The organism is Shewanella psychropiezotolerans, from assembly GCF_007197555.1.
Classification (GTDB): domain Bacteria; phylum Pseudomonadota; class Gammaproteobacteria; order Enterobacterales; family Shewanellaceae; genus Shewanella; species Shewanella psychropiezotolerans.
The window spans coordinates 2705487-2820829 of the sequence record NZ_CP041614.1 but is presented as its reverse complement, the minus strand read 5'-3'; the positions used below and the strand labels follow the sequence as shown (position 1 = coordinate 2820829).

88 protein-coding genes, 4 tRNA genes and 11 pseudogenes (2 of these 103 cut by a window edge) are annotated in these 115343 nt (G+C 45.0%); 47 read left to right on the top strand and 56 right to left on the bottom strand.

All coding sequences use genetic code 11. The annotated features are described in order from the left end of the window. Together fusA and FM037_RS12525 are read left to right on the top strand one after the other, a co-directional pair. Positions 1-964, top strand: partial view of an elongation factor G gene (gene fusA / locus FM037_RS12530; protein ID WP_144046281.1) — the end only. It extends 1130 nt beyond the left edge of the window; only the last 964 of its 2094 coding nucleotides appear in the window; its start codon lies off the left edge, out of view; the stop codon is at positions 962-964. A gap of 154 nt (positions 965-1118) precedes the next feature. Further along, the gene (locus FM037_RS12525) at positions 1119-1739 is read left to right on the top strand and encodes a 3'-5' exonuclease (RefSeq protein ID WP_144046280.1); all 621 of its coding nucleotides are present in this window, start codon (positions 1119-1121) and stop codon (positions 1737-1739) included. Positions 1740-1754: 15 nt separating this feature from the next. Here the strand turns inward: FM037_RS12525 and FM037_RS12520 are convergent, their stop codons facing one another. Together FM037_RS12520 and FM037_RS12515 are read right to left on the bottom strand one after the other, a co-directional pair. Further along, complete coding sequence (locus FM037_RS12520) at positions 1755-2783, bottom strand: LacI family DNA-binding transcriptional regulator (protein WP_144046279.1); 1029 nt, start codon at positions 2781-2783, stop codon at positions 1755-1757. A 136-nt stretch (positions 2784-2919) separates the two neighbouring features. Next, positions 2920-3627 (bottom strand): DUF3334 family protein, encoded by a 708-nt coding sequence (locus FM037_RS12515; protein ID WP_144046278.1) that lies wholly within the window; start codon positions 3625-3627, stop codon positions 2920-2922. A gap of 603 nt (positions 3628-4230) precedes the next feature. Between FM037_RS12515 and FM037_RS12510 the strand changes: the two genes are divergently transcribed. The 4 genes from FM037_RS12510 to crr all read left to right on the top strand — a co-directional run bounded on the left by FM037_RS12510 (position 4231) and on the right by crr (position 7246). Then, a complete protein-coding gene (locus FM037_RS12510; protein ID WP_144046277.1) occupies positions 4231-4617 on the top strand; it encodes an ACT domain-containing protein in 387 nt (128 codons plus the stop codon). Positions 4618-4645: 28 nt separating this feature from the next. Next, on the top strand, positions 4646-4903 hold the full coding sequence (locus tag FM037_RS12505; protein ID WP_144046276.1) for an HPr family phosphocarrier protein: 258 nt from the start codon (positions 4646-4648) through the stop codon (positions 4901-4903). 44 nt (positions 4904-4947) lie between these two features. Next, entirely contained in the window at positions 4948-6663 is a 1716-nt protein-coding gene (gene ptsP, locus FM037_RS12500) for a phosphoenolpyruvate--protein phosphotransferase (RefSeq protein WP_144046275.1), read from the top strand. 73 nt (positions 6664-6736) lie between these two features. Beyond that, complete coding sequence (crr, locus tag FM037_RS12495; RefSeq protein ID WP_144046274.1) at positions 6737-7246, top strand: PTS glucose transporter subunit IIA; 510 nt, start codon at positions 6737-6739, stop codon at positions 7244-7246. A 312-nt stretch (positions 7247-7558) separates the two neighbouring features. Here crr and FM037_RS12490 read toward each other — a convergent pair whose 3' ends face one another. Together FM037_RS12490 and FM037_RS12485 are read right to left on the bottom strand one after the other, a co-directional pair. Next, positions 7559-7837, bottom strand: coding sequence for a hypothetical protein (locus tag FM037_RS12490; RefSeq protein WP_144046273.1), 279 nt, complete (start codon positions 7835-7837; stop codon positions 7559-7561). A gap of 47 nt (positions 7838-7884) precedes the next feature. Beyond that, positions 7885-8364 carry a hypothetical protein gene (locus FM037_RS12485; protein ID WP_144046272.1) on the bottom strand — a complete coding sequence of 160 codons (480 nt, stop codon included), beginning with the start codon at positions 8362-8364 and terminating at the stop codon, positions 7885-7887. A gap of 715 nt (positions 8365-9079) precedes the next feature. On the opposite strand from FM037_RS12485, the gene FM037_RS12480 reads away from it, so the two are divergent. The 13 genes and pseudogenes from FM037_RS12480 (at position 9080) to FM037_RS29420 (ending at position 19719) form a co-directional block, all read left to right on the top strand. Beyond that, positions 9080-9457: an ArsC family reductase gene (locus tag FM037_RS12480; RefSeq protein WP_144046271.1), complete on the top strand. Its 378-nt coding sequence runs from the start codon at positions 9080-9082 to the stop codon at positions 9455-9457. Then, positions 9454-10583, top strand: a pseudogene (dapE, locus tag FM037_RS12475) (succinyl-diaminopimelate desuccinylase). Before FM037_RS12480 ends, dapE begins: the two are co-directional and overlap by 4 nt. Then, positions 10577-11250 (top strand): annotated as a pseudogene (locus tag FM037_RS30405) (M15 family metallopeptidase). Before dapE ends, FM037_RS30405 begins: the two co-directional pseudogenes overlap by 7 nt. Before the next feature lie 108 nt (positions 11251-11358). Then, positions 11359-12192, top strand: a complete 834-nt coding sequence (locus FM037_RS12465) for an alpha/beta fold hydrolase (RefSeq protein ID WP_144046270.1) — start codon at positions 11359-11361, stop codon at positions 12190-12192. A gap of 122 nt (positions 12193-12314) precedes the next feature. Then, the gene (gene can / locus FM037_RS12460) at positions 12315-12932 is read left to right on the top strand and encodes a carbonate dehydratase (RefSeq protein ID WP_144046269.1); all 618 of its coding nucleotides are present in this window, start codon (positions 12315-12317) and stop codon (positions 12930-12932) included. A 198-nt stretch (positions 12933-13130) separates the two neighbouring features. Further along, a complete protein-coding gene (gene kdnA / locus FM037_RS12455; protein ID WP_144046268.1) occupies positions 13131-14315 on the top strand; it encodes an 8-amino-3,8-dideoxy-alpha-D-manno-octulosonate transaminase KdnA in 1185 nt (394 codons plus the stop codon). A gap of 73 nt (positions 14316-14388) precedes the next feature. Beyond that, the gene (kdnB, locus tag FM037_RS12450; RefSeq protein WP_144046267.1) at positions 14389-15459 is read left to right on the top strand and encodes a 3-deoxy-alpha-D-manno-octulosonate 8-oxidase KdnB; all 1071 of its coding nucleotides are present in this window, start codon (positions 14389-14391) and stop codon (positions 15457-15459) included. 118 nt (positions 15460-15577) lie between these two features. Continuing rightward, positions 15578-16315 (top strand): 8-amino-3,8-dideoxy-manno-octulosonate cytidylyltransferase KdsB, encoded by a 738-nt coding sequence (gene kdsB / locus FM037_RS12445; protein ID WP_144046266.1) that lies wholly within the window; start codon positions 15578-15580, stop codon positions 16313-16315. 64 nt (positions 16316-16379) lie between these two features. Continuing rightward, positions 16380-16640, top strand: a complete 261-nt coding sequence (locus tag FM037_RS12440; RefSeq protein WP_144046265.1) for a DUF2897 family protein — start codon at positions 16380-16382, stop codon at positions 16638-16640. A gap of 220 nt (positions 16641-16860) precedes the next feature. Beyond that, positions 16861-17754 carry a PLP-dependent cysteine synthase family protein gene (locus FM037_RS12435; RefSeq protein ID WP_144046264.1) on the top strand — a complete coding sequence of 298 codons (894 nt, stop codon included), beginning with the start codon at positions 16861-16863 and terminating at the stop codon, positions 17752-17754. Positions 17755-17815: 61 nt separating this feature from the next. Continuing rightward, entirely contained in the window at positions 17816-18247 is a 432-nt protein-coding gene (locus FM037_RS12430) for a Mov34/MPN/PAD-1 family protein (RefSeq protein ID WP_144046263.1), read from the top strand. 51 nt (positions 18248-18298) lie between these two features. Then, positions 18299-19257: pseudogene (gene moeB, locus FM037_RS29425) on the top strand (molybdopterin-synthase adenylyltransferase MoeB); the annotation flags it as partial. Positions 19258-19296: 39 nt separating this feature from the next. Further along, positions 19297-19719, top strand: a complete 423-nt coding sequence (locus FM037_RS29420; protein ID WP_407695662.1) for a rhodanese-like domain-containing protein — start codon at positions 19297-19299, stop codon at positions 19717-19719. A 91-nt stretch (positions 19720-19810) separates the two neighbouring features. On the opposite strand, the gene FM037_RS29415 is transcribed toward FM037_RS29420, so the two are convergent. From FM037_RS29415 to dapA, 8 genes and pseudogenes are all read right to left on the bottom strand, one after another. Continuing rightward, positions 19811-20764 (bottom strand): PKD domain-containing protein, encoded by a 954-nt coding sequence (locus tag FM037_RS29415; RefSeq protein ID WP_229381168.1) that lies wholly within the window; start codon positions 20762-20764, stop codon positions 19811-19813. After that, positions 20761-21657: a PKD domain-containing protein gene (locus FM037_RS29410; RefSeq protein ID WP_229381167.1), complete on the bottom strand. Its 897-nt coding sequence runs from the start codon at positions 21655-21657 to the stop codon at positions 20761-20763. Before FM037_RS29410 ends, FM037_RS29415 begins: the two co-directional genes overlap by 4 nt. A 44-nt stretch (positions 21658-21701) precedes the next feature. Beyond that, positions 21702-23192: a M43 family zinc metalloprotease gene (locus FM037_RS29405; protein WP_229381166.1), complete on the bottom strand. Its 1491-nt coding sequence runs from the start codon at positions 23190-23192 to the stop codon at positions 21702-21704. A 500-nt stretch (positions 23193-23692) separates the two neighbouring features. Beyond that, entirely contained in the window at positions 23693-24487 is a 795-nt protein-coding gene (locus tag FM037_RS12415) for a substrate-binding periplasmic protein (protein WP_144046262.1), read from the bottom strand. Between the two features lie 148 nt (positions 24488-24635). Continuing rightward, on the bottom strand, positions 24636-27728 hold the full coding sequence (locus FM037_RS12410) for an efflux RND transporter permease subunit (RefSeq protein ID WP_144046261.1): 3093 nt from the start codon (positions 27726-27728) through the stop codon (positions 24636-24638). Beyond that, positions 27725-28809: pseudogene (locus FM037_RS12405) on the bottom strand (efflux RND transporter periplasmic adaptor subunit). Before FM037_RS12405 ends, FM037_RS12410 begins: the two are co-directional and overlap by 4 nt. A 278-nt stretch (positions 28810-29087) precedes the next feature. Further along, positions 29088-30209, bottom strand: coding sequence for an outer membrane protein assembly factor BamC (gene bamC, locus FM037_RS12400; RefSeq protein ID WP_144046260.1), 1122 nt, complete (start codon positions 30207-30209; stop codon positions 29088-29090). Positions 30210-30212: 3 nt separating this feature from the next. Further along, on the bottom strand, positions 30213-31097 hold the full coding sequence (dapA, locus tag FM037_RS12395; protein ID WP_144046259.1) for a 4-hydroxy-tetrahydrodipicolinate synthase: 885 nt from the start codon (positions 31095-31097) through the stop codon (positions 30213-30215). Between the two features lie 237 nt (positions 31098-31334). On the opposite strand from dapA, the gene FM037_RS12390 reads away from it, so the two are divergent. Then, a complete protein-coding gene (locus FM037_RS12390; protein ID WP_144046258.1) occupies positions 31335-31874 on the top strand; it encodes a glycine cleavage system protein R in 540 nt (179 codons plus the stop codon). Between the two features lie 281 nt (positions 31875-32155). Beyond that, the gene (gene bcp, locus FM037_RS12385) at positions 32156-32626 is read left to right on the top strand and encodes a thioredoxin-dependent thiol peroxidase (RefSeq protein ID WP_144046257.1); all 471 of its coding nucleotides are present in this window, start codon (positions 32156-32158) and stop codon (positions 32624-32626) included. Between the two features lie 87 nt (positions 32627-32713). Here bcp and FM037_RS12380 read toward each other — a convergent pair. Continuing rightward, positions 32714-33324 (bottom strand): annotated as a pseudogene (locus FM037_RS12380) (LysE/ArgO family amino acid transporter). A 128-nt stretch (positions 33325-33452) separates the two neighbouring features. On the opposite strand from FM037_RS12380, the gene FM037_RS12375 reads away from it, so the two are divergent. After that, positions 33453-34358, top strand: coding sequence for a LysR family transcriptional regulator ArgP (locus FM037_RS12375; protein ID WP_144046256.1), 906 nt, complete (start codon positions 33453-33455; stop codon positions 34356-34358). Between the two features lie 64 nt (positions 34359-34422). On the opposite strand, the pseudogene FM037_RS12370 reads toward FM037_RS12375, so the two are convergent. Beyond that, a pseudogene (locus FM037_RS12370) lies at positions 34423-35503 on the bottom strand (AI-2E family transporter). 59 nt (positions 35504-35562) lie between these two features. Continuing rightward, a complete protein-coding gene (locus FM037_RS12365) occupies positions 35563-35778 on the bottom strand; it encodes a sulfurtransferase TusA family protein (RefSeq protein WP_144046255.1) in 216 nt (71 codons plus the stop codon). A gap of 284 nt (positions 35779-36062) precedes the next feature. Here FM037_RS12365 and bepA point away from each other — a divergent pair, with 284 nt between their 5' ends. The 4 genes and pseudogenes from bepA (at position 36063) to FM037_RS12345 (ending at position 40603) form a co-directional block, all read left to right on the top strand. Continuing rightward, positions 36063-37523 carry a beta-barrel assembly-enhancing protease gene (gene bepA, locus FM037_RS12360; RefSeq protein WP_144046254.1) on the top strand — a complete coding sequence of 487 codons (1461 nt, stop codon included), beginning with the start codon at positions 36063-36065 and terminating at the stop codon, positions 37521-37523. Between the two features lie 196 nt (positions 37524-37719). Continuing rightward, positions 37720-38070, top strand: coding sequence for an arsenate reductase (glutaredoxin) (gene arsC, locus FM037_RS12355; protein ID WP_144046253.1), 351 nt, complete (start codon positions 37720-37722; stop codon positions 38068-38070). 9 nt (positions 38071-38079) lie between these two features. Further along, a complete protein-coding gene (locus FM037_RS12350; RefSeq protein WP_144046252.1) occupies positions 38080-38451 on the top strand; it encodes a DUF2069 domain-containing protein in 372 nt (123 codons plus the stop codon). A gap of 176 nt (positions 38452-38627) precedes the next feature. Then, positions 38628-40603, top strand: a pseudogene (locus FM037_RS12345) (hypothetical protein). A gap of 84 nt (positions 40604-40687) precedes the next feature. Here the strand turns inward: FM037_RS12345 and hda are convergent. Continuing rightward, positions 40688-41397: pseudogene (hda, locus tag FM037_RS12340) on the bottom strand (DnaA inactivator Hda). A gap of 76 nt (positions 41398-41473) precedes the next feature. Next, complete coding sequence (locus tag FM037_RS12335; protein ID WP_144046251.1) at positions 41474-42580, bottom strand: DUF2066 domain-containing protein; 1107 nt, start codon at positions 42578-42580, stop codon at positions 41474-41476. Positions 42581-42777: 197 nt separating this feature from the next. Between FM037_RS12335 and FM037_RS12330 the strand changes: the two are divergent. Beyond that, positions 42778-44009 (top strand): annotated as a pseudogene (locus FM037_RS12330) (uracil-xanthine permease family protein). Positions 44010-44088: 79 nt separating this feature from the next. On the opposite strand, the gene grxD reads toward FM037_RS12330, so the two are convergent. After that, positions 44089-44442, bottom strand: coding sequence for a Grx4 family monothiol glutaredoxin (gene grxD, locus FM037_RS12325; protein WP_144046250.1), 354 nt, complete (start codon positions 44440-44442; stop codon positions 44089-44091). Positions 44443-44649: 207 nt separating this feature from the next. Here grxD and sodB point away from each other — a divergent pair, with 207 nt between their 5' ends. The 4 genes from sodB to FM037_RS12305 all read left to right on the top strand — a co-directional run bounded on the left by sodB (position 44650) and on the right by FM037_RS12305 (position 50286). Beyond that, entirely contained in the window at positions 44650-45231 is a 582-nt protein-coding gene (gene sodB / locus FM037_RS12320) for a superoxide dismutase [Fe] (protein ID WP_144046249.1), read from the top strand. A gap of 260 nt (positions 45232-45491) precedes the next feature. After that, positions 45492-47426, top strand: coding sequence for a PrkA family serine protein kinase (locus tag FM037_RS12315; protein ID WP_144046248.1), 1935 nt, complete (start codon positions 45492-45494; stop codon positions 47424-47426). A 52-nt stretch (positions 47427-47478) separates the two neighbouring features. After that, entirely contained in the window at positions 47479-48747 is a 1269-nt protein-coding gene (locus FM037_RS12310; RefSeq protein WP_144046247.1) for a YeaH/YhbH family protein, read from the top strand. Between the two features lie 9 nt (positions 48748-48756). Continuing rightward, positions 48757-50286 (top strand): SpoVR family protein, encoded by a 1530-nt coding sequence (locus tag FM037_RS12305; protein WP_144046246.1) that lies wholly within the window; start codon positions 48757-48759, stop codon positions 50284-50286. 62 nt (positions 50287-50348) lie between these two features. On the opposite strand, the gene rplY is transcribed toward FM037_RS12305, so the two are convergent. The 11 genes from rplY to FM037_RS12245 all read right to left on the bottom strand — a co-directional run bounded on the left by rplY (position 50349) and on the right by FM037_RS12245 (position 59111). Continuing rightward, positions 50349-50636, bottom strand: coding sequence for a 50S ribosomal protein L25 (gene rplY, locus FM037_RS12300; RefSeq protein ID WP_144046245.1), 288 nt, complete (start codon positions 50634-50636; stop codon positions 50349-50351). 146 nt (positions 50637-50782) lie between these two features. Then, positions 50783-51277: a DUF882 domain-containing protein gene (locus tag FM037_RS12295; RefSeq protein ID WP_152830403.1), complete on the bottom strand. Its 495-nt coding sequence runs from the start codon at positions 51275-51277 to the stop codon at positions 50783-50785. Between the two features lie 163 nt (positions 51278-51440). Continuing rightward, positions 51441-52841, bottom strand: coding sequence for a L,D-transpeptidase family protein (locus tag FM037_RS12290; protein ID WP_185977018.1), 1401 nt, complete (start codon positions 52839-52841; stop codon positions 51441-51443). A 173-nt stretch (positions 52842-53014) separates the two neighbouring features. Continuing rightward, complete coding sequence (locus FM037_RS12285) at positions 53015-53578, bottom strand: type IV pilin protein (RefSeq protein WP_144046242.1); 564 nt, start codon at positions 53576-53578, stop codon at positions 53015-53017. A 636-nt stretch (positions 53579-54214) separates the two neighbouring features. Then, a tRNA-Leu gene (locus tag FM037_RS12275) sits at positions 54215-54300 on the bottom strand. Between the two features lie 87 nt (positions 54301-54387). Then, positions 54388-54461: transfer RNA gene (locus FM037_RS12270), tRNA-Cys, on the bottom strand. 191 nt (positions 54462-54652) lie between these two features. Beyond that, positions 54653-54728 (bottom strand) — tRNA-Gly (locus tag FM037_RS12265). A gap of 152 nt (positions 54729-54880) precedes the next feature. Then, positions 54881-55438 (bottom strand): CDP-diacylglycerol--glycerol-3-phosphate 3-phosphatidyltransferase, encoded by a 558-nt coding sequence (pgsA, locus tag FM037_RS12260; protein WP_144046240.1) that lies wholly within the window; start codon positions 55436-55438, stop codon positions 54881-54883. Positions 55439-55834: 396 nt separating this feature from the next. Further along, entirely contained in the window at positions 55835-57664 is a 1830-nt protein-coding gene (gene uvrC, locus FM037_RS12255; RefSeq protein ID WP_144046239.1) for an excinuclease ABC subunit UvrC, read from the bottom strand. 90 nt (positions 57665-57754) lie between these two features. Next, positions 57755-58399, bottom strand: coding sequence for a UvrY/SirA/GacA family response regulator transcription factor (gene uvrY, locus FM037_RS12250; RefSeq protein ID WP_144046238.1), 645 nt, complete (start codon positions 58397-58399; stop codon positions 57755-57757). A gap of 621 nt (positions 58400-59020) precedes the next feature. Next, positions 59021-59111, bottom strand: a tRNA-Ser gene (locus FM037_RS12245). 547 nt (positions 59112-59658) lie between these two features. Here FM037_RS12245 and FM037_RS12240 point away from each other — a divergent pair. Together FM037_RS12240 and fabA are read left to right on the top strand one after the other, a co-directional pair. Further along, entirely contained in the window at positions 59659-61428 is a 1770-nt protein-coding gene (locus tag FM037_RS12240) for a S16 family serine protease (RefSeq protein WP_144046237.1), read from the top strand. Between the two features lie 68 nt (positions 61429-61496). Then, on the top strand, positions 61497-62012 hold the full coding sequence (gene fabA / locus FM037_RS12235) for a bifunctional 3-hydroxydecanoyl-ACP dehydratase/trans-2-decenoyl-ACP isomerase (RefSeq protein WP_144046236.1): 516 nt from the start codon (positions 61497-61499) through the stop codon (positions 62010-62012). 99 nt (positions 62013-62111) lie between these two features. Here fabA and rmf read toward each other — a convergent pair whose 3' ends face one another. The 18 genes and pseudogenes from rmf to FM037_RS12145 all read right to left on the bottom strand — a co-directional run bounded on the left by rmf (position 62112) and on the right by FM037_RS12145 (position 89929). After that, positions 62112-62288: a ribosome modulation factor gene (gene rmf, locus FM037_RS12230; protein ID WP_077751127.1), complete on the bottom strand. Its 177-nt coding sequence runs from the start codon at positions 62286-62288 to the stop codon at positions 62112-62114. A gap of 245 nt (positions 62289-62533) precedes the next feature. Further along, complete coding sequence (locus tag FM037_RS12225; protein WP_144046235.1) at positions 62534-64429, bottom strand: DUF3466 family protein; 1896 nt, start codon at positions 64427-64429, stop codon at positions 62534-62536. A 39-nt stretch (positions 64430-64468) separates the two neighbouring features. Further along, the gene (locus FM037_RS12220) at positions 64469-66379 is read right to left on the bottom strand and encodes an ABC transporter ATP-binding protein (RefSeq protein WP_144046234.1); all 1911 of its coding nucleotides are present in this window, start codon (positions 66377-66379) and stop codon (positions 64469-64471) included. A gap of 1 nt (position 66380) precedes the next feature. After that, positions 66381-66614 carry a glutaredoxin family protein gene (locus FM037_RS12215; protein WP_144046233.1) on the bottom strand — a complete coding sequence of 78 codons (234 nt, stop codon included), beginning with the start codon at positions 66612-66614 and terminating at the stop codon, positions 66381-66383. After that, the gene (gene rlmKL, locus FM037_RS12210) at positions 66604-68739 is read right to left on the bottom strand and encodes a bifunctional 23S rRNA (guanine(2069)-N(7))-methyltransferase RlmK/23S rRNA (guanine(2445)-N(2))-methyltransferase RlmL (RefSeq protein ID WP_144046232.1); all 2136 of its coding nucleotides are present in this window, start codon (positions 68737-68739) and stop codon (positions 66604-66606) included. Before rlmKL ends, FM037_RS12215 begins: the two co-directional genes overlap by 11 nt. Before the next feature lie 364 nt (positions 68740-69103). Further along, entirely contained in the window at positions 69104-69637 is a 534-nt protein-coding gene (locus tag FM037_RS12205) for a cell division protein ZapC (RefSeq protein WP_144046231.1), read from the bottom strand. 167 nt (positions 69638-69804) lie between these two features. Further along, positions 69805-70824 carry a quinone-dependent dihydroorotate dehydrogenase gene (gene pyrD, locus FM037_RS12200; RefSeq protein WP_144046230.1) on the bottom strand — a complete coding sequence of 340 codons (1020 nt, stop codon included), beginning with the start codon at positions 70822-70824 and terminating at the stop codon, positions 69805-69807. A gap of 64 nt (positions 70825-70888) precedes the next feature. Beyond that, positions 70889-75727, bottom strand: coding sequence for an NAD-glutamate dehydrogenase (locus FM037_RS12195; RefSeq protein WP_144046229.1), 4839 nt, complete (start codon positions 75725-75727; stop codon positions 70889-70891). Between the two features lie 265 nt (positions 75728-75992). Beyond that, positions 75993-78308 carry an efflux RND transporter permease subunit gene (locus FM037_RS12190; protein ID WP_144046228.1) on the bottom strand — a complete coding sequence of 772 codons (2316 nt, stop codon included), beginning with the start codon at positions 78306-78308 and terminating at the stop codon, positions 75993-75995. A 12-nt stretch (positions 78309-78320) separates the two neighbouring features. Then, positions 78321-79346 carry a WD40/YVTN/BNR-like repeat-containing protein gene (locus FM037_RS12185; RefSeq protein WP_144046227.1) on the bottom strand — a complete coding sequence of 342 codons (1026 nt, stop codon included), beginning with the start codon at positions 79344-79346 and terminating at the stop codon, positions 78321-78323. Between the two features lie 53 nt (positions 79347-79399). Continuing rightward, positions 79400-80764, bottom strand: coding sequence for a DUF1329 domain-containing protein (locus FM037_RS12180; protein WP_144046226.1), 1365 nt, complete (start codon positions 80762-80764; stop codon positions 79400-79402). Positions 80765-80782: 18 nt separating this feature from the next. After that, a complete protein-coding gene (locus FM037_RS12175; RefSeq protein WP_144046225.1) occupies positions 80783-82840 on the bottom strand; it encodes a DUF1302 domain-containing protein in 2058 nt (685 codons plus the stop codon). 325 nt (positions 82841-83165) lie between these two features. Then, entirely contained in the window at positions 83166-83381 is a 216-nt protein-coding gene (locus FM037_RS12170; protein WP_077751107.1) for a DUF2835 domain-containing protein, read from the bottom strand. An 83-nt stretch (positions 83382-83464) separates the two neighbouring features. Continuing rightward, a complete protein-coding gene (gene pepN, locus FM037_RS12165; protein ID WP_144046224.1) occupies positions 83465-86029 on the bottom strand; it encodes an aminopeptidase N in 2565 nt (854 codons plus the stop codon). A gap of 99 nt (positions 86030-86128) precedes the next feature. Next, a pseudogene (gene prc, locus FM037_RS12160) lies at positions 86129-88212 on the bottom strand (carboxy terminal-processing peptidase). 24 nt (positions 88213-88236) lie between these two features. Further along, positions 88237-88869: an RNA chaperone ProQ gene (gene proQ / locus FM037_RS12155; RefSeq protein ID WP_144046223.1), complete on the bottom strand. Its 633-nt coding sequence runs from the start codon at positions 88867-88869 to the stop codon at positions 88237-88239. 278 nt (positions 88870-89147) lie between these two features. Beyond that, a complete protein-coding gene (locus FM037_RS12150; protein ID WP_144046222.1) occupies positions 89148-89606 on the bottom strand; it encodes a GAF domain-containing protein in 459 nt (152 codons plus the stop codon). A 17-nt stretch (positions 89607-89623) separates the two neighbouring features. Continuing rightward, positions 89624-89929, bottom strand: coding sequence for a YebG family protein (locus FM037_RS12145; protein WP_144046221.1), 306 nt, complete (start codon positions 89927-89929; stop codon positions 89624-89626). A gap of 215 nt (positions 89930-90144) precedes the next feature. Here FM037_RS12145 and FM037_RS12140 point away from each other — a divergent pair, with 215 nt between their 5' ends. The 4 genes from FM037_RS12140 to FM037_RS12125 all read left to right on the top strand — a co-directional run bounded on the left by FM037_RS12140 (position 90145) and on the right by FM037_RS12125 (position 95216). Beyond that, positions 90145-90783 carry a paraquat-inducible protein A gene (locus FM037_RS12140; protein ID WP_144046220.1) on the top strand — a complete coding sequence of 213 codons (639 nt, stop codon included), beginning with the start codon at positions 90145-90147 and terminating at the stop codon, positions 90781-90783. Further along, complete coding sequence (locus tag FM037_RS12135) at positions 90776-91435, top strand: paraquat-inducible protein A (RefSeq protein WP_144046219.1); 660 nt, start codon at positions 90776-90778, stop codon at positions 91433-91435. Before FM037_RS12140 ends, FM037_RS12135 begins: the two co-directional genes overlap by 8 nt. Beyond that, on the top strand, positions 91404-94031 hold the full coding sequence (locus FM037_RS12130; protein WP_144046218.1) for an MlaD family protein: 2628 nt from the start codon (positions 91404-91406) through the stop codon (positions 94029-94031). The genes FM037_RS12135 and FM037_RS12130 overlap by 32 nt, the downstream gene beginning before the upstream one ends. Positions 94032-94190: 159 nt before the next feature. Further along, complete coding sequence (locus tag FM037_RS12125) at positions 94191-95216, top strand: GGDEF domain-containing protein (protein ID WP_144046217.1); 1026 nt, start codon at positions 94191-94193, stop codon at positions 95214-95216. An 11-nt stretch (positions 95217-95227) separates the two neighbouring features. On the opposite strand, the gene FM037_RS12120 is transcribed toward FM037_RS12125, so the two are convergent. The 3 genes from FM037_RS12120 to pdsO are packed head-to-tail and all read right to left on the bottom strand — an operon-like array spanning position 95228 to position 98830. Beyond that, the gene (locus FM037_RS12120; protein WP_144046216.1) at positions 95228-95821 is read right to left on the bottom strand and encodes a class GN sortase; all 594 of its coding nucleotides are present in this window, start codon (positions 95819-95821) and stop codon (positions 95228-95230) included. Next, entirely contained in the window at positions 95818-98064 is a 2247-nt protein-coding gene (locus tag FM037_RS12115; RefSeq protein ID WP_144046215.1) for a marine proteobacterial sortase target protein, read from the bottom strand. Before FM037_RS12115 ends, FM037_RS12120 begins: the two co-directional genes overlap by 4 nt. Before the next feature lie 28 nt (positions 98065-98092). Further along, positions 98093-98830, bottom strand: a complete 738-nt coding sequence (pdsO, locus tag FM037_RS12110) for a sortase-associated OmpA-like protein PdsO (protein ID WP_185977017.1) — start codon at positions 98828-98830, stop codon at positions 98093-98095. Positions 98831-99118: 288 nt separating this feature from the next. Here pdsO and pdsR point away from each other — a divergent pair, with 288 nt between their 5' ends. The 3 genes from pdsR to FM037_RS12095 all read left to right on the top strand — a co-directional run bounded on the left by pdsR (position 99119) and on the right by FM037_RS12095 (position 103594). Next, positions 99119-99811: a proteobacterial dedicated sortase system response regulator gene (pdsR, locus tag FM037_RS12105; protein ID WP_144046213.1), complete on the top strand. Its 693-nt coding sequence runs from the start codon at positions 99119-99121 to the stop codon at positions 99809-99811. 49 nt (positions 99812-99860) lie between these two features. Then, on the top strand, positions 99861-102257 hold the full coding sequence (pdsS, locus tag FM037_RS12100) for a proteobacterial dedicated sortase system histidine kinase (protein WP_229381165.1): 2397 nt from the start codon (positions 99861-99863) through the stop codon (positions 102255-102257). Positions 102258-102415: 158 nt separating this feature from the next. Then, on the top strand, positions 102416-103594 hold the full coding sequence (locus FM037_RS12095; RefSeq protein WP_144046212.1) for a cystathionine beta-lyase: 1179 nt from the start codon (positions 102416-102418) through the stop codon (positions 103592-103594). A gap of 90 nt (positions 103595-103684) precedes the next feature. On the opposite strand, the gene FM037_RS12090 is transcribed toward FM037_RS12095, so the two are convergent. Beyond that, entirely contained in the window at positions 103685-104038 is a 354-nt protein-coding gene (locus tag FM037_RS12090; protein ID WP_144046211.1) for a hypothetical protein, read from the bottom strand. Between the two features lie 287 nt (positions 104039-104325). On the opposite strand from FM037_RS12090, the gene FM037_RS12085 reads away from it, so the two are divergent. Continuing rightward, a complete protein-coding gene (locus tag FM037_RS12085; RefSeq protein ID WP_144046210.1) occupies positions 104326-105504 on the top strand; it encodes a serine hydrolase domain-containing protein in 1179 nt (392 codons plus the stop codon). 86 nt (positions 105505-105590) lie between these two features. Here the strand turns inward: FM037_RS12085 and FM037_RS12080 are convergent, their stop codons facing one another. Beyond that, positions 105591-106343: a Nif3-like dinuclear metal center hexameric protein gene (locus FM037_RS12080; protein ID WP_144046209.1), complete on the bottom strand. Its 753-nt coding sequence runs from the start codon at positions 106341-106343 to the stop codon at positions 105591-105593. A 276-nt stretch (positions 106344-106619) separates the two neighbouring features. On the opposite strand from FM037_RS12080, the gene FM037_RS12075 reads away from it, so the two are divergent. Then, positions 106620-106991: a hypothetical protein gene (locus FM037_RS12075; RefSeq protein ID WP_144046208.1), complete on the top strand. Its 372-nt coding sequence runs from the start codon at positions 106620-106622 to the stop codon at positions 106989-106991. Positions 106992-107063: 72 nt separating this feature from the next. On the opposite strand, the gene FM037_RS12070 is transcribed toward FM037_RS12075, so the two are convergent. Then, the gene (locus tag FM037_RS12070; protein ID WP_144046207.1) at positions 107064-107546 is read right to left on the bottom strand and encodes an outer membrane lipoprotein; all 483 of its coding nucleotides are present in this window, start codon (positions 107544-107546) and stop codon (positions 107064-107066) included. 55 nt (positions 107547-107601) lie between these two features. Here FM037_RS12070 and aat point away from each other — a divergent pair. The 3 genes and pseudogenes from aat (at position 107602) to infA (ending at position 109370) form a co-directional block, all read left to right on the top strand. After that, a pseudogene (gene aat, locus FM037_RS12065) lies at positions 107602-108310 on the top strand (leucyl/phenylalanyl-tRNA--protein transferase). Then, positions 108300-109013: an arginyltransferase gene (locus FM037_RS12060; protein ID WP_144046206.1), complete on the top strand. Its 714-nt coding sequence runs from the start codon at positions 108300-108302 to the stop codon at positions 109011-109013. Before aat ends, FM037_RS12060 begins: the two are co-directional and overlap by 11 nt. 138 nt (positions 109014-109151) lie before the next feature. Then, positions 109152-109370: a translation initiation factor IF-1 gene (gene infA, locus FM037_RS12055; RefSeq protein ID WP_005500725.1), complete on the top strand. Its 219-nt coding sequence runs from the start codon at positions 109152-109154 to the stop codon at positions 109368-109370. A 105-nt stretch (positions 109371-109475) separates the two neighbouring features. On the opposite strand, the gene clpA is transcribed toward infA, so the two are convergent. Then, positions 109476-111734: an ATP-dependent Clp protease ATP-binding subunit ClpA gene (gene clpA / locus FM037_RS12050; RefSeq protein WP_144046205.1), complete on the bottom strand. Its 2259-nt coding sequence runs from the start codon at positions 111732-111734 to the stop codon at positions 109476-109478. 37 nt (positions 111735-111771) lie between these two features. Further along, complete coding sequence (clpS, locus tag FM037_RS12045; protein WP_144046204.1) at positions 111772-112080, bottom strand: ATP-dependent Clp protease adapter ClpS; 309 nt, start codon at positions 112078-112080, stop codon at positions 111772-111774. A gap of 244 nt (positions 112081-112324) precedes the next feature. On the opposite strand from clpS, the gene cspD reads away from it, so the two are divergent. Further along, entirely contained in the window at positions 112325-112531 is a 207-nt protein-coding gene (gene cspD / locus FM037_RS12040) for a cold shock domain-containing protein CspD (RefSeq protein ID WP_005500728.1), read from the top strand. 147 nt (positions 112532-112678) lie between these two features. Here the strand turns inward: cspD and FM037_RS12035 are convergent, their stop codons facing one another. Then, the gene (locus FM037_RS12035) at positions 112679-114904 is read right to left on the bottom strand and encodes an NADP-dependent isocitrate dehydrogenase (protein ID WP_144046203.1); all 2226 of its coding nucleotides are present in this window, start codon (positions 114902-114904) and stop codon (positions 112679-112681) included. Between the two features lie 383 nt (positions 114905-115287). On the opposite strand from FM037_RS12035, the gene FM037_RS12030 reads away from it, so the two are divergent. Further along, positions 115288-115343, top strand: the 5' end (the start) of a protein-coding gene (locus FM037_RS12030; RefSeq protein ID WP_144046202.1) for an rRNA large subunit pseudouridine synthase E. It continues 664 nt past the right edge of the window; 56 of the gene's 720 nt are visible here — the first part of the coding sequence; the start codon lies at positions 115288-115290; the stop codon falls past the right edge of the window.

Sequence of the window (115343 nt, the reverse complement as noted above, 5' to 3'; positions counted from 1 at the left end):
GAAGAACGTGCAAACTGGTCACACATTATGTGATCCTAAGCACCCTTGTACACTAGAAGCCATGGTATTCCCAGAGCCAGTTATCTCAATCTCTGTTAAACCGAAAGACAAAGGTGGCAGTGAGAAGATGGGTGTCGCTATCGGTAAGATGATTGCTGAAGATCCAACTTTCCGCGTTGAAACTGACGAAGATTCAGGCGAAACCATCCTTAGAGGCATGGGCGAACTTCACCTAGACATTAAAGTTGATATTCTTAAGCGTACTTACGGCGTTGAGCTAATCGTTGGTGAGCCACAAGTGGCATACCGTGAGACTATCACTCAGATGGTTGAAGATAGCTACACCCATAAGAAGCAGTCTGGTGGTTCTGGTCAGTTCGGTAAGATCGACTACGTTATCCGTCCAGGCGAAGCCAACACTGGCTTAACATTTACCTCTAAAGTTGTTGGTGGTAACGTTCCTAAGGAATTCTGGCCTGCTGTTGAGAAAGGTTTCGCATCTCTAATGGGTACTGGTACTGTTGCTGGTTTCCCTGTGCTTGACGTTGAGTTTGAACTTCGTGATGGTGCTTTCCATGCAGTTGACTCGTCAGCTATCGCATTCGAAATCGCTGCTAAAGGCGCATTCCGTCAGTCAATTCCAAAGGCAGATCCTAAGCTTCTTGAGCCAATCATGGCCGTTGACGTGTTCACTCCAGATGACCACGTTGGTGATGTTATTGGTGACCTTAACCGTCGCCGCGGCATGATCAAAGATCAAATGGCGGGTGTTACTGGCGTTCGTATCAAGGCTGACGTAGCGTTATCTGAAATGTTTGGTTACATCAGTACACTACGTACTATGACATCGGGCCGTGGTCAGTTCTCTATGGAGTTCTCTCACTACAGTCAGTGTCCAAACAGTGTTTCTGAAAAAGTTATCGCTGATGTTAAAGAAAGAAAAGCAGCTGAAGCTAAGAAGTAATATTACTTTTTAAGCACGCTTTCTAAACACGTAAAAGCCCGCGACTCAAATCGCGGGCTTTTGTGTTTAGAACACTTATGTGCATTTGGATTGGGATCATACCAATCGGTATAAATGGACCTTGTTTTCTGTATCATATTAGGCGTAAAAATAGATGAGCTCTCCCGCAGCCGACTCAGTCATTATTCTCGATTTCGAGACCACAGGCCTCTCCCCTAACCAAGGAGATAGAGCCATAGAAATTGGCGCCGTGAGAATAGAAGACGGTATAGTCGTCGATACATTTCAAGAACTGATGAACCCAGGTTTTCGTGTCAGTGGATTCATTGCTGGCTACACAGGTATTTCAAACGCTATGTTAGCCAATGCAGCTCCATGTGAAGAAGTGATGGCACGTTTCGCTGACTTCATCTGCGACCATAATCTGGTGGCACATAATGCCTCGTTCGATCAACGCTTCTTAGATGCCGAGCTCGACGCTATTAATTTACGCTATGGCGGGGAATTTGCCTGTTCCATGTTGATAGCACGCCGTTTATATCAAGATGCCCCCAACCATAAACTCGGTGGCCTGGTTGAATATAAACAGATTGAAAATGATGGTGTATTTCACCGGGCATTGGCCGATTCAGAGATGACAGCTAAGCTCTGGTTACAGATGCTTGATGATATGCGCAACGAACATAACATCATAGAACCGAGTTTTACCTTGATGCAGGACTTGTCACGAAAACCTAAGGCTCAGGTCAATCGCTTCTTAAGTATGCTCGATTAAGTTCATGACCAGAGCTTAACGCGCACAGGCCGTCGACTCTCTGACAATTAACCTGGTTGGGATCAGCTGGGCTTTGACTGCTTCACCTCTAATCAGCTTGAGTACACTGTCAACCAAGATTTCACCGGCAAGTTTAGTGTTTTGTTTAACCGTAGTCAGCGGAGGGTTAGCGAAACTGGCGACAGGTATATCGTCATAGCCAACGATTGATACTTGCTGCGGAACTGAAATCCCCTGCTCTTTTAACGCCCGAATGGCACCTATGGCAATGAGATCACTGGCGGCAAAAATCGAGTCAAACTCCAATCCCGAATCGAACAGTTTATTCGCCGCCTCGAAACCAGATGCCTCGGTGCTGATAGCACTAAACTGACACTTCTTATTGAGAGGTAAACCAGCTTGTTTCATCGCTCTGCTATGGCCTAAGTACCTGTCTCTAAACTCAGGGCTATGGCTGCTCGAGTCGCCTAAGAAGGCGGGCCGTGTACGGCCTTGCGACAATAGATGCTCAGTCGCTATCAAGCCCCCTTGAAAGTTATCACAACCGATAGACAAGACTGACTTGTTGTTATGCTCCGCCCCCCAAATAACAAAATGGGTATTTTGCTCCAGGAGTTTTTCCAACTTGGCTTCATAATCCAAATAATCACCATAGCCGAGCAATATGATGCCATCGGCCTTATTACTGTCTTCATAATCTCCATGCCAGTCGCTACTGAGCTGTTGAAATGAAACCAGCAGATCGTAGCCCTGCTGAGCCGTGGCTCTGGTTATTGATCCCAACATGGAGAGGAAAAATGGATTGATCAGTGAGTCATCATTGGTTGGGTCTTCACACAGAAGTAACGCTATTGTCTTGCAGTTTTGTGTCCGTAAATTACTGGCATTTTTATCGACTTTATAGTTGAGCTCTTTAGCTATCGCTTGGATCCGCTCGCGGGTTTCGAGATTCACCAATGGGCTGTTTCTCAATGCCCTGGATACTGTAGATTGAGATACGCCTGCGCGATACGCAATGTCTATCGAAGTTGCTTTCAATGCCATTTAACTAAGCACCTTATTATTGTTTTTATTCTAACGCTGAGTATTAACCATTATTGCAGATAGATTCTAAACCCTGTTAGCCAGTGAGTAAGCCATACTCTTACGTATGGCCTGATTGCGCTTCAATAAAAAGCCATTAAAGTCCTAGTTCATTGAGCAGATCATCTGCTTCATCAGCCATCGGCTTATTATCCATTACCTGAACTAAGGGAGAAACCTGAGACTTAGCCTTGTGGTTATGTCCATGCTCAGCCAATAGATCATCAGGATCAAACTCCTCTTCGGCATCGAAATCTTTAAGCTTAATAAACTCAGTCTTGTCCATGGCAAACTCAAGATAGAATATATGATTGCTCTGAGTTCGGAACGATACTCTTCTCGCCACAGCCTCGTCTAAATTGGTATCGATGGAGATAGTTAGCTCTTTATTGATGGTCAGCATTTTTGGCTGACTCTGGTTAATAGAAGTCTGTAGTTGTTTGTTCACCTTACTGATAAAGTCGCCCAAGATCTGGTTCATTAATTCACTCAATACATCACCGACTTCATCGGATGTATGAGAAAAAGCCAGCTCAGATTCCGGCATACCCATCTGTTTCATGTAAGAGCGATAAATCTCGATGGCTGCAGGGGCCGAGAAATTAATCACAACTAATCCCGAGAAGCCCCCATCAAAAATAGAGAAACAACCGAGATCGGGTTTGAGACAAGTGCGGGTAATACTCTGCACCATAGCAGCATGTGTGACCTGGCTTGCCGTGGTACTGGATAATACATGGGAAACTGAATTACAAAGTTTGATTAATATGTCATCGGATGTGATAACAGTGGGTGTTGTAGTCATGAGGCCAACCCAAAAAGAATAATAATTAATTTTGCGCCCAATCAGCAAAAAAATCAAAGTGAAAACAATAAATTAACAGGTATAATATAAGAAAACATTCAAACATGACGATAAGGCACTGAATTTAAATGATTTTTTAAAATTTACTCATGATGACGAAAAAATGAATAATACCCTGAGGTTATTGCTAATATCTCGAAAAAAGACACTAAAAGTTACACTTTAAAACGACTACCGATTGGTATAACAGCAAGATATCTCTTCAGACTAAGGTAAAATCTTTTACATTTACGCTTATTAATAGATATTTAGAGGTGTCGTCGTTCAAATTCAGCTGCTCGCGTTTAATGCCGTCATTAAAAGTAACTGCTGCTCGGCAGTATCTCAACAAACTATGAGCGAAGATGTTACAAAAACGTTAATCTCATTCAAAGTTTACACATCTATACTTGTTCAATACAGGAGCCGATAGCTCCCTTATTGAACAAGCAAATCCTAGTGATTTAACATAATTAAATAAAGCATAATTTTGCAAAGCTTTGCCCCAAATAACTATGCTAAGCTACTGACTCTAATTTCAAAAATATTAGGTAACGGATAATCATGGCGCGGATGACGTTAGCAGTTCATTCTCAACTCTACAGCATACATAGCTTCAGCCCCGATGCGCCTATAGCCCCAGAAATTTTTCAACAAGAGATGTTTTTTGTGGGAAAAACCAAGGATGAGCTATCCGTTGTAGTGCCTACACATTTGCTGCTAGACAGCATAGAAGAGGAAAGAGGTTGGCGCTGCTTCGAAGTGATGGGTCCATTGGGCTTCTCCATGACAGGGATTCTCTCCAGTGTTTCCGGCACTCTTGCAGATGCTGAGATCAGTATATTTGCCATCTCAACCTTCGATACCGATTATATTTTAGTAAAAAAAGACAAACTCGAGAAAGCCATCACAGCATTAAAGAAAAAGAACTTTATCATTACCGAATATTAATACCAATCCAATTTTAAGAGTTCTTGCTATGTACGAAAAATCAGTCACTATAACGGCTACCCATGGTATTCATACCAGACCCGCAGCATTGCTTGTTAAAGAAGCCAAGACCTATGCATGTGATGTCTTAGTTGAGTGCAACGGCAGGCAAGCCAGTGCCAAGAGCTTGTTTAAACTGCAAACGTTAGGCTTATATAATGGCGTCACTGTCAGAGTATTTGCCGAAGGTGAAGAAGCAGAGCAAGCCGTTGAGAGAGTCTCAGAGCTTTTAATCACGCTCAGCTAAAAGATGTGAAACATCATCAAGTCATTCGTTCATAGGAAAACAGTATGTCCATTTCGGGAATTGTTGTGTCATCGGGTATCGCCTTCGGTCAATCCAGAATACTTAAGCAACACAACACCGCACTGGATTATCGGGTATTAGCCTTAGAGCAAATTCCAGCCGAGCAAGCCAAGCTCTCCACAGCGATAGCCCAGTTTGTCACCTCATTGACTATCAGCTTACAAAGTTTAAGCCAGGATTGTGAGAATTATCAGTTAATCGAGGCCGATATCTTACTGCTAGAAGATGATGAACTTATCTCGCAATTACAGACATCAATTGCCGACCAGCAATTTACCGCCAGTGTCGCAGTGGAGCGTATTTTCACTCAACATGCGAATCAACTAAGAGCCATGGAAGACATTTATCTTGCAGATCGAGCTCAAGATATAGCGTGTCTGGGCAGTCGTTTGATATCGGCCATCAACGGTAACATCAAACATGATCTGCAAAACCTCAATGGGCCAACGATACTATTCGCTTATGATCTCACTCCAGCCGAGTTTGCCACACTGCCCCTGGATAAGATTAACGGCATAGTGCTCAAAACCGGCGGCCTCACTAGCCATACCGCCATCCTAGCCAGAAGCGCCGGGATCCCGGCCTTACTCAGTTGTGATTTTGACCTAATCAAAGGAAATGAGACTCTCAAAGATGATCAAACGGTGGCTCTCGATGCCCTATCAGGCAATGTGCATATAACCCCTAACTCAGATGTTCTTGAGCAGCTTACACAGCTCGGTAAACATGACACATTAAGAAAAGCTCAGCTACTCAAATACAAAGACCAGCCTATGGTCACCAAAGACTCTCACAGAGTCGCCCTGTTAGCCAATGTGGGATGCTTAAGCGAGATAGGTCATTTATCCGATGCTGGCGCCGATGGCATTGGCTTATTTCGCACCGAGTTTATGTTGATGAACGCCAGTGAGATGCCGACGGAAGAAGTGCAATACAGACTATATTGTGATGCGCTGCAGCTGTTAGATGGTAAAACTTTCACCATAAGAACCTTAGATATCGGTGCAGATAAAGAGCTTCCCTGTCTGTCCCTGCCACCAGAAGACAACCCGGCACTGGGTTTTCGTGGTGCCAGATATTCACTCGCTCACCCTGAACTGCTCAAAGTTCAATTGAAAGCCGTACTCAGGGCTGCCAACCATGGTCAGATCAGATTAATGTTTCCCATGGTCAATCAAGTGGAAGAGCTGGACAAGATTTTCGACATCATAGAAGAGTGTAAGACAGAACTGGTAGACGAGGAGCGAGGATATGGCGATCTCAGTTATGGCATAGTAATAGAGACGCCAGCTGCGGTACTAAACCTGTCATCTATGCTTCCCAGACTCGACTTTATCAGCATAGGAACTAATGACCTCACCCAATATACCATGGCGGCAGACCGAACTAATCCGGCGTTAACTAAGGCTTACCCTTCACTTTCACCGGCCATTTTGACACTCATCAAGATGACGATTAACACGGCTAAGCCAGCCGGGGTCCCTATTTCTCTGTGCGGTGAACTCGCCACGAATCCCAATGTCGCTGGCATTCTGGTCGGCATGGGATTAGATGAGCTCAGTGTCAGTCCGTCCTCCTTGCTGGAGCTTAAATCTTCACTGTGCAATCACACTCTTGCTACCTATCAGAAATGGAGCCAACAGGCATTATCGATACAAAGATTAGATGAATTAAATGATTATGTGTCACACTGTTACTAGCTGATATTATTCAGTATGCTGGTGATGACAAGAGTAATAACAATAAGATAGAAATTATACTAGGGGATAATAAATGGGTTTTTTAAGCCGTATCAGACGATTAATGTCCGGGCAAACCGACCTAGTTGGAGGCATAGATGTGTATGCCCCCGTATCAGGCGAGATAGTCCCAATTGAAAAAGTACCCGATGTGGTATTTGCCGAGAAAATTGTCGGCGACGGGTTAGCCATCAACCCTAAGGGCAAACAGATCGTCGCACCAATCGATGGCACCATAGGAAAAATATTCGAAACCAACCACGCATTCAGCATTGAATCGCCGCAAGGGCTGGAACTCTTCGTTCATTTTGGAGTGGGCACGGTGGAATTACGAGGCAATGGCTTCAAGCGTTTGGCTGAAGAAGGCCAGGAAGTCAAAATGGGAGAGCCCATCTTAGAGTTTGATATCGGTTATCTCAAAGAACAAGTCGAGAGTCTACTGACTCCGGTCGTCCTCGCCAACATGGAAGATATTCAATCATTGGATAAAAGGCAAGGCTCCATCGAAGCCGGCAAGGATGTCATCTTCACTGTCGTGCTCTAAACTCCCTTCGCTAGTGTCATATCCCCTTCACAGGAGTTAAACCCAGTGAAGGGGAACTAAGCCCGCTTCGACCTAGAAAAATTCACCATGTGACGAACGCTTCTCTTACAGAACGCTGCGCTCACGGAATATGGGCTAAGAAAAAGAGAACGCTACGCTCACGGGAAAGACACTAAGATAAAGCAGCAAACGGCCAACAGATAAAGCGCATTTATAGTGGCGTTAATCGAAGACGGCAGCCTGTCTGAAATTCTAGGTTTATCAGTGCAAAGCAAGGTGAGAATAACTATGAGTGTCCTGATTGTTCCATATTTATGACCAAATATTCGATACTAAACCACCTAAAGCCAATAAACCACCACCGCATAACCACCAACAAAACATTCTTTTTACGCTATTCAGGTTAAAAGGAAAGCCTATTACCCAAATGTAAGAAGTCACTGACATCACCAAGCCATAAAGTAAGCCAATAAAAACCCCTGCTCCTTGACTTATTTCTAGTGCTAGTGATGTAAAAAGGGTTGCCATGCCTGCGACCACATGGATTACTCCTAGCAGTGAAGCACTTTTTAATGTGGCTTCAAATTTCAATTACTAGTGCCTCGAAGCAAAATATCACCCTGTTAACAGGTTGATATTTATTTCTCACTTTTCTTTTGGCTTAAATAAATCCAACCTTTATTTTCAACGCAAATTAATGCTTTGCTGGTTAAAAGGTTAATTTCATCTAATGTACGTTTGAATTCTTTATCTTCGAATATTGGGTTAGTAGTAATGTCGCTTAGACCTAACTCTGGAAAACTAAATGCAAGTTGATACATTAAACTATCCATTGAATACTGATATAATTTTTTCGGATCGGAAATTTTTAATTCGCCAAACATAAAGAATTTACCTAAAAAAGATTGATTTTGGCATTCATTATAGTCTGTCGCATATGGCTCTTGAGTAGCGGCCATTTTTCCATATTTAATGTGTTCAACTTCCCCACCTTGAGGTTTTATAACTTGTTTTTCAAAATATTTATTAATATCTGACTGCGAAGTTTTACTAACGTATGGGGTTGGTTTACATGCACATAATAAAATTAAGGAGCTTAATAACAATTTACTTTTCATTTGACCTAATACTCGATTATAAATATCATTTTAGTATACGGCAAGCGGGTTTCGCCAATGTCTCTTGGGAAAGAGTGCACAAAAATCAGTCTTAAAAATACATTAAAAACAGTTCATTACTTTAACAACAAGCAGATTGTATCCAATACACTTTCGGACAAAACTCAGTTGCGCGTTTTCACGTCCTATTATCTGAGTAGGACTTGAACGCATACTTTCATCTTACTGAATTTACACCACTTTTTTGTATCTCAATAATAAAGCGTGAATTTAGTTTTGGCAATAGTGGTTTGATTTTTTATAAATCAGAATATCATTGTGTATCAATACAGCTCAAGGCTAGTTTTTGCTTAAGTCAAAAGAGAAGTATTTTTCTAAAATAGATTTTTAAAGGAAATAATCCAGCACCCATGAGCGGTTCATTTACTCTCAGTAATGAAATGCCATCACCTAAACGTGCTGCTACCTTAGAAATCCCTAAGGCTCAGCATAATGATATGAATCCTAGATTTAACAGAATGACCCTAGGCATTTACTGCTCACTGAGCTAATTTCGATAAAATATTAACCTTGTTTATGCTATTTACTCGTAAGCGCACTAGATGCTTGAGTCCTTTGCATGGCAATGCCACAATGCGTGCAAATAACAATTCATGCATCTGGTGAGTTAACCTGCTCACTTACATGAGTAACATTGGCATGAGTAACAATCGGCATGAACATCTGCTTTTTAAATGGAGTAACCACCTTGATCCTCTACGGCATAAAAAACTGCGATACCGTACGTAAAGCCAGAAAATGGCTTCAGGCTAACCAACCTCAAGTGACTTTTCATGACTTTCGCGAAGATGGACTCGACAAAGACCAGCTGACTAGCTGGGTCGCCATGGCGGGCTGGGAAACCTTGTTCAACAAACGCAGCACCAGTTTTAGAAATTTGTCGGATGCCGACAAGTCTGATATCGATCAGAATAAGGCCATCGAGCTAATGCTTGCCCACCCTACGTTGATCAAGAGGCCCGTATTAGTTGCCGCAGATAAGGTACAAGTTGGTTTTAAAGAAGCCGAATACCAAGCCTGGTTTAACCTATGAGTCAGGATGTATTAACGCTGGCACAAGACCTTATCTCTCGCCCCTCTGTCACACCACTGGATGAAGGCTGTCAGCAATTAATGGCCGACAGATTGGCTAAGGCCGGTTTCGACATTGAACCTATGGTGTTCGAAGACACCACCAACATGTGGGCCAGACGCGGCACCGAAAAGCCGCTGTTTTGCTTCGCAGGTCATACCGATGTGGTGCCTGTGGGCGATCTCAATCGTTGGCACACGCCGCCATTCGATCCAGTCGTTATTGATGGTTATCTGCACGGACGCGGCGCCGCCGATATGAAGGGCTCGCTCGCCGCCATGTTAGTTGCGACAGAGCGTTTCGTCGAGAAAAACCCGGATCATAAGGGCTCCATCGCCTTCTTGATCACCAGTGACGAAGAGGGACCTTTCATCAACGGCACCACTCGCGTCATAGACACCTTAGAGGCCCGTAATGAGAAGATCACCTGGTCTCTGGTCGGTGAGCCATCATCGACTCATAAGCTAGGTGATATCGTCAAGAATGGTCGCCGAGGTAGCCTCACGGGTAACTTAACCGTCAATGGCATTCAGGGCCATGTGGCCTACCCTCACCTTGCGGACAATCCAATTCATAAGGCGATGCCAGCCTTAGATGAGTTGGCCAAGATGCATTGGGATAAGGGCAATGAATACTTCCCCCCACCAGCTTCCAGATAGCCAATATCAATGGTGGCACAGGCGCATCAAATGTGATCCCCGGGGCATTAGAAGTCATGTTTAACTTCCGATATTCCACCGAGGTCACCGCCGAGATCCTTATCCAACGCGTGCTCAATATTTTAGATGCTCACGGGTTAGAGTACGATATCAGCTGGATTTATAACGGCCTGCCATTTCTCACCGGTGATGGGCCTCTGCTCGATGCGACCAAAGCAGCAATCAAGCAAGTCACGGGAACTGATACCGATCCACAAACCACAGGTGGCACCTCAGATGGACGCTTCATCGCCCCTACTGGCGCACAAGTGATAGAGCTTGGCCCGGTTAATGCCACGATTCACAAAGTGAATGAGTGCGTTAAAGTGGATGATATCGAACAACTCGCGCTTTGTTATGAAGTGATATTGGAGAAATTACTTTGCTAAATTCCAAGGCGGCTTATGGCCTTAATTCGAATCACTTAGTAGAACATCAAGGTCATAGACTCGAACGTAGAACACGAGATGCGTTCATAGAGATGGCCCGCGCCGCCGACTGTTATGGAGTAACACTCCAGCTCTGCTCCGGTTACCGTGATTTCAAAAGACAAGTTAAGATTTGGAACTCCAAGGCCAGTGGTAAACGGCCTGTTCTTGACCTTAAGTCGCGAGCGGTTAACCTTGAAGGTAAATCACCCGATGAGATCATAGATCTGATCTTGCTCTGGTCAGCACTGCCCGGTGCCTCACGCCACCACTGGGGCACAGATCTCGATGTCTTTGATGCTACTGGTATCAAACAAGAAGATTTAAAACTGGTGACCGCCGAATACTCACCGGGGGGCCTTGTGCCAATCTTTACCTCTGGTTGCTAGAGCATGCCGCTGAATTTGGCTTTTATTTTCCTTTTCAACAAGGATTAAGTGGCGTCAGCCCAGAGCCCTGGCACTTGAGCTATTACCCGGTATCCAACGGCATCTTAAGCAATTTCGATATCGAAGGTTTAAGACAGACACTCATAGACTCAAACATCATATTTAAAGATGAGATATTGTCACGCCTGCCAGCTTTAACACAAGAATATGTGTTTAAGGTTGCGCCGCCTCCCGAGTAGGTGAGCCCAAGTAAGCACTACCGAGTAAACGCGGCGAAATTAACGCCACGGACTTAGTTACACCTAATGAAAATCGAACTCTCATTACCAATAATCACAGCAGGAAATATGAATTTTTCATCCGCAAGAAAGCAGATAACCATAGATAACAAGAGTCTTAGTTACTTAGATATAGGCACAGGTCCGGTACTATTATTCGGCCATAGTTATCTTTGGGATTCTAAGATGTGGGCTCCTCAAATTGAGCATCTGTCGAAACAGTATCGTTGTGTTGTGCCCGACCTATGGGGACACGGTGAGTCAGACACTCTTCCTGAGTCGACCCACTCATTACGAGATATCAGTCAGCAGATGCTGCAGTTGATGGATAGCTTATCAATAGACGATTTTTCTGTGATTGGCTTATCTGTCGGTGGTATGTGGGGTGCAGAGCTGGCATTAATTGCGCCGACTCGTGTTAAGGCACTCGTCATGATGAACTGCTTCATAGGCTATGAGCCTGAGGTCGCCAGAGCTAAGTATTACGCTATGCTGGATATCATCAAAGAGACCCAAAGTGTTCCTGCGCCGCTTATCGAGCAGATAGCCCCACTTTATTTCGCCAAAAACGTTGAGCTTGATAATCCAGAGTTATTTAACACATTTAAACAGTCTCTCGCCGATATAGAACCCGGGCGTATCGAGAGTATTTGTCGATTAGGTAAGATTATCTTCGGACGCCGTGACACTATGGATGATATCAATAAATTGATCTCACCTTGCTTAATCATGACGGGACTAGAAGACACAGTACGACCTGTGTTAGAAAGCTATTTAATGCACGATGCCATCGATGGCAGTGAATTTATCAATATTCCCAAGGCCGGTCATATCTCGAGTCTGGAACAGCCAGATTTTGTCAATGGTGAATTAGATAAGTTTCTCGCTAAGCGCGTAAAATAGTCTGTTAATCGTTAATTAATGTTCACCTTGTACCTTACTGAGTAGACCACCAAAGTGAACAAACGATGCTAGAATGCATTTTCGTCACAACCGACTCTTAATTACTTAATTTCAGTGAATAAATGAAAATACTAAAACCCCTATTTGACAATAATCGCCGTTGGGCCGAACGTATCGTACAAGAGAAGCCTGATTTTTTTGAGCAGTTGGCGAAGCAGCAAAATCCTGAATATTTGTGGATTGGCTGCTCGGACAGCCGAGTTCCGTCGAATCAAATTATCGACCTTATGCCTGGGGAAGTCTTCGTTCACCGCAATATCGCCAACATGGTGATCCACACGGATCTTAATTGTTTATCTGTACTTCAATATGCGGTCGAAGTGCTAAAAGTGAAACACATAATGGTTGTCGGCCACTATGGCTGTGGCGGCGTGAAAGCCTCCATGGGTAAGCAGAGACTCGGACTCATCGATAACTGGCTCGGGCACATCAGAGATATCCACCGTCTTCATAGTGAAGAACTCAATAAACTCGATGAACAAGAGAAATTCGATCGTCTCTGTGAACTCAACGTCATCGAGCAAGTCGGCAATGTCAGTAGCACCAATATCGTTCAGGATGCCTGGGAACGAGGACAAAATGTCTCCGTTCACGGCTGGATTTACAGTGTCGAAAATGGCTTACTGTCAGATCTTGATGTCACGGTCGATAACGAACAATATAAACCTGAAATCGACTAACTTGACCGTACCAGCCCTTAAACTCGTTAAAATTTAGGGGCTGGATGTACACGCTTTGCCCTATCTCTCCAATATCTTGCTTTTTTAGATAAATAATCCTTAATAAACATCGCAGTTTTCCGGCTAACCCAGTTATAATCTTTCAGTTATGATTTATATCTCGCGCAGATAAGCGCAGCGAATTCTAAGGAAATTTCCATGCCCGGTTTTGAATTATTTGGTCCTGAAGAGAAGCAAGAAGTTGCAGACGTAATGGAGAACGGTTTTACCTTCCGTTATAACTTTGATCATATGCGTAATGACCGTTGGAAAACGCGTGAGATGGAGCAGTTACTGTGTGAGAAGATGAATGTGAAACACGCTCACCTTCTTTCAAGCGGTACAGCAGCCCTACAAACAGCCCTTGCCGCAGCGGGTATTGGTGCGGGCGATGAGGTTATCGTGCCTCCATTTACATTCGTCGCCTCTGTAGAAGCTGTATTTATGGCTGGTGCAGTCCCTGTTTTTGCCGAAATAGATGAGACGCTTTGTCTATCTCCTGAAGGCATCGAAGCGGCGATCACCCCGCGTACTAAAGCAGTTAACTTAGTGCACATGTGTGGTTCTATGGGCAAGATGGACGAAATTAAGGCCATCTGTGATAAGCATGATCTGGTTTTGCTGGAAGATGCCTGTCAGGCTATCGGCGGCACCTACAAGGGTCAAGCTCTAGGCACCATCGGTGATGTAGGCTGTTACTCTTTCGACTCGGTTAAGACCATCACCTGTGGTGAAGGCGGAGCCGTTATCACTAACAGCGACACCATCTATAACCACACGCATATGTTCTCTGATCATGGCCACGACCATGTGGGCAACGACCGCGGCGCCGAAGACCATCCAATCATGGGTCTTAACTTCCGTATCTCTGAGCTGAACTCGGCTATGGGCCTGGCGCAATTGCGTAAGCTTGATACCATCATAGAGATCCAGCGTAAGCATAAGAAGATCATCAAGGATGCCATGGGCGACATCGCCGAAGTGACGTTCCGTGAACTTCCCGATGCAGAGGGCGACTCGGCTGGCTTCCTGACCTTTATGATGCCAACTGAAGAGCGCACCATAGAGATCAACAAAAAATTAGCCGGAAATGGCGTAGACGGTTGTTTTTACTGGTATATCAACAACTGGCACTACCTGAACAATTGGAAGCACATTCAAGAGCTTAAATCTTGCTCTGCCCTGCCGATCACATTAATCGACGACCGTCCTGACTATACTAAAGTGTCGGTGCCTAAGTCTGATGCCATCATGAGCAAGACCATCTCTATGTTGATTAAACTCTCCTGGACTGAGGAAGAGATTGCCCAGCGTATCGAGAACATTAAGAAAGCCTTTGCTTAAATAGCATTGACCCATATTTTTTATTGCGCCTTCAATCTAGGCGCAATTTCACATTTCAACGGAGAATGTTGTAATGAGTTTTAAGAATTTCAAATGCGTACCTAAAATGATTTTTGGACGTGGTTCATTCGTCGACCTCGATAAAGTATTGGGCGAAGAGCGTAAGAGTGAAGATGATTTCGTGGTCTTTCTTGTGGATGATGTCCATCAGGACAAGCCACTAGCGGCTCGCGTTCCCGTTAAAGGCCATGATCTACTTATCTATGTTAACGTTGACGAAGAGCCATCGACTAAGCAAGTCGATGCCCTCACCGAACAGGTGCAAGCCTTCAACGGCAAGCTTCCTGTGAGCGTCGTAGGTCTGGGTGGTGGTTCGACTCTGGATTTAGCCAAGGCAGTGTCTTTGATGCTAACCAACCCAGGTGGCAGCGCCATGTATCAAGGTTGGGATCTTATCAAGAATCCGGCGATTCATCATATCGGTATCCCGACGATTTCGGGTACCGGCGCCGAAGCATCACGCACAGCTGTGCTGTGTGGTCCGGTGCGTAAACTGGGTCTGAACTCAGATCACACGGTATTCGATCAGATCATTATGGACTCTGAACTTATCGCCGGTGTCGAAAAAGATCAATGGTTCTATACGGGTATGGACTGCTTTATCCATTGTGTTGAATCGCTACAGGGCACTTTCCTCAACGAATTTGCTAAAGCCTTCGCTGAAAAATCTATGGATCTTTGTCGTCAAGTCTATATCGACGATCATGCAGAGAAAGATGATAAGTTGATGATGGCCTCATACATGGGCGGCATGAGCATAGCCTATAGTCAGGTCGGTGCTTGCCATGCCGTATCTTACGGCTTAGGTTATGTACTGGGTTATCATCACGGTATCGGTAACTGTATTGCCTTCGATGTACTCGAAGACTTCTACCCTCAAGGGGTTGCAGAGTTCCGCACCATGATAGAAAAACATAACATCACCATCCCTAAAGGTATCTGTAAAGATCTTCCTGATGAGACTATCGCTAAAATGGTTAAGGTCGCTAAGAGCATGGGCCCACTATGGGAAAATGTCTACGGCCCTAGCTGGGAAGAGAAAGTCACCGATGAGATGCTAACGGCACTCTACCGTCGCATGTAATCATGCTGCACTCATGTGAGATGCTAACGGCACTCTTTGTGTCAGCGCATGTTACGAATGAGGGCTCAATTGAGCCCTCATCTATTGAACTAGAATTGTAAAGTGATAGGTAAATCCCATGAATGTTACCCTGTTAATCCCGGCACGCTATGGTTCAAGTCGTTTTCCAGGAAAACCACTAGCCCCGATTAACGGCAAGCCTATGATCCAGCATGTTGTTGAGCGTGCATCATTAGCCAAAGGCCTGACCTCCATCTATGTGGCCACGGACGATGTTCGTATCAAGGACGCTGTAGAAGCCTTCGGTGGTCAAGTGATAATGACCAGCCCGGAAGCCGCTTCAGGTACAGACAGAATTGAAGATGCCATAACCCAGCTTGGTTTGAAAGATGATGACCTTATCGTCAACCTACAAGGCGATCAGCCTCTGATCGATCCTATCTCAATCGAACAGATCATCAGCCTGTTTAAACGTCATCCCGGCGAGTTCGGCATGGCCACTCTAGGCTTTGAGATCACCGAAAAGAGTGAACTCGACGATCCTAAGCACGTGAAGATGGTGTTCGATAACGATTTTAATGCACTGTATTTTTCCCGTGCTCGAATTCCCTTCGGTCGTGACACCAACGACTACCCTGTGTATAAGCATTTAGGTGTGTATGCTTATACCAGAAAATTTGTATCTACCTTTGCTAAACTTCCATTAGGACGTTTAGAAGATCTTGAGAAGCTTGAGCAACTCAGGGCGCTGGAGCATGGTCATAAGATCAAGGTCGCTATCAGTGCCTTCGACTCTCCAGAAGTGGATACCCCAGAAGATATCCGCATCTGTGAAGCCAGACTGGCGGTGGATTAAATAAGCCAAAGCCTGCCTTATGGGCTTTGTTTTACTCCTTTGAGAACATTGATTAAGGGCTGTAATGTCTGATCTTGAAACTTGGCTCATCATCATTCTTGTTATTGGCGTGATAGCCAGTAATCTCGCTGTGCTCAAATACAGTGCTAAATTTAAAATGACTCAGTTCGGTAAAGATACCAAGCTCAATGTCAGAGCCAAGAAGCCTGCCGGCGCTAAGGAAAAAACCACTCCAACGGATCAGAGTTCGGCTAATGCCACGGGTAAGACTGATAATGCGGATAAAGCTGAGAACACAGATACTGATGATAAATCGGGCTCTTAGAATTTGCCAACACATCTGAAAACGTAACTGGATCACAGCGGGTTTTCACCGCCCCCATTTTTCCTAGACTCAGATATTCCTTTTTGCTCAAAATACTAAAATCCAAGAGTATCTACAACCTTTACCTATTTTCCCTAAGTTCCAATGTGCCGTTTCTACTCAGGCTCTGATTCTCATGCACTATACTCATTCGTGTCTGAGTAAATAATGAGACATGGACATGACACTGCTTGAGCTGATAGGCAATACTCCGCTACTGGATCTGAGTTTTCTCAGCGAAACACCGAATCGTATCAAGCTATTCGCCAAAGCCGAGTGGCTAAATCCTGGAGGCTCCCTCAAAGACAGGCCAGTCAAGGCCATGCTGTTACATGCCATCGAATCTGGCGAACTCACACCAGGTAAAACCATACTCGACTCCAGCAGTGGCAATGCAGGGATCTCTTACAGCATGATAGGCGCTACCCTGGGTTTTCCTGTCACCATCGTCATTCCCGGTAATGCCAGCAATGAACGTAAGCAACGTCTACAGGCCCATGGTGCGACTCTCATCGAGACAGACCCTTTAGAAGGTTACGATCAGGCATTACGCCATGTACGCGACATTTACGCCGATTCGAGGGACAAGTATTTCTACTGCGATCAATACAGCAACCCATTCAATGTCCAAGCCCACTTTCACGGCACCGCTAACGAACTTCTTCAACAAAGTCCCGAGCCCATCACCCACTTCGTCTGTGGTGTCGGCACCGGTGGCTCATTAACCGGTATAGCCAAGCGCCTGAAACAAACCAATAGCGACATATGCATTGTCGGTGTTCGGCCCGAAATCTGGCCCGGCATAGAAGGATTAAAGCCTCTGGGAGATCCCGCTGACATCATACCTGCCATCTTTGATGCCAGCTTAGTCGATGAGTGGATAGACATCAGCGCCGATGAAGCTAAGGAGATGTGTCTGAGAATGTCGAGTCATGGCTACTTCCTGGGTCAATCTTCAGGTGCTTACCTGGCCGCGAGTGAGAAGTTAATGCAGAGCCTGACCTCGGGCGTCATCACCACATTATTGTGTGATTTGGGAGAGCGCTACATCAGTTCAGGCTTGTGGCAGCGATAGAATCCAGATTGGAGTATCTGGCAAACCAGAGTGTTAACTAATACTAACCAGAGGAGCTTAGATGAGCATAGAAATAAGCAGACTGATCGAGGCCCAAATCTTAGCCCATGCCAAGACTTGTTACCCCCATGAGTGCTGTGGTTTCATCGCAGGCACCCAGGCAGACACGGCATTGTCTAAGGCGAGTTATTACCTTCCCTGTCATAATACCTTAGTAGAGAAGACCCGCCGCTTCCTTATCGATCCATTGCAATACCAAGTCGCAGAGGACAGGGCCGATGAGGAGGGACTGGCCATCATCAGCATAGTGCATTCACACCCAGATCATAGCCATGATCCTTCCGAATTTGACCGCTCACATGCCTGGCCCGGACTGAGCTACATCATCATCTCCGTTCTAGAGGGTCAGGTGAACAGTTATCGCTCCTGGCAACTCAGGGAAGATCACAGCCAGTTCGATGGAGAAGACATTCTAATGGAGGATGAACCATGAAGATCACTTCCCCAAATCAGATGAAAAAGACATGCTAATAGAGGTTGAATCATGAAGATGGTAATGAAGATCCCTTCCCCGCTGCGCCGATTTACCGACAATCAGAAGCAGATAGAACTCGATGCCCTAACAGTAAAAGAAGCGCTCACTGAACTATTTAACCGCTATCCGGATATTAAGCCTCAGATCATGGACGACACAGGTGACTTACGAAATTTTGTTAACCTATATCACAACAAGGTGGATATACGTCAGCAAGAAGGTCTGGACACTAAGCTCCAAGCTGGCAGTGAAGTGAGAATTGTCCCAGCAATCGCCGGGGGTAGTTCGCTCGATACCAGTCTGTTAGCCGATGAGCTCAGTCGCTATAGTCGACATATCCTCTTACCTGAAATAGGAATATCAGGACAGGAAGCCCTGAAAAGTGCCAGCATACTGATCATCGGCGCTGGCGGCCTGGGATGTCCATTAGCCCTCTATCTGGCCGCCGCCGGAGTGGGCCATTTGGGTCTAGTGGACGATGATGTCGTCGATGAATCAAACCTGCAGAGACAAGTGCTGTTCACCGTCGATGACATAGGGCTACCTAAGGTCGATTGCGCTAAGCGGCGTCTAGAGCGACTCAACCCAAACATTAACATAACCGGCTATCGTGAGCGCCTCACTTCAGACAATGCACTCAAGATTATAGACAAGTACGACATTATCATAGATGGCACAGACAACTTTCCTACCCGCTACCTGGTGAATGATGCCTGCGTCTTACTCAATAAACCTAACATCTACGGCAGCATCTTTCGCTTCGACGGTCAGGCCAGTGTATTCAATTATCAAGCCGGTCCCTGCTATCGCTGCCTTTATCCTACTCCCCCCCTCCAGGTCTGGTGCCCTCCTGCGCCGAAGGTGGGGTCCTCGGTGTATTACCCAGTATCATAGCCTCTATCCAAGCCACCGAAGCCATCAAGATGATCACCAATATCGGCACACCACTCTCTGGGCGCCTGCTGTTATACGATGCCTTGGCTCTGGATTTTGAATTTCTTGCCATAATGAAAGATGCTGACTGCCCCATCTGCGGCGATAGCCCATCCATTACTAAGCTCATCGACTATCAGGCATTTTGTGGCCTCTCCCACACCAGTGAGGTAAAGGCCTATAAAGAGATAGAAGCCAAAGAACTCAAGGCTTGGATGGATAAAGATAAGCACGTGATTCTTATCGATGTAAGAGAACCCTTCGAGCGGGAAATATGCATGATAGCGGGCAGTCAATTTATTCCCATGCAAGAATTCGATGCTCACTTGGCTGAGCTGGACCCGAGTCGGGAGCTGGTTTTTCACTGCAAACTGGGGGGCCGATCCGCTAAGGTATGTGACAAGCTGATTGAGCTAGGTTTTAACAAGGTGACCAATCTCAATGGAGGTATCTTGGCTTGGATCGACCAGGTTGATCCCAGTCTGACCCGTTATTGACACCGGCTTATGCTTATACAAGAAAAATAGCGTAAAAAAAACCGGCATGGTGAACCATGCCGGTTTCGGATTTACCGGTATTGTACAGACATTACTGCATATCGACCTTAAGCGTCACACCCGAATGGCTACCGCCAACCATGATGTAGTGCCAGCCATTTGCCAGCCCATTAACCGTGATCGTTTCAGTATTACCTGAAGTGTTTGATATCTGAGTATAGGATGAGCTACTCGGCCAACCTGAGTTACTGTAATAGAGCGCCACATCACCGCCGCCGTGTTGAGTACGGATAACGGTTTTACTCAACCCATCGGCGTAGAAGTAGAAATACATATCACTGCCCGATGTGACACAAATTGGGCTGGCCGATTGTACCTCAAGATAATCCACCGCCCCTTGAGTACCACACGCATTAACCAAACCATTGCTAGGTACGCTCGAGACTGTAACATCGGCAACACTGGTGCCTATGGCACCGAGATTGTCGGTCACCGTCAGAGACACTGTATAGCTGCCGGAACTTGCGTAGGCATGACTTGGGTTAGCTTGAGTGCTGGTGCTACCATCACCGAACGCCCAACTGTAGCTGGCGATAGTACCGTCGGCATCACTGGAGCCTTGACTAGAGAAGCTAATATTAGCGTTCACATCTCCGGCATAGGGTCCGTTGGCCGCGGCTGTGGGGGCTATATTTTGCGTGGCACTGACAGTGGCCGTCGTGGTACTGATATCGCTTAAGCCGCCATCATCGGTAACCGTCAGGGTAACCGTATAGTTACCCGCCGCCGAATATGCGTGGCTTGGATTGGCTTGACTACTGACACTGCCGTCACCGAAATTCCACTCATAACTCGCTATTGTCCCATCAGCATCACTAGAGCCTTGACTTGAGAAACTAATAGCTTGAGCCACATTGCCCGCATAGCCCGCATAGCCCGCATAGCCACCATTGGCATTGGCAATCGGCGCGGCATTAGCCGTTCCGCTATCAAAACTTGCCACCACGGTCACATCGGCAAAGGTACTGTAGGCCTTAAGATTCACGTACCAGAGTCCTTCTGCCGGAGCGGTTTCAGTACAAGTCTCACTGTTGCCCCCACATAAGGTCTACATACGTAACTGCTATCGGTGGGCTCTGCGCCAGATTGAGTATAGAGATCGGCATCACCGCTGCCACCGCTTATCTTGATCACAAGATTGGTCGCTCCAGCAGGGACATTGATGAAAAACTTAGCAAAGTCACCTGTGTTCGCCGAGATTCCTGACTGAGGTAGAGCATTTTTCAGCTCCACAAGACCTGAGTTGCTGATGACCACCGTCGTGGCTACGCTGCCTATACCACCGAGATCGTCGGTAACTGTCAGGGTCACACTAAATGTCGCAGCAGATCCGTAGGTATGAACAGGATTGGCTTGATTACTGGTATTGCCGTCACCAAAATCCCAACTGTAGCTGACAATCGAACCGTCTGAATCTACTGATCCATTACTTGAGAAATTGATGCCTGCGCCCAAGGTTGCCGAGTAGGGTCCGTTGGCTTGAGCCGTTGGCAGCGCATTAGCGCTTACAGGATGATCATAAACGGCTTTAAGTGTCACCTCACTGTAGTCGAGAAATGCATCGATCATGATATTATAAGTGCCACCGAGGTCGGCCCCAGTAAATTCACAAACTTCTCTTAACCCCGGCGCTGCAAAGGGCTTACAATCGGCAACTGAGGTCGTCGGAATGATATCACGGCTAACATACAGATCCGGATCAGGCCCTCCTTGAAGGGTACTGCCATAACCTGCAGGGATCTCAACCATGACACGAGTGGCATCATTAGGCACTGTGAAACTAAAGTGCTTAGGTGCAGAGCCTTTAAGCGCCGCAAGCTTAGTTTCTTCGATTGCAGTGACACGCTCACAACCGTTACACAGGGTAGGATCGTCCATCGAAACGATGATCAATCTGGCATTGGTATAGGCCGAAAAAGCATCTATGGTGATGTGGTACGTCCCTGTGGTCTTAGGACCGACAAGACCAATAAACTCGGGGTGCCAGCAGAGCTAAAAGAGTGAAGGTCATAAGTCCAGTTAGTACCGTCATAACTCGGCGCCTGACCGTACCTCAAGTACAAATCGGGATCTTCAGAGAAACCATCCAGATAAACGGCCACCACCTCGGTGCCCACAGGCAGATCGATAGTATAAGTGTTGATCTCTCCCTTTAAGGCCGACAACCCAAGTAACTCCATCAATACCGCACCTTCTGGTGGTGCATCGACACCCGAACCATCCCAGTTATGTGGAAAATTGGATGTATAGGCACTGAGTCCCACAGAGATTAAGTTATCATCTGTCCACAGCGTCTTGCGAGCCGGATGATTCAAGGCACCGTACATACGCTGAGCCTGTTGCTGAGTAAACATGGCGTAATTGTCGGTGTAGTGCATGAAGTTTTCAGTATTAGTCGCCTGCCCAAGGCAATTTTGCGCATTATTGGCCATAGATTGACTACTCATCTGGGGCGTATCACAGACTCGGTCTCCCGAATGAGAACAGAAAATTTCGTTATCTGTATTACACTGAGCACCGTCAAATACATGGGGTAAGTTAAGCCAATGGCCAAACTCATGAGTCAAAATCGAGCGAAAATTTTCATCTGTGTTGGTGCCTAAATAAGCACCGTTATAGACCACTCGAGCCAGGCCTGAGTCAGACATAGATGTGGTTGGATACCAGGCAACACCTGAGTTATTGGTGGCGCCATCCCCATCTAAATCATTCATGATATAGATGTTCATGTAGCGATAGTTATCCCAGGCATCCCCGGAAATCTCGGCATTTTTCGCGTCTCTAGCGGCATCGTTCGGCGCGTCATAATTGCCGTAACCCGTGGCTTCACCATGCCTGACTATGCCGTTAGTTGGGTTTCCCCAAGGATCGATTTGTGCAAGCACAAACTCGACATTCATGTTCTCTCTTATCGCTTGAAATTGACTGGCAATAGGCCCATCTAAGGTATTGAGTCCCTGAAAATCTTCGTTTGATCTCTTTAGCGCATTGGCAATTAGACTGTCTGGTACACAAGAGCCACCGGTATCACAGTTGTGTATTGCGCCATAGACGTGAAATACCACAGGGACGATATACTCGCCCTGATCGGCATTACCGATAGATTGTACTCCCACAGAGAAACTAGCAGGACTAGATAAAGATTTTGACTGAGCTTGTAATTGTGATTGTGATGAAGTTGAACCGAAAAATAATCCTTCATTTGGACTCGGCACCCAAGTCTGTCCATTGCTGTCAGTACCACATACCTGACCTCCGGACTTTAGATGAGTCGACATGGTATTTTTTTGTTGATTGCTATTGGCTTGGCTTATCTTATTGACCGACAACCCGGCCCAAGCATGCCCAATAGGCAAACTTGCACACAGGGTCAGCGCAGTTAAGATAGCACCACCTTTAATGGTTTTTATCATTGTTATATTCTCGTTTTTATCAGGATAAAGTAACGTGACGGGCCACTGCTGATGCCACGATTTCTGTTCTGCGACTTTAGAACGAATTGCCCATGCCGCTTTTACTAGTCGTGCTAGTGATATTTGCTTGTCAATTAACAATCAGTTTGAGTCAACGCGATAATGATTGAACACAAATCATTCGATTAATCACCAAAAACTAAACTAACACATAAAATATACGATATACAATAATGCAACATGTTATTAACGAGATTTATAGGTTTTGGCAAGTAAAGGTCGACAATGATCGAGAGCAATGAGATAAGAAGGTACAGAGGTCGAACCTGAGGAAGTTTGTAAGAAGCTAGGAAGCTAGGAAGCTAGGAAGCTAGGAAGCTAGGAAGCTAGGAAGCTAGGAAGCTAGGAAGCTAGGAAATATTATAGTGCTGAACCACAGGATACCAAACACTATAAAAATTACCCGTACAAAAGAAAGTACATATCAAAGACAGGCACAGCTATTTAGTATCCACTTGAGTATAACTCTCTATGATGTCTTGATAACTGCCACTTTCTTTGAGCTCGGCGATTCCCTTATCGAAAGCATCTCTGACCTTGCTATCCCTAAAGCCTGCCTGATAAGAAACACCTTCAGGCAACAGATGATGCATGGATATCGGCGCCGAGGTGTCGATCCCCTGTAGGCCTAAGGTCTTGCGATACCAGTTAAAGATATTGATATCGAGTATGATGGCATCGGCCATGCCTTTCCAAAAGTGCAGGCACTGCTCCTCTTGAGAGACTAAGCCATCCCAGAGGTGGGTATTTTCCCGATAGACTTGTTTGAAATCATCACCCAGATCATCTTCGAATCCATGCCAGCCAAGAAAGGTTTTACCATTCAAGTCGGCCCATGAATCGATTGTCAGTCCAAGGCTGGTCTTAGTGAAGATCACATCATAGAAAGTGATATAGGCCAGAGATAAGGCAATATTGTCATTCTGTGCCATGTATCTGGAGCTGATGTCAATTCTTCCTTTCTCCAGTTCTCTCTGTAACCTGAGATGAGAAAACTTGTGCACTTCAACCTTATAACCTTGCAATTGCAAGGCTTGTCTTAATATGTCGACCTCTATGCCGCCATCTCCAACCACATAGGGAGGGCGATCTAGGGGAACTCCAAGGATCAGTATATGCTCTGTCGGCTCTGCTACCACTGGATTTTCTACAGAAATGGCCAGAGGGATTGTCACTAAGAAAAGCGACAAACTATAGGCAATAGCGCATAAATATTTGTACAGGAACGACTTCATCTCAGTCACCTCTTATCTATTTATAGCAGTGATACCCGTTCTTGAGACAAAAGTTTATGAGCAGAGGTTTCAATTGAAAAGAATAAAAAAGCCAGTCAGATTGCTGACTGGCTTAGCACGCTTAATTAGCTAAGATAGCTCACTGGGCTTACTTTTCTAACTCGATCTCCAATGCCCGCGCCACGGCCTCGGGAGAACTCGAGTTGCGGGCAAACAGAGAATAGGCCACGGGGATCACCAACAAGGTGAATAAGGTGGCAACCAAAATACCCGATAACACCACCACACCTATGACGAATCGAGTCTCGGCGCCAGCCCCTTGAGCCAAAACCAGTGGGATCGCGCCAGCAGCTGTGGTGATCCCCGTCATCAGTATAGGCCTGAGTCGCTGAGAGGCGGCTTGTATAATGGCCTGTTCAAACTCGAGTCCCCTGTCCCTTAGCTGGTTAGCAAACTCGACAATCAAGATGCCATTCTTGGCCGCTAACCCCACCAACATGATGATACCTATCTGGCTGTAGATGTTGAGGCTCTGATCGGTTAAATAGAGTCCAATAAGAGCACCAAGCGTTGCCAATGGCACTGTGAGCATGATCACCATGGGATGAATAAAGCTTTCGAACTGAGCCGCCAATACTAAAAATACGATGCCTAAAGCCAAGGCAAACACGAAGTACATGGAGCTCCCCGAATTTTGATAATCCAGTGACTGGCCCTTATAACTGATGACCGCCTCGGCGGGCAGATACGTATCGGAAAGCTCATTGAGGTAGTCCAGCGCCTCACCTAGGCTGTACCCCTCCGCAAGGTTTGCCTCTAAGGTGATAGCTCGCATACGATTATAACGATTTAGCCTACTGGCATCGGCAAACTCTTCGACACTCACCAGGTTTGACAAGGGGATCAAGGCCTGACTTCTGTCCGAGCGAACATAGATGTTCTCCAGATCTCTGGCGGTATTTTGATTTTCTCGATTGCCCTCTATGATGACATCATATTCCTTGCCATCTCGCATGAAGGTAGTGACCAGACGTGATCCCAGCATAGACTCTAATGTTCTACCAATGTGAGAGATGGAGACTCCCAGATCGGCTGCTCTGTCTTTATCTATGATCACCCTAAGTTGAGGTTTAGTCTCCTGATAATCATGATCCAATCCAACAAGGTTCGGGTTTTCTTTGGCTTTTTCCAGAATAATGTCCCGCCATCTGGCTAATTCCTCGTAGCTTGGCCCACCAAGCACAAATTGAACCGGTTTGCCGACACCACGGCCGAAAGCTTGCCTCATCACAGGAAAGGCCCTGATCCCAGCGAGATCGGACAGTCGCCCTCGTATGTCAGTGGTTATCTCTGCTGCGCTTCTACGCACCGCCCAATCTTCCAATACTATGATGGCCATGCCGTTAGAGAAATCTGCACTGCTGCCGAAACTTCTCGGCGCCCTGATCAAGAGTCGCTTGATATCCCCACTGTCTACCAAGGGCATCAGACGTGTTTCGATCTCATCCATATAGGACTCAATATACTCGAAACTCGCACCTTGAGGACCATTGACGATAAGAAACATCGAGCCCCTGTCCTCTCTTGGAGCAAACTCCTGAGGCACCAACGTAAACAAGACCATGCTTGAGCCAAGTGCGACCACTATTAGCGAGGTCACGATCACCGGGTGGGACATGGCCTTGGTCAACAACTGACGATACTTGTCTGAGACATGGCTCATACCGGCATCGACCTTGCGAACCAACCAAGGATCATTCCCTGCGGGTTTGAGCAATTTAGAGCACATCATGGGACTCAGAGTCAGGGCGACCAGGCTCGAGAAAATAACGGCGGCGCTCATAGTCACGGCAAACTCTTTAAATAGTTTACCTATGTCACCTTCGAGAAACGTGATCGGCATAAAGACTGCGATCAGCACTAGAGTGGTGGCGACAACAGCAAACGCTACCTCACGAGAACCAAGGTAGGCCGCCTTTAATGGCGAATCCCCCTCCTCTATTCGGCGGTGAATATTCTCCAGCACCACGATGGCATCATCCACCACCATGCCGATGGCCAAGATCATCGCCAGTAAGGTCAGTAGGTTAATAGTGTAGCCCAGGGCGTAGAGCACGATAAACGTTGCCATCAGGGACACAGGTACGGTCAACGCTGGGATCAACATGGCGCGCACACTACCGAGAAACAGATAGATGACGATGATAACCAAGAACATGGCGATAAACAGAGTCTGATACACCTCCTTCACCGAAGCCTCGATAAACACTGAGCTGTCATAGGAGCGCTTTATCTCCATACCTGCGGGTAAGGTCGGGTTCAGCTCATCCACTAAGGCATTAGTCGCCCTCGACACATCTAAGGTGTTGGCCGTGGATTGTTTTGAGACCCCAAGGCCTATCATGGCCTCGCGGTTCCCCCTGAACATGATACGCTCCTCTTCGGAGCCTATTTCTACTCGTGCGACATCCCCAAGCTTGATCAAATAACCATCATCACCCTCGCTCAGCACCAGGTTGGAAAAATCTTCCACAGTGCTAAAGCTACGCTCGACGCGCACAGTAAAATGTCGCTCTTTGGACTCCACCGAGCCCGCAGGTAACTCAACATTTTCAGATCTCAGTACTTTCTCTATGTCAGCTACGGTTAAATTTCGCGCGGCCAAAGCTTGTCTGTCGATCCAAATTCGCATGGCGTATACCTTGCCGCCACCGATGCGAATATTCGCCACACCATCGATAACGGATAATCGATCGGTCAGATAACGGCGGGCATAATCTGTGAGCTGCAACGTGGTCATCTGATCTGAAACCAGGTTTAACCACATGATCACCTCATCACCGCCATTGGCTTTCTGTACCTCGGGCGGCTCAGCCTCTTCGGGTAAATTGTTTAACAGGCCCGATACTCTGTCACGAATATCATTAGCAGCCGCTTCAATATCACGATCGACATCGAACTCCAGGGTCACAGTAGAGCGACCGTCACGGCTCGAGGAGCTGATATGACGTATGCCTTCGACGCCACTTATTCTATCTTCCACCAGCTGAGTGATGCGGCTTTCGACCACAGAGGCACTGGCTCCGCGATAATTTGTCTGTATCGACACCACTGGCGGATCGATATTGGGGTATTCTCTCAAGGGTAACTTGTCGAACGCCACTAAGCCAAAGGCAATAAGCAATATGCTGATCACCGAAGCGAAGACAGGACGCTTAACAGAAAGGTCGGTTAACATCATGCAGTTGGCCCAACCTTAGCTTCTTTAAGAAAACTAAAACGCTCACTAAACTGAACCTTTACCTTGTCCCCGGGCCTAACCTTCAAGATCCCCGAATAACCACCTGTTCATCTATCTTGACCCCATCAAGTACTTCGACCCAACCACGCTTACGCAAACCTAAGGTAACCTGACGGCGAACGATGACATTTTCATCGTTGACCAGATAGACATAATGCCGGTCCTGAATTGGGATGATCGCCGACTCGGGCAAAATAAGGGCTTCACGACTCTGTTGGATCAAGGCGACTTTCATCAACATACCCGGCATCAAGCGATGGTCTGGATTGGGGAGCTCGGCTCTGACGGTAACGGCTCGAGTGGTCGGATTGATCCGGCTGTCAATGGATATCACCTTACCTGTGAGCAGTTCACCCGGAAATGCTACCGCACTGGCTTCGACAGTTTTACCTATAGCAAGAGATCGCAAGAAGCGCTCAGGCACAGAGAAATCCAACTTGATCACAGAGATATCATCTAAGGTAGTAATCACAGTTCCTGGGGTCAACAGGCTGCCAACACTGACTTGACGCAAGCCTAACCGACCATTGAAGGGCGCTAATATCTTCCTGTCTGCGAGGGCTGCTTGAGCTTGCTCTAATTCCGCCTTGGCGGTATCAATCAAGGTTTGTAATCTATCACGTTCGAGCTCTGCAATGGTCTGACTGGTGACCAGAGAGCGTATCCTGTCCAATTCACGTATATGGTCACTGACACGTACCTTGGCGACTTTCACCCTGGCCCTCTGCTCTCTGTCCTGAAGTTGAACCAGTAAACGGCCTTTTTTGACAATATCACCGTCTTCGAAGTTGATCTTGGTTGCCACCTCGGTGACTTTCGGAGTGACGGTTATCGACTCATTGGCCTTACTGGTCCCCAATGCCTCTACTTCGTCCCTAATAGGCTCAATCGTCGCCTTAGCCACCACGACGTTAGCCATGGGTCTCTGTTTCTTACCCACAGAAAGGCTCTCAGTTACAACTTGCTGATAGATAAACCAAGCAAGAGGCAAGAGCATTAACAATATTATTATTTTTTTCATCAAATCACCAAAATACCACTTATTTTTATGCAGATAGTTTACCCATAGATCACAGTGCTTCAAGGGGTTTTACCTTTACTTACAATTGATACATAGGGTTAACAACAGAGAATAGTTTAAGCCCTGTCTAATTTTTGTAGAACTTAATGCTAACTAGTGAGATTGGATAGTGGAGTGTGAGGGATAGTTGCGATACAGAAGTCACTAATATGTCAAAATTAAAACAATAAAAAAGGAGGCTAAATGCCTCCTTTTTTGCAATGCTTCAACCAATAAGCTTAACGAATCTTGCGATCTTCCTGCATCAGTTCAGAGAAACCATCATAAACAGCTTCAACAACCTCATTAGTTAATGGCTTGTCCGATGAATCACGCAGATAGATGCGAGTCTTATCAGCATTAGTGTCATCTTCCAGTATCATGCGGTAAGAGCCTTCTTCTACGGGTAGCTCTTTTTCATTCCAAAGCGAACTCCAAAAGCCAGAATCATCGGTAACATTGATATAGTAAAGACCCTTATTGCTGTCCATATCGACAACCTCAAAGCCCATCTCAGGCAAAACGATACGCAAGCGATCCCAAGTTCTTTTGAACGGGGCTTCTGCTAACCAGTATGAAGCAACAAGGTCTTCTCCTTCGACCTCAGAGCCGGTGCCTTTCACTATATTCACGTCAATACCGAGACTTTCCCGCAGACGCTTGGCTTTGATCGATTGATTACGTTTGATACTCATATACGCAACGGCATTGTTCAGCATATCGATAGTGTATCTTCGCTTATCTTCGCCGCTCAGTATGATGTCTTGTTGCTTACCATCAAAGCTCTCTTGATGATCGATAAGATCGATCATCAAGTTACCACTACGGCCGTGTGGACGAACATCGATATTAAATTCATAACGTTGACGCAGGGTATAGATCTCATCGCTACCCCAGAAGCTAGAATCGATCACTTCTTGATTCTCAATCCAATCAGTTTCAATCAAACCTTTGTCAAAATCTTCGTTAAGAATAGCGATTGATTTACTCGCTAAATAATCTTTGATCACGTCGAACAGTTCATTTTTTAGTTCGATATCACTATCGATAGCTTCTACGACAATTTTAATGTTGTCACTGCCTTCCTCTACATGGGTCCCCTCAGCCATAGGTAAAACCTGAAGAGGTGGGCGAATATCCAGCTGCTTACCCACCAGGCTCGCGTTAGCTTTGCTACCTGGTTTAGGAATATCGAACTCTTTACTGTATACCGGCGTATTAAGGCCTTCGGGTATAATTAAAGCCGATTCAACGAGTACGTTGGTATACTCATCACCGCCATTGGCCTGCCTTCTATCGACAGGCGAGCTACACGCGGTAACGGCGGCAATAAGAACTAAAGGAGTCACTTGCTTCAACATCTATTATTTAACCTCAATTCGGGCATTTTTCATTGCATCTAACAAGAGACCATGGAACTCGGTAGAAAGTTCCGTCAATGGTAATCTAATATCACCTTGACTGATCAAGCCCATCTGATGGGCGGCCCACTTCACTGGTATAGGATTAGCTTCGCAAAATAGCGCACTGAATAGACCTTTGATCTGATCTTCAGCAGCCATAGCGGCTTGGGTGTCACCGGCTAATGCGGCGTCACACATCAATTTAAATATCTTTGGCACTATGTTGTTGGCGACTGAGATGACACCGTCACCACCTAAGGTCAAAAACTCTCTCGCGGTGGCGTCGTCACCACTATAAAGCAGAAAATCATTACCGCAGAGCTCACGTAGTTGTTTCACCCGCGCGACATCACCAGTGGCGTCTTTAACGCCTATGATATTAGGAACTTCAACCAACTGAGCTATGGTCTCTGGCAACATGTCAACAGACGTACGGCCTGGCACATTGTAAAGAATTTGCGGAATATCCGTGCTGGCAGCGACGGCCTTATAATGAGCGATCAAGCCCTTTGGGCTTGGCTTATTATAATAAGGCGTAACACCTAACATAGCCGCTACACCAAGTTTGTTTTGCGCCTTGGTCAGCTCGATCGCTTCTGCCGTTGCATTGGCGCCATTTCCGCCTATGACAGGAATACGCCCGGATGCAAATTTTACCGTTTGCCCTACGACTTCAATATGTTCAGATATAGGAAGTGTGGCAGACTCACCTGTGGTGCCTACGGCAACGATGGCATCAGTGCCTTCTGCTATATGGTACTCAACTAACTTTTCAAGACTTGTATAATCTACTGCGCCATCACTATTGAGTGGTGTGATTAAGGCTACGATGCTTCCGTTTATCATGTGACTTCCCCAAGATTCAGGACTGGCTATGGTACTGATGCTATCCATTAAAAACAAGCATTTCAGCGATTGAATCACGTTAAGAGTTTTTCACCATGTAGTGTATGCAATGACAAGTTTGTTGTATCAGGCGGGGATCTCATCTCCACGATCTTGTGTTAGCATTGTCCCCAACAGAGAAACGCGCCTGAAAATGGTGCATTTATGTACAAAACTAGCTATAAATAAGGAAAATTCATGTCCAATCATCTTGTCGTTACTGCTATGGGATCAGACCGCCCAGGTATTGTCAGTAAATTTGCAAGACTTGCAAGTGAATGTGACTGTGACATCGTCGACAGTCGAATGGCCTTATTTGGCAATGAATTCACCTTGATCATGATGCTATCAGGCTCTTGGGCCTCGATCACTAAGATGGAAACCCAACTCCCCGCCTTAAGCGTTGAGCTTGAGTTGATGACTGTGATGAAACGCACCTCTAAGCACACCGCACAAAACTATATTTCGCGTCTGCAAGTCATCTTTACCGGACAAGATCAGCGGGGCACCATGAGAAAAATCACTCAGTTCCTTGCCGAACGTTCCTTGGATCTCGCCGCGGTGAGGTCCCATGCAGAGGAAGACGCTAAGGGGAATCCAAGCCAACATGTTTTCCTAACGATCAATGTTCCGGAGAAAGTCGAACTGGATAAGTTGGAAAACAGTATAAATGAGCTAGCTTCAGAGATGTCATTAGACTGTACCATCGAACGTATGCAGGGCATCACGAGTAGCTAATACCAGTTCCATTAAGTGAGTGACCATTCAGCGGGAGTTAAAAACGCTGTAGGCAAGTAAGGGGATTGAAGTTAATAGTTATTCTATCTCGAAAGCCACTTGCGCAGCATAAAGTGTTTTTAAACCCGCACTAGGTGAGCTTCTCAGGACTTCCACTTCTGCGTTGCATTGCCTCAAAAGGAAATAACCATTTCTTCAACAATGCGCCTTGAATTTAAAGCCCTGAGAAAGCTCTGAATTGATCATAAATTTAATAGAATTGGTATAAATAGGAGTTTTAAATGAATACCTTAACTGCTGGCGATAACGCCCCACTCTTCGAGCTAAAAAACCAAAACGATAAGCTCATCTCTCTGAAAGAGTGTTTGAATAACGGCCCTGTTCTGGTCTATTTCTACCCAAAGGCTTCTACACCTGGCTGTACCGTTCAAGCCTGCGGCCTTAGAGATAGCATGCAAGAACTCAATGACTTGAAAGTTACCGTGTTAGGCATTAGCCCAGACCCAGTCGCCAAGCTGGCACGATTTGCCCAAAAGCAGGAATTGAACTTTTCTCTTCTCAGCGATGAAGACCATGCCATAGCCGATGCGTTCGGTGTCTGGGGCGAGAAAAAATTTATGGGTAAAGTCTATGACGGTATCCATAGATTGAGCTTCTTAGTCGGACAAGATGGTAAAGTCACTCACCTGTTTAACAAGTTTAAGACCAAAGAGCATCACGAAGTAGTGCTTAAGCATCTGAAGCAAGACTGAACAGTGAGTTAACTCAACAGTAAGCCCGCTCACCGCGGGCTTTCTTGTGCCAATAAAACACATAAAAAAGAAGTGCTAGAGGGAAACCTAAACGAAGTAGGGCCATATCAAGATCAAAGCAATTGTCCACATGGTCAGGCAGATAAACCGGTCCAGGTAACTCCAGGCCTTGGGCTTATCAAACAGTGGGCTCAAATATCTGGCACCAAAACTCAAGCTAAAAAACCACACGAAAGAAGCCAGAACGGCGCCTGCGCCAAACAAAGGTCTATCAGACCCTTCAAATTGAGCACTGATGCTGCCCAGTAACACGACTGTGTCTAAATACAGATGAGGGTTAAGCAGACTGATCCCCAATGTAGTTAACACGGCCGCTTTTAGCGTCCCGGTACCACTATTAGCCCCTTAGCCAGACTCTGCTCATTAAACGATGACTTAAGCGCCCGAGCCCCATAAACCAGTAGAAAAATTGCCCCACCAATGCTGGCAATGTCCTTTATCAAGGGAAATGCCAAAATAAGATGGCCTAAGCCTGCAACACCCGCGGTGATCATCAAGGCATCGATAATAGAACAAAGAGCCGCAATGGGCAGAGAGTGTGAACGTTTTAAGCCTTGCTTGAGTACAAACGCATTTTGCGCTCCTACTGCCATGATAAGGCTACCGCCTATTCCTACACCTTGAATGAATGCCTGCATTGGTTTTTCCTAAAAACATCTGATTGAACGCAAGCGTACACAAGCTGGATAAATAAATATAACTAATCTTTTTTATGGTGTATAAGTAAAACTTATACACATCTCATTTTATTCTGAGGAGTCATATTTTGCTCGATTATGCTCACCTGCGCGCCCTATCCATAGTGATCTCCGAGGGCGGTTTCGAACGCGCTGCTAAGGTGCTCTGCATCACTCAATCTGCCGTGTCACAACGAATAAAGCAGCTGGAGGAGAGAGTCGGCCAAGCCTTAGTCATACGCACAACACCTGTCGAAGCAACGGCTACCGGTAAGCGTTTATTACGTCACTATTCTCAAGTGGAGTTATTAGAAAGTGAGCTCAGAGTAGAAATGAATGTAGATGACCCAAGTTTACCCACCATAGTGAAGATAGCCGTCAATGCCGACAGTTTAGCAACCTGGTTCTTACCCGCTTTGAGTGAAGTGTTTAAGCGCCATCAATGGCTACTCGAGCTGATTGTCGATGATGAGTCTTACACCCATCATTTGTTAAAAAACGGCGAAGCAGTTGGGTGTGTCACCACAAGCAAACAAGCACTTACCGGTTGCAGTAGTGAATATCTGGGGGATATGGAGTACCTTTGCGTCGCAACCCCTGAATTTATCGAGCGATATTTCCCCATTACCGTCTCTCAAACCTCTCTGGAGCTAGCGCCTGCGGTTGTGTTCTCGACTAAAGACAAGCTTCATGAGCAGTATCTGAGCCAATATTTTAAGATGAAAACCGGCAGCTGGCGTGAGCACAAGATCCCCTCCTCAGAGAGTTTTCTCGATGCCATTTTACAGGGATTAGGTTACGGACTAGTAGGCCATCTTCAAGCCGAGCCATTGCTGGAGAAAGGTCTACTGATTGAGATCACCCCAGGCAAGAGAAAACGTGTGCCCCTGTATTGGCAGCATTGGAACATTAAAGCCAAACAGACCACCATCATCTATCGGTCTCTGGCGGTAACGGCGAAACAATCCCTATGCCATGATGAATCTCTCAACTAATTTACCCAAAAATTAGCCATAAAAAAGGGCCGTAGGCCCTTTTAAACTGATTTAGCAAGTCGATTCACGACTCTCTTTCTACCGTCTCAACTTGAGATTCTGGTGTCGGCCAGGCATTTAATACCGCCTTGACCAGAGAGGCTAAAGGTATGGCGAAGAACACGCCCCACACCCCCAGAGTCCACCGAAAATCAACACGGCGGCGATAATAAATACCGGATGTAGATCCACCGCATCGGAGAAAAGAATGGGCACCAATACGTTGCCATCTAATGCCTGAATGATACCGTAACCTAACATAAGGTAGCCAAATTCTGGGCTAATCCCCCATTGAAAGAAGGCCACCAGCGCGATGGGGAGAGTCACTAAGGTTGCTCCAACGTAGGGGATGAGGACAGAGAAACCAGTTAACACACCTAACAGGGCTGCATACCTGAGATCCATCACGGCGAAGAAGATGTAGCTCACCACTCCGATAATGACTATCTCTATCACCTTGCCCCGAATATAGTTAAATATCTGCTGGTTCATCTCAATCCAGACCTTATGAGCGAGATCTCGATTCGTCGGAATAAATCGTTTACTGCCACGCAGCAGCTCGTCTTTATCTTTTAGAAAGAAAAAGACCAATAGCGGGACCAAAATTGCGTAAACCATCAAGACTAACAAGGAGGCCGAATAGCCAAGAATTTGCTTACCTATATCCAGAAGATGTTGTGTATCTAGCATCTTCTTCAGCTCCTGAACCATAGTATCGAGCTGACTTGGGTTTACAAACTGTGGATACTGATTAACGTAACCTTGGACGATGATCAAGCCTTTATCGAGCATGGTGGGTAAGTCAGTGACCAGGGCAAGTCCCTGTTTCCATATGCTGGGCACCAGACCAAAGATCAGCAACAACATGACACCAACAAACATGACGAGCACTAATGAGGCCGCCGTGGTTCGATTAATGCCCAACTTTGACATCTGTGCCACTGGCCACTCGAGTAAGAAGGCCAGCACCAAGGCCACCAACAAGGGCGCCAACAAGCCCCCGCAAAATAGATAGCTAAGGCTATCCCAATCAAAATAAAGACTAAGGTCACCGCTTGGGGATCGCTAAAGCGTTCTTTATACCAAGTTGTCAATAAAGTTAACATTCACCATTCCTGAAAATAAACTGTTGATCGTCTTGTTGTCACTGTGTAGGGGCCAGCCCCTATTTAGCGATTTCTAATGTTAACACCCGGTCATCATTTCTCACTTCTGAGTAACGGTAACCGACTTTTTTTAAAAACCGGGGAACATCCTGTCTAGAGCCAGTGTCTGATAACGAAACACAAAGTACATCGTCGCTGCTGAGTTTTTTCAATGCGAGTTTGACTTTAACTAACACTAATGGACAACGCAGTGTGGTTAAATCGATAAAAACCATAATAATCTTGCCATGAACAAACTTTGGCTATTATCCTAAGTTGCAAGACAAACCACAAGCGATCTATGGTGAATCTATTACCTCGTGGTCAATGCGAAGTCCGATATTCACAATGAATATACACAAGTGTGGAATATGCGCAAAACTGCAGGTAATATTAATCTCACTATTAAACATAATTACATGAGTTATTCGAGTAAACTCAGCAGCTTGTTTAATAATGATTGACTTAGTTCCTAGAGAATGTTCTGACCAAGACCACATTGCCCACATTAAGGATAAGTTTGAGTAAAATTACATCAACCAAGTCTCTGTTAGCCGGTGCCATTTCACTTTTTTTCTGTGCTACCGCGCCTATGGCTTTTGCGAACAACGACCTTCCCGATCTGGGTACTGCCGCCGTCAATACCTTCAGTCTCGAGAAAGAGACCATCTATGGCGATGCGTATATGCGGGTGATCCGCTCCTCAGCTCCCATGCTCAACGACCCGGTATTGAGTCAATATTTAACTGAACTGGGTAATAAACTGGTGGCTCATGCGACAGGCGTTAAGACCCCTTTCTATTTTTTCTTGTTAAGAAATGATGAAATCAACGCCTTTGCCTTCTTCGGAGGACACGTCGGCGTTCACTCAGGTTTGTTTTTAAATGCCGATAATGAGAGCCAGATAGCGTCGGTACTGGGTCATGAAATTACCCACGTAACCCAAAGACACTTAGCCCGTTCATTAGAAGCCCAAGATAAGAGTTCGACCGCAACGATTGTCGGCATGTTAGGCGCTATACTCCTGACAATAGCGTCACCACAGGCGGGGATGGCTGCACTGGCCACCACACAAGCCCTATCGACTCAGGCCAAAATTAACTTTACCCGAGCTCATGAAAAAGAAGCTGACAGAATAGGCATGCAAATTTTGGTGGATGCAGGCTTCGATCCCAACGGCGCAGCTGATTTTTTCGCTAAACTAGCCACTCGCTACCGCTTCACCAGCAAGCCTCCACAGATGTTGTTGACTCACCCACTCCCCGAGTCACGAATTACTGAAGCCCGTTACAGGGCAGCTCAATATCCTCACAAATATGTGCCGGATAATATCGACTTTCAATTAGCCAAGGCGCGTATTCAGGTCAGATTCTCCAGCTACAGTGAAGAAGCCGCCCTCGCCCTATTCGACAAACAGCTCAGAAAAAGAACTTATACTTTCAAAAATGCGGCCCTTTACGGTAAGGCTTTAGCCTTATTTAGAGTTAAGCGCTTCGATGAGTCCGAAGAAATTATCGATAACTTGTTAAAAGAAGATAGAAACAACCTATTTTATATCGATACCAAGACAGATCTATTAGTGCAGCGAGAAGCAACGGATGAAGCCATAAAGTTTCTCGAGGAACAACATGAACTTAAGCCATTTTCTCAGGTAATTAACACTAACTTGGCCCATGTGTATATTGAAGCAGACAAGGCAACGAAAGCCATCCCTTTGCTCGAGGAACTCATCTTCTTAGACAAACAAAATCAGTTGCCTTTCTTCTTGCTCAGCGATGCATATAAAAAGACTGGCGATAAAGCGATGGAACATTTTGTCAACGCAGAATCTATGGCGCTAGGTGCAGATTATAAAGGCGCGATAGACCAACTTAATTTCGCTTATCGATTGTCCCAAGAAAAGCCGCTGCAACTTGCCAGGATCGAGGCTAGAATTCGACAATTCAAGCAGGCTAAGTCGGCAATAGAGGCACTTCAGTAACAGTTTAATAATGTCAGTGACCTTGTGTCGAGGTCACTGACTTTCACTGGCAATCATCTCCCTTGTACACACAGGTATCATGGTGAATTCCTCCAAGATACACCCCAATTTAACCCATTACCCATGTTTTCTGATTGTGACTTTGGCCACCTTTTCGAGTATGATGTCGGCAATATTTTCATTCGGACATTAGCCTATGACTATGGTCAGTATTATTCATAACCCACGCTGCTCTAAAAGCCGTCAAACCCTTGCTTTATTAGAGGAAAGAGATTGCGAAATCCAAATAGTTGAGTATCTGAAATTTCCTCTCAACAAGAATGAAATTGAAGATTTACTCACTAAACTGGGTTTAAGTGCGCGAGAATTAATGCGCACCAAGGAGACTGAATATAAAGAGCAAGACTTAGCCAACACCAACTTGACTGAAGAACAACTCATTCAGGCTATCGTCGATACCCCTAAACTGCTTGAACGCCCCATAGTGCTGGCCAACGATAAGGCCGCTATCGGCCGTCCTCCTGAAAATGTTCTTGCGATTTTATAAGGCTGTTCAATGAATTCGACTCGTTTATTTCAACTATGCCGAGCTGGTTATCTGGCATTAGTATTAATGCTCAGCGCTTGGTTTATCAACAAAGGGATCACGGGAGAATATTCTCTGGTATTTACTGCGATGTGGATCATCCCATTATTCTTCCCCTTGAAAGGCATCATCGAAGGTAAACCCTACACCTATGCCTGGGCTAGCTACATCATATGTTTGTATATGCTTCATGGTCTCACCTTAATCTACGTCACCGAAGACCATTTCCTGTTTGCTCTGGTAGAGGTACTCCTGCTAGGTGCCCTGCTGATAGGCTTTCCATTTTATGCCCGTATTCGTGGCAAAGAATTAGGTCTAGGGTTAAAGAAGAAAAAGACGTAACCGACATTCATGAATAAACACAATAATGCGCCTCTGGGCGCTTTTTTATAGCCCTTATTATTCCGTTACTTAGTGTCACAAGAATTCTGAGTAAAACTCGTGCTTGAATGTTAAATCTCGTGTTATATTTTAGTTAAAATAATAATTAAACTAATCAATAACGGGAGTCCCCTTAGATGTGGAAACTTAACACGCTTCCCCTAGTCAGTGTTTTAGCCCTAGCAGCCTGCGGCGGGGGAGTTCAGATGGAGATAACAATACGCCTATCGATCCACCGCCACCAAATTTAACTCGATGCGAGCAGCAAACTCAATTAACGGTTATATCTACCTCTTCGGCCTTAGAGTTTGTCATCGAACCCAACTATAACGCCAATCAATCCGCCGCCATAGTCGCAAGAATAGGTGACTCGGATAGTAGAGACCTTGCCTTTGAGTGGTTACAAACAGCGGGTCAGTCCCTCATACTGAAATCGGTAAAAAGTCCTATTCTAGCATTTCAATTTGCCGATGCTGGAGACTATAGCTTCTCCGTTAATGTTTCAGGTAACGGAATGTCCTTCAATGAAACCGTCAATATCTCTGTTTCGGCAATGGCTACAGCTCAGTTCAATGTCCGCAGCGACCAACAGGTGGTTGAAGGTAACGATGTCAGTGTCAGAACCGATAGAGTCGGCGTCAATGCAGATGAAATCCCATCTGCGCTTAGCTGGTGTATCGCATTGGGGCCCGAGCTAAACATAGATATCAGTAATATTGAACGCCCTCAATTTAAGGCCCCGGCAGTTAACTCAGATACTATCGCCATATTAAGAGCAACTGGCAGCGTCGATGGTGAAGAGGTTACCGATGAGGTCCTCATGCTAATCACTAATGAGTCTGTCATTACCTCCCCCTATTTCGATGAACCTGTCGCCCGTACATTTGCCTACAGAGAGAACTCATCCTATAGAAGCGCACTCAATTCGTGCGTTTATTCCAATCAACTGCTCTCCCCCTGTAGCATCCAGCAGTTACCCTTACTCGGTCAGACGATCTCCCTCTCTGAAAAAGAGAAGATCATGGAGAGAGTCCTGGTGTCTCATCAATGGATGGGAGACAATTTCGAGACATTTCTCGATAAAATGGATCCAGACAGTGACTTTGCTCAACTATTACAATCGGTAACCGCCATAGTGATCAGCTATGATATTCGCCCATCATTTTATTGGGTTGTCACAGGCGCGATATACTTAGATCCCACAGACCTATGGTTACTCGCCGAAGAGCGAGATGTGATCAACGAAGCAGCCGATTTTCGTAGCGCATTTGGCAATCAGTTAGGATTCATCATGCCTTGGCGTTATGTAAAAGATAATGTCTATGTATCATACTCGAGCCCAAGAGAGCTTAGGACCGAACGCAGTATGGCCCAGATGAGTCCAGACTTGTCTTCGCTATTATTTCATGAGCTCGCCCATGCCAATGACTTCTTCCCGAGTTCGATTTACGACACCATCCCCGTCGATGACCAAACTTTGTTAGATCACTATAATCGCCGAAGCTCGGCCGGCGAGTTAATATCCGATCGAGTCACGTCTCTGTACCCCCTTTTAAGCGACGAGATGTATAGTCTCGCCGACGTCAGCTTCAGGGGAAAAACCGCCACAGCTGCGCAGCAAGCTTATCTGCCAAGTGACATCACCGCCTTCTTCTCCGAGGACAGTGCAACGGACTATTACGCCTATTCAACCAGCCGTGAAGATACCGCCATGTTGTTTGAAGAGGTCATGATGAGCTACAGATTAGGTATAATACGCGATGTTGGTATCACAGATAACCCGGACAATGCCACAGCTACCAGTATCATAGTTGACTGGGGACAACGCGGACGCATAGGTGAGAAGAGTCCAGGCTCTACGATCCCTCAAAGAGCGGCCTTCGTTATCAATCAAATCTTACCGGCTTTAGATGGCAGTCAGCTTATCGGGGATTTACCGGAACCAATCCAGATGACTCAAGGCCAGTCTTGGTTAGATAATCTGACTATTTCACCTCAGTTATCCCAGGCACTGCAGAAAAGAAACCCAGTGTCGTCAGACGATAGAGAAGTATCTCAAGAACGATTTATCCCCGAGCTGAGGATTAGTGGCGATAGGCATAAGATGAATTAACACCAATAAATAGCAGGCATAAAAAACCGGTAATAACATAGGTCATTACCGGTTTTTCATGACGTGTAATACCGATTGGTATCATTACAGCCTGAGCATCTTCTTAACGAAAGGGATCGTTAACTTACGCTGATGAACGAGTGAATCTTTATCTAACTTATCAAGCACATCAAACAGGGTTCTCAAGTCTCGGGCTAAACGATTTAGCAAGAAACGCCCCACATCGTCTTCGAGTTGCAGACCACGCATGGCTGCACGTCGCTGCAGCGCCGCCAACTTCTCCTCATCGGCCATGGGCTGTAGCTGATAATTGAGGCCCCACTGCATACGAGAAACGAGATCGGCCAGCACAAAGCCAGAATCTGTGGGTGAAATGCTGGCACTGACGATCAAGGAGCATTGGTTATTTTCAGAGACTCGGTTATAAAGGTCGAAAATTGCTTCTTCCCAAAGAGGATGACCGGCTATGGCATCGACATCATCGATACAGATCAGATCTAACTGCTCTAAACCTTCCAATAACGCGGGAGAAATGCTGGCATGTATGCCTAATGGTAAATAAAAGCTACTTCTTTGAAGATCGTTCGCATGGGCACAGGCAGCGTGCATCAGATGGGTTCGACCCGATTTAACTGGCCCCAAAGAAAAACAGCCTGATGGGCTGCTCCTTCGGCGCAGGCTTGTAAGCTTTGAATAAGCTCATCGTTGCCCGCTGCGGGATAGTAGCTGTTAAAAGTCTCATCATCGGGTAGATGTACAGGCAAAGACAGTTGTAATGGCGAGTTAGATTTCACTCAGATAATTCTCAATTACACGGGTAACACTTAGGGCTCATTTTAACACGAGTACCTAAAAATTCATATTCTATATCTAGCCTTGCCAGCGATACTCGGGGCCTTGCACCTCGTTAGAAGGCAGTGGATCAAATCCATCATCGGTCGGTGTCACAGGCATTGACTCACCCAAGACACTGACTCTAGGTTCGAGTTTCATCAATCTGCGTAGATCTTCTTCGGTGCCGAATAGATCCAATTTAAACTTAGCCGAAGTGCCTTGTAATTGTGTCAGCTGAACTGATTTTACGGCACTGAGTTGCTTAAAATATTTCTCAATTTCGACCACTTGTTTGAGTTCGGTAATATCAACAAACGTTACATAACTATCTAGGTCGCTGCCCGAGTCCGCAATCGCATAGCGTCCAACATAAAATTCACTCACCCCTGAGATAATCTCATTCACCGCAGTATCGAGATCTTTAACCACTTTGCTTTTACTCGTTAGTGGGGTCGACATGGTTTCGCCAGTGGATTTGGGATACAAGGCAAAGCTATATTCGACGGACTCTCCACGCGTGTCGATAGACGCCATAACGAAATAATCAGCCTGATAACGCTGAGATGCCCTAGCCACCTGTTCGACAAACTTGCCGCGAATATCATTGAGGGTCACATTCATGTTGTCATCGAGATCCATGATAGGAAACAGTAAAGGTACCCCGTTCGATTCTGAAGCAGATTGGAACAGCTCCCGGCTATCGAGCACAGATTCATCATTGACGATCTGTCTTGCTTCCGCATCGTCCTCAACGAGCCATATCAAGGTCAAAGGCCTCTGTTTGCCCCAGACCGGTAATTGAGCATCTCTTAAGAGCTGGATAATACGTTGATGATCGAAACTGACCTGTAAAAAAAGCTCGCCGTCGATCTCCTTGTATCCGAATTGACTGAGTAATGAGGAGGGGTTTTTCACCTTGGCCTGAACACTTGGATGAGAGATGGATGCTTTGGTGCCTGAATTTTTCAGAACCACTTCTCTCAGCCCTATTGAAATGGCTTTTTGTCGCTGGGCAGCGGAGCGGGACTCAACCGGAACCAAGGTTTCATCGAGTTGGTAAACTTCGGCAGCACTCACTAGATTGGTTTGTAACAATAAATAGCCAGCACAAAAAATCGAAGAGTTTAATAGGGTTTTCAGCATCTTCACTGTTCTAACGGGAGACAAGATAACAAAATTGTATCACATCTTTGTTCACTCCAGATAATTCACTTGGCTATTTCATCTTTTCTGTATCGTTTTTTGTTTTTACCTAAAATTCAAGCCAGCATGACACTAATTACTATGAAAGTTTTCTCATACTGTTAACATTAGCCAGGTACCCAATAACAGAGATAATAATGAAAAATTTCGCCCTCGCCCTTCAAGGGGCTCAAATGCTGTTTGTGGCTTTTGGCGCCTTGGTATTAATGCCTTTATTGACAGGATTAGACACTAATGTTGCCCTGTTTACCGCAGGTATAGGCACACTGATTTTCCAGTTAATCACTAAAAGGCAGATCCCCATTTTTCTCGCCTCTTCATTCGCCTTTATAGCCCCTATCATGTACGGCGTACAGACTTGGGGATCCCATCTACCATGGGGGGACTGATGGCAGCCGGTGTTGTCTATCTGATTTTAGCCAGTCTGGTCAAAGTTCGGGGTGATGGTTTCATCAAACGTCTACTTCCCCCCGTCGTTATCGGGCCCGTTATCATGGTAATAGGACTGGGTTTGGCCCCGGTCGCCGTGAATATGGCCATGGGCAAGAGTGGTGATGGCTCTCTGGTTATAGTGGAGCAAAATATCGCGTTAATCATCTCACTCGGTGCCCTGCTTACCACAATAGGCATCGCCATCTTTGCTAAAGGGATCTTCAGATTGATGCCCATCTTAGCCGGTATTCTAGTGGGTTATGGTTTAAGTCTCAGTTTTGGCATCGTCGACTTTACCCCAGTCGCCCAAGCCAGTTGGATAGCCATGCCCAATTTCGTCGCCCCGGAATTTAACTGGCATGCCATTGCATTTATGATCCCCGTCGCCATTGCGCCAGCCGTGGAGCATATCGGCGATATTCTGGCTATCTCTAACGTTACGGGGAAAGATTATCTGAAGAAGCCTGGACTACACAGAACCCTTGCCGGTGACGGTGTAGCAACGATTGCCGCCTCGGCTTTCGGTGGACCACCAAACACGACCTATTCAGAAGTGACTGGTGCAGTCACCTTAACCAAGTCATTTAATCCAGTGATCATGACATGGACTGCTATTACTGCCATTATTCTCGCCTTTGTTGGCAAGCTCGGCGCCATCATGCTGACCATCCCCGTCCCTGTGATGGGCGGTATCATGTGCCTCTTGTTCGGATCGATTGCAGCGGTAGGGTTAAACTCACTAATTAAGAATCAGGTGGATCTCACCGAGCCAAGAAATCTCTGTATCGTAGGAGTCACTCTGGTATTTGGCATCGGCGGCATGGCCTTGGGTATCGGCTCATTTAGCCTGACCGGGATCAGTCTGTGCGGTATCGTAGCGATCACCATGAACTTGTTATTACCTATGTCTAAAGACACTGAGTCAGAGCCGGCTTAATACTAATAAGTAAAATGCTAGTCCCATAAAAAAGCCTTTCAAATGAAAGGCTTTTTTTGACTGACTCGCTTAACTAAAATTAAGCGTTCTTTTCATCTTCAGAAGCATATTTTGCCGCTGTCTCAGTGATAAGCGTCTGCAGCTCACCTTTCTGGTACATTTCAGTCAAGATATCACAACCACCGATCAACTCACCTTCAATCCAGAGCTGAGGAAAAGTCGGCCAGTTGGCGTATTTCGGTAGTTCAGAGCGGATATCCGGATTCTGCAGAATATCAACAAACGCAAATTGTGCATTACAGTTGATCATGATTTCAGCAACCTGGGATGAGAAGCCACAACTAGGCAATTTGGGAGAACCTTTCATGTAGACTATGATTGGGTTTTCGGCGAGTTGTGCCTTGATTTTCTCTACTGTTTCGTTTGTTTCCATTTCAATTCCTAAACTGCACGCACAATTACTAATAATTTCTCCTATTGTACTTCAGGTTTACCCATAAAAAAAACCTACTTTTTAAAAGGTTATTAAATATAAACATTTTTATTGATTTAATCGAGAAATTGAAGATACTGATAAGGAATTTTCAAGTAGAATTAAATTCTAGAAATATAATAAACCTAACTTAGAGTGGAGCAACTCATGGCTTTTGAACTACCTGCATTACCGTATGCAAAAGACGCACTAGAACCTCATATCTCGCAAGAGACTATTGAATTTCATTATGGCAAACACCACAACACCTATGTTGTTAAGCTAAATGGTCTAGTTGACGGCACTGAACTTGCTGAAAAAAGCCTTGAAGAGATCATCAAAACGTCAACTGGCGGTATCTTCAACAATGCCGCACAAATCTGGAACCACACTTTCTACTGGAACTGCTTATCACCTAATGGTGGCGGCGCAGCAACGGGTGCAGTGGCTAAGGCGATTGATGACGCCTTTGGTTCTTTTGAAGCGTTCAAAGCTAAGTTCACCGATTCGGCCGTCAATAACTTCGGTAGCGCATGGACTTGGCTAGTTAAGAATGCTGACGGTAGCGTAGCGATTGTTAATACTAGCAATGCTGCTACACCTTTGACCGATAGCACAGTTACCCCAATCATGACAGTCGATATATGGGAACATGCTTACTACATCGATTACCGTAACGTACGTCCTGATTATTTGGCCCATTACTGGGAATTGGTTAACTGGGATTTCGTTAATCAAAATTTCGCGTAACTCGCCGAAAGATAATGCCTGGGTAAAAACCTAGCACACAGACAAGAGGGAGCCATTTAGGCTCCTTTTTTTATTCTTCCCGGTAAGTTCCACTGAAACGCCTCCTGACTACAAGTGCAACAGTTGCATTTGCAACTGTTTCTCTTTGTTTTATTTGACTTTTTTATGACGCAGTTTATTTTTTAGGTCTAATATTAAAAGTAGGAGACTGGTTTTCCGTTATCGCTTACACACTTTTTAGGCGTTTCAGGGGGTGGAATATGGGCATTTTTGAGCATTACCAACAGCGCTACGAACAGAAACTCGACGAAGAGTATTCTCTGCAAGAGTTTTTAGAGATCAGCAAACAAGACCGAAGTGCATATGCATCGGCTGCCGAACGGCTGCTACTCGCTATCGGTGACGCTGAGATCACAGATACTTCCAAGGATCCAATTCTCAGTCGTATTTTCTCAAACCGGCTGATTTCTCGGTTCCCGGCATTCAAAGATTTCTACGGTATGGAGGAGGCCATAGAACAGATCGTAGCTTACCTTAAACATTCCGCACAAGGTTTAGAGGAATCGAAACAGATATTGTATCTCCTCGGCCCAGTCGGTGGCGGTAAGTCTTCTCTGGCTGAGAAACTGAAAGACTTGATGCAGAAAATCCCTATCTATGTGCTAACCGCCAATGGCGTTAGAAGTCCTGTTAACGACCACCCATTCTGTTTATTTAATCCTGATGAAGACAGTGAGTTATTGGCAAAAGAATACAATATTCCCATCCGATATCTTAAGTGCATCATGTCTCCTTGGGCAGTAAAACGTCTACATGAATACGGCGGCGATATTTCCAAATTTAAGGTGGTAAAGGTTTTCCCCTCCATTTTGGATCAGATGGCCATCGCCAAGACTGAACCTGGTGACGAGAACAATCAAGATATCTCCTCTCTGGTCGGTAAGGTGGATATTCGCCAGCTTGAGCATTTTGCGCAGAATGACGCCGATGCCTACTCATACTCTGGCGCCCTGTGCCGGGCAAACCAAGGCATCATGGAGTTTGTCGAGATGTTCAAAGCGCCAATCAAGGTGCTTCATCCACTACTGACGGCGACTCAGGAAGGCAACTATAATGGCACCGAGGGCTTATCTGCCCTGCCCTACAGCGGCATCATTCTGGCTCACTCTAATGAGTCTGAGTGGACGACGTTTCGCAACAATAAAACCAATGAAGCTTTTCTGGATAGGGTTTATATCGTTAAAGTGCCCTATTGCTTGAGGATGTCTGAGGAGATCCAGATCTACAGGAAATTACTGTCTAACTCTGAGCTAACCAATGCCCCCTGTGCGCCGGGCTCACTGGAAACCTTAGCCCAATTTAGTGTGTTATCCCGTATCAAGTCACCCGAGAACTCATCCATTTACTCCAAGATGCGTGTCTATGACGGTGAAAGCCTGAAAGACACAGATCCTAAGGCAAAGTCCTATCAGGAATATCGCGATTATGCCGGCGTCGATGAAGGTATGCAGGGCCTATCGACACGTTTTGCCTTTAAAATATTATCTAAAGTATTTAACTTCGATCAGACTGAAATAGCGGCCAATCCTGTACATCTCTTCTATGTACTCGAACGTCAGATCGAACAAGAGCAGTTCCCCACCGAAACCGCCGAACGTTATCTGGAATTTCTTAAGGGTTATCTGATCCCTAAATATGTGGAATTTATCGGTAAAGAGATACAAACAGCTTATTTGGAGTCTTACTCTGAGTATGGACAAAATATTTTTGACCGTTATGTCACCTATGCCGATTTCTGGATACAAGATCAGGAATATCGGGATCCTGATACCGGCCAGCTTTTCGACCGTTCCGCACTCAACGCTGAGCTGGAAAAAATCGAAAAACCCGCCGGGATCAGCAACCCCAAAGATTTCAGGAATGAAATTGTCAACTTTGTACTCAGGGCGCGGGCCAATAACGAGGGCTCAAATCCTCTGTGGACTAGTTATGAGAAACTCAGAACCGTCATAGAGAAGAAGATGTTCTCTAATACTGAAGATCTGCTCCCTGTGATCTCTTTCAATGCCAAAACATCCACGGATGATCAGCGTAAACACGATGATTTTGTCAACCGAATGATGAAGAAAGGCTACACCAAGAAGCAAGTCAGACTCCTATCTGAATGGTACCTGAGAGTACGTAAGTCTTCTTAATATAGGCAGACCGGGAGCAAGACACGCTTCCGGTTATGCTCAGGAGGTGCGCATGGCGAATTTCATAGACAGAAGACTCAATGCTAAGGGAAGAAGTACGGTTAACCGTCAACGATTTATCAATCGCTACAAGCAACAGATTAAAAAAGCCGTGAGTGATGCGGTGACGCGTCGTAGCGTTACCGATGTCGATAAGGGCGAGAGAATTGGTATTCCCACCAAGGACATCAGTGAGCCTTCATTTCATCAAGCCCAAGGTGGAATAAGAGAACGAGTCCATCCCGGCAACGATCAGTTTATCAAAGGAGACAAGATTGAACGTCCGCCGGGCGGTGGAGGCCAAGGTTCGGGTCAGGGAGATGCTTCCGATTCAGGAGAAGGCGACGACGATTTCGTATTTCAAATTTCGAAAGACGAATACTTAGAACTGCTTTTTGAAGATCTAGAACTACCTAACCTGCAGAATAATCGACTCAACAAATTAGTCGAATATCAGGTTTATCGAGCCGGGTTTACCAATGATGGTGTCCCAGCCAATATCAATATTGTCCGTTCATTGAGGTCTTCACTGGCAAGACGTATCGCCATGTCTTCGAGTAAGAAGAAGTTACTCGGTGAGCTAGAGATTGAACTCGAAGAGCTCGAGAATACCCCGGGCGCCGAAGCCGAACGTATATTGTTTTTGAAAGAGCAAATTGAAGAGCTAAAACAGAAGATAGCTAAAGTGCCTTTTATTGACACATTCGATTTAAGGTACAACAACTTTGCTAAACGTGAGGTCCCCTCGAGTCAGGCCGTCATGTTCTGTCTGATGGACGTATCAGGCTCTATGGATCAGGCAACGAAAGACATGGCCAAGCGCTTCTATATCTTGCTGTACCTCTTTCTAACCCGTACCTATAAGAATTTAGACGTTGTCTATATTCGTCACCATACCCAAGCAAAAGAGGTCGATGAACATGAGTTCTTCTACTCACAAGAAACCGGTGGCACCATAGTCTCCAGTGCGCTGAAACTGATGCACCAGATCCAGAAGGAACGTTATCCGGAGAGTGAGTGGAATATCTATGCGGCGCAAGCATCTGACGGTGATAACTGGGCCGACGACTCACCCGGTTGTAAGCAAATACTGGAGAAGAAACTATTGCCTGTAGTGCGTTACTTTAGCTACATAGAGATCACCAACCGAGCTCACCAGACACTGTGGCGCGAATATGAGGGCCTACAGAAGTCTTTCGATAACATAGCCGTACAGCATATCAAACAAGCAGAAGATATATATCCTGTGTTTAGAGAACTCTTCAAGAAGCAAGCTGTATAAGGGGGCGTTATGGATAACAAGAAGAAACGGACACCGCTCGATGATGGGCCAGATTGGAACTTCGAACTGCTGCAGAAATACTTAACCGAAATAGAGAGGGTTGCCGCCCACTATCGGCTCGACTCCTACCCCAACCAAATTGAAGTGATCACCGCAGAACAGATGATGGATGCCTATGCGGGTATCGGCATGCCTTTAGGCTACACCCATTGGTCCTTCGGTAAGAAATTTATTGAGACTGAACAGAGTTATAAACGCGGTCAAATGGGACTGGCTTACGAAATTGTCATCAATTCTGACCCATGTATCGCCTATCTGATGGAAGAAAACACCATCACCATGCAAGCCTTGGTGATGGCTCACGCGAGTTTCGGTCATAACAGTTTCTTCAAAAATAACTATCTTTTTAAAACCTGGACCGATGCCAGTTCTATCATAGATTATCTGGTTTTTGCCAAGAACTATATCAGCCAGTGCGAAGAGCTCCATGGCATAGAGCAGGTTGAGCTGATAGTAGACTCTTGCCACGCTCTGATGAACTATGGGGTCGATAGATATAAGCGGCCGAGTGAGATCTCATTTAAAGAGGAGCAGCTCAGGCAGAAAGAGCGTGAAGAATATCTCCAGAGTCAGGTCAACGATCTGTGGCGCACCGTGCCTAAGGCACATCAAGAGCAGGACGAAAAAACCGAGTTAAGGTTTCCTGAGGAACCTCAGGAAAATATACTTTACTTCATCGAAAAACATGCGCCCTTATTGGAGCCCTGGCAAAGAGAGATAGTGCGGATAGTAAGGAAAATGGGGCAATATTTTTATCCTCAGAAACAAACCCAAGTCATGAATGAAGGCTGGGCCACATTTTGGCATTACACGATTTTAAATCACCTCTATGATGATGGCTTAGTGACAGACAGATTTATGATGGAGTTTCTGCAGAGCCACACCAATGTTATTGTGCAGCCAAGCTACAACAGCCCCTACTACAATGGCATTAATCCTTATGCCTTGGGCTTCAACATGTTTATCGATATCAGACGGATCTGTGAAGATCCTACCGATGAAGACAGAGAGTGGTTTCCTGATATTGCTGGCAGCGACTGGTTAGAGACTTTACATTTTGCCATGCAAAATTTTAAAGATGAAAGCTTCATTAGCCAATACTTGTCACCTAATATCATCAGGCAATTTAAATTGTTCAGTATTTTGGATAATGATAAGAAAAACTACCTTTCAGTCTCAGCGATTCATGATGAGCAGGGATATCAAGATATACGTCAAATGTTATCCCAACAGTACAATCTTTCCAATCTTGAACCCAATATTCAGATCCATCAAGTTGCAGTCACCGGCGATCGTTCACTTACCCTACAACATATTCCAACTAATCGAATGCCTTTAGCTAAAAGTTGCCAGGAGGTGGTAAAACATCTGCACAGGCTCTGGGGATTTGACATCAGATTGGAAGAGGTTAACGAGCAAGGAGTCGCCACGGTTATCGCTGCTTGTCCCGATAAAGAAAAGGAGTCCGATAACCTGTAGTTCGATAAAAATCAGGCACAAAAAAAGCGCCAACAGGCGCTTTTAACATTCACATATAAAAATTATGCGAATGTAAAATCGACATGCTCAATAAGAGTCTTGAATGCGTGACGCTGCATTGCCTGAACACGAACACTCACTTCTTTACCATCTACAGCGATAGTTAGAACGTCAGTGTAGAATTCTTTGTTTTCTTGGATGTTGATGATATCTTTTTGGTTAAACTTGATAGAGATAGGCTCTTTACCAGCACCATAGATAACAGCAGGAACTTTGTTCGCATGACGTAGGCGGCGGCTCGAACCTTTCCCGATTTCAGTGCGGATTTCAGCAGCAATAGTATAAGACATGTTTTTCTCACTTAAAAAATAATATTAATTTCAGAGTGTCCCTACTTTCGACCAGCAAGGACGTTTTTACGCGGCGAAATAATAGCATAATGACATAGGGCTAACAAACTGTTTTATTGTGACGACCGTAAAGATTCATCAATCATTTATGACCAAGTACGGACCGGACCGGTATCGACATGAATAAACCCAGATCTGGGGTAGTAACCGACACCGCCTAACTTAAGTTCAATGGCCGCATCTCGAAGATCAGTCAACTTCACATCCTCAAGCGCAATATCCATAGCCATACCTTTCATATGATAGCTTTTCTTGGCTACACCGCTGCTTTTAGCCGCTAACATGGCGTTAGTCTTAGGTGAGCGATATCCCGAGATAACATTGAATTCCTGCTCTATGTTTAGCGACTCTTTGAGCTTAAATAGCAAATTATAGAGGCGCTTATCCATAGGCGCCGATTCATTACGTCGATGATCTCTCAAAATATGACTAAAATCTGACAAAATCTCACTTTGGTAATTTCCATCCACCCAATAGCTTCCCTGCCCACGCTCCCCGGTATGCAAATTATAAAAACCTAAACGACGAACGCCTTTCGTCGAACGACTTGCATAAACTTTAGAAGGAACCATCGAAAACATTGCAGCGCCACTAAGACCTAGCAACAACTGCCTACGAGTTGGACATACTACAGACACACTACCACCATTGATTATTTTTCAAGCAAAACAGCAGACAAACTAAACTGAAACCTGACAAATATCAAGTTAACAATAATAAAGGTATACGATAAGCATCACAGGCTCATGGAGACGCACGAGCCGATGCTAAGTTAAGTGTTGAATTTCTATGGTATATATCATTTCTAAATTGAGCGGCGCCCCACTTGTCTACCCAAGCGGTCCAGTAAACCAAATGAACGGGTAGACTCTGATCTAAAGAAAACCATTGAGTCTTTTGTCGTTCAGTCTGCATATCGACCCAAGTCTGTTTATCAGTTACCAGATTAGATGCCATCCAGTTGGCTAGTCCCTCGACATTTTCAATACGTATACACCCGGATGAAAGTGCACGGTTAGATTCTTCAAACAACTCCTTGTCGGCAGTATCGTGTAGATAGACACTGTATTTATTCTCAAAATAAAACTTATAGCGTCCTAAGGTATTGCCTTCTCCTGGCTTTTGAACGAGACGATAGGGAAAATGACCATGAGCTAAATCTTGCCACTCTTGCGCGGTTTTACTCACCATTTCTCCCTGACGATCGAAAACATTAAAATTTCGATCCTGAATATAACCGCCATCTTCCCTGACTTTAGGCAAGAGATCCCGAGTTAATAAACGCCTGGGGACACGCCAGCTTGGATTGATCACCAGGTTTGAAATTCGACTGCTTAATAGTGGAGTTTGACGATAGGGTTTACCCACTATCACCCGAGACTGCAATGCCACTTGACCATTATCGATAAGTTCTAATTCAAATGCTGGAATGTTTATAATTAAAAAACTAGGTTCAATTGAGGCTAAGTAACGGGTCTTATTTATAAAGTTAATCGCTAACAATTCAGCCCGCTTCACGGGTTTAATATTGATCCAGCGAAGCGTTTCGGGGCCAATAATGCCATCTAATTTCAAACCATGACGCTGTTGAAAAAGTCTAACACCATTTTTAACATTAGCATCAAACAGTATACTGACCGGATTGTACTCTCTCAAATCGCCTAGCCCCTTTAATCTGCGACTGATTTCAGGTACTAAGCTATGTTTATCGCCCAGCTTTAACCAAGAGTTAGAGGCTAATTCACTCCAGTCCCCTTTTTGATCTAGCCAGAGTAAATAGCGGATCTTATTACTCGTGGCTAGATAATCCTTAGAGAGTGGCTCCAGGGAAATAACCTGTTGAAACAAGTTCTCCGAGCTTTTCATGTTCATTGCATTGGTAGGGATCCCTAGGGATGCCCAAAATTGCTGCAGCTCAGATTTAATCCGCTCGACTCTGGCTTGTTTTAACTTCATGGGCCCTAAGGTTAATGCCCTATAATCTTGTTCAATTTGCTTTGATGGTTTAATTAATCGTACAAATTGAACTTGATAGAGCAAAGAATTAAATGCGGCTTCTGAGCTATCCATAGCAAGGAGTGGTCTGGTACAGAACAAAATAATTAAGACAGCGAACACCATTGCACTCGAACACCTTGTAAACATAAATTCACCTCCATGATCGACAGATGCAATCTCCGAATTTTCACCAGTTGTAAACATATCTGGCTAGTGGTTTAAGTATGGCAAAATTTAAGGTGGGCTGAGTAGAATACGAAAGGAGGATTTTTCGAACCTCCATTTAAAATGGAGGTTCAATCACTTAAAAGAATGAATGGTTAGCTTAAAGTTGCTCGAACGATCACAGTTTCACCTGAGCCGGGGAAATATTTGAGCTGCCAATTTTCTGAGCCCTTAGAGCGATCATCGGATATATAATTATAATAACAATACGAACCGCCACTGATTGAGGAGCCCGCACCATACCAGTAAATGATATCAGTCTGACCACCAAATGAGGCATCGGCATGAGGAGCTAACACATAGTCATCCCCCTCAAGCAGCCCTTGCCACACTTCTTTACAACTATCACCGAATAATATAGTCCCATCACCGCCATTAGTCGTACTCAAGGGATAACCTGTAACACTCGAGTCTACAGTGCCATCACCATAACAGACCAGATCTTCAACACGAGCACTGGCTCCCGATGCTGCCCAGCAGCTGTGATACATAGTGACCCCGGAGCGAAATGCCCCAAAAACCCCTTTAGCCGCCGAGTCATGGGCATCTTGACCTAAATTGATGAACTTAGGCAGGGCAATAACTGCTAGAATACCTAAAATAATAATAACGACCACAAGCTCGATAAGGGTAAAACCTTTTGAAACAACACCTTTCATAACCAACAACCTTCTACTACTGATACAAAATAAAACGTATACATTATATCGTACCCAGGCTTTCAGAGTCACGAACTTGGTAGCAAATTATCTAAATTCTTAACCTAGGTCACAGAACAAAACGGTTAAAATACATAATCCTAGAATTAAGGAGGTTATCAAATCCTGGTCTACACTCAGTTAATCAAAGACCTCTCGGCACAGTTCTCAAGGAAGATAAACGTATGATGAGAAAATGGTCCTGCACGTAAACAAAATTCTCATCCTTGATGATCTGCACAATAATCATATCGCCTTGGCGAAGGGCATTACAGCCCTTAACAAATACCCAGCTTGTACTGGCCAGCTCAGGCTGTAAGACATTATCTAAGCTGATAAATGATAAATTTGCAGTAGTTCTTACTCGATATCAACATGCCCGACATGGATGGCTATGAGATTGCGGAGTTAATTTCTGCTACTAAATCCCCTATCGTCATGTTGACGGCTCGATATATTAAAAGCTTACTAAGCTGGTGCGATCGACTATTTGATCAAACTGATTGAAATGCCCTATGAAGAGTAGCGAGGGATTTTAAATCTATTTCTGGATATTTAGATACAAAAAAGCCCTGACTACTGTCAGGGCTTAAATGATGGTACCCGAGGCCGGACTTGAACCGGCACGCCTATTAAGCGAGGGATTTTAAATCCCTTGTGTCTACCGATTCCACCACTCGGGCAAACTCGTTGACTTTGATGATACGTATTATCGGTAGTTAATACTGTTTTGCTCTTAATAAAAAGCCAAACTCATCACAATCTAAATATGGAGGCGCGACCCGGAGTCGAACCGAGATAGACGGATTTGCAATCCGTAGCATAGCCATTCTGCCATCGCGCCAATTTTTTATCTTGTATTATTGGAGCGACCTTCTCTTATAAAGAGAGGTTCGAACCTATGACCTGTATGATTGGAGCGACATATCGGGTTCGAAACAAATCACCGATAACCTATAACTAGGTATCGCACAGTTGATATAAATAAAAAGTCAACTGAGCTAATGTCGCACGTCTTTTAGGTCACAATATGATTGGAGCGACATATCGGGTTCGAACCGATGACCTATACCTTGGCAAGGTATCGCTCTACCAACTGAGCTAATGTCGCTTTACATCAATACACATCTTATTTTGCAGCAAGTTGTTTCCTAAGAATCTTTCCCCTGACTGCGAAATGGCATTCTACCGATTTAGCATCAAGAGTCAATCGCATATTTGCCGATAAATGACTGCTTGAATACTAAATAGCCTCATTGCATTTTAATTACCCGATTCCGCCGTCAAATCCCCCCAAGCGGCCAAGATATAATTCATCATTGACCAAAAAGTGAGGACTGTGGCAACGTAAAATAGTGCGTATGCAGCATAGGTAAGGAGATCGTTGGGATGCCAGATAAGACCTGTGATAGCCACCATCTGTGCAGCCGTCTTATATTTACCGATCCAGGAGACAGCAACGGCCCCTCTCTTACCAATCTCAGCCATCCATTCACGCAGCGCCGAAATAACTATCTCGCGACCAATCATGAATAATGCCGGTAATGTGAGCCATATATTATTGTTATCGGCAACCAGCAGAACGAGTGCGGTGGTAACCATGATCTTATCAGCCACGGGATCCAGAAAAGCACCGAATCGAGTAGACTGCTTTAATTTTCGAGCTGCATAGCCATCTAATGCATCGGTAACAGCTGCTAACCAAAAAATAAAGGCTGCTGCAAAAGGCGCCCAAGAGTAAGGAAGGTAGAAAACCACTATAAACACAGGTAACAGAAATATTCTGAACAAAGTTAAAGCTATAGGTATATTAAACGGCATGAGAAAACCAATAGTTTAAAAGCAGCGCCAATTTTGCCTTAATTTAGCTAGCCTCGCAATGAATCATGTATTGTTTATGCCATTTCGAGTCTAATCTGGGGCTCTTTTGCTCATATCAGTCACGCTTGCACCCTTCATTTACTGTGCATCGCCTAAAGTTGGTAACGCTTTTCGACCTTATGACTGTACACACAATGACCTTAAAGGCGTAAATCTTACATCTCTACGATCATTTACTTCCTGTCACTTATTGCTATGGTGCCTGTGATGCCCAAGCGATGAGAATCATCAGCAATGTGTTGAATCGAGTACAACTCAGTCCCTTGATCCCGTAGAGAAAGCGAGTCGTTTCACCAAAATTCAAGCTTCAATCGTTAACGCTATCTAAAAACCTGACTAGCCTCGTAATAAATCATGTATTTTTTGCGCCATGTCTACACTGATCCCCGGCACTTTCGCCATTTCTGCCACACTTGCGCTTTTCACTTCCTGTATTCCACCTAAAAATTGTAGCAAGGCCTTGCGGCGTTTAGGTCCGACACCGGCAATGGATTCGAGTGTAGAAGTATTGCGTGTCTTCTGTCGCTTATTTCTATGACCTGTGATCGCAAAGCGATGAGACTCATCACGAATATGCTGTATCAGGTGCAAAGCACCTGAGTCTGCCGCGATAGAGAAAGAAAGTTCATTTTCACCATAGATCAAAGTTTCCAGGCCCGGCTTTCTCCCCTCTCCTTTAGCGATACCGATTAACATAGGAGCCGTATCAATATCAGCGAATTTTTCATCTACGATTTTTTGTGCAATTCTAAGCTGACCTAAACCTCCATCGATAAATAAAATATCCGGGATCTTGCCAGTTTTATCAATTTTATCAAACCGCCTAGTGATCGCCTGCTTCATGGCCGCATAATCATCACCTGGCGTAATACCATTAATGTTGTAACGACGATAGTCAGCCTTGTTCGGACCTTCTCGATTAAAAACAACACAGGAAGCCACAGTGCTCTCTCCCATAGTGTGGCTAATATCGAAACATTCCATTCTTTGGACTCGCGTCGTCATTTCCAGGGCCTCTTCTAGTAATAAGAAGCGCTGTTCGACGGTATTCTTATGAGACAATCGGGTATTCACCGCATTAGTCGCGTTTGTGACGGCTAAGCGTAAAAAATTCGCTCTCTCACTTCGTACATTCGTTTTAATCTCAACCTTTTTATCCAGCGCCGTTTGTATCGCCTTCTCTAACTGGGGCAGATCATCGAAGCTCTGACTCAATAAAATCTCTTTCGGCAGCGTCCTTTGACTATCGCCATTGAGGTAAAACTGGATCATGAACGCACTCAAGACTTCATCCATATCGGTTTGAGCCGGTACACTTGGATAGTAGCTTCGGCTACCAAAAATTTTACCATTGCGTATGAAAAGCAGATGAAAACAAGCCACACCCGATGCGTAATAAGCACCAATCACATCCATATCACCAGAGGTACCTGACACCTCCTGCTGCTCAGCCACTCTTCTCAGTGCAGATATTTGATCTCGGTAGCTGGCCGCTTTTTCATATTCAAGGGATTGCGCGCAAGCCTCCATTTTCGACACTAGCTCAACCATCACCTGTTGATTCTTACCCTTAAGAAATAAGCTTGCCAGTTTGACCTGAGCTTCATACTCTTCACTACTGATTTTATCTACACAAGGGGCACTACAACGACCTATCTGATATTGTAAACATGGCCGAGAGCGAGATTTATAATAAAGATCATCACATTGTCTGATAGGAAATATTTTTTGCATCAGATGCAAGCTTTCTCTAACAGCACCACCATTTGGATAAGGGCCAAAATAGGCCCCTTTGTCTCTCTTAGGTCCACGATGATAGGCAAGTCTAGGGTGTTTATGATGACTCAGTAAAATATACGGATAGGATTTATCGTCTCGAAGTAACACGTTATATCTGGGCATATACTGCTTGATATAATCATTTTCGAGGATCAGCGCATCGGTCTCACTGTGAGTCACAGTCACATCGATGTTAGCGATATGAGAGACCAGGGCTTGGGTTTTTACATGGTCAAGGTTTTTACGAAAATAGGAGCTTAGGCGTTTCTTAAGATCTTTGGCCTTACCCACATAGATGACGGCATCCTCTGCGTCATACATGCGATAAACGCCCGGCGATGAGGATACACTTTTTAAAAAAAGGACTGAATCAAACTGAACTGGCATAGGTAAAATGGCTAAAGTTGTTTACGCTAATGAATCGCGATAGTTTTTATTCATGACTAACGAATTTCTAACATTAGTCATGTTAAATGACTAGAACTGCCCTGCATCAAGCATTTTATAACGGATCGCGAGGCGTGTCAGCTCAACATCACCATTGATACCCAATTTAGCAAATAAACGATAGCGATAGCTATTTACTGTCTTAGGGCTCAAATTAAGTTGCTCAGCAATCTCACTCACCTTTTCGCCATTGGTGATCATCATCATGATCTGTAACTCACGCTCAGAGAGTGATTGGAATGGATTCTCATCACTCGAGTTAAATTGACTCAGAGCCATCTGCTGGGCGATTTCCGGAGAAAGATACCTTTGCCCATGTGCCACTTGCCTAATCGCCTGTAACACCTCAGGTGGTGTCGCACCTTTGGTAAGATAGCCAGATGCACCAGCCTGCATCACCTTGGTCGGGAATGGATCTTCAGTTTGAATTGTTAGTACAATAATTTTTGCATGTGACTGATAACGTAAAATTTTACGCGTTGCTTCCAAGCCACCGATCCCAGGCATATTCATGTCCATCAGGATGACATCGGCTTCGTTACTTCTACTCCATTGAACCGCTGTTTCACCATCGCCCGCTTCGCCCACGACTTTAATGCCCCGCTCATCTTCAAGAATACGGCGAATTCCGGTGCGGACTAGCTCATGATCATCAACTAAATATACTGAAATCAATTCAAATTACCTTAGGGTAAATGTGAAGAATCTTGCCTGATTCAAATTCTTATTTAATGCTAATTTAGCCCATAAACCCTCAATAAGAAAGCTCGTTTTTTAATATGCTAGTTGATTAATCGCAGGTAAGCCCTTACATTGAGTAGATAATAATCAAGATATTGTATTTCTTTTATTTATGCAGACATAGATTAAACCCATCATGATTAACTCGATAGTCGAGCATTAAATAGCGCAATAAGAAAGCCAAATAACTGGCAGGTAAATGCTTTCAGCCCTGAATCGAATACTCAGACGATGAATGAGATTTTGTTGCTGCTTCTTTTTACTATCTAAAATGCACAAAACAGAAAACGAAAAAACCCCAACATTTCTGCTGAGGCTTCGTCTTGAATGTGGCCAAGAGATAGCTGACTTCAAACAATAGGAACCAAAGGTTCATATTCCTATCATCTTCTAAAACGAAAAAATGCTACTCTTTCGAGTAGCATTTTTCCTTGAATATGGCTGAGAGATAGGGATTTGAACCCTACATTGATATGCTATAAACCCATGACTCAAAAAATATATATTTACGAACGAAAAAACCCCAACATTTCTGCTGGGGTTTTCTCTTAAATGTGGCGGAGAGATAGGGATTTGAACCCTAGATGGGCTATAAACCCATGCCGGTTTTCAAGACCGGTGCATTCGACCACTCTGCCATCTCTCCGAACGCTGCGAATACTATAAGTATCTAAGTTCGAAGTAAACTCTTTTTTTAAGATTTGGGTTAAGTGGCTAGGTAACACACAATATTTCGTGGAAGATAGCAGATGCTTAAGCTTGGCTTTAATATACCAGTTCCACTAATAATGTGATCTTTCAGCGGGAGTTCAAAGCGCTGTAGGCAAGGCGGATGCTTGAAGCTAATAGTTATTCTATATCTAAAGTATCTAACGCAGCATAAAGTGCTTTGAACCCCGCACTATGTGAACCTCTCAGACATTCCACTTCTGCGTTGCATTAACTTAAAAGGGAACAACCATTTCCTCATTAATGCGCCTTGAATTGAAAAGCCTGAATGGCTCTGAATTGATCACCTATTTAGTGGAATTGGTATTAAATAGTCTAGTCTGCACCTATCGAGCTCTAATTACTGCAATTTCTCTCATAACTCAGAGTCTAAGCTTCAATTAGAATATGGGCTATACACTCGATGTGCTAACATATCAATAATCACAATTCTGATTTCTATTTTTAAAGTAGCTAATGTTTCTATGAATCCAAACGTCATTCCAGTGTCATCATTAACGCCTCAGCATAACCTTCCTGTACTCTCAACACTAAAAAACGAAAAGAACAGTCTGCTTTTAGGTCAAGAGAGAGTCGTTGACGCTTTCACACTGTTGACTAAAACCCCACACCAGCATATGTATCTTGCAGATTTTGCCGGTATAGATAGGAAAGCATTCATTGATGCGTTAGCTAGCCAGCAAGATAATAAGGCTTCTCAGCTGCTCATTGGTTCAAATGATAGCAACACACCTAGATTTCAGTGGATAGATGAACAAGACTTAGTACAGGATGAAGAGAAAGAATCGCTAGTTTTCACCCATAAAAAGCAAACTTACGCTTACCTATCGGGTAATATTAAACGTACTGATTTAGTCGGTAGATTTTTAAATACCAGCCAACATCCTATAAATGCAGATAATCTCGATAAACTCCAATATCAAGCTGGCGCACTAGCCCAATGCCATACCCTGTTTATCTGTGCTGACTCCCTGTGGAAGCGAGAAGGTTTGTGGGATCTGCTACTCAATATTTTGTCATCTAAGAGTTATAGAATACATTCTCAGCTTCCGCCTGTGCCCCTCAATTGCAAGATTGTACTCGTCGGCAGCAGTACTCAATATAGTACCTGCTGGATAGAAGAGAGTCAGTTTTCAACTCATTTTCCTCTTCTGGGAGAGATGAGCTACGAACTGGATTTGACCCATCACACCGAAGAAGAATATGGCAACTGGTTAATTTCTGTTGCCGCGCTCAATCAAGTATCTCTATCTCAATCAGCCTTAGCACCTTTGTTTCTATACAGTGCACGATTAGCCGATCATCAGCGACGCCTGACCTTGCTATCATCTCAAGTGGGGCAACTCTTATCTCAGGCTCGCGCATATAGTGGAGAGTCTGACATTTCGGCTAACGATATCGCCTACGCCTTGACGCGTTATCAGCTGCGCCATAACGCCTCTGAGACACTATCGGCACAAAATTTCGATGATAAGTTTATAAACTTACCAACAGATGGCGAGAGGATCGGTCAAATTAACGGTCTGACGGTACTCGAAACGGTTGAATACTGCTATGGAGAGCCTGCACGTATTACCGCTTCGGTTCATTATGGCGATGGAGAGGTCGCCGACATAGAAAGAAAATCTGAACTGGGGGGAAATATCCATGCTAAGGGAATGATGATTTTATCTTCTTGCTTATATCGCATCTTTGGTAAAGATGCCCCACTACACTTAAATGCCAACATCGTCTTCGAGCAATCCTATCAAGAGATCGATGGAGACAGCGCCTCGCTTGCTGAATATTGCAGTTTGATATCTGCAATTACAGAGAAACCGATTAATCAAAGTATTGCGGCAACCGGTGCCATAGATCAATTCGGTCAAGTACAAGCCATAGGGGGCGTCAATGAGAAAATTGAAGGCTTCTTTAACTTATGTGAACGTCGCGGACTAACGGGCAATCAAGGGGTTATAATCCCCACAGCCAACACCCAACAACTCAACCTTTCAGCGAAACTCGTCGCAGCGATTGAAGCCGAAAAGTTTAGCCTTTTCCAAATAGAACATATCGATGAAGCCGTCGAGCTACTAATGAAGGTCAATGCCGGTGTTGCCGATGAAAATAATGATTTTCCTGAAGAGTCCCTCTATGGTCTGGTCCAGGGTCGATTAGCAAATTTAGCGGGTTATTCTGATGAAGAAAGTACATTTTTTGAGAAGTTGCTCCGAAAATTGAAGTTTTCTAGCTGATCGGAGTTGTTTAGCGTACACGTGTTCGCTAATCTTGGCTGCTCATATTGTTGGAGTGAAGTAAATCAATGAGTAATGCAAACAGTTTCAGTAAAGAAGAGCTTATCGCCTGTGGTCATGCTGAGTTATTCGGTAAAGACTCGCCACGTCTGCCGATAAACAATATGTTGATGATCGATCGCATCGTTAAGATAAATGCCGATGGTGGTGAATTCGGAAAAGGTGAAATTGTTGCAGAATTGGATATCGACCCAAAATTGTGGTTTTTCGGCTGTCATTTCGAAAATGATCCCGTTATGCCGGGTTGTCTGGGTCTGGATGCTATGTGGCAGTTAGTAGGTTTCTTCCTCGGTTGGGAAGGCGCCGAAGGTAAAGGGCGAGCATTAGGTGTGGGAGAGGTTAAATTTACCGGACAAGTACTTCCCGATGCTAAGAAAGTCACCTATAAGCTGACGATTAAGCGTAAAGTTTACCGCAAACTCACCATGGGTATCGCTGATGCGACCATGGAAGTCGATGGACGCGAGATCTACAGCGCTAAAGATTTGAAAGTCGGCATCTTCACAGATACCAGCAACTTCTAGACTTTATTTCTACGCCTGTGGTTTTAAGCCTAATAAACCAGATATAAAAATGCCCTCTTCGACTACAGTTATCTGTTATCAGGAGGGCAAAATGCTGCGTTACTTATTAAATAAGCCAGTTATTCGGCCATCTACGCCTTCGCGCCACCCCCCTAACCATTGTGACTTAGAATCAAGTGTCGAGTACGGACAATTCTCCTTTGAGCGGCCGCCAACTCCGGCTTGAAATCCTTTCGAAAAAGCTCTGTCTAAACGATCTCTTTTTTGTCTCTTCATGCAAGCATCCTCTGTTTTACATACAAAGAAGCAATAGCTTCACCTGATAGAAATAGATCTTTTTCGACTCAAGATCAATCAAAATTTAACCATTTTTCATGGTTATTTTTTAAGCTATTGAGTTTTTTAGACAAAAAAAATCGAGGCTATTACCTCGACTTTTCTATGAACTTGTTCTACTAGAGTCTGCACTCATTATTACAAGCACTAACCTTAGTTATTTCAAATGAACATTCTTACTATTTCTATAAGTTGCGGCGACGGAACCAAAGTAAGGGTAAGGCAAATAACCAGGCAAAGCTGGCCGCGCCTTTACGTTCATAGTCTTCAGGGTCTTCATTGTTATCGACACAGTTATTAGCGGCTAGCCACTCATCGGTCGCGTCGGCTCCATTTGTTTGTAATACCACAGAGCGAGGCAGGTAAGATGTAAGTGGATCACCATAGCCATTCACTTCGAAGATAGGCAGGCCGTTATCTCCTATGACCAAGTTGCCATCAGAATCGAACTTGTACTGAGGCTTACGCACAAACACGGTGCCGACAATGACCCCCTCTTCATTGATGCTGTTTGCTTCGACAACCACTAGGTCTTCATTATAGGTTAATGTCTTACCTGAGCCATCTGCGACTTCAACTGTTCTGCGTATCCACTTATCATCGACCTTCTTGAAGCCCTTAGACTCACAAGTTAACAGCTGATTAAGGTTCCTAAAGTCGTCAGTCTCTTTATCAAACAAGAAACCCGCCTTAGGACGCGGCTTATCCTTATCGTGGGTGGTTTCGATATAACCGACTACCTGACCTTTGTTATTGATATCTTTTGGCTTACTGCTTAGATCAGAGATTCCAGTACTGCTGCTAAAATCATAGGGGGTAACTATCTCTTCAGTCCCATTAATATCGAAATAGAAGAATTTATCTCTTTCGTAACCTTGCAGAAATTGCTTATAACTGCCCACTAAGATGCCATTATCGTTAATATCATAGGCAATAGATTGATATCTATCATCTATCATGTCTATCCAGTGATAGCCATACTCACCGCTGGCATCATTCTTAGTCCAATAGGCGGCATCATAAGCTAGCTTATCTGTATCGCCTCTACGGTAAACATGAGAGCGTCCTGCTACGATTCCAGCGGTATTGACTCCCAAGCCTTGAGCTGTAAAAATTCTTGTATCACTAGAATCAGGGGTTAAACCTAATGGTAACTCAGTCCCAGTCTGTACACCTGTCCCATCCGCAGTTAACTGCCACACATAACCGCGTACTTGGTAGTTAACATAATTGTTACCGTACTGGTCATAGGGAAACTGCAACGTTTGCACGCAAACATCTAGTGGATAGGTGTCACCAGTGACACAACCATCGATGCGATCTTTAGCATTCTGAGATAACTCAGTGCCTACATAGCCTACGACTAGGCCACTGGCGTTCACTTTAGCCGCTACTGAATATCCCCCAACATTAACTGTAGTATCATCTTTGGTATAAGTGGTTAATGCAGGAATTAACGGAGTTTCGATCCCATCGGCATTTTTAACGAAGCCACGTTCTTCGAACTCTCTGTAGTACCAGAACTCTTGATCGGCCGTACTGCCTGTATAGGGCTCAGTCTGCTCTTCAGAAGTCATTGAGCCCACTTTTACGCCCGTATCATTGATACCATAATAATAGGCATCGACAGAGTTAATAGTCTCTGGAACTTCGGGGTCGGTTTCATCAGGTGGTGTTGTGCCATTGACGCTGTCAAATACAGGTAGCCAAGGCTTAGATGGATCATTGTCTTGAGCAGTAAAGGTGAAGTTGTTAGCCTTAATCGGCGTATTAATGGAAAAGACGACTCTCTCTTCAGGTGCGATACCATCTTCGATATCGATAACACCATCATCATCCTCAGACACGCTCAGGTATTTTTTACCTTTTGCCACACCTAAAGATTCATTATTAGCGTTAATCGCCATGCCGTAGCCACTACGAGTGCCTTGTAATGTGCCGATTAATTCAGCGCCGTCTGTCTGGCTATAAATTTCGTCTAAGTTTTTAATTTCATATATAGGTGCTGCATTGGCACCTTGCAAAACACCAATTACACCTACTGCAACTAATGATAAGGCTTTATCCAGTTTCAACTTCATTAACGCTATTCCCATACTATTTCTAGTTTTAATTTTGTATTACTTGAGCGACTCTAACTCTTCCCATCGCTCGAAGCACACTTCCAACTCCTGCTCTTTGTCGGCTAGTTGGCCGAGTTGGAGATTAATTTTATCTTGATCTTGAGCATAAAAATCTGGCGCACTCACTTTCTCTTGAAAAACTTCAACTTCTGCTTCTAACTGCTCCATCTTAGCTGGTAGCACTTCGAGTTCACGTTGAAGTTTATAAGATAACTTCTTTTCGACTTTAGGTTTTTCTGCAGGTTTAACCTCAACCTTCTGAGGTTGGACACTCTTTGTTGCCTGAGGTTCCTCAGAATAAAATTTAGCGCCTTGAGACACGGCATCCTCATAACCACCGACATACTCACTCCAGCCACCGTTACCGGTGAACCACCAACTGCTGGTCACTGTATTATCGATAAAGGCCCTGTCATGACTCACTAAGAGTAAAGTTCCCTGATAATCGGTTAACAAGGACTCTAACAATTCCAGAGTTTCAATATCAAGGTCGTTGGTTGGCTCATCGAGAATAATTAAGTTAGCCGGCCTTAACAGCAGGCGTGCTAGTAATAAACGGTTTTTCTCACCACCTGAAAGTGCCTTCACTGGCGTTCTGGCTCTCATTGGCGAGAAGAGGAAGTCTTGTAGGTAGCTCAAAATATGACGGTCTTGGCCATTAATAGTGATGGTTTTCTTACCTTCACCTACGTTCTCTTCCACTGTCTTCTCAGGATCGAGCGCTTCTCTGTACTGATCGAAGTAGGCAATTTCGAGCTTAGTTCCTATCTTGATACTACCCGACTGAGCCTCTAGCTGACCAATCAAGAGTTTGACTAAGGTCGATTTACCGCAACCATTGGGACCAATCAGGGCTATTCTGTCTCCGCGCATCACAGCCGAAGTAAAATCCTTCACCAAGTTCTTATCTGGCAGGTTGTAGTTCAGGTTTTCGATATCGAAAACAAGCTTTCCGGATCGATCGGTATCAGCCACGGCCATCTTAGCGCCGCCTTGTCGATTGAGGCGCGCCATACGTTCGACTCGCAACGCCTTTAATGCACGAACACGACCTTCGTTACGTGTGCGTCTGGCCTTCACACCTTGACGGATCCAGGTTTCTTCTTCCGCTAATCGCTTATCAAATAGCGCATTTTGCTCGGCTTCGACGCGTAACCACTCGGCTTTGCCATCGAGATATACCTGATAGCTACCAGGCCAAGAGGTGATGACACCGCGATCGAGATCGACGATGCGGGTCGCCATGCGCTGAATAAAGCCCCTATCGTGGCTGATAAACACGATGGCGCCCTTGTAACTTAACAAAAACTGCTCCAACCATTCGATAGTATCGATATCCAGATGGTTGGTAGGCTCATCGAGTAATAACAGGTCAGGCTCACTGACCAAGGCTCTGGCCAAGGCGACCTTACGTTGCCAGCCACCCGACAATTCTGTCAAGGCACTGTCGGGGTCTAGACCCAATAGTTCACAATTCTGATTAATCCGATTGTCTAACTGCCAACCATTGAGGTGATCGATATCTTCCTGAAGCCGCTCCATCTGCTTAAGCATGCGGTCCATCTGCTCCGGCTCTGCGGTGCCGACATCGTGGGCCAGCTGATGATAACGTTCTAGCTTCTCGCCAACCTCTTGAAGGCCGGCAGAGATATAGGAATAGACAGAGCCTTGTTCGGCTTTGGGTGGATCTTGCTGTAAACGACTCACCTTAACGTTGCTGGCAATATTAAATTCGCCCTCATCGAGCAAAACATCACCGCTCAATACTTTCATCAGGCTGGACTTACCGGCACCATTTCGGCCAACGATACAGACGCGCTCACCAGGTTCAATGGTAAAATCAGCTTTTTGTAATAGTGGGGTGTAACCATAGGCTAGAGAGCCACTATTAATACGAACAAGACTCAATTTATGCTCCTAAAAATTTCTTTAATACATCTTCATCAAATGGCCAATTGAGCTCATTTTGAGAATCTATCTGTTTTAGCACAGGGATACTAATGCCATATTGATCGGCTAACTTTTCATCATCACAGATGTCTGTTTTTATATATGAGATACCAGACATAACAATCAGCTGCTCGGCTAGCTCACACAGATGACAGGCATCTGTGTGGAACAAGATATAGGACTTACTCGGCATGTGTTAGTAGCCAAGTGTTATGGATCTGTGGGTTACGCTTAAAGTCCATAGGTAACGTTTGACTATCGATATTTTGAACCTTAATGCCAACAGCTTCGAGGGCTTCTATCTCCATCTTAAACTTACGCTTATTGTTGGAGAAGATGATTTCACCACCAGGCCTAAGAATCTTAATCAAGTCAGTCAGTAAAGCGACATGATCACGTAACACATCGAAGGAGTCTTCCATGCGCTTCGAGTTTGAGAACGTCGGTGGATCGATGAAGATAAAGTCATAGGTATCATGGGTACGTTTGATCCAAGTCAAACAGTTCGCCTGTACAAACGAATACTTATTGTCATTTAGCCCATTTAAGGCAAAGTTCTCTTTAGCCCAGCTAATATAGGTATTAGACATATCTACGGTCGTAACCGTTTTAGCCCCACCGAGCGCGGCGTGCACAGAAGCCGTCCCCGTATAGGCAAACAGATTGAGGACATCGCGATTGTTAGACTTTTCACCCACAAGTTTGCGGGTGAGACGATGATCGAGGAACAGGCCGGTATCCAGATATTCTTTAAGGTTTAACTTAAATTTGGCGTCATATTCGGTCGTGATTAGCTCAAGCTTAGCCGTCGAGAGCTTCTCATACTGATTAGTGCCTTTTTGACGTTCACGCTTTTTCAAAATGATGTTTTTAGGATCGATACCAATCGCGCTCGGTAAAGCGATCAGCACATCGGTCAGACGACGCTTAGTCACTGACTCGGGAATATCCATTGGCGCGGTATATTCTTGGATAACGACATAATCCAGATATTTATCGATGGCAACTTTATAATCGGGTAAATCGGCATCATAGATACGGTAACTGTCGACCCCCTCTTTTTTAGCCCACTTCTTAAGTTGCTTGTAATTCTTTTTTACCCGATTAGCGAAAGGCACGGCGATATCGCTAACATCCCCTTCTACCTTGATATTCTCAGGGTCGACGCGGCGAGTATTCTCGGCATGAACAGTATAGAGATTGAATGCACAATCCAGTGGACCGTTACTCATCTTCATCTGTTTATCAGCTTTGAGCTTCAAGGCGGATAACAGCTCTTTATCACTGTTTAACATGGCCAATTTCCAGCCACCAAATTCAGACTTAAACTTATCACCCAACTGATAATAGAGCTGAAGCAGCTCAGTAACTGTACCTAAACGCTCACCGTATGGGGGGTTACTGATAAGGTAACCGGATGCTTCCGGCACTTTAACCTCTAAGACATCGCTAACATTAAATTCGATTAAGTCACTCACACCGGCATTTTCTGCATTTTGTTTCGCGATAGAGATGAGATGAGGCTCTATGTCTGACCCATAAAATTTAGTGGTACAGCGGGTAATGCCAATAGAGGCTCTGGCACGAGCCTCATTGAGTAATTCTTGCCAATGTTTGTCGTTATGTCGCAGCCAATGCTCAAACCCAAAGCGCTCACGATGAAGACCCGGCGCAATATCACAGGCCATCATGGCAGCCTCAATCAAGATAGTGCCACTACCACAGAAAGGATCGAGCAGTGAAACCGGCTCTTTCTTCCACCCACTACGAACCAACATATTTGCGGCAAGATTCTCTTTTAAAGGGGCTTCACCCGTGGTCGAGCGATAACCACGCTTATGCAGAGCTGGTCCGGAAAAATTCAACCCTATGGTGATCTCTCCACGACGATAGTGTGCGTCGATTCGAAAGTCAGCATCATGGCGAGAGACATCCGGCCTTGAAAAATCATCGTCACGAAAACGATCGACGATGGCATCTTTTATCTTAAGTGCACCGTACATGGTGTTATTGATGAAACCACCTTGACCATGAAAATCGATGCTAAATGTGCTGCGATTAGAAAACTGCATCTGCCAATCTATACCGTAAGCAGCATTATAGAGCTGCTCAGGTGACTCGCATGGCCCTTTATGTATGACGAAAATGATTCGACTCGCCAAACGTGACCAAAGCGTAATTCGATAACCCAGTTCAAGAGATGCCGTAAAGTAGACACCCGCCACGCTCTCTTTGATTTCAGAGGCACCGAGCTCAGCTAACTCAAGTGATAACGCATATTCATAGCCCCTAGGAGCCGCAGCAAAAAATTTTAACATCGTATAGATAGACACACAGTAAAAATTAATCAGACATTATACCTTGATGAGCACTGAAATGATAAAAAGTTATTGGCTCTCATGGAGATTATTCCAGTTCTTATCATATGTTTTGTACAAAGACCGCACTCTTACACCTATGCAGTTTAAGTAAAGTAATCTGCTCAAAGTAATTTTGACGGACTAATTTAAGGCGAACGAGTGGGGAATGGTTCTCCTTTTTAAAGCCATACCTGTCAGTATAAGAAAGTGTTCAACTCTGAGGTATTTTGGCAGACTAAATCAAAGTGAATGACTTAAACCTAGACTAGTTATGAGGGGAATAGGATGGAAATGGACTGTGAAGTATGGCTGAACAGGCAAACTATGCTGCCACAATCTGCCGATTAACCATAATTGGATGCAGTCTATCGTGCATCACTTTAATACATTCGAATTGACCTAGTGATTTGCTATCACTCAGCTGTAACTCTTTCTCCAGTAGCATCACCAGTGAGGCTTGAACACTCGTCTCAACAACCAAGACCTGCGCTTTTCTCCCCAGACAAGATAACTGAAAAATTTTACCGAGTTCACTAAAGACACACATACTACTGGTAGAGAAAAACCATGATTTAGGCATTTGTGGCTTTAATAAAAAATGGGCAGCCGTGGCATTGAGCGCTAGCTGAACTTGTAAAGCCCCCGTTATGTGTAATGACTTTGAAAGAAGATCTAGAAAATCAATATAAAATTTAGCATGATCCATATTAAACTCTAACTCCATCAAAGCATCAGGAATTAAAACTTTCATTTTATAAGGAGTCAGAAACTCCATCTCTGAACCTAATGAGACGCTTAACACACCATACGCATCATTATATTTCCATTGCCAATCCCTTTTTGGCATTAATAACATAACATCTACCTGTCATATAGAATACAAGCCGATAATAGACGATATTTTGCTCAATATCAAAATATAATTAAAATAAATTGACTAATATAACAGCACCTTACATCGATCATGCGCGATCAAATTGCGATCGCGCGATCTTAAAAAGGATCTGGAAAACGATCTTTTAATTAGCGAACTCGATATGCATTGACGATATCTTTAATTAATTCAGGTCCCTGATAAATAAACCCTGAAAATATTTGCACCATACTGGCTCCCGCATCGAGTTTATCTAGCGCGTCAGCTGCAGAGTTAATTCCACCAACACCTATGATCGGAATCTCACCCTGAAGACAATCAGAAAGCTGCTTTATTACAGATGTAGATAATGAATTCAGTGGTTTACCACTTAGTCCACCAGCCTCATTTGCATTGATAAGTCCGCTAACACCATCACGGCTCAGGGTCGTATTGGTCGCAATAGCCCCATCAAATTTGTTGCGAATGAGCGAAACAGCAATTTTTTCAATTTCATCAGGGGTTAAATCAGGCGCGATTTTTAATGCCAAAGGTACATATTTTCCATGCTTCTGTGCGAGATATTTCTGCTTCTCTTTAAGTGATCTCAATAGATCGTCGAGCAGATCCCCATACTGCATACTTCTCAAACCTGGTGTATTTGGAGAGGAAATATTAACAGTAATATAAGCCGCATATGGGTACACCTTCTCCATACAGATAAGATAATCATCCTTGCCCTGCTCTACCGGAGTATCTTTATTCTTACCGATATTGACACCAACCAGGGCACCAGACTTTGCCTTTTTGAGGTTGGTAATAAGATTATCGACTCCCTTATTATTGAAGCCCATTCTGTTGATAATGGCTTTTGCAGGCTTTAATCTAAATAGACGTGGTTGCTCATTACCTGGCTGGGGCTTAGGTGTTACTGTACCCACTTCGATATGTCCAAAGCCCATAGCATAAAAACCGTCTATACATTCACCATCTTTGTCCATACCGGCGGCTAAGCCAACAGGATTAGGGAAGGTTATCCCCATAAACTCAACAGGTGCTTGTTCAAACGTCTGAGCGTAGAAACAATCTAACGGGCTATTCGCCGTGGATTTAAGGCTGCTGAGTGCGATATGGTGCGCTCTCTCAGGATCCATTTGGAACATGACTTTTTGAGCGATTTTGTAAAACATGCTTTCTCCTAGACCGAAAAAAGCCCCGGCAAATGCCAGGGCTGATTAATATTATTATTTACTTTTAACCTTCACAATGAAGAATCAAAAGATTTAACTCACGTAAGGCGACAGAGAACTTGGCAAACTCATGGCTTTGCGAAGTTTTAAAGTCTGCGAGCATATGGAACCATCTCTCCAATAAACCCTGATTGGAGTCTATCCACTGATCGATGATGGTATCAGCATCACAAGTTGAGGTACATGATCTTAGCACCACTGAACTCAGTGAGCGCTGTTGCCAATCTAACTCTTCTCTAAATGCCGCTCTGGCAAGTGCTTGCCAGTGGTTGGCGACCGGTTGCTCGCTGATCTGATCGAGGAACCAATGCAAGTCAACACGTGCGCCTAACTTGAAATAGGTCTGTGCGACCAGTGCAATAGGCTTACTTTCTAACTCAGCAATTTGAGCAATATCCAGTGCCGAAAATAGCGTACTCATGTTAACCACATTCGTCGCTATAGGTTCATTGACCCCCTCTTTCACCAGTGCCGCAATTTCAGCTTGTATGCCTTTAACTTCAGCTTCAACCATGTAGCCATGAACATTCGCTTTTAAATCCGCGAACACAGGACTGAAAAACGCGACTGACTGCTCAATGCTGTGACTGCGATTACGATGGCGCAGGAACCAGCGACAGGCTCGACGAATATTACGACGTAATTGATGCAACATCTCGCCCTGAACTACCGCGGGGATAATACCATTGAGTGAGGTGATCTCTTTCGTTAAATCAGCTAAACCAAATACTTCACGAGCCATAGTATAACAAATCGCGGCTTCCGCGACTGAGGCACCAGTCTCATCTTGCATACGTTGAACAAAGTTAAGGCCCAAATCATTAACCAACTCATTAGCCAATGAGGTGGCTATGATCTCGCCGCGCAGAGGATGTGCAGCCATGCGATCACTGTATCTCTCTTGTAATTGCTGTGGAAAATAAGCAATCAGTAATTGACTCAAGAAAGGATCATCGGTAATTTCTGGTGTCAATAACTGCTCTTTAAGCACCATTTTTGCGTACGCAACCAGCACAGATAACTCTGGACGAGTCAACGGCTTACCGTTCGCTAAGCGTTCTGCCAGATCATCTTCCGAAGGCAGGAACTCAAGTCCTCTATCTAGCTTGCCATTTTTCTCCAGATAATGAATGAAGCGGATCTGCTCTTTTAACTGCTCAGCCCCACGAACCTGAGTCACTGAGATTGTCCGGGTTTGATCGTTACAATCCTGAAGGACTATACGGCCTACTTCATCTGTCATTTCAACCAAGAGACGGTTACGTTGCTTAAGCGTCATCTCACCGTCGGCAACCAAAGCATTAAGCAAGATCTTAATATTCACTTCATTATCGGAACAATCGACACCACCGACATTATCAACGAAATCGGTATTCATCCGGCCACCATGGGTAGCATACTCAATACGCCCTAACTGAGTACAACCTAAGTTACCACCTTCACCTATTATTCTTGCGTTAACCTCATCACCATTGACACGCAGAGCGTCATTCGCTCTATCACCCACTTCCGCATGAGTTTCAGTCGATGCCTTCACATACGTACCGATACCACCATTCCAGATAAGATCGACATTCATCTTCAACAGCTCTTTAAGTAGCTCCGTCGGTGTCATCGTCGTCTTCTTGGTGCCTAACATCTCCTTCATCTCTGCAGACAGAGGGATCTTCTTAGCCGAGCGTAAGAATATTCCGCCCCCTTTAGAGATCAATTCCTTATTGTAATCATCCCAACTAGAACGAGGCAGGTCGAATAAACGAGCACGCTCCTTATAACTGGATGCTGTATCAGGATTTGGATCGATGAAGATATGCAGATGGTTGAAAGCCGCAACGAGGCGGATATGCTCCGAGAGCAACATGCCGTTGCCAAATACATCTCCCGCCATATCACCAATGGCTAAACAGGTGAAATCCGTTGTCTGACAATCGATACCGATTTCGCGGAAATGACGTTTAACCGACTCCCAGGCACCACGAGCCGTGATCCCCATCTTCTTATGATCGTAGCCATTGCTACCACCCGAGGCAAATGCGTCACCTAGCCAAAAATTATACTCCTCAGAGATACTGTTGGCGATATCAGAGAAAGTCGCCGTACCTTTATCAGCAGCAACAACCAAATAAGGATCGTCATCATCATGGCGTACAACATTCTTTGGTGGAATAACTTCACCTTCTATGATGTTATCTGAGATGTCGAGCAAACCGCGAATGAATATCCGGTAACATGCTTGACCTTCCGAGAAGAAGGCTTCACGGCCGCCGTCTGTTGGAAGCTGTTTACAGACGAATCCACCTTTAGCTCCAACGGGAACGATCACGGTATTCTTAACTTGCTGGGCTTTAACTAAGCCCAACACTTCAGTTCTGAAATCTTCACGTCTGTCAGACCAACGTAAGCCACCACGGGCCACTTTTCCGCCCCTAAGATGTACACCTTCTACTCTTGGTGAGTAGACAAATATCTCAAATTTGGGCAGCGGACGAGGCATCTCGGGAATCTCTTCCGGCGCAAACTTAAATGACACATAAGGCTTAACAGCACCGTCATCGGCAGTTTGATAGAAGTTAGTTCTTAATGTGGCATTGATAAGGTCTAAATAACGACGAATAATTCTGTCATCATCTAAGCTAGATACTTCGTCTAATCGTAAGTCTATCTGTTCAACAAACTTGCCCAAAGTGCGGGTCTTAAGTTTGGGGTTAAACTTACGAATGAACATTTTAACCAAGAGATCGGCGAGCTGAGGATAGCGGGTAAATGTCTCTTCGATATAGGCTTGGCTGAAAGTCGCATCGATTTGACGCATGTATTTCGCATAAGCACGCAGTATAGAAACTTCGCGACCGGTAAGACCCGTTGCCAAGACTAAACGGTTAAAACCATCATCTTCAAGCTGCTTTTTCCATACCTGAGAAAGCGCATCCTGGAATCTGTCTTGACTCTCTGCAACATTTTCAGTGGTGGAGCCCTGAACAGTCATGAGGAAGTCTAAGATCCAATAAGTATCACCATTGGCGGTTTTTATCTCATAGGGACGCTCATTGATCACTCTAAGACCGAAATTCTCCAGCATAGGCAAGACATCTGAAAGATGGATTGGCTCATCCTTATGGAACAACTTCAGGCGCACTTTACTGTTACTTAATGCTGTTTCTTGGGGTAGATAAAAAAGCATTCCCAGTTTATGGGCATCATCCAAGGCTTCGAGCTGCAATATATCCACAAGCGCCGAGCTGGGTAATACATCTTCTTGATAGCTACGTGGGAATGCGGTGAGATAACGCTTCATTAGCCTGGTGCCAGACTCTTCGCCACGGGCACTGCTAAGGGAATCATTAAGCTTATCTTCCCAAGAACGAGCAGCTTCGGTTAAATTATTTTCAATGGCAGCCACGTCTACATCCATACTGTTATTGTCGACTTTCACTATATAGTGAGTACGCGCAAGTGTTGATTCAGAAAAATAGGTCGTAAACTCAACCTCGGCATCGCTCTTAAAATGCTGAGCCAAAATACGTTGAGTATCTTCACGTAACTTAGTGTTGTATCTGTCTTTAGCCACATAGACCAGACAAGAAAAGAAGCGTCCGAAGCCATCTTTACGCACAAACAGCTTTAACTTATCCCTATCTTGCATCTCAAGTACGCCGTGAGCGACATAAGCCAGCTCTTCCACATTGCCCTGTATGAGTTCATCTCTGGGCAAGGTCTCGAGTATGTGCATCAAGGCTTTATAATCATGGGAGCGAGGTGTTAAACCTGAGCGGTCCAGCACGCGCTGCACTTTTTCGGCCAATAATGGGATTTCTCGTGGGCTACGGTTATACAAATTCGAGGCATAAAGGCCTAAGAATCTGTCTTCCCCAATCACATTACCTTTCTTATCGAAACGCTTTACGCCAACATAATCCACATAAGCGGGACGATGGACCCGGCTTTTTTCGCTGCTCTTAGTCAGCAGTAGCAAGCTATGATCTAGGGCTTCTTTGCGTGCGCTTTCCGAAAAGTTAGATAATAACAATCCAGTATCTGGTTGAGGTTTACCAGGTATGTTCATTAAGCCTAGGCTTGATGACGTATCAGGAATCAACTCTAGATCGCCTTCAACTTTATGTAAGTCATAGCGGCGATACCCTAACAGGGTGAAGTGATGATTATTCAGATAGTTAAGAAAGTCAGTGGCCTCTTTAAGCTCTTGCTTTTCACCTGGGTATGGGCGTATAGCGAGATCTTTAATCGTTTCATCAAGCTTAACGGACATGGCTTGCCAGTCATTGACCGAAGCAGCGACATCACCAAGTACAGATGAAATCTCTTTTTCTATCTGTTTAATATCATCTTTACTACTGAGTCTGTCTATCTCAATAAGGAATACGGCAACCTTTTCCAGTTTCCCTTTGACGTCATCGCCATAGATAACTTGAGTGATGGCACCTTTGGTTCGCTTAATCGACAAGGGAGTATGCAACATCATATGGGTAGTGATCCCGGTACGATTGAGCGCCATACCCACAGAGTCAACTAAGAAAGGCATATCTGGTTGAATGATTTCGATGATTGAATGCGTTGATTGCCAACCATGCTTCGACTGACTGGGATTAAAAACCCGAATATGTGACTCGCCTTTTACGGTCATATTCGCGGCATTCCACAGACTTAATACGGCACCATAAAGATCGCTGTCGTTACGGGACTTAAGATCGTCTTTCGACATGTGGGCATACAGACAGGTGGCAAACTGCTCGACCTGTTTTGCTTGTGTTGTAGGAACTTTTGAATGAATAAGATTGACTACGTTTTCGAGCAGTACTGAAGGCATTGCATCTTTCAAGGCCATGTTGCTGTTTCCTTTAAGGGTCTATGGCAGCGCTTTTATAATTTTTGGGATGCTTATTACAAATGACCAGTCAAAATAGTGTGACCTAGGTCATGGGCGAAGTTTATTACTAAAGCTGCCACATTTCGAGAGTTATTTTAGTGGTAGATCCACCTTAAAACCAGTAACAGCAGTATTTAGCCCCCTAGATGAAAAATCAATCGGCATAACAGCGTAACTATTCATTTTCAGCGCAATAAAAAGGGAGCCTAAGCTCCCTGTTAACTTATACCTCTCTGGGTTTTCGCCACAGAACCGCGCCTATTGCCGGTAAAATAATTATGGCCCCCAACATATTTACTAAAAACATAAATGTTAGCAGTATTCCCATATCCATTTGAAACTTAAGCGCCGAAAAGAACCAGGTACTGACACCGATAGCCAAGGTGAGTCCGGTAAAAATAACCGCACTGCCTCGCTCAACCAGAGCTTCGTAATACGCCTGTTGCACCGGCATTCCCTCTCTTAGCCTGCCTGCCATAGTGGAAAGGATATAGATACCATAGTCAACACCAATCCCGACACCTAGGGCTATCACAGGTAAGGTGCTCACAGCCAAACCGATATCGAGTTGTGTCATCAAGGCCTGGGCCAAGGTAGACACCACATACAAAGGCAAGATGACAGATATCGTCGCTTTAAGAGATTTAAAGCTTATCAGACAGAGGAAGAATACAGCTCCATAGACATATAACATCATAGGTAATTGAGCCGCAGCCACAGCTTCATTCGTCGCGGCCATCACGCCAACAGGACCCGACGCGAGTCGATACTGCAACTTGTCATTATTCATCGTCGCAGATAATGCTTTCACTTTATCGATGACAACTTCTATCGTCTCAGCCTTGTGATCTTTCAAGAAAAGATAAATAGGCATGACAGAACAATCACTATTAAGTAGCCCGGAGCTCGTCGGTACACGCCCAACCGCTTGTACCAGACTCGCTGTGGTTCGAGGCAAAATCTGCCATTTGGGATTGCCTTCATTGAAGCCGGCATTCACTCGCTTGGCAACCGACGCCAAACTGGCTGTGGTCTCCACCCCAGGAGTGTTACTCATTAACCATTCAAATTCATCTATTTGTGTTAACACTGAGTGGTAAGTGCAAGCTTCCGGGAAGGCTTCGACGATAATCGTCATCACATCAGTGGTGATTGAAAACTTATCTGTGATGTAAAAAGTATCCTGATTGTAGCGAGAGTCAAAATGCAGTGCGGGGGCCCCGCCCTGTAAGTCACCCACTTTCATTAAATTAGCTTGCTGCAAACCTAAGGCATATAATGCCGTTGTCGTCACTAACACCCAGATAGCATATTTTGTTGTCGCAAATCGAGACAAAAACTCCCAGATTCGATTGGTACGCTCAATTGAGGCATCACTCGATTTCACTGCCAATACTTGGGTATAGGAGATGATGAGTGGCAATAAGATCAGATTCGTTAATATGATAACGGCAACACCCAGAGAGGCAGAGATAGCCAGCTCTCTGATGATGCCAATATCTATAGATAACAGGGTTAAGAACCCAACGGTATCGGACAGAAGCGCGATGCCACCAGGGATCAATAAACTTCTAAAAGCAAGTGCAGCAGCGGCCTTACTCGTTTCCCCTTCGAGCACTCGCCGGCGCACGGCATTGATCATCTGCACACTGTGACTCACCCCGATGGCAAACACCAGGAATGGGATCAGAATCGACATAGGGTCTAGCCCAAAGCCCACTACAGTCAATAAGCCCAACTGCCAGATCACTGCGATTAAACTACAGGTTAAGGGCAACAAGGTAAGAATAAATGACTTAGAGAAGAGGTAAACCATGATCGCTGTGACGACAATCGCGATAAGGAAGAAGAGCATGACGCCCTTGGCCCCATCGGCCACATCCCCCGCCATCTTGGCAAAGCCTATGATATGGATTTTTATATGTTCGTTTTCATATTTTGTCCGCAATTCTTTTTCAAGCTGCGCCGCGAACGCTAAGGTATCGAGTGGCTTGCCAGTTTGGGGATCGAAGTCCATTAACTGAGCTTTGACCATAGCGGCCGAATAATCTTCAGCAATGAGTCGACCGACGATGCCCGCTTTTTCTATATTGTCTCTAACAACCGCCAGGCCTGCCTCAGTGGTAGAAAAGTCTGCTGGAATAACCGGGCCGCCGGCAAAACCATCTTCTACCACTTCGGTAAAACGTGTGGAAGGGGAAAACAGGGATTTAACTTGCGCCCTGTCGACACCCGGTATGAAGAAGAGCTGATCATGGACATTCTTTAACGCATCGAAGAAGTTTTCATTGAAAATATCACCGCTCGTGTCTTCGACGGCAACCATGATGCTGTTGGCACCGCCGAAATCATTTTGGTGCTTCAAGTAGGTTTGCATGTAACTGTGATTGAGCGGGATATTCTTGATGAAAGCCGCATCCATTTTCAAATTACTGGCCTGAAACGCCAAGAAAATGGTAGTTAACATAAATAGCAAGATGACGAAGGCCCGTCGCCTGAATAAAAAGGATTCTAATCCATTAACTAATTTTTCTAACATCTTAAGATCCTATTATTGTTGTTTGAAGAGGCCTTTGGTACCTGCAATCCAGGTATGACCTTGGGGATCTTGAACTATGGACACTAAATTCTCACCTTGGCGCTGCTCGATCAGCTGGCTTTTACCCGCTAACGTTACATCGATAATTACACCAGCATTACCGACGAGACGAAGGTTGCCGTCCTTTTTTACCATGACGCCATTGATGGTAGAGGTCACAGGTAATGAGATTTCACGCCAGTTTGTCAGACTTGCGTCAGTTTTAAACACATGTCCCCGCAACCCCATAACAAATAATGAATTTTTAACATAGACAGCATTGAACATGGAGCCTTCATAGATAAAATCTAGCTTCTGCCATTGCCGCCCTTGATCATTGGAAGCTGCCACTAGACCTAGCTCTCCCACCATCACCAACTGGCCATTTATCGTTGAAATAACCCGGTTAAAGTGTGGTAGCAAGGTGCTTCGCTCACTCAAATAGAGCGCTTCGTCCTCGGCCTTTAATTCGGCCAAGTAGTCGACATCTTCTTCGAATAATAATTCTTGATGATACTCACTTGTCCAGTGTGCACCGGCGTCATTAGTACGATAAAACAGCCCATAAGCACCGACCGCAATGCCATTTAGCTCATCGAAGAAATGAATATCTAATAGGGGTTTTTCAATTTCCTTAGACTCCATCTGTAACTGCCAGGTTTTCCCTCCATCTTGGGTGTGTATTATGGTCGCATCATGGCCAACGGCCCAGCCAAGTTGAGGGGTGATTAAAAATGCCTTGGTGAGATGTGCGCTGGTTGGGCTTGGCACTTGCAGCCACTGGGGCGTTGCCTGTTCATCGAAGATAAAAACATGGCCCCGTTCGCCCACAGCCAGAACTGTGTCTCCATTAGTCGCAATATCGAGAATAATAGAATCAATGGCTAAAGCTTGTATTTGACCTTTGACATCATAGGCCTCATTAGCCAGCGCCCCAGCTTGTGACAAAACGACTAAAAACAGACAGATAGATACTGATCGAAGCATGCTAAACAACATACAGACTTCCTTAAAGAATAGAGGGGCGGTAAACCGCCCCTTGGAACTGAGGGTTAACGAATACCTGCACGTCTCAATGCTGCCGGAGTGAAGTTAGCTTCACTGAGCTTGGCATCGAAATCATACATACGGCCTTCATTATCTAGACCCATGGCGATATAACGACGGGACTGAAGATCGTGGAAGACCTCTAACGTACTCCAATGTGTTGGTACTTCGTAGTAGTTAATTGCATGTGCAACCGCGACACGATATAGCTCATCACGGTTATCGTACATATCGGCAAGCGATACCTGCCATGAATCTTCATCTATATAGAAGACGCGCGTCTTGTAGATATGTCGCATGCCCTCTTTAAGTTGAGCCTTAACCACCCAAACACGATGCTTTTCCCAACGAACAAACTCAGGGTTGATATGACCCGGATTAATTATCTGATCGTACTCCAGTTGATCTGAATGAAGTTTGTAATCGTTATAAGGAATAAAAATTTCCTTTTTGCCCATAAGCTCCCAGTTATATCTAACAGGCGAGCCATTGAACATATCAAAATCATCCGTTGTTCTCAGGCCATCAGAGACCGAACCCGGCGTATCGAATGCCACATTAGGTGCTTTACGCACTCGACGCTGTCCCGTGTTATAGGTCCAGGCTTGCCTTGGCAAAGCTTCTTGATCCATGGTCTCTTTAACGAGCAGAGCCGTACCCGCAAGACGAGCAGGCTGAGTCACAACTTGTTTGAAATAAAACAGAGTATTTGAAGCAGCAAGCTTATCCAGCGTCATTTCAGGACGTGAATACTGAAAACGTATCTCTTCGGTAGTTTCAACCAACGTATAGCTGCCGCCAGCCGTAGGCGCGGCTTGACTACGGGAAGTTTTTACATCGACACCACGAAAACGCAGTACATGATTCCAGATAACCTCTAATCCATTCTCAGGGATCGGGAAAGGTACACCGATAGATGCCCCTTTCACGCCATTACCCTGGGAAACCAACTCGGCACGCGTCGCGTTCGCTTTAGTTGCATCATAGACAAACTGAGGCACAGAAGCTGTACGTCTTGTTTGGTAGACATTCATCTTGTAAGTGTCAGGATACAGTTCAAAGAGTTTGATCTGACCATCGGTAAGATGGGCTTTATACTTATCCTTGTTAGCATTGGTGATAGTAAACTCTATCTTATCACCAGCAAACGGATCGGGATGATGCATCCCCTTCTTATAGCCAGCTGGAGGCGTTGTTATCCCACCATCCCAGGCTGGAATTGACCCATCGGCATTCGCCGACTTAACGCCGCCCAGAGGCGTCAATTCAGTGCCTAATTTAGCCGCTTCTGCCTCTGTAACTTTTGCCCATGCACTCGGTGCACTCAAAGCAACTATCACAGCCGCCGACAATATCGCAAGTTTCTTCATTATTATTGTCCTTGTGATTTAGATTGAATATTTGATGTTAAATGACACGTAATCACGGTCTGACATCTGATTTGTTGTGCCTACGCCACCGAAGAAGCTGTTATAGGAAAAATCTGCTCCCCAACGGCTCTGGTAATCGAAGTTAACGCCTACAGACACTGACTTCTTGCCTTCGGTGAACAGGAACATAGGATCGGGAGTGATACCCTCAACATCATGTGAGAAAATTATCCGCGGCGACATATTTACCCCGGCAAACAAGTTGTTGTAATCCGCTTTGGCAACCAGACGATAACCCCATGCAAAGTCCGTCGGGAATGGGTTAGTCTCAGGGCCATTGTGAACGGCTTCGATAATTCCCGGCATATCAGGATTACCACCTGAACGGGCTGTACCCGGACCATTGAGTCTTAGCTCATCAAATCCTGGCATGTCGTGGATCCAGACACCACCTATCTCGGCCAACATCACCAGATTACTGGTACCGAATGTCGGACCAAATAGATGAGTAAAGGTCGCCTGAGCCTGTGTAGTATCTAAGCGAATGTAACCTTCGGCATATTGGCCCGGGGCAACATTGTCCATTTGAGATATCCCATCAAGATCTGGCCTGAGACCTGCATTAGCCAGCTGTTGCGGCATGGCGGCGAACAGGAGTTCCACATCGTCAATCTGCAGAGGCTCATCTTGACGATGGGCAATCTCACCCGCCACCGACGTATCACCGATAAGCGTGTTGAAGCTAAATCCATAGAGCTGAATGTCTTCCGGATACTCAATTTGCGCCTTAGAGAAACTCTCCAAACCTAATAGTGTAGCCCTATCTACAGCTCCCACAGCACCACGAAGTGTTTCACCATCCCTGAGTAAAGCTTCGTTTGTGTAGTTTGCTGTCGTCCCGCTAATTAACGGACGACGACTGTGATAGTTCATGTAATACAGGCCAAACTCGGTCTCTCCCAGCTGGGGTGCATAGTAGCCAAGCTTTAAACCGTACTGTCCCGAATCACTGGCACTGGCTTGATCTTGGACTAACGTGGCTTTTGTAGAATACGCTAGGGCTGCATCGCGAAACTTGTTGATATCTAACTCACCGTTTGTATCGAACATTCCAGCAGCAACTAGCTGTGCTAAATTATTATATTCACCCTCAAGAAACTCAAGGTTCATGTCAGGATTAGACTGAAAACCTAGCTGGGCATTCTGGCCGTAACCACCGTAACCGGCGAAATCATTAGTCGAGAAATATGAACCTGGTGTTGGCACCCAAACTGGCTCCCAATCGTACTGATAGAAAGCTTCCACCGAAAGTTCATTTGTGACGCCAAAAGATGCCCAAACCATACCTTGAGGTCTGTACGCTTCCTTGAGCTCGGCGCCTGGCGCATTGAGAATGTTCAAATCCACCGCATTGATCACGCCGATACCATGGGGGATGAGTGTGCTTTCCCCCCAGGAAACCACCTGTTGACCGACTCGAACAGACAGGGGATTGGCACCATCGTTAAAATCGAAATCACCATAGACGAAAGCATCTAACAGGCGAATGTCTTTACATTGCACCTCTGAAGATTTGGAATCGGCGCAGGGGTCGTACTCATTTCCCGTCAACGGGTCGCTAAAACCATAGCTGCCGTTATTGGCTTTTTGATCGTAGAAATACATACCACGAGCAAACACACCGAAATTTTTATACTTAAGCGATAGCTCATGCAAGCCCTTAAACACGACTGCTGTAGTATCGCCCTGAGAATAGAGTAGATTGCTCAAGTCACCGTTACTGGAATAAGAGCCGGGCTGTGCCCAGATCTGATCCGACGTGTACTTGGTATCACCAAATGCAGAATAGTTAGACCAATCAAATTGTGGGTGATTGACCTTACCTATGTGGCTGTCCCAATCACGCCCCTCTACACGCCAGCTTGCACCCGCTGACCATGTAGAATCGAACGTACCTTCAACTTCTCCCCAATTAAAAGATACAGCATTGACACTGGATGAGATCCCCATGCTCAGTGCCGCTACGATCCCTAAAGCAAGTGTCGACTTCGTAAAGCCGTTGTTAACCTTTTTCATTTTAGCGCTTCTCCGTAACCTGCTGAATTCTTGTTATTAGGAATGGCAACCAACATCTTGTTAGCGTGCAGGTAACACCATTGTTACAGCAATTACATGTGATGAGCAAGGCGGAATTTAAGAAAATCTTCTAAAGAATTAAAGACGTTAGCTGGTTTTAAAGCATTATTTCAAACACTTGATTTAAAATTGAAACTAGATGGAAATTATAATGCAGATAAGGCAAGTTAATTAACTGTAAATACAGTTAATTAACTACAGATAGAGAGAGTGAGAAGCAAGGAAGTAATAAATCGTTCGTTTGAAGTAATTACTCTATAATAGTTTAGAGTTTACAAAGTGACACAAGCTCACCTTGAGCGTTTATCTCCATCTTAAACTGACCCACAATACCTGAGCGTGTTAAGAAACGGCGAAAATGTCTACCATGGATCCACAAGGTTCTACCATTACGGTCATGGACTTCGACCTTATTCACCTCACCCCGGTAGAATTGCTGGAAATCGTGATAAGTGACATTGAGTGAAAAATAAAAAATCATAGGGGCAACTACAAGAAATGAGATATAAGCCCCTAGAAACCTAAGCTGCTAGTGGCTGGTATGGTCAAAAATCACTTCCAAATTTAGAGGACAAGTGCCTTGGACACTTTCTCATACAGATCTTTCGACAAATCTGGTAGACCTAAGATACGCTCGAGGGATGCTTTCATCATAGCCTGTCTGGTTGAATCAAACTTTTTAAATTGAATCAAAGGCGTAATGATACGCGCAGCTACCTGAGGGTTCACCTTATTAAGCTTGATGATCGCATCGGTTAAAAAGTCATAGCCCTTACCTTGGATATCATGAAATTGAACCAGATTACCGGCGGCGAAAGCAGCGACTAATGATCTAACCCTATTAGGATTTGAGTAGCTAAAAGACTCATGTTCAGTCAAGGCCACTAAGGTGTCCAAACAATTATCATCACCACAAGTCGCATGTAACGTCAGCCATTTATCCATCACTAATGGCGTCGCTTTCCACTTAGTTTCATAATCAGACATCAGCTCAGTTCTGATAGGTGATGCCTCACCATTCACGGCTTGAAGCGCCCCTAAACTATCAGTCATATTCTCCGCGTGACGATACTGTTTCTCGGCGTAGTCTTGATATTCATCAGAGACTTTTTGAAGCAGGAGTAGACAGATATTTTTAAGCGCACGAGCAGCGGCATTATCGAGTCCAACCAGTTCACGATAGCGAGTGAGTAACTCATCTTCACAGGCATTGGCTATCTCTTCTGCTACATAGTCTCGCGCCGTCGCTAAGGCATCGAGCTCTACCGATTCAACTTGCTCTATGAGGGCGGAAACACTCGGCAAAGTAAAGATTTCTGCGACTAAGGCAAGATCTAAGCTTTCAGAGAGCAGCACACCTCGATAGGCATCAACGACTCTGGGATCGACATGCATGGCTTGATTGAGCTGTAACTTAGCGACATTGTCCCAAATCGACTGGCTTACCAGAGTCACTGATGCTTCCCAACGAGCGACTTCACTGTTGGCAAATCTCATTAGATGGACCAATTGCTCAATGGAATAGTCGAATACCAATTTAACTGGTGCAGAGAAATTCTGCAGTAAAGATGGCACAGGTTTCTGATTGATATCATTAAAGGTAAACTCTTGGCTTGCCAGTTTAACATCGAGCACTTCGCTCAACATCGACTCACCTTGACTGGATAACAACTCCAAATCGAAGGGAATATGCAGCGCTTGCTTGTCTTTTTGCTCGGCCGACTCAGGAGTGCTCTGCTTAATCCTTAAACGGTAACACGCGTTTGCCTCATCATAATCTTCTTCAACCGTCACCATTGGGGTGCCCGACTGACTGTACCACAGCCTAAATTGAACCAGATCTACGCCGCTCGCATCTTGCATTGCGGCAACGAAATCATCACAAGTGACCGCCTGACCATCATGACGCTCGAAGTACAACTGCATTCCGGCCTGAAATTTCTGTTCCCCGAGTAAGGTATGCATCATCCGAATCACTTCGGCACCTTTGTTATATACAGTGACCGTATAAAAGTTATTCATCTCGATGACAGATTCGGGACGTATAGGATGAGCCATTGGGCCTGAGTCTTCGGCAAACTGCTGATTCTTTATCACCTTAATGGCATGAATACGGTTAACCGCTCTCGATCCCAGATCTGAACTAAATTCTTGATCTCTGAACACTGTTAACCCCTCTTTGAGGCTCAACTGGAACCAGTCTCTGCAAGTCACCCGATTTCCTGTCCAGTTATGGAAATACTCATGTCCCACTACAGCTTCGATGCCATGGTAATCATCATCGGTAGCAGAGCTGGTATCGGCTAACACATATTTAGTGTTGAAAACATTGAGTCCCTTGTTCTCCATGGCACCCATGTTGAAAAAATCCACCGCTACGATCATGTAGATATCGAGATCATACTCGAGATTAAAGCGTGACTCGTCCCACGCCATGGATTTTTTCAGTGACGCAATAGCATGATGCGCTTTATTTAAATTCCCTTTATCGACAAAAACCTGCAATTTTACGGCTTTATTACTACGGGTAATAAACTCATCTTCTAATAAGTCAAAATCACCGGCAACTAGGGCAAACAAGTAAGCAGGCTTAGGAAATGGATCATGCCACTTGGCAAAGTGACGGTCGTCATCGAGATCGCCCTTTTCGACCGGATTACCATTGCTTAAAAGATAAGGGAAAGCGGCCTTATCGGCTTCTATACGCACCGTATAGATGGCCAACACATCGGGTCTATCTAGGAAGTAGGTGATTCGTCTGAAGCCTTCGGCCTCACACTGAGTACAATATGCCCCATCTGACATGTAGAGGCCTTCGAGGCTCAAGTTTGCCTCCGGGTCTAGCTGAGTCACTATCTCGAGTTCAAACTCATCGAGCTCTGTATCTATACTCAGGCTCGTTAATCCTTGCTTGTAACTGACATCTTCACCATTGATCTTCACCGATAAGACTTTCATCTCATCACCATCGAGTAACAAGCTTGGCGCTTGTTTGTCTCGTCTAACCACCTGGCTCTTAGCGATCACTTGAGTTTCTTTCCCATCTAAGTTAAAGCTCAAGTCCAGATGAGTGATGCTGAATCTAGGTGCGGCGTAGTCTTTTAGGTATTTTGCTTGTGCTTGTGTCATAAACAGACCTTAAATCCTTTTCAACGCTTATGTCGTCATAAGCTGAATAATAAATATAAAAAAACGCGCTCGAAGCGCGTTTTTAAAAATCATATCAATCTAGTGTGATTCGTTCTTGGCAAGCCTTTCTATGTCGACAAGATCTAAGGTGATATAGACAGTTTCATCGAGGAAGGCATCTGGGATGTTAACTTCTTCCTCATCCGACTTTGCATCTTTATCATCGCTACTCGTCTCATCTTCATCATCCAATGTTTTGACGATTTCTAAGCCTTGTTTAACACGACGTTCATTGAGTCTCTCGAGCTGTTTCTTTTCATTGCTTTCGCGCTCATCAACACGCTCACTCTCGACTAATGACACAGTAGTTTCATTGTGATGCAGCTTAAACTCGGCGATATCTTTGTTAACATATCCAAACTCTACATCGGTTTTTATACGTTCTTGGTGTTTAGAGTCTAAGCTAGTCACCAGATTAGGATTAATGTCTCCTAACGTACCGTATTGAGCCACAGGCACCTTGTCCCAAGGCAGTGCATTCTCTTCTTCGGCCTCACCATACTCACCCGGCTCTAATGCGCTCGGGAAAGATATGTCGGGTGTCACACCTTTGAGTTGAGTGCTGCCACCATTGATGCGATAGAACTTAGCTATGGTGTATTGCACGTGGCCGATAGGTTTTTCATACATGTCATAGATGCGACCAAGGCTCTTGTGTTGCTGCACAGTACCTTTACCAAATGTAGATTCACCTACAATTAGCGCACGATCGTAATCTTGCAGTGCCGCAGCAAAAATTTCTGATGCCGATGCGCTGTATCTGTCCACCATCACAGTCAATGGACCGCTGTAGCTGGTTCGGCCATCATTGTCACGATTCTGAGAAACTTTACCGTTAGCATCTCTAATCTGAACCACCGGACCTTGCTCGATAAACAATCCAGTCAACAAAGTGGCCTCAGTTAATGCGCCACCACCATTTCCCCTAAGGTCGATGATGATACCTTCAACTTGGGCTTCTTTAAGTTTAACCAGCTCTTTAGACACATCTTTCGATAAGTCCATATAGAAACCGGGGATCTGAATGACGCCAATTTTACGATTTGCGTAGAGGCCATTATCAGGCTCTATCACTTCGGATGTTGCCGCTCTGTCTTCGAGACGTATTTTATCTCTGACGATGACGACTTCAAAAGATTTCGCCGAAGAGCCACCCTTTTTAGGTAAAATTTGCAGTACAACTTTACTGCCTTTAGGGCCCTTTATCAGTTCGACCACATCATCTAATCGCCAACCGATAACATCGACGATCTCCTTACCCTCTTGACCTACGCCAATAATTTTATCTTCTGGAGATAATTTTGCACTGGTCGCAGCTGGGCCACCAGCCACAAGACTCTTGATAACTGTGTAGTCATCATCCATCTGCAGTACCGCCCCGATCCCCTCAAGGCTCAGGTTCATCTCCATCTGGAAGCGTTCGGCATTACGGGGGAAAGGTAACTCGTGTGTGGTTCGACCGTACGAGAGAAGGCATTCATCACACCTTGGAATACATCTTCACTCTTAGTCTGACTCAAACGTTTTATCGCATTGTTATAGCGCTTTTCAAGCACAGGAACGATCTCTTCCCATGTCTTACCGGTCAATTTAAGATTTAATGCATCGTATTTGACACGTTGACGCCAAAGCTCATCCACTTCCGCTTCATCTTTAGGCCAGGTCGCATCTTCACGATCATACTGATACTTATCATTAGGGACCGTAAAGTCTATCTCTTTGTCTAATAGGGTGAGTGCGTAGGCAAAACGGTCGTAACGTCTTTTTTGAACCCGTTCGAACATCTTATAAGCAGGTGTTAAATCACCACTCTTAAGCATGTCATCGAACTGTTTAGAAAATACTTGAAAGCTGTCCAGATCACTCTGAAGCAGCACATTACGTCGGTAATCGAGCTGCTTTAGATATCGTTTAAACACTTGCTCGGAAAACGCATCATCTAAATCGAATCTGTGATAGTGAGAACGAGTGAAAAGGCCAGTCACGCGCTTGCTCGCAACTTTGTGTTGCGGCTCCTGCGTTAAGGCGGGTAACTCGCTGAATGGAATTGTAGGGGTTAACGCCCACGCCGAGAATCCGACAAAAATACTGGCGATTGAGACAGCCAGGGAAATTTTTCGCATCAACAAGTTACTCCTTTACTAAAATTAAAGCATGATGTGCTCAACACTAACTTTTATGGTTAGGCCAGAGTCCAATTGGACTTGAACATCATTTCTCTTAATATCAACGATAACACCAGAAACTGGCGACTTACCTAGTTTGACACTAACACGCTGATTTTGTTTCAGCTCATTTAACACTGCTGGCGTCAAATTAACAACAGGCGCAGGCTCTTTCGCTGGCTTTTTAGCCACTGGCTTGACTCGTTTAGGCGCGGGTTTCTTGGCTTGCTTAGCAGCTTGCCCTTCCTTCCTTGCCGCCGCCGCTTTCGCTACGCGTTTCGCCTTTGCTTTTTCCTGACTCTCTTTAAGCGTCGATTGCGCGTGTTCGACATGCTCTTGCTCTAACTCACCACACTCTTTTCCTTCGAGGTCGATTCGCTGAACACCTGCTTTTACGCCCTTCAGATAACGCCAACTACTAGTATAGCGTCTCAAAGCAATTCTCAATTGAGTTTTACTGACTTTAGAATCATCAGCTAACCTTTCAGCCAACTCCTGAAACAATCCAATTTTTAAAGGTTTAGTTTCGCCTTCGGCAATAAAGCACAAAGGAAATGTTTCATATAAATACGCAAGAATTGCGTTGGTGTCGGTCAACTTGTCTGTTGATTCCATTATTTCTTCCACAGTTTAAAAGGGGCACTGCCTAGACAGAAAGTAGGCTATACAGTGTCGTTTATATTTGTCTTTCGCGGGCTCAATCAGATAATCCTCAACAGAATTATCGAGACGCAGCTCAAACACGGCAGACATACTCTAGCAATTACAATTAACAAACGCCAAGCATTCATTCCCAAATGAGGGATATCCTCGACGTCCTTAGTATTCGAACCGCCTATTATAAACCCCAGTTTGACGATTGCGAACACGAATTATGAAAAATTGGTTATAGTTTAGCCAAATAACGCATTTTCGAAGCTTGAGACTAAGTTTTCTAGCCCAATTTGATCGTTCTCATCGAATCGAGCTAGCTTAGGGCTGTCTATATCCAAAACGGCGATGAGTCGGTTATCCCTAAGAACGGGGATGACTATTTCAGAATTACTCGCCGCGTCGCAAGCAATATGCCCTGAAAATTGATGAACATCTGCCACTCTAAGTGTTTTTTTCTCTGATGCCGCCGAGCCACAGACTCCCCTGCCCAGAGGTATACGCGTACAGGCAACCCGGCCCTGAAATGGGCCTAACACTAGCTGCTCATCTTTTAGCAGATAGAACCCCACCCAATTTAGATCTTCGAGTGAGTCATTGAGTAAGGCGGAAAAGTTGGCCATCGCTGCCACTAAGTCATCTTCCCCCTGAAGAAGGGCTTGTGCTTGACGGTTCAGCGTTTGATAAAATTCAGTTTTCATACAAACTTCCTAACACTTTATTTTTTTGTATCGACATTTTTAGCGTCGGCTTTCTTAGTCTTTTTTTTAATTTCTGTCGTCTCTGTTTTCTGAGGTACCACGCCTTTAAGCAAACTGAGCAATAAGTCCTTGTGTTGAGCAAGATAAAAACTCAGTTTTTCACAGGTGACTTCATCTATCTCTAATTCTGACTCAGCTAAGAAGGGGGTTAGGTTATCGGCGATATCAAGCATCTTATCGTAGGCATCAGCCTCCTTCTTAGATGTGAATGTCATTTTCTCAACCCCCTCTCTGACCACTACAAATTTAGTTACAACCGCCATAACGTCCCTCTCACTGTTTATATATACAGTTGTAGGGTCTCATAAAAATAACTTCTTATGCAAGTATTCTGGAAAATCTGATATTATCTGTCTGATTATAGAGTGATATCTATCAGGTTTTTCCAACTAAGCATGACTCAATGACAAGCAGTTCAGACGAATTAACACATTTCGTCGAGCCAAGTATTAACAAGAAAAGGGATGTGTAAGAAAGGGTGAAATTACTTACGGAACATGAGTGTGCAGATACCAGTGTGACCCTGTGTCGTTCTTGTGATCTTGTGATAAGGAAGCGAGCCTTGCCTTCGTCTGTTCGTGCCTTATGCCCTCGATGTCATACTCCCATCTATGATGCACCATATTGTTCCTTAAACGGCATGTTAGCCCTGTGCCTCACCGCGATTATTTTTTTCATCCCGGCAAACTTACTCCCCGTTCTCGAGTTACATTTTCTTGGCAGCATCAGGACCACAACCATATCCGAAGGTGCCATGGCTGTAGCAAACCAAGGTTATTGGGTCGTCGCCATTGCCGTTCTCACCTCGGCGGTCATCGCACCTGGTTTACTGCTTTTATCTGTGCTGTCGCAAATTTTAATTATCAAGTATCGACTGCAGGTGCCTTTTTTTCGAGATATATTGAAGCGCCTGCTTAAATATCATGGTCTACTCTCACAACTCACCATGTTAGAAATTTATATGATCAGTATTTTCGTTTCCGTCTTTCAACTCACGGACTATACCGATATCTATCTGGGAATGGGCACCTTCTGTTTTGCCATGTTATTTCTGGTAACCCTATTTTTACAGCGTGAATATCATCTCGAACATATGTGGAGTGTATTAGATGACTAGCCCCTCTGAGCAGCCACAGAGAAACCAAGGGAAAGATTTAGGCCTGACGCTCTGTCCTTCATGCCAACAGTTGATGTCCCACAAGGCAACCCATTGTTCAAGGTGTGGCTCAACACTCGCATTTCGTGATTATTCCAGCCTGCAAAAAAGTTGGGCCTTGCTGATAACCGCCGCCATTTTATTGATCCCGGCAAATATTTATCCGATCACTATCTTTACCAGTCAGGGACAGACACGTCACGATACTATTTTTACCGGTATCACCCACCTTATCGATCTGAATATTCTGCCGATTGCAGTCATATTATTTACCGCCAGTATCTTAGTTCCTATTTTAAAAATCTGTGGCTTGACTATCTATCTGCTAGCCATCAGTTTCCGTCTGCCCATCTCCAAGAAGAGGTTGATGGTCGGCTTTCATGTTATTGAATGGATAGGTCGATGGTCAATGCTTGACCTGTTTGTCATATCTATTACCGCTGCGGTGGTCAATATGGGGCAATTGCTCGATGCAAAGCCCGGACCTGCCGCTACCGCATTTGCTTTAGTGATTTTACTGACACAAATTGCCGCTAAAGTACTTGATACTCGTTTACTCTGGGATCGATTGGAATCGCAAGATGACACAAATAGAAACACCGAAAGTAGTTAAGAAGAAGCTTTTTTCGCCTATCTGGCTTCTCCCCCTTGTGGCTATTGCCCTAGGGTCCTGGTTAGGCATAAAAAGCATAAGAGAAGCCGGTATTGAAGTGCGTATCCACTTCCCCAGCGCGACTGGGATTGATGTCGGTAAGACCTTAGTACGCTATCAAGGGCTGACGGTGGGTAAAGTCGTCGATATTGGCATCGATGACGAGCTACAAGGCGTTAATGTCGATCTAAAGATGGATTACCGAGCGGATCCATTTTTGAATGAGCAAACCAAATTTTGGCTAGTCACACCTAAAGCCTCGATCACAGGGGTAGAAGGTTTAGATGCGCTTTTCTCAGGGAATTATATCGCCATTCAACCTGGTGGAGGTCAGTCTCAATCCTTTTTCGAAGCCGAAACGGATGCCCCAGCCATGCTGCCGGGAAGCGATGGTTTAGTCATTGAATTAACAGCCGATACCTTAGGGTCTTTGGATGTAGGCTCACAAATATTCTATCGACAGATCCCCGTCGGAGAAATCATCAGCTATCATCTCGAAGGCTCGAGGCAAATTTTACTGAGCGCATTTATCAAGAAGCAATACACTCATTTGGTAAAGACGGACTCTCAATTCTGGAACGTGTCCGGACTCCATATCACCGCCTCGCTCTCTGGCATAGAGATCAGATCCGAAAGCCTGTCGTCTATTCTTGCCGGAGGCCTTAGTTTTAGCTCTTCCGATGACTCTCAAAGAGCCGAAAATGGACACAGTTACCGAGTCTATGACAGCCAAGCATTAGCCCAAGGTGGCATCGAATTTGCTCTGACAGCCACTGAATCGGATGCTGTATCTACCGGCACGGCCATCGTTTTCAGAGGCATCAATATAGGTCGTATCACAGATACACATCTAACCGATACAGGTGTGGAATTCACCGCCAAAATTGATAAAGAATATGCCCAGTTGCTCTCAGGTACGTCTCACTTCTGGCTTGAGGGTGCCGATATATCCTTGTCTGGTATCAAGCATGCGGGGCGCTTGATCACAGGTAGTGTCATTAACTTTTCACCAGGAAGCGGAGAGCCTAAACAGCAATACCCTTTATTGGAGATAGCACCGGATCAAGACGCACAATCTAAATTACTGTTAAATTTAACCGCCGAGAATAACCCGGGAGTCGGGATAGGGGCCGAAGTTCGTTATAAGCAATTGGCCATTGGCAAGGTCAATTCCGTCAGCCTTAATCAGGCATTAACTGGCGTAGAATACCAGATTGAGATCTGGCCTGAGTTTACTGATTTAGTTAATACCGATAGCTATTTCATCCCCGAATCGGCCCTGTCAATCGAGGCATCCCTCGATGGTATATCAGTGAAAACCCGTGACCTATCGACCTTGACAAAAGGCGCTATCAGCCTGATTCAGGGGGCCAGTAAAACCGTGGCAAAAAATCATGCACAACTGGCTTTGTTTCTCTCAACAGATGCGGCTGATGATTATTTTGACAAGCTAAATCAGTTTACATTATCCCTGATGAGTACCGATGGAGCAGATCTGTCATCGGGATCGCCTGTCTACTATCAAAAAATGCAGATAGGCCAGGTCGACGAGGTTAACTGGAGCTCGGCTAATGAAAACTTCAACATTAACATCAGCATTCGAAACCAATTCAAGCCATTAGTCAAAACCAATAGCGTTTTTTGGCGAAACAGTGCCGTCACAGTCAATGCCGGTCTCTCTGGCATAGAAATCGATGTAGCGCCTATACAGGGAGCATTAAAAGGCAGCATCACACTCGGATTGCTCGACGATGAGGATATAGGCTCTCAAACTCACCTGTATGAATCTAAATCCCTGGCACTGGCTCAGGCAAAACCCATCAAGCTCACCTTCCCCGCCGATGTCAAGTTAGCGGCCAAGGCCCCTATACGTTACTTAGGCCACAAGGTGGGCGCTGTCGAACGTGTCACCTTGAATAAAGACCTGATAAGCGTCAGCGTTGATGCCTATCTATATGGGGATTATGCCCAACATTTTACTCAAGAAGACGCCGAGTATTTCCTCGTCGACGCTCAAATTTCTCTCGCCGGTATTAAAGCGCCTGAAACCTTAATAACCGGCCCCTATATCGGCGTCAAACCTGGGGTAAGCACTCAAATCCGTACTCAGTTTATCGGTGAAGTGACCCCAGTTATACAGGCCAAAAAAGACTGGTTACAATTCACTCTCGAAGACACTAATCTGGGCTCAATTAAAGCCGGAACCCCTATTGTTTTTAGGGGCATAAGCATTGGTGCTATCGATGCTTATCAGTTAGCCGATACGGGTAACTCGGTACAGATGTTCGCCCATATCGATGGGGAATATCGTCACCTGGTCAACCAAACTAGTCAATTCTGGGATCTGTCTGGTGTAAAAATCGATGTAGGTCTCTTTTCAGGAGCTAAGATTGAGACAGGTTCATTAGAGAGCATACTAGCGGGTGGCGTAGGTGTAGTCACCGAGCAGCAAACCATGACGAGTAACATGCTGACATCAGACGCGAGTTTCACCTTACATAAAAAACTCGAAGCTAAATGGTTAACATGGGCACCAGTCCAACTCAGCCAACAATAACCTCACAAATTAAGCATGACCAGGAGGAAAATATCCCCCTTCTGGCTGCTCTTTATTCGGCTCATTAACTATGCTCTCATTTACCAACTAAAGTGCTTATACTTACTTAAATCGGTATTAGTCTGGGAAGCTTAGATTGGTATTAGTCTTGGGAGATTTATGTCTAGAGAAATAATAAAAATAGCGGCAAAAAATTTAAAAAAAGCCGTTCCTTTGATGTTGAAGCACCAAATTCCCACCACGCCAACCAATTACGCGCTCTGGTATACCTATGTCTCAGAGCAAAGCCCAGAATTAAATAAACGACTCGACACGGTTATTGAGCAGCATCATACCTGCCCGCCCGTGAATGCAGAGATGCTATATCGTGAGTACGTGTCAGATCCCATCGAAGTCGATGTCCTCGACATGCGACAGAACCTTGAGGCTATGGCGACAGAACTATCTCACTCTCTCAAGGATACTAACTTAGACGCCACTCAATTTCAGCGCCGTATCGACAGTAATTTCGAGAAGTTAAACCGGATAGAAGAGGAAGGCGTCAGTTTAGAGAAGGTACTCGGTATCGTCAGAAGCTTAGTCAAAGAGTCCGACGACATACGTTCGAGCACACAATATTTCACTGGCCAACTCAGTAAAGCCCAACAAGAGATAGATGCATTAAAGCAGCAACTCGCAAAATCTGAACAAATCATGCTGTACGATGCACTAACGGGTATCTTCAATCGCCGCGCATTCGATAACGATCTAAGAGGCTCCCTGAGTCAATCACCTGACGGCTTATGCCTCATCCTGGTGGATATTGACCATTTCAAGGCATTTAATGACAATTATGGTCATCAATTAGGCGACCAAGTCCTTAAAGCGGTCGCTAAGCGATTGCAGGAAGCCTGCAGAGATGGTGCAAAAATATATCGATATGGTGGAGAGGAGTTTGCCGTCATCATACCTAGAAGCCAACTTAGCTCCTCTCGTCATCTGGCCGAAGCCATGCGCAGGGGGCTGGAAAAAGTCTCCCTTAAAGATAGAAGAAAAGACGTTAGAATCAATAAGATCACTGCATCATTTGGCGTCGCACAGTGGGATAAAAACCTCGAGGGCGCTGAGCTTATAGAGAGAGCGGACAAACTTCTCTATGAGGCCAAACGTCTGGGGCGAAACAGGGTCATGCCCATTCCCAGCTAGAACATTCGTCGCTACACAGGCAGCGCCCTCACTATGAGTCTATACGGGCTGCCTGTTTGTAGGGCATTAAATGGATAACAAGTGATCAGGGTCAGCTGGTCATGATAACTTGGCATCAACGCACGAGTGTCAGATTCGTGCACAATTTGAGTCGAGGATACCCGGTACAGACTCGTCTGCTTATCTGCGTCTTGAAATTTTAGCACCCGTCCTGCTTTAATCCCGTTAAGCACAGAAAAGTGCGTATCATTATGACCCGCTATGATCCTGTTCCCCCCTTGGGTCTGCAAGCCTCCGCCCTGAACCATAGTTGGCCCGAAGGCTAGATTTCTGCCCGATGCACCGGACAGCACATAAAAAGTTCTGTCTTCACTGTCTACATTATCTGCCGTCATCAAGGTCAGTTTAGCCACAGGGTAAGTATCAGCCCAGCTCCATGGTTTATGGGGTCGCTTATCCTCTAAGGTTTGTCGCCATGCTTGCTCAATGAGATATTGTGCGAAGTACGCCTTAGCCTGCATATATGAGCCTCCTCCCAAGAATAACAGTCCGGTCAATATCACAGTGCAGCAAAGCCCGGTTCGCCAGCCCTGTAAACGACTCATGTCTCCAGGCCTTTTGCTGACACATGTCCGTCACCGCCAGTCTTAATTGACACTGTTTGTCGCCTTTTCTGAGCAGCTAAACTACGGAGCATACTCAACCCAGCTCCCTTATCAAGGCTAAAGCTTGCCAGATAGGCTAAACCTAGACCCAACAAGATCATGCCCATCATGATAAGCAAGCGACTCTCCCCCCCAGTCTGAGGCAAATAGCCCACTGGGGGTTGCCAGCCAAATGGCGTGGACTGCACCACACTGGCATTATTTGACACCACAGACGAAGGCTTTGCAGGAATGCTCTCAACCGCCACTAAACTAGTATACTGGCTCACCAGGTGATATTTGAGCGCCAAAGCCGTCACCTGTTTTTTTACTCTGGCTTGGTTAGCCCCATTTTTACTCATCTCCAATGCGGCTATCTGCTTTCTGGCCCAGACAAGATCTAAACCTGCAGCGGATTTGCGCTCATTGAGAGACAAACTGCTATGCCAATATTGGTTACCTATCATGCCCGATACGATTAACTCAGAGGCCGAAGCCTGGTAAATCTTGGGACGCATCTTTATCGCGACTAACAAGGGTTCATTAGCATACAGATCCGCAATACTGATCGGCCAATGATCGGGAATAGTGCCATCGCCATAGCGAAGTTCAATATCAGTGATTTGAGGATGCTCAATTTTATACAGTAGCGATTCTATTTTCTGCTGCACCTCGTCCAGCTTACCTATGTAGGTGAAGCTCCCCCTACCTAGCTCAGCCGCTCTTTCCATAAAATGAGAATTAGGTGCCGAGCCTATGCCGATGGTGAACAGTCTCGAATGACCTATATGCTCCTCGATAAGACTGAACAAATCTCTCTCGTTCGCCACGGCCCCATCGGTCATAAACAATACTTGCTTCAACCGGGTACTGTCTGGGTCTGAATTATCTTCATTTTGCTGATAAGCCGAGTGCATCCCGGGAGCGAGCGCACGAGTCAGTGCAAAACCCATCTCTGTGCCCCCATCGGCCTTTAAGGTGCGTATAAACTGATTAGCCCTACCGATATTTTTTGCCGTGGCAGGCAGAGACTGTGCAGATAAAGCGTGCACATTTGAATTAAATTCGATGATATTGAAACTGTCACGCGTCCCTAATCCGGCTAATGCATAGCCCATTGCCTTCTTGGCTTGTGCTATTGCCTCACCGGACATGGACCCAGAGGTGTCGATAACGAGTATCAAGTCTCTGGCTATCGCGCTGATCGCACCAACCTCTGGGGGGATCAACATCAGTAAGGCATAGTCGCTGTCCTCTGGTGAAGAGTTTGCATCCTTATGGGTTTGGCCCTGCTGGGCATAGATGGCCGCAACGGGCTCACTCCCCGAAACAGGTGTCCATCTGAGGACAAAATCTCTGTTGGCAGGCGTATCGCCCGCTAACTTGAGCAGATATTGAGTATTAGTCACCGGCTGCTTATCAATATCATGGTAAACACTGGTTATCTCACTGAGCGCTATGCCCGCATCGAGATCTATCTCAATGTTGACCTTAGGACCTGCTGCTCTGAACTCCCCAAAGCCATAACTTGGGTCAACCAGCTGTGCCAACATTCTCTGTGTAGAAGGATAGGAATTATTCTTCCCGCCTCCTTGTTTGGGCACGTATCTTGGATTGACTAACATAGGAAACCTGAGGCTGAATTCACCTTTTTCATATTTCACCAGCTCTTGATAGCTTATCTGCACCACTAAGGTTTCACCCGGCCCCAGATTAGCAACAGATGTGGTAAAGATATTGGGTCTCGACTGCTCCACCAAGCTGGCTCTTTGACCTGTAGCTTTAGCCAGTTCAAACTGTTTTTTGGCCTCTTCCTTCTCTCTAACTTGCCCCTCTATTACCTTTTGCCCAACGATCAGGCGCATATGATCCACGGCAGCCTCATTGGGTAAAGGAAACAGGTAGCTACCATTAAGCCAATCGTCACTATCATTTATGAATGTCTGAGTCACTGTGACCCGATTAACCCAGCCAGAAACCTTCATCTGAACATCTGTGTTAAGCGGCATCGCCACCTGAGGCTCACTCTCTCCTTGCCTGTGATAAACAAAACTCCCTTGAGTTATCTCAACGGCACTCATGGCCTGAGCGACATTTATCCAAGATGCCATCATGATGACTATCCCGGATATGGCGAAGTTAAGCCCCCTCCTAAGAGGGGCTTGTAAATTCAAATAATGATCTAGACACAAACCTGTTCTCATCTTTATATTCCTTTATTATGAAAACCGCTTAATGGTTGGCAGCAATGGCCGTATCTTGTGACACAAATTTAATCGTGACCCTGCGATCGAAGAAGTCATTCTCAAAGCTCTGCTCAACGGTTATCGGCGCACTGGCACCGTATGCACTAGCAGTTAATCTTTGTTCATTCACCCCCTTGCTCACCAGGTAGTTCTTCACCTCGGCCACTCTCTGCTCAGACAAAGCCTGATTGTAGGTCGACTCTCCCCGGCGATCCGCATATCCGGTAAGATCTAACCTGAGGTCATCAGACATCTGCAGTGCACTCGCCAATTCATCCAATTGAGGTTGGAAATGTGTCTCTAACTGAGAAGAGCCTGTCTTAAATTGAATATTTAAGCCCAGCTCTAACTCCGTCAACTTCTGCTGCCTGGCCAACTTGAGTTCGGCCAGTTCATCTTGCACCGATTCATACTGATTAGAGATAAGCGCCAGAGACTGGTTATCTTCATTGAGTTGGTGAATGGTGGTTTCTTGCTCGCTTAACTTTACCTGTTGAGATTCTATCTCAGTATCATCTCCAACCGACTTACCGATAATGCCGCCGGTAAACGCACCGATGATAGCGCCAATGGGCCCGCCAACGACCGCGCCTAGGACAATTCCCGAGCCCACGCCGATCAACTCTTCATGGTGCTCTCTTTGATTTTCAGTGTCTGATGCATAGCCCATGTTCGAAAATGTTAATGAGCTCATCACTAATGCGGCAATCAATTGTTTGTTCATCTTATTATTTCCTACTGTCATTAATGTTATTTATGTGTTCTGTGAACGAAGAGTTCGCTTCAATTCGATATGAACATTAAAACGAATAGAGATGACTTTGACGGGGAGGAAAAATGGCATTGCGGGTATCAATTGTGGCAACAAAAAGGCAATCACTTAAGTTGGCTTTTTACCTCGTTGTTTTGCTGTATAGTCACACTCCAACAGGGTTATCCGGCAATAAAGTAAGCTGCCGACGATTATCAATTAGCTAGTGTCAAGATAATCGACTTTAAAAGGTTAAAGGTCATGAAACGTATCGCCATCGTTGAAGATGAAGTCGCCATTCGCGAAAACTATAAAGAAGTATTACAACAGCAAGGCTACAGCGTCCAAGCGTATGCTAATCGCCCTATGGCGATGCAGGCTTTTTTGACCCGACTCCCGGATCTGGCGATCATAGATATCGGGCTAGAAGATGAGATTGACGGTGGGTTCACCCTGTGTCAGTCCCTCAGGGCCATGTCGAGCAACCTGCCTATTATCTTTTTAACCGCCAGAGACAGTGATTTTGATACCGTATGTGGTCTCAGATTGGGCGCAGATGATTACTTGAGTAAGGATGTCAGTTTTCCACACTTGATTGCCAGACTGGCCGCCCTTTTTCGTCGTGCAGAGTTGCAGGGCAAAGAGATATTAGATGAAAACCTGCTGGAACGAGATAAGCTGGTCATCGACATCAACCGCATGCAAGTGTATTGGAACAAGACGCATATTGAACTCACTGTGACCGAATTCTGGATGGTGCACGCACTGGCAAAACGCCCTGGGCATGTTAAAAATCGACAAGAATTAATGCAGGAAGCTAAAATTTTTGTCGATGACAGCACCATCACGTCTCATGTGAAACGAATTAGAAAGAAATTCCTCGCCCTCGACGCAGATTTCGACTGTATAGATACCGTTTATGGTATGGGATACCGATGGGACCCTCAGGGCTAAGCTCGACTAATCAACGCCGCTTAATATGTTTAAACAAAGAGTATCGCTAGTGTTATATCGCCTCTTGGACATCAGAGCTAAAGCCTCTATGTATGCTTTCCTCATCGTTAGCAAGACAAAAAACAGCATGCGCAAGCATTGGGGCTGGTTAAAAACAAAACTGGTCAAGATAACCCCGGCCAAATTTTATAAAATAGCGAACAGGCTGAGCGAACTCTTTTTTCTGCTGAAACACAAATTATCTAAATTTCATCCTCCCATAGGCCTGAGATCGAAAGTCGCCATCTTATCTTTATTTCTCCTCTGCCTGCCCTGGTTAGGCTATCAATATGTGTGGGAGATGGAAAAATACCTGAGATACGGTCAGGAAAAAACACTCGAAGGCACCACGCAAGCGCTCGCAACCGCACTGCATGAACGCCCTAGCCTCTTTGACATACAGGCCAGTTTTCTTACTCAGGTAGAACAGGGGCGCGACCTATATGCTTACCCTTTAGCCGGACCCATTCAACTCGATGGAAAATTGAGTGACTGGGCCTCTTACCGCCACCGAAGTATCAATTATGGCGAAGACCATCTGATCTTTAAACGTTCAGCCGACGCTCCATTAAACGTCAGTTTTAAGCATATGGTAGGTAAATATGCTGGTTTCCTCTACGCCTTCTTCGAAGTGACAGATCCTCATGTGATCTATCGTGGCAGCAACAGTCTCAAAATCGATGTCAATGACCACCTGGCCATTGCCACATTGGCTCCCGATGGTAAATTCAAACGCTATATCATCGCCACTCAAAGAGATGGCTGGGTGAGTTCATATAAGCTGCCTGAAAACCCTAAAAAAAGAATGCCTGTCACGCCAGAGCTTAAAATTCAGGGAAAGTGGATTAAGACTGAAGCCGGTTACAATGTTGAGATACGCATGCCGCTGGATATGGTAGGTAGCAAACTGGGTTTCGCCATCTATGATGTCAATAATAAGCAGACACGCACTCTGGATGCCATCGTCGGCACATCGGCCATCGATGATGTAGAAAATTTGGGTACAGTCCTGGTGCCTTCTCCTGAAATAGAAAGCATCATCAAAGGGATGAGCCATAACAGTTCGCGTATTTGGGTAGTCGATAAACATGGACGCGTATTAGCCAAGTCCGGTGACATTCGTACAAGTAGCAGTGTCTGGACTCGAACTGTCCAAGACACACCCGATGACTCGTTTTGGGGTCACTTTAAGCGGGACTACCTTCACCGCTTCTATTATAAAATCTTAACCACCCCACCAAAAGATTTTATCGACTCCCTGCAGGACTCTACCGTTCTCAAAGGAAGTCACATCAAGAATGCACTCGCCGGCAGACAAGGCTCCACCTGGCGATTAACCCCGGACAATAAAGCCGTCATACTGGCAGCAGCCAGTCCCATCTGGATTGACGATAAGGTCATGGGGGTGGTGATAGCCGAGGAGACCACACATGGCATTCGTACTCTGCGTAACAAGGCGCTAGAGAAATTATTTAACGTCATCCTGACCATCATGAGCATGGGCACCTTAGCCCTGTTCTTTTTCGCTTCCAGTATATCCAGCAGGATAAGAAAACTCAGGGATGAAACCGAAGAAGCCATAGACAGCCAAGGCCGGATCAGAAAAACCATCCAGGGCTCTGAAGTCAGAGATGAAATTGGCGATCTTTCGAGGAGTTTTGCCAGTATTGTCGGCCGTCTGGGCCAATACACCCATTACCTGGAGAATATGTCTTCGCGCTTATCTCATGAGCTGAGAACCCCTGTGGCCGTAGTGCGTTCTTCATTGGAGCATCTGAGCCTACAACAATTAGATCCTGACACCCGAAAATACGTCGATAGGGCGGAAGAAGGCGTTAGCAGACTCAATATGATCCTCAATAACATGAGTGAAGCCACGCGTCTGGAGGAGAGCTTATCTCAAGCCGAAGTGGACATATTTCCCCTATCCAAGGTCATCTCAGGTTGTATGCAAGGTTATCAGCTCACCTATCCCAACAAGGAATTCCTAGTATCAATCATACAGGAGCCCTTGACTATGAGTGGTGTGCCCGAGTATATCGCTCAGCTCATGGATAAGCTGATTGCCAACGCGTTAGAATTCAGTACCGACAATACGCCCATTACAGTCACCCTAACGGCCAAGCACAGGCACGCAGAGCTGACCATTTCAAACTTCGGCCCCCTATTACCCGAAAAAATGGCTGAACAAATTTTCGAATCTATGGTCTCTGTACGCCAACAAAAAGCCCAAGATAAGCCCCATTTAGGCCTCGGACTCTATATCGCCCGGCTTATCACTGACTTCCACAAAGGCTCCATCAAGGCAAGAGATCTACAGACTCCAGATAAAAACGGTAAAGCTGGCGCTAATTTAGTCAATTCAGGCGTAGAGATCTTGGTGTCACTGCCTTATATAAAAGATTGAGCATCATCATAACTCACTGAATGTTGGTGAAGCGCTCTATCTATCTATCTTAAAAAGCAGAGATAGAGCAAACAGCACTCACTCTTCTCTTTAGCCATTTAGATGTTAAGATGGCTAAAACCCATTATTTCTCCTACTCGTTTCTGGAAGTATGCCCTATGAAAAAAGAAACCAAGATCATCAGCGTTGGACGTGACAAGAAATGGACTAAGGGTGTGATCAATCCCCCTGTATTTAGAGCATCGACCATGATCTTTGACACTATGGAAGAGATGCGTTTTGCCACCAAGAACCGCGCTAACGGCGAAATGTTTTATGGCAGACGTGGTGGCCCCACTCACTTTGCTTTTCAGGCGGCTATCGCCGAACTGGAGGGTGGCAGCGGCACTGCACTCTACCCATCTGGATCTGCGGCCATCAGCGGTGCACTATTATCATTTTTAAAAGCAGGCGATCACCTGTTGATGGTCGACAGTGCCTATGAGCCAACCCGAGATCTGTGCAACAAGCTGCTCGCAGGTTTTGGCATAGAAACCACGTATTATGATCCCATGATAGGTGAAGGCATCGCAGAACTTATCAGACCGAACACCAAAGTCTTGTTCTTAGAGTCACCTGGCTCAGTCACCATGGAGATTCAGGATGTCCCGACCCTGAGCGCAATAGCACATCAGCATGGCCTCATTGTCATGCTGGATAACACCTGGGCCTCACCGATAAATTCGCGTCCTTTCGAGATGGGCGTGGATATATCCATTCAAGCGGCCACTAAATATATTGTTGGTCACTCAGATGTGATGTTAGGCACAGCGACGTCAAACGACACGCACTGGGAGCAACTGAGAGAGAATAGCTATCTCATGGGACAGTGCACCTCCCCCGATGACGTCTATCTCGCCAGTAGGGGGCTGAGAACCCTAGGCGTGCGAATGCAACAGCATGAACAGAACGCGTTAAAAGTGGCAAACTGGTTAGCGACTCGCCCGGAAGTGGATCACTTAAGGCACCCAGCATTTGAGACTTGTCCGGGTCATGAGTTTTTCAAACGAGATTTCAGTGGCTCCAACGGCCTATTCTCTTTCGTATTAAAACAGGGCGACCTTAAGTCTGTTACCGCCTTGGTGGAAAACATGGATCACTTCAAGATGGGTTTCTCATGGGGTGGGTTCGAGAGTCTGATCTTAGGCGTCTTCGGTATCGACAAGATCAGAACGGCCACAAGCTGGGATAGCAGTAAACCTCTTATTCGACTGCACATAGGTCTGGAAAATGCGGATGATTTGATCGCCGATCTAGAAGCGGGATTCGTTCGGTTTAACGCAGTGCTAAACCGCTAACATATGCTACACACTGAAACCGCCCTATTGGCGGTTTTTTTATATCTGCTCAATTTAGGATTCAGAAACAGATTATAGATTAGATATAAGCTAATTCATTACCCAAGAGAATGGCTCACCAAGTTCAACTAGATCTCCATCGATAATGACCAGGCTGGTATTATCACCACAAAAATACACTCCGGATAAGTGAATCGCATCGCACGCTAATAACTGCTTCAAGCTAACTTCATTGAAGCCTGACTCCAGTTCCAGATAACAATCGAGTCTATCACCTAACTTGCTGTACATGTGTTGAGTAGGTATGTAGTAATCTCTGGCAGGATCTGGCTGTGAGGCGATATAGCCTATGTGTTTCGAGCTTGAACCCTGTGCATCCAACACATATTTTATTCCGGCAAGGCCATTTTCAGTATTTGGATCACTAACCAATGCCAACTTCATATCGATGTCTTAATTATCTGAGGAATGAACCAGAGTAATCACATACCTACAATGCTACAAGCTCATCTCATTATTTTGCCATAACCTAATCGCTCTAAAATAGGTTTTTCAGATTAATTGTGATTTCAGTTTATTGCTTGTCGCTTTAACGTTTATTTTTCACACAAAAGATTCATTAATACCCATTTTTGTCAATTGACTGTTTTTTGTTGGCCTCATTTATTGCTAACATGATCAATTATCTTGCCTTTTGTTTCTTTAGATTTTATTTTTGGGATTTTTTCGTCATGTCCAACTGGTCTTTATTTTTACTTACTCTTCCCCTCGCCAGCTTAATCTTCTCTGCCACAAGTTTCGCCCAATCTGACTATCAGGCTATCGGTGACAGTTTTAAGTCGCAATTTCATGCTCAATTGAAGAAAAACAAGGTACCTGGTGGCGCCTTCGTTATTGTCGACAATAATAAAATTATAAAAATGAGCGCCTATGGCAAGCGCCAAAAAGGCGCTAGTCTCAATATCAACACAGACACTGTTTTCAGGCTCGCCTCGGTATCAAAGACCTTCGCGGGCAGCTTAGCAAGCATGCTGGTTCATGAAAATAAATTTGAATGGGATGATCCACTACGTAAGTATATGCCCGAATTTCACCTCGCCGATCCACAAATGAGTCAGCAAGTTAAACTTGGACACCTCATAGGACAAAGCACAGGCCTGATGCCAAACAGTTATGACAATATTCTCAATGCCAACGGTAAACTTGAGAAGATCATTCCTAAGTTCAAAAAATTAACCCCTATGTGTTCACCGGGTACGTGTTATAGCTACCAAAATATCGCATTTTCTTTCATCCAACCTGTGATCGAACAACAAACTGGCGACAGCTACGCTAGTTTGGTGGAGAAGCGTATCTTTGAGCCCCTACATATGGATACCGCATCAATAGGCATGGATAGCTTTATGGCAACAGATAATAGAGCCAGTCCGCATATCAAGACACGTTCGGGTTTTAAAAAGGTCAAGGTAAAACCTAACTACTATCAAGTCGAGCCTGCCGCTGGGGTTAATGCCAGTATTACCGATCTCTCTAAATGGTTAATGGCTAACCTGGGAAATAATCCAGATGTGTTATCCCCAAGTTTATTGGCGGATATTCAAACCCCGGGAGTGCGAACGAGTAAAGAGTTGCGTCGCCGGGAATGGAAAGCTTATCTGAATGATGCTCATTACGGCAAAGGATGGCGTGTGTATGATTTTGAAGGGGAAAAATTAATATATCATGCAGGTTGGGTTGCAGGTTATGTCGCCGAAGTCGCCTATTCTCCTCGGTTAAAAGTCGGCATGGCCATGTTACTCAATGGTGAATCAAGAGTGATAGCTAAATTAGGCGCAAGTTTTTGGCACAGCGTCATTCGGCAACAAGCTCAAATCGCCATGCAGAAAAAAACAAGTATTCACACCGATTAGTACTCATCATAAACTAAGCGGTCTGTCTGCGACTGCTTAGTTTATTGAGTCCAAGATGGATCAATCTTAAGCCAGTAGGCCTAAACCTAAACAGGATTGTCGATGTCGACATACTCATGTTCGATATCAAACTCACGCGCAAGGTGCTCACCAAGGGCCTGAATACCATACCTTTCTGTCGCATGATGACCCGCCGCAAAGTAGTGTATCCCCAACTCAAGAGCGCTGTGAAAGGTACGCTCCGACACTTCACCACTGATAAATGCATCGACGCCTAAGCTCGCCGCATCATCGATATAATCCTGAGCCCCGCCGGTACACCAGGCAATACTCTGTATTTCAGCAGCTGGATCGCCAATATGCAGAGCCTCTCTATTAAGTATCTCACTGATAGATTTAGCAAAAACCCCAGCAGAGACAGGCGTATCGAGACGTCCTTGCCAAATTAATCCTTGAGCAATTCCTTCAACTGGCTCAGCGTCCGAAATATCTAGCTTTCGACCTAACTCGGCATTGTTGCCCAGCATGGGGTGCGCATCCAAGGGAAGATGGTAACCAAAAAGATTAATATCATGGGTCAATAATGCTTTTATCCGTCTCTGTTTCATGCCTGTTATCACCTCTCTCTCCCCTTTCCAGAAGAATCCGTGGTGTACTAACAGCGCATCGGCATCGAGAGCGATGGCTTTATCGATCAACGCCTGGCAGGCGGTGACCCCAGTAACGATTTTTTTTATCTCTGCTCGTCCCTCAACTTGCAGACCATTAGGCGCATAATCTTTAAACTTACCCACTTGTAAAAACTCTGCAAGATATTCTGCTAACTCGTTACGTGTCATTGAACCGCCCTTATAAAAATACAGTTTAAGTGTAACCCATGTACTAATCCCGGCACAGATTTAACCCGCTCACACTTCAAAAAATAGCCAAGTGACATTTTAACAACCTTTAATTAACTGGTTTAAAATCAAGTTAATTATCAATTACCTGTCAATAAGCCGTAAAAACCAGCAAATACGGGCGATTTTCAGTGAAAATTGGACATTTTACTGGTTTAGCCTATAAAATTAGTCCAAACCTTCAAGTTAACATTAAAAAATAAATAGGTTATTACTATGTCAAAACTGACCAAAGAAGAGGTTATCAGCGCATTAGAGTCTGCTCTTGCTGCCAAGCAAGGTTCGACTGTAACGATTGAACAAAAAGGAAGCTGGTACAAAATCGATGGCGGTAAGTCATTACGCATTAGCGATCTCGACACTATGCTAACCGAGCTAAGTGGCGGTGAAGCTTCTGCTGAAGTGACTCAAACCCAAGCTAAACCAGCTGCAGAGACGGCTAAACCTAAGGCGGCAGCTAAAACAACGCCGACTAAGAAGACTAGAGCCGAAGCCGTGACCACTTCAAGCTCAAAAGGCGGTAAGACGCCAAAAGAGCTATGGCGTGAAAAACTAGCAGGAAAAGGTCAGTTACCTCGCGGTTTCTAATCTTTATTCTGAAGTCATAAAAACAAAAAGGAGCCTGAGGCTCCTTTTTGTTTTTATGGCTATACGGGTAAATCACATGGCCATATCGACCCTAACGCTTCCTTGAAGATACACGACCCTCACTTCATCCCCAGCGTTGAATATCATGCCTGAATCTAGATCTTGTATAATCATCACCTGCTGGCCATCCTCCTGCTTGATCATGAGTTCAACAAGTTTCAGCTCTTGGTAATAAGAGTTATCGCCATATCTATGACCCACGCCAGCCCCTATCAAGGCGCCTAAAACTGTCGCGACATCTTGCCCGCTACCGCCGCCGAATTGATGACCAATAACGCCACCAATCAAGGCTCCACCGAAGGTTTTCCATCCTTGATTTTGATCTTCTATGAGTTGTTTCTCGGTGATATTTCTCACCGATACCAGGTCACCATAAAGGACTTTCTCTACGGGAACGGCTTGATCTCTCTGATAGGCTGCCGCGGAATTCAGTGAAAATGTGACCGTCAAAGCCACCACTAAGGAGAGTAATAGATTAAAACTAGGTTTCAACATAGTCATTTTTCCGCTAAATTATAATAAGGTCTACTAAAGATAATCTTACTCAATTGTGAACTCACTGTCCTATTTAAATCATCAATTCGAACAGTTTCCAGAACCTGAACTGGCACTGACAGATCCTAACGGGCTATTAGCCATAGGGGGGACCTGCAACCAGCTCGATTACTCCATGCTTATTATGAGGGTATTTTTCCTTGGTTTAATCTCGATGACCCTATCCTTTGGTGGTCACCGGATCCTAGGGCAGTATTTGTCCCGGGAAGCATGAAAGTCAGTCGAAGTTTAATAAAATATTTAAAAAAACAAACTTGGACCTATAGCATAAACCATGCTTTCGAAGAGGTCATAAAGGGCTGCGCTCAGCCAAGAGTGGCACAAGATGGCACCTGGATCACCAATGAAATCCAGCAAGCTTACCTGGCACTACACCAGCAAGGACAGGTCCACTCAGTAGAAGTTTGGGATAATGGCGCCCTCATTGGGGGTTATATGGCGTAGTCATAGGAAAGGTCTTTTGTGGCGAATCTATGTTCCACACCCAAACCAATGCGTCTAAAGCAGCCATGCTGATGTTGCATCAGCATCTATTGAGAAACGGTTTCAAATTAATCGATGCCCAAGTGATGAACCCACACTTAGCCTCTCTAGGCGCTACGGCATTAAAAAGAAAAGATTTTATCAATTTACTCAAGCGTTTCCGTGATGGTGATGTCTCAGTCAACACTTGGTTACCCAACGAGGTTTATATTGAGCTCTAAATCACAACAAGTTTCAGTAGGGATAACTAAAACCTTTCCCTGTAGTTACCTAGACACTCAAATGGAGCAACTCCTGATGCTTCAGGAAGAGAGTATCGACATAAACTTGTTCGAGCAGTTATTGTCACTGGGCTTTAGACGCAGTGGCGGCACCATTTACAAACCCCAATGCCCCCATTGCAACGCTTGCCTGCCCATTCGTATACCCAGCGCGAGTTTCACACCTTCGAGGCGACAAAAAAGAACCCTGAAAAACAACAGAGATCTGGTGTGGAAAATAATCGGCAAACAAGCCGACTATCACTATACTTTGTACGAAACTTATATCAATCAAAGGCACAGTGATGGGCCCATGTACCCGGCTTCCAAAGAGCAATATCAACATTTCATTGGCTCTGGTTGGCTAGACCCGGTATTTATTGAACTATGGAATGCAGACAAACTGGTAGGGGTGGCTGTCACCGACATTCTGCCTAACAGTTTATCGGCAATCTATAGCTTTTTTGCTCCCGAGGAACACAAGCGCTCTTTAGGATCTTTGCTCATTCTGCTCCAATGTCGTCTGGCTAAATTGATGAAAAAAGATTTTGTTTATCTAGGCTATCAAATTGATGAATCGAGAAAGATGAACTATAAAAGAGACTATACCCCCTATCAAATATTAACCAGCTCGGGCTGGCTGCAAACACCTGATGAGAAATAATTTATTGGTTTTTGAGTATGTGCGGCCAAGGAGCGCGCTATTTAACACCGATAAGTTAACCTGCTCTTTACAGCAAGGCGAAATTGCGGCATGATACGCCCGTTTTTAACATTTGAAGGCTAACAGGATAACTGATTAATGGCGAAAGAAGACAACATTGAGATGCAAGGCACGATCCTTGAAACCTTGCCGAACACAATGTTTCGTGTAGAGCTAGAGAACGGTCACGTTGTGACTGCACACATCTCAGGCAAAATGCGTAAAAACTACATCCGTATCTTAACGGGTGATAAAGTGACAGTTCAGCTGACCCCTTACGATTTGAGCAAAGGTCGCATCGTCTTCCGTTCACGCTAAGTTAGCTATCACAAAATTTTTAAAATCGGCCAGACCGGTTTTTTTAGTTTATCGTATTAAAAAAGGCTGCAATTGCAGCCTTTTTTTTACTCTTTTTTTATCCGACTAGTTCAGCACCTTTTCCACTCTGTCGGTCGTGATCACAATTTCCTTCTTGACGACATCGACATGTGCCTCGCCTCCTTTCTCCAGATCACCAAACAATATCTGATCCGCCAGCGGTCGCTTAATAAGCTCAGTAACTACCCTTGCCATAGGCCTAGCTCCCATAGACTTATCGTAGCCCTTCTCAGCCAATAAGGTTCTCGCTTCGTCACTGACATGCAGAGTCACGGCTTTATCATCGAGTTGAGCTTGCAACTCCACTAAGAACTTATCAACAACTTTAGCGATGACAGTCATATCCAAATGATTAAACCAGATAATCTCATCTAGCCTGTTTCTGAATTCCGGAGAGAAAATCTTATTGATCTCAGACAATGCATCTAAGCTATGATCTTGCTGCTTAAAGCCAATGGAGTTGCGTACAGTCTCCTGCACACCCGCATTGGTGGTCATCACTAGGGTGACATGCCTGAAATCCGCTTTCCTGCCATTGTTGTCCGTCAGGGTGCCATGGTCCATCACCTGCAACAGCAAGTTATAAACATCCGGATGCGCCTTCTCAATCTCATCGAGTAACACCACACAATGCGGATTTTTAATCACCGCATCGGTAAGTAATCCTCCCTGATCATAGCCAACATAACCAGGAGGAGCGCCGATCAACCGAGACACAGTATGACTCTCCATATACTCGGACATATCGAACCTGACCAGGTTGAGCCCGAGACATTTAGCCAATTGACTGGTCACCTCGGTCTTACCAACACCGGTAGGACCTGCGAACAAGAAACTACCAACGGGTGTCTCTTCGCCGCTCAACCCACTACGAGACAATCTAATCGCAGCGCTAAGGCTTTCAATCGCATTATCTTGGCCAAACACCACCATCTTAAGGTTACGGTCTAGGTTCTTCAGCATATCTTTGTCAGTGGCTGATACGGACTTCTCAGGTATTCTGGCAATCTTAGCAATAATTGATTCAATCTCACCCTGACCGATAGTCTTCTTTCTCTTGCTCGCGGGTTGCATCGCCATTCGGGCACCAGCTTCATCGATAACATCGATGGCTTTATCGGGCAGATGACGATCGTTAATGTGTTTATCAGACAATTTAGCCGCAACACTCAAAGCCGCCATGGTGTACCTCACCCCATGATGCTCTTCATATTTAGACTTTAGTCCACGCAATATTTTGGTCGTCTCAGCCACGGAAGGTTCATTAACATCAATTTTTTGGAAACGTCGGGCCAAGGCACGATCTTTCTCGAAAATACTCTGATATTCCTGGAACGTGGTCGAGCCCATACATCTTAACCGACCGCTAGACAGCAAAGGCTTTAGCAAGTTAGACGCATCCATCACCCCACCCGACGCAGCGCCGGCACCTATGATGGTATGGATTTCATCGATAAACAGGATCGCCTTCTCATCGCTCTCAAGCTCTTTAAGCAGACTCTTGAAGCGCTTCTCAAAGTCACCGCGGTACTTAGTTCCGGCTAACAGAGCCCCGAGATCCAAGGAATAGACTGTGACACCACTCATCACTTCCGGCACTTCATTCTTAACGATACGATAGGCAAGTCCCTCGGCAATTGCCGTCTTACCCACCCCCGCTTCCCCCACCAGCAGCGGATTGTTTTTTCTGCGGCGACAAAGGATCTGAATCGCACGTTCAATCTCTTCACTGCGTCCGATAAGGGGATCGATATGCCCTTGTTCTACGCGCTCATTGAGATTGTCGGCAAACTGAGAAAGCTTGCTCTTTTCCTCTTCTGACTCGCTATGATCTTCAATTCGCTCTTGATTCGCTGCCGAGTCGCCTTCGTTCTTAGACACTCCATGAGAGATGAAATTGACTACATCGAGTCGAGTGACTTCGGCATTTCGTAATAAGTAAACCGCTTGTGATTCCTGCTCACTAAAAATAGCAACCAGCACATTGGCACCCGTGACTTCATTGCGGCCCGAAGACTGTACATGAAACACCGCCCGCTGAAGCACTCTCTGGAAGCCTAGTGTAGGCTGAGTCTCTCTATCATCCTCAGGATCAGCAATGATGGGCGTGGTTTGTTGAATGAAGCTGGATACCTCCTCCCTCAACTTGTCCAAATTCGAACCACAAGCGACTAATGCCTCTTGAGCAGCCGGATTGTCAATCAAGGCCAGCAATAAATGTTCTACCGTCATGTACTCATGACGCGCATCTCTGGCTTGCTGGAACGCCAGGTTTAAGGTGACTTCGAGATCTTTGTTTAGCATAAGCACCCCCTAAATATACAACGTAACAAACCTAAATTTAGGCTTTCTCTAAAGAACACAGTAACGGATGTTCGTTTTGTCTTGCAAATTGATTTACCTGAGCAACCTTAGTTTCTGCAATTCCAAATGAAAAAACGCCGCAAATTCCCTTGCCCTGATGATGGATAGCCAACATGATATCTGTGGCTTCCTGTTCATTTTTCTTGAAGAAAAGTTGTAATATTTCAATCACAAAATCCATCGGAGTATAATCATCATTGTTTAACACTACCTTATACATCGAAGGTGGCATCAACTCCGATTCAACACGCTCTTCTACGTGTTCAATATTTCCTACTTTACCCATGTTTCAATATTAGCCTCTTGTCATGGCTTGTACCAATCGATATAAAAATTTTGAACCTTTTACTCAACATCTCATATCTCACACACTAATTGATACAAATTTTCAACTTAAATGTTGATTCTTTGTTAAAATGCGCTTGACTTACATACGAACTGCTTTCATTCTGTTCAACAAGCGGTGGATCAGCCCGCTCATTTAGTTTTACTATCTTACTGGTAAGTAAACAACAGAAGGAAGTGGAAGTATGGCAAACGGAACTGTTAAATGGTTCAACAACGCCAAAGGATTCGGGTTTATTTGCCCTGATGCTGGCGGTGAAGATGTTTTTGCACACTATTCTACCATTGAAATGGAAGGCTATCGAACTCTAAAAGCAGGCCAACCAGTTCAATTTGAAGTAGAAGCGGGTCCAAAAGGTATGCACGCGTCAGTAATATCAACAATTAATTAATTTAGTGGCCAAGATCAAAAAAAGGCAGGGAGCTCCCTGCCTTTTTTATTGCCTGATTTTCACACCCAAAACCTATTGACGCTTTCGAGCCATTACAGGCTAAAACTAAGCCGAAACGGTAAATCGACCTCAGCTTAGATTTCTGCTTTAAGAAACAAACAAGGCGTTAAGTGTCGCACTCGGACGCATCTCGGCAGCAGCCTTTACAGGATCTAAACGATAATATCCGCCCAGATCTGCAGGGCTACCTTGCGCCGAATTTAACTCATCAACAATCTTGTCTTCATTGCTAGCCAAAGCTTCTGCGAGTTCAGCAAACTGCGCCTTAAGCTCAGCATCTTGTGACTGGCTAACGACAGCCTGAGCCCAGTACATGGCAAGATAGAAATGACTGCCACGGTTATCCAGCTGCCCCACTCGACGAGAAGGTGACTTGTTCTGATCGAGAAACTGTCCGATAGCCACATCGAGTGTATCAGCCAGTACTTGCGCCTTAGCATTGTTAGTCGTCTGACTCAGATGCTCTAACGATGCGGCTAAGGCCAGGAATTCACCTAATGAATCCCAACGCAGGTGCCCTTCCTTCTCGACCTGTTGTACATGCTTAGGTGCACTTCCGCCCGCACCAGTCTCAAACAGACCGCCACCATTCATCAAGGGAACGATAGAAAGCATCTTAGCACTGGTACCCAGCTCAAGAATGGGGAACAGATCCGTTAGGTAATCACGCAGAACATTACCCGTCACAGAGATAGTATTTAAGCCATCTTTAGTGCGCTGCAGGGTGAAACGAGTAGCCTCTATGGGTGACAAGATACGAATATCCAGGCCATCCGTGTCATGATCGCCAAGGTACTGATTCACTTTCTTAATGATTTGAGCGTCATGTGCGCGTTTCTCATCTAACCAGAATACCGCAGGTGTATTCGATAGGCGTGAACGCTTGACTGCAAGCTTAACCCAATCCTGAATAGGCGCGTCTTTAACCTGGCACATTCTCCAGATATCACCCGCTTCAACATCGTGGGATAAAAGCGTGTTTCCATTAGCATCGATAACATTCACACTGCCAGGGGCAGATATTTCGAATGTTTTATCGTGGCTACCATACTCTTCGGCTTTCTGAGCCATCAAGCCTACATTAGGCACACTGCCCATAGTGGTTGGATCGAAGGCACCGTTTTCTTTACAGAATTGGATAGTTTCCTGATATACACCGGCATAACAACGATCCGGGATCATGGCCTTAGTGTCTTGAGGCTGACCATCCGGTCCCCACATCATACCTGAGGTGCGAATGGCGGCAGGCATAGACGCATCTATGATCACATCACTAGGCACGTGCAAGTTAGTAATGCCCTTATCTGAATCGACCATAGCCAGTTCAGGGCGCGTCTGATAGATAGCCGCGATGTCGGCTTCTATCGCGGCTTTTTTCTCAGCTGGTAATGTGCTTATCTTAGCGTAGATATCACCCAGACCATTGTTCACATCGACACCCAGCTCTTCAAACAGACTTGCATGCTTAGCAAACAAGTCCTTGTAGTAGACCTTAACCGCATGACCGAAAAGGATAGGATCCGATACTTTCATCATGGTGGCTTTCAAATGCAAAGAAAGCAGCACGCCTTGCGCTTTAGCATCTTGAGTTTCACGCTCGAAAAACGCGAGTAACGCCTGCTTACTCATCACTGAAGCATCGATCACTTCGCCCGCTTTCAAAGGAAGTGCAGATTTTAATACCTGCTCACCGCCCTCTTTCGTTTTAAGGACGATACTGACTTGAGTTGCCTCAGTCAGAGTGACAGATTTTTCACTGCCGTAAAAGTCACCCTCATTCATATGTGCAACGTGAGTCTTAGAGTCTTTAGACCAAGCTCCCATAGAGTGCGGATGCTTCTGAGCATATTTTTTAACAGAACCTGGCGCACGACGATCTGAGTTGCCTTCGCGTAACACCGGGTTTACGGCGCTGCCTTTAATTTTGTCGTAACGGGCTTGAACATCTTTCTCTGCAGCATTAGTCGGCTCATCGGGATATGAAGGAATATCATAACCTTTCTGTTGTAGCTCAAGAATACAGGCTTTCAGTTGAGGAATTGACGCGCTGATATTGGGAAGTTTGATGATGTTGGCTTCGGGTTTACCCGCAAGCTCACCCAGCTCAGCCAGTGCATCCGCAATTTTTTGCGACTCAGTCAATTTCTCAGGAAAGAGTGAAATGATTCGACCCGATAATGAGATGTCACGGGTTTCAACATTGATACCAGCCGCTTGTGTAAACGTCTTAATAATAGGTAACAGAGACAGGGTCGCTAACGCGGGGGCTTCGTCTGTTTCAGTATAAATAATGGTTGATGAGTTATCGGTCATTTTCCGTCCTACATTATATTAATAATAAGAATTTAAGATACTTTTGATTATTTTTTATACTGCTTTTTATTTAAATACAGTTTTTTATAAATACATCATTGAGTCTCCCACCTCAGGGTGGGCAACTGAATTTGTGCAAGCTAGATAGAGAGTAAACCCTATGACTCAAAATTAGGTACTCCCTTGCAGTAATAAGACTTTAACGCCTATATTAACGCGTAAATACCTGCGTTGAACTTCTCAAAACAACATGACGTTTTGAGATAGATCATATTTTAATGGCCAACATCATAAAACATTCCTGACAATTTTCAAATTCCACTAATGGCGAATGCCAAGTACAATGTTCGCATCAAGCCATACTATGCCAGAAGATAGCCAGAGTGAGTCATACTATTCCTCATCAACAACAGTTAAAAAAAACCCGTGCTAAGTCCTC

Excerpts from the sequence above, each read along its gene's own strand:
- rmf (WP_077751127.1), bottom strand. The coding sequence starts at position 62,288 with ATGAAGAGACAAAAAAGAGATCGTTTAGACAGAGCTTTTTCGAAAGGA.
- arsC (WP_144046253.1), top strand. The coding sequence starts at position 37,720 with ATGACTATGGTCAGTATTATTCATAACCCACGCTGCTCTAAAAGCCGT.
- proQ (WP_144046223.1), bottom strand. The coding sequence starts at position 88,869 with ATGGAATCAACAGACAAGTTGACCGACACCAACGCAATTCTTGCGTAT.
- pepN (WP_144046224.1), bottom strand. The coding sequence starts at position 86,029 with ATGACACAAGCACAAGCAAAATACCTAAAAGACTACGCCGCACCTAGA.
- crr (WP_144046274.1), top strand. The coding sequence starts at position 6,737 with ATGGGTTTTTTAAGCCGTATCAGACGATTAATGTCCGGGCAAACCGAC.
- FM037_RS12480 (WP_144046271.1), top strand. The coding sequence starts at position 9,080 with ATGAACATCTGCTTTTTAAATGGAGTAACCACCTTGATCCTCTACGGC.
- FM037_RS12180 (WP_144046226.1), bottom strand. The coding sequence starts at position 80,764 with ATGAAGAAACTTGCGATATTGTCGGCGGCTGTGATAGTTGCTTTGAGT.
- FM037_RS12390 (WP_144046258.1), top strand. The coding sequence starts at position 31,335 with ATGTCCAATCATCTTGTCGTTACTGCTATGGGATCAGACCGCCCAGGT.
- FM037_RS29410 (WP_229381167.1), bottom strand. The coding sequence starts at position 21,657 with ATGGACGATCCTACCCTGTGTAACGGTTGTGAGCGTGTCACTGCAATC.
- sodB (WP_144046249.1), top strand. The coding sequence starts at position 44,650 with ATGGCTTTTGAACTACCTGCATTACCGTATGCAAAAGACGCACTAGAA.
- FM037_RS12070 (WP_144046207.1), bottom strand. The coding sequence starts at position 107,546 with ATGTTGAAACCTAGTTTTAATCTATTACTCTCCTTAGTGGTGGCTTTG.
- FM037_RS12115 (WP_144046215.1), bottom strand. The coding sequence starts at position 98,064 with ATGAGAACAGGTTTGTGTCTAGATCATTATTTGAATTTACAAGCCCCT.
- FM037_RS12090 (WP_144046211.1), bottom strand. The coding sequence starts at position 104,038 with ATGAAGTTGGCATTGGTTAGTGATCCAAATACTGAAAATGGCCTTGCC.
- cspD (WP_005500728.1), top strand. The coding sequence starts at position 112,325 with ATGGCAAACGGAACTGTTAAATGGTTCAACAACGCCAAAGGATTCGGG.
- FM037_RS12435 (WP_144046264.1), top strand. The coding sequence starts at position 16,861 with ATGACACTGCTTGAGCTGATAGGCAATACTCCGCTACTGGATCTGAGT.
- FM037_RS12295 (WP_152830403.1), bottom strand. The coding sequence starts at position 51,277 with ATGTTTTCGATGGTTCCTTCTAAAGTTTATGCAAGTCGTTCGACGAAA.
- FM037_RS12285 (WP_144046242.1), bottom strand. The coding sequence starts at position 53,578 with ATGAAAGGTGTTGTTTCAAAAGGTTTTACCCTTATCGAGCTTGTGGTC.
- FM037_RS12195 (WP_144046229.1), bottom strand. The coding sequence starts at position 75,727 with ATGGCCTTGAAAGATGCAATGCCTTCAGTACTGCTCGAAAACGTAGTC.
- FM037_RS12525 (WP_144046280.1), top strand. The coding sequence starts at position 1,119 with ATGAGCTCTCCCGCAGCCGACTCAGTCATTATTCTCGATTTCGAGACC.
- pgsA (WP_144046240.1), bottom strand. The coding sequence starts at position 55,438 with ATGCCGTTTAATATACCTATAGCTTTAACTTTGTTCAGAATATTTCTG.
- FM037_RS12095 (WP_144046212.1), top strand. The coding sequence starts at position 102,416 with ATGAAAAAAGAAACCAAGATCATCAGCGTTGGACGTGACAAGAAATGG.
- kdnB (WP_144046267.1), top strand. The coding sequence starts at position 14,389 with ATGAGTTTTAAGAATTTCAAATGCGTACCTAAAATGATTTTTGGACGT.
- FM037_RS12185 (WP_144046227.1), bottom strand. The coding sequence starts at position 79,346 with ATGTTGTTTAGCATGCTTCGATCAGTATCTATCTGTCTGTTTTTAGTC.
- FM037_RS12415 (WP_144046262.1), bottom strand. The coding sequence starts at position 24,487 with ATGAAGTCGTTCCTGTACAAATATTTATGCGCTATTGCCTATAGTTTG.
- FM037_RS12430 (WP_144046263.1), top strand. The coding sequence starts at position 17,816 with ATGAGCATAGAAATAAGCAGACTGATCGAGGCCCAAATCTTAGCCCAT.
- pdsO (WP_185977017.1), bottom strand. The coding sequence starts at position 98,830 with ATGAACAAACAATTGATTGCCGCATTAGTGATGAGCTCATTAACATTT.
- FM037_RS12080 (WP_144046209.1), bottom strand. The coding sequence starts at position 106,343 with ATGACACGTAACGAGTTAGCAGAATATCTTGCAGAGTTTTTACAAGTG.
- FM037_RS12170 (WP_077751107.1), bottom strand. The coding sequence starts at position 83,381 with ATGATTTTTTATTTTTCACTCAATGTCACTTATCACGATTTCCAGCAA.
- FM037_RS12485 (WP_144046272.1), bottom strand. The coding sequence starts at position 8,364 with ATGAAAAGTAAATTGTTATTAAGCTCCTTAATTTTATTATGTGCATGT.
- pdsR (WP_144046213.1), top strand. The coding sequence starts at position 99,119 with ATGAAACGTATCGCCATCGTTGAAGATGAAGTCGCCATTCGCGAAAAC.
- FM037_RS12305 (WP_144046246.1), top strand. The coding sequence starts at position 48,757 with ATGGATAACAAGAAGAAACGGACACCGCTCGATGATGGGCCAGATTGG.
- grxD (WP_144046250.1), bottom strand. The coding sequence starts at position 44,442 with ATGGAAACAAACGAAACAGTAGAGAAAATCAAGGCACAACTCGCCGAA.
- clpA (WP_144046205.1), bottom strand. The coding sequence starts at position 111,734 with ATGCTAAACAAAGATCTCGAAGTCACCTTAAACCTGGCGTTCCAGCAA.
- pyrD (WP_144046230.1), bottom strand. The coding sequence starts at position 70,824 with ATGTTTTACAAAATCGCTCAAAAAGTCATGTTCCAAATGGATCCTGAG.
- fabA (WP_144046236.1), top strand. The coding sequence starts at position 61,497 with ATGAGTAATGCAAACAGTTTCAGTAAAGAAGAGCTTATCGCCTGTGGT.
- FM037_RS12205 (WP_144046231.1), bottom strand. The coding sequence starts at position 69,637 with ATGTTATTAATGCCAAAAAGGGATTGGCAATGGAAATATAATGATGCG.
- FM037_RS12515 (WP_144046278.1), bottom strand. The coding sequence starts at position 3,627 with ATGACTACAACACCCACTGTTATCACATCCGATGACATATTAATCAAA.
- uvrC (WP_144046239.1), bottom strand. The coding sequence starts at position 57,664 with ATGCCAGTTCAGTTTGATTCAGTCCTTTTTTTAAAAAGTGTATCCTCA.
- FM037_RS12035 (WP_144046203.1), bottom strand. The coding sequence starts at position 114,904 with ATGACCGATAACTCATCAACCATTATTTATACTGAAACAGACGAAGCC.
- FM037_RS29405 (WP_229381166.1), bottom strand. The coding sequence starts at position 23,192 with ATGATAAAAACCATTAAAGGTGGTGCTATCTTAACTGCGCTGACCCTG.
- kdsB (WP_144046266.1), top strand. The coding sequence starts at position 15,578 with ATGAATGTTACCCTGTTAATCCCGGCACGCTATGGTTCAAGTCGTTTT.
- FM037_RS12150 (WP_144046222.1), bottom strand. The coding sequence starts at position 89,606 with ATGAAAACTGAATTTTATCAAACGCTGAACCGTCAAGCACAAGCCCTT.
- FM037_RS12085 (WP_144046210.1), top strand. The coding sequence starts at position 104,326 with ATGTCCAACTGGTCTTTATTTTTACTTACTCTTCCCCTCGCCAGCTTA.
- ptsP (WP_144046275.1), top strand. The coding sequence starts at position 4,948 with ATGTCCATTTCGGGAATTGTTGTGTCATCGGGTATCGCCTTCGGTCAA.
- FM037_RS12125 (WP_144046217.1), top strand. The coding sequence starts at position 94,191 with ATGTCTAGAGAAATAATAAAAATAGCGGCAAAAAATTTAAAAAAAGCC.
- FM037_RS12310 (WP_144046247.1), top strand. The coding sequence starts at position 47,479 with ATGGCGAATTTCATAGACAGAAGACTCAATGCTAAGGGAAGAAGTACG.
- FM037_RS12225 (WP_144046235.1), bottom strand. The coding sequence starts at position 64,429 with ATGAAGTTGAAACTGGATAAAGCCTTATCATTAGTTGCAGTAGGTGTA.
- FM037_RS12315 (WP_144046248.1), top strand. The coding sequence starts at position 45,492 with ATGGGCATTTTTGAGCATTACCAACAGCGCTACGAACAGAAACTCGAC.
- FM037_RS12175 (WP_144046225.1), bottom strand. The coding sequence starts at position 82,840 with ATGAAAAAGGTTAACAACGGCTTTACGAAGTCGACACTTGCTTTAGGG.
- FM037_RS12290 (WP_185977018.1), bottom strand. The coding sequence starts at position 52,841 with ATGTTTACAAGGTGTTCGAGTGCAATGGTGTTCGCTGTCTTAATTATT.
- bcp (WP_144046257.1), top strand. The coding sequence starts at position 32,156 with ATGAATACCTTAACTGCTGGCGATAACGCCCCACTCTTCGAGCTAAAA.
- bamC (WP_144046260.1), bottom strand. The coding sequence starts at position 30,209 with ATGTTGAAGCAAGTGACTCCTTTAGTTCTTATTGCCGCCGTTACCGCG.
- FM037_RS12075 (WP_144046208.1), top strand. The coding sequence starts at position 106,620 with ATGTCAAAACTGACCAAAGAAGAGGTTATCAGCGCATTAGAGTCTGCT.
- clpS (WP_144046204.1), bottom strand. The coding sequence starts at position 112,080 with ATGGGTAAAGTAGGAAATATTGAACACGTAGAAGAGCGTGTTGAATCG.
- FM037_RS12350 (WP_144046252.1), top strand. The coding sequence starts at position 38,080 with ATGAATTCGACTCGTTTATTTCAACTATGCCGAGCTGGTTATCTGGCA.
- FM037_RS12120 (WP_144046216.1), bottom strand. The coding sequence starts at position 95,821 with ATGAGTCGTTTACAGGGCTGGCGAACCGGGCTTTGCTGCACTGTGATA.
- FM037_RS12410 (WP_144046261.1), bottom strand. The coding sequence starts at position 27,728 with ATGATGTTAACCGACCTTTCTGTTAAGCGTCCTGTCTTCGCTTCGGTG.
- rplY (WP_144046245.1), bottom strand. The coding sequence starts at position 50,636 with ATGTCTTATACTATTGCTGCTGAAATCCGCACTGAAATCGGGAAAGGT.
- FM037_RS12365 (WP_144046255.1), bottom strand. The coding sequence starts at position 35,778 with ATGGTTTTTATCGATTTAACCACACTGCGTTGTCCATTAGTGTTAGTT.
- FM037_RS12440 (WP_144046265.1), top strand. The coding sequence starts at position 16,380 with ATGTCTGATCTTGAAACTTGGCTCATCATCATTCTTGTTATTGGCGTG.
- FM037_RS12520 (WP_144046279.1), bottom strand. The coding sequence starts at position 2,783 with ATGGCATTGAAAGCAACTTCGATAGACATTGCGTATCGCGCAGGCGTA.
- FM037_RS12190 (WP_144046228.1), bottom strand. The coding sequence starts at position 78,308 with ATGTTAGAAAAATTAGTTAATGGATTAGAATCCTTTTTATTCAGGCGA.
- dapA (WP_144046259.1), bottom strand. The coding sequence starts at position 31,097 with ATGATAAACGGAAGCATCGTAGCCTTAATCACACCACTCAATAGTGAT.
- FM037_RS29420 (WP_407695662.1), top strand. The coding sequence starts at position 19,297 with ATGAAAGATGCTGACTGCCCCATCTGCGGCGATAGCCCATCCATTACT.
- FM037_RS12130 (WP_144046218.1), top strand. The coding sequence starts at position 91,404 with ATGACACAAATAGAAACACCGAAAGTAGTTAAGAAGAAGCTTTTTTCG.
- FM037_RS12335 (WP_144046251.1), bottom strand. The coding sequence starts at position 42,580 with ATGCTGAAAACCCTATTAAACTCTTCGATTTTTTGTGCTGGCTATTTA.
- FM037_RS12465 (WP_144046270.1), top strand. The coding sequence starts at position 11,359 with ATGAATTTTTCATCCGCAAGAAAGCAGATAACCATAGATAACAAGAGT.
- FM037_RS12145 (WP_144046221.1), bottom strand. The coding sequence starts at position 89,929 with ATGGCGGTTGTAACTAAATTTGTAGTGGTCAGAGAGGGGGTTGAGAAA.
- FM037_RS12510 (WP_144046277.1), top strand. The coding sequence starts at position 4,231 with ATGGCGCGGATGACGTTAGCAGTTCATTCTCAACTCTACAGCATACAT.
- infA (WP_005500725.1), top strand. The coding sequence starts at position 109,152 with ATGGCGAAAGAAGACAACATTGAGATGCAAGGCACGATCCTTGAAACC.
- FM037_RS12215 (WP_144046233.1), bottom strand. The coding sequence starts at position 66,614 with ATGCCGAGTAAGTCCTATATCTTGTTCCACACAGATGCCTGTCATCTG.
- FM037_RS12240 (WP_144046237.1), top strand. The coding sequence starts at position 59,659 with ATGAATCCAAACGTCATTCCAGTGTCATCATTAACGCCTCAGCATAAC.
- can (WP_144046269.1), top strand. The coding sequence starts at position 12,315 with ATGAAAATACTAAAACCCCTATTTGACAATAATCGCCGTTGGGCCGAA.
- rlmKL (WP_144046232.1), bottom strand. The coding sequence starts at position 68,739 with ATGTTAAAATTTTTTGCTGCGGCTCCTAGGGGCTATGAATATGCGTTA.
- FM037_RS12135 (WP_144046219.1), top strand. The coding sequence starts at position 90,776 with ATGACTAGCCCCTCTGAGCAGCCACAGAGAAACCAAGGGAAAGATTTA.
- kdnA (WP_144046268.1), top strand. The coding sequence starts at position 13,131 with ATGCCCGGTTTTGAATTATTTGGTCCTGAAGAGAAGCAAGAAGTTGCA.
- FM037_RS12505 (WP_144046276.1), top strand. The coding sequence starts at position 4,646 with ATGTACGAAAAATCAGTCACTATAACGGCTACCCATGGTATTCATACC.